Raw genomic sequence first — 114,924 nt, forward strand, 5'->3', positions numbered from 1 at the left:
AATTCACCGGCGCTGTTACATCTGAACTTGATGTCAAGATAACCCTGTTCACCGCCGGAGGATCTAAATACACAATTGTTGACTTGACAGCAGGCCAAGCAACCCTTGGTGCTGTAACCTTTAAGTGGAAAACAGATGTTCTCAGTATAAGTGATTTTGGAGGGGCTCTTCCGAAAAACGAAGTAGTAGACAGTGCGGTTGTCAGGGTAGAAGCCATTTATACATCTGCTTCCCAGCTTATTTTCCAGATCGGAGCGAACGAAGGGCACAACATGGTTGCAGGAATTGACGACATGAGCGCAGCAGCACTCGGATTGACAACAACTTCCCTCAAAGTTACCACTCAAGACGCAGCCGAGAGAGCGATCATGGTTGTGGACGCTGCAATTCACAGGGTGAGCACGGCAAGGGCAGCACTTGGTGCTGTTCAGAACAGGCTCGAACACACCATCTCCAACCTCGGAGTTGCAGCGGAAAACCTCACAGCGGCCGAATCCAGAATCAGAGACGCAGACATGGCAAAAGAGATGATGGAATTCACCAAACAACAGATCCTGCTTCAGTCCAGTATGGCTATGCTCGCTCAGTCCAACACACTACCACAGAACGTCCTCCAGCTGATGAGATAAAAATAAACATCGTCAATTCGGGGGCATATGCCCCCTTTGTTTTTGTGCAAAAATATATGAGGAAGGAAAGAGCAGGACATAGAAATATACAACCGAGGTGAGAAGATGAGAAAATGTCTGCTTTCTGTAGCCATGATAGTGAAAGACGAAGAACACAACATAAGAAGAGCGCTTGAAAGCATAAAAGACGTCGTAGATGAAATCGTGGTGGTCGACACGGGATCCAAAGACAGAACACCAGAGATCGTGAGAGAATACACAGACAAGCTTTACTTCCACGAATGGAAAAACGATTTCTCTGAAGCGAGGAACTTTTCTTTGAAATTTCCCACCTGCGAGTGGATTCTCATTCTGGACGCTGACGAAGAAGCTTCAGAAGAGTTCAGACAAAACATCAGAAGTTTTCTGGAAAGCCTATCAGAAGATGTGAACACCGTGTATCTTCCCACAGTGAGTTATCTTGATTGGGACTTCAAAAAAACTGAAATAGCATCAACACCGAGGATCTTCAGAAACGGTACTGTTTACTATAAGAACATCGTTCACAACCAAGCGATTTATAAACCAAAGGTAGTACATGCCCCGTTCAGGATTTATCATTACGGCTACATCTGGACAAGAAAGCTCAAAAAGAAAAAGTATGAGCGAACAGGGACATTAATAAGAGAACATCTAAAGAACGTGAAAGATCCTGTAGAAAAGATATATTACCTTATTCAGCTTTACAAAACAAAGAAAATAGGTGGTAAAAAGCACGAGGAAAACAAAATCGCTTGGGAGACTCTGCAGGAAATAATGAAAATCGGGAAAATACCTGCAATAGGTCTGGAATTTCTTTATATATTCGGAATGGAGCTAATTTTGAATGGGTTCCTTGAAAAAGGAGAAGAACTCATAGATACTGCCATAAAAGCCTTTCCGGAAAATCCTGATCCTTATTTTGCAAAGCTTGCTATTTATGAGAGAAGGAAAGATTGGGAGAATCTCTATCAATGGGGAAAGAAATTTCTCGATGTTTTAAATAAAGCTTTATCGCAGGCCGAGAAGTACGAATTCACCATCACAACTATAAAAGAAATAGGAACAGCTCACCTTCTCATGTGCCACGCTTGTGTAAAGCTTAAAAAATGGAATGAAGCTTATGAACATCTACTGAAAGCGATTGAAAATGATATAGATGAGTCTAAATTCATCCTCACACTTCAAATTGTTTCAGAGATAAGCGAAAAAGAAGACTTCCAAAAGGTACTTAAATTAATCGAAAAGATCGCCGAAAACTCTGAAAACCTGTTTTTCGATGAAATAGTTGAGAAAATAGCGGAATTCGAGATTGAAGCATCCGAAAAGCTTTTGAACAAACTCCCTGTTTCAAGGAGAATCTCCAAATTCATTTTGAAGAGATTAGTAGAAAAGAAGGATTTCCTGTTCGAATACCTTACAAACGAGGACATAAACTCCTTCGTGGGAAAAACAGGTATCCCCGGACTTCTTTTCATCTTCGATCTTTTGAGAGAGAAAGAAACAGAAGGAAGACTCATCAGAATCCTCTCAAAGATCGAAGGTGATGAAAAACTTAACGGCATTATCCAGGCTCTCATCGGTGACCTGTATCTGAAACTTGGGAATTTCTCGGAAGCCATCTCAAGGTACAGAAAAACACTGGAACTGGCTCCGGAGATAGCAAGCTTCATAAAACCCGTGATAGAAGATCTGAAAACAAGACTCGACCCGGACATAGAAGGAGTTTACGAGGAATTGTACAGATACTTCTCCGGCTACAGAGAGTTTCCGTTCAACATCCTCGAATTCGCAAAAGAAGACGCAGAAAAACTGTATCTCATCTCCGATCACCCACTCGCCATCTACACCTCAGCAGTGGCTGTGTTCCAAAAAAGCAAAGAAAAAGCAAGAACGCTTCTTGAAAGAATAAAAGACATCTCAAAACTTCCATTCTACTATTACCGTCTCGCAAAAACCTGGGAAGAAGAGAATCCATTGAAAGCTTTCGAACTTCACATAAAAGCAGTGGAAGAAAACGAAAATCTGGGAGACATAGCACTTGGAAGATACAAATACAACGGGCTTTATCCGAATCAGACATTTCCGTTCATGAAAAAAGAGGATGAAATCATCTGGGTGGGAAACATAACAGAGAGATTCTCTGGTTTTGGTGCGATTCACCCTGTCAGAGCGTGGAAGAGAAAAGAAAACTTCTACTACGCGCTTCCATATCCATCAGATGAAGCCTTGAAGCTCTACAAAGAAAGAGAAAAGGAAATCATGAAAGAACCTCCATTCAAAGTGAAAGAAGAACACATAATAGAAGCTCTTCTGGAGAGCGATATAAGGGACCTGAGAATCAAAGGAGAAGCTCCTGGGATTGAGTCCGTCCTGAAAGATCTGGAAATAGAGTTGAAAGAAAACTCGAAGAACTTCCTTGTTGTTTCTGGTGTGGAAGAGACACTAGACCTGAATAAACTTGTTGAAAATGCTGAAAGAGTGCTTCTTTTCTTCTTCGTGCCTGATTTGAATGATAGAAACAACCCCGTGTGGTATTATCCTGGCTTCAGAGTATTGAGAACCACTCATCAAATGAGGAAAACTCTGGAAAATCTGAGATTCTCCGTTGTTAAAGTGAGAGCAGTTGATAAAAACCTCAGGTTCATTGAAGCCTTCAGGAGGGTCTGATTATGGACATCTTTGAAGAGATAAGAAAAAGGATAGAACAAAAAGAATTCTCGAAAGCAAAAGAACTGATTGAAAAGATAGAAGATAAAGTAGAAAGATACAATTTGCTCGGAATCATACACTACTACGAAGGTAAAATCGACGAAGCGCTCATGTTTTTCAAAAAAGCCCTCGATATCAATCCAATTCACGACGATGTTCTTTTCAACTATTCAAAGGTGCTCTTTGAAAAGGGAGAATACTTCGAATCCTGGAGGTATCTGACAAGGATCAACAGCAAAACGTGGGAAGTCTACGACATGCTTGGAGACACACAGTTGAAGCAGAACAATCCAGCGATGGCTCTTCATTACTATAAGAAGGCAATGGAACTTTCCAATATACCGGAAATGAAAGAAAAATACCAGATCTTGAAGGACCAGTTCAAAAAAGACATAAAGCTTGCCATATTTTGCCTTCCTGGTCTGGACAACTTCATAAAAGACATAGCTCAGATTTTGTCGAACATCTACGATGTGAAACTCGTAGTTACAACAGATGGGAAACAGATCCAGGAAGCTTACAACTGGGCAGATATCGTCTGGCTCGAATGGGCGAACGAAATGGCAGTGGAGATAACGAATAAACTGCCGAAGGATGGAAAAAAGATCATATGTAGATTACATGGTTACGAATCTCTTCGCAAAGATTTATTGAGTAACATCAAATGGGAGAAAGTAGATCATGTTGTTTTTGTCGCGGAAAATGTTTTGAAAACATCCCTTGAAAATTGTTCTCAACTCAAATTTGTTCCTCATTCATTGATTTGGAATGGAATAGATCTGACCAAGTTTACCTTCAAAGTGAGAAAACCTGGTTATAATCTCGTTTTTGTAGGGCATTTCAACTATAAGAAAAATCCGACTCTTGCAGTTCAAATATTAAAGAAATTGACAAATATTGATTCAAGATACAACATCTCCTGGGCGGGTCAGATGCAAGATGAAAGAATGTGGAGGTACGTTAATTACGTACTAAAAAAGATGGGAATAGAAAACAGGTTCAAATTTGATGGTTTTATAACGAATGTTAACAATTATCTTGAGAGTAAAAACATTTTTTTGTCTACAAGTATACACGAAGGGTACGGAGTAGCAATTCTTGAAGCAATGGCCAAGGGTATAAAACCAGTGATTCATAACTTCTATGTAGCTGAAGAATTTTATCCCAGAGAATATATTTTCAATACAATTGATGAAGCAATAGAAATGATATGTTCCGATGATTATGATTCTACAAAATATCGTGATTTTGTTGAACAAAATTGCTCCCTTGAAAAGCAAATTGCATCAATATTGAACATTGTCCAAACTCAAGATAACAGTAGAACAAAAAGTAAATCAATCCATAAGAAATCAAGCACAGGGAATAGTTTCGCGAAAATATGGAAAGAATACAATAAACTTGATTCTTTCACTATCATGAACGATCTTCCAGGAAAAAGTCTTAGATCAGAATTTGTAAGTTTATTAGAGCGCTTTTTTATTCTCAACAAAGCACGGATTTTAGAAGTCGGAACTGGAACAGGAGCGTTCTCAATTGAACTTGCACTCAGAGAAGCAGATGTCACTGGTATAGACATCGATCCTGCTTCTGTCGAACTAGCAACCAGGATAAGCAAGGATTATAATATTGAAAACGCTGAATTCGAAGTAGGTGATGGTTTAAAACTTACAGAATCGTTCAAGCCACAGGAGTTTGATATTGCTTTCAACATGGGAGTGGTTGAACACTTTAAAGATGACGACATAATCAAAATGTTAAAGCAAATGGGTGAAGTTGCGAAATTCGTTGTAGTAGGCGTTCCATACAGTGGTTCATTTGTTTACAAAACAGCAAAAGAAACCGCTCAAAAACTTGGTGCCTGGGAATATGGTTTTGAAAGAGACTTTTTAACCTTGGAACCTCTTATCAAACGAGCAGGTTTAATCCCTCTTCATGAAGAAGTAATAGGAGTTCTGGCAGAACCGTTTTACCTGAGAAGGATAAATCCAGAGTGGGTACCTTTAAAAATAGCTGAGAATTTGCAAAAATATTTTCAAGGTGAAAAAGTTGGTTCCTGGTTGATTTGTTTTGCAACAAAATGGCCAGGTTACGCAGATGAATTTCTGAAATTAGATGATCACAAGAAAATAAAGTTTGAAGGCAAACAAATAAGCTTATTAACTGTCCCCAAACCGCTGGTTTCTATTGTTATACCTGTTTTGAACGGAGCAAATTATGTAAAAAGACTCGTGGATAATCTTAAACAAATCGATCATGAAAATTTAGAGATTGTATTGGTTGACGATGGTTCAACTGATGGAACAGCTGATTTATTTGAAAGCCTCACAAAAGGAGAACCTAAGTTACGAGAGAAGGTTTTGATAATTAGAAATAAAGAAAACGTTGGAACCTTTCACTCAAGATTGATGGGCGTTAAACACAGTCAAGGATCATTTGTTTTCTTTCATGACATTGACGATCTTGCTTACCCCAAAGGAGTCAAAAAACTTTTGGATGATTTGCTGAATTTTCCGAACAAAAAACCATTACTCACCGTGGCAAATGCTTTGATGTCAGGAGAACAGTTCAATGGAGAAATTTGGTGCAGTGATTTTTACAAAAACATAGAAGAATTGTTTGTTTCAGAAATCACTTCTCTTTCAGGGAAAATTCCGATAATAGACACCCTTATAGAACGTATCCCTCTTCAAAAAGCTTATGAAGAACTTGCTAAAGTTCTTAGTAAAGTAGGAATAATAAAAATGACGATTGCCGAGGATACAATTCTTGCCAATTATCTTTTATTGGAGCATTTTGTGGAAAAAATGATTCCTACTTTCTACATTTTCCGGGGCTATGAGGTCGGTAACTTACAATCGAGCTCAAAAAAACTTTTGGAAAGGATCAAACAAATTCCCATACACATTGCCTTCCTCATGGTAATGTCACAAAAAGAAAAATTATTCGATAAGGCAACTCTCAATCAGCTTGAAAACACTGTGAAGCAGAGTGCTGTTAGAATCTACGGTCAAGAATTGGGACTGAAATTCTTTGAAAACTATCTAGAATTCAAACGTCGCTTTTCCAGTATACTTCTATAAATTACAATATACGAAAAAATTCACATAGTTGTTCCAGTTTTTGAAACCGCTTTCTTTACATTTTTTTGCTATAATCACTTTGGAATCCCTAATTCAATGGAGGTGTCCTGCATGCCCAAAATCTGGACTGAAAAGATCTTCGACGATCCGGAAATCTACATTTTGAGAATAGACGACGATCAGATAAAGTACTTCGAGGCGGTTTGGGAAATACCCGAAGGGATCAGCTACAACGCGTACCTTGTGAAGCTGAATGATGCAAACGTTCTGATAGACGGCTGGAAGAAGAACTACACGAAAGAGTTCATCGAGACTCTGTCCAGGATCGTTGATCCTAAGGAGATCACGCACATCATCGTGAACCACACCGAGCCGGACCACAGCGGATCTCTCCCTGCAACGCTCGAAGCGATTGGTCACGATGTGGAAATAATCGCTTCGAACTTCGGAAAAAGACTCCTCGAAGGATTCTACGGCATAAAAGACGTGACTGTCGTGAAGGATGGAGAAGAGAAAGAAATCGGAGGGAAAAAATTCAAATTCGTCATGACTCCCTGGCTTCACTGGCCCGACACGATGGTGACGTATCTTGATGGAATTCTCTTCGGCTGTGATGTGGGCGGTGGATACCTGCTCCCAGAGACTCTGGACGACTCAAACGAGAGCGTTGTGGAAAGATACCTTCCCCACGTCACAAAGTACATTGTCACGGTGATAGGACATTACAAGAATTACATCCTCGAAGGTGCGGAAAAGCTCTCCAGTCTGAAGATAAAGGCGCTCCTTCCAGGGCACGGACTGATCTGGAAGAAAGATCCTCAGAGACTTTTGAATCATTACGTGAGTGTCGCGAAGGGTGAACCGAAAAAAGGAAAAGTCACGGTGATCTACGATTCCATGTACGGCTTCGTCGAGAACGTGATGAAGAAGGCGATCGACTCTCTCAAGGAGAAAGGTTTCACACCGGTTGTGTACAAATTCTCCGACGAAGAGAGACCCGCGATCAGCGAGATCTTGAAAGACATCCCGGACAGTGAAGCACTGATCTTCGGTGTTTCTACCTACGAAGCAGAGATACATCCACTCATGAGATTCACCCTTCTCGAGATAATAGATAAAGTGAACTACGAAAAATCCGTCCTCGTCTTTGGAGTGCACGGCTGGGCTCCATCCGTAGAAAGAACAGCGGGAGAGCTTCTGAAAGAAACGAAGTTCAGAATTCTCTCTTTCACGGAGATAAAAGGTTCAAACATGGATGAGAAGAAGATCGAAGAGGCGATATCTCTTCTCAAAAAAGAACTGGAGTGATGAACGGTGAAAATAGTGATCGTTGGAAACGGCCCCGGCGGTGTTGAACTCGCAAAACAGCTTTCAGAAGAACACGAGGTCACCATCGTGGAAAGAGAAACGGTGCCCTACTACACGAAACCCATGCTCAGCCATTACGTCGCAGGACTGGCGGAGGAAAAAAGTCTCTTTCCCTATCCGCTCGACTGGTACGAAAAGAAGGGAATAAAACTCCTTCTTGGAACAACCGCAAAGAGAATAGACGCAGAAAAGAAAGTTCTCGAAACAGACAGAGGAACCCTCGAATACGACGTCCTCGTTCTCGCAACGGGTGCAAAGCCGAGAGCACTCAAGATACCCGGCTGGGAGCGAATGTATACTTTGAGGACGATAGAAGATGCGAAGAGATTGAAAAAGGCAGTGGAAAGAGAGAAAGATCTTCTCATCATCGGCGGAGGGTTCATCGGTCTTGAAATCGCAGGAAATCTGTCGAAGCAGGGTATCAAAGTGAAAGTGGTTGAGAAGATGACCCGTCTCATGGGGTTGGACGAAGAACTGACAGAGAGAATAAAAGGAGAGCTCGAAAAACACGGAGTGGAGTTTTACCTCGGCAGGGACGTGGAGAGAATAGAAAACGATGTTCTCGTCACAGACAAAGAAGAGATACCGGCGAGGGTGATTCTCTGCTCCATAGGAATTGTCCCGGAGGTGTCGCTTGCAGAAGAGAGCGGACTCGATGTGAACAGGGGCATCTTGGTGGACAAAACGTTCAGAACCTCAAAACCTGACGTATACGCCATCGGTGACTGCGCAGAGCACGAAGGCATCATCTGTGGAACAGCGAAAGCCGCTATGGCACACGCGAAAGTTTTGGCAAACACGTTGAAGGGTATACCCGATGAGTACGACTTTCGCTTCAAATCTTCTTACTTCAAGTTCGGAGACTTTCCTATAGCCATAGTTGGAGAACTCACAGACAGAGGAGAGTGGATCGACAGCGAAACAAAGGCTTTCTACAGAGACGAAAAAATCGTCGGTGTGGTCGTTCTATCCGACGTGAGAAAAGCCAGGGAGTGGGAGGAAAGACTAAGAAGCACGCGATGAAACTTTTCGACAGAATAGCGGAAAGGTACGATCTTTTGAACAGGATCATCTCTTTTGGTATGGATACAAAATGGAGAAAACGGGTAGTGGAACTCATCCTTGAGGTGAATCCAGAAAAGGTCCTCGATCTTGCCACAGGAACCGGAGATGTAGCCAGACTCCTGAAAAGAAAAGCACCGCATCTTAAAATCACAGGCCTGGATTCTTCATCGAAGATGCTGGAAACAGCAAAAAAGAGATTGAAAGATGGAGAGTTCATCGTAGGAGACGCTCACAATCTTCCTTTCGACGATAGAAGTTTCGACGCCATCACCGTGGCTTTCGGCTTCAGAAATTTCTCAGACAGAAGAAGAGTCCTGAGAGAGTGCAGAAGAGTTCTCAAAAGAAAGGGAAGATTGGTGATCCTTGAACTCCTTCCACCTAACACCAAAAGATTCACGGGAAAGATCTACTCTTTTTATTTGAAGACCTGGGTTCCATTCGTTGGGGGTCTTTTCAGTGGGGATTTCCACGCCTACAGGTATCTCTCCACCTCAGTTCTCAACTTCCTGACACCGGATCAAATAGTGGAGATGATGAAAGAAGAAGGCTTCGAGATGAGTTTTGAACCTCTTTTCTTCTCTGTAGCGGGAATTTTCATTGGCGATTTGATCTTGTGAGACGTTTGGGATCACCTGCAAAAGCTGATAGAATTTTCTCAGGTAATTAATTCGTCTCAGAAACGAATTTAACATGAGGGGGCAGGATCATGAAGATCTCCATCATCGGAGCGGGGAGTGTGAGGTTCGCACTTCAGCTTGTAGGGGACATCGCTCAGACGGAGGAACTTTCAAGGGAAGATACACACATCTACATGATGGACGTTCATGAAAGAAGACTGAACGCATCTTACATCCTCGCAAAAAAGTACGTGGAAGAGCTGAACTCTCCTGTAAAGATCGTAAAAACATCCAGTCTGGATGAAGCCATAGATGGAGCAGACTTCATCATAAACACCGCCTATCCTTACGATCCGAGGTACCACGACAGCGGCTCTCAAAGATGGGACGAGGTCACAAAAGTCGGTGAAAAACACGGCTACTACAGAGGAATAGACAGTCAGGAGTTGAACATGGTTTCCACTTACACCTACGTTCTTTCTTCTTATCCCGACATGAAGCTCGCCCTCGAGATAGCGGAGAAGATGAAAAAGATGGCACCCAGAGCGTACCTGATGCAAACGGCAAATCCCGTCTTCGAGATCACGCAGGCGGTGAGAAGGTGGACCGGTGCGAACATAGTGGGGTTCTGCCACGGTGTTGCCGGGGTTTATGAAGTCTTCGAAAAACTCGACCTCGATCCAGAAGAAGTGGACTGGCAGGTCGCTGGAGTGAACCACGGTATCTGGCTGAACAGGTTCAGGTACAGAGGAGAAGATGCATACCCGCTTCTCGACGAGTGGATAGAGAAGAAGCTACCAGAGTGGGAGCCGAAGAACCCATGGGACACACAGATGTCTCCTGCCGCGATGGATATGTACAAATTTTACGGTATGCTTCCAATAGGTGACACCGTGAGGAACGGCAGCTGGAAGTACCACTACAACCTGGAGACGAAGAAGAAGTGGTTTGGAAAGTTCGGCGGCATAGACAACGAAGTGGAAAGACCGAAATTCCATGAGCAACTCAGAAGAGCAAGAGAGTGCCTCATAAAACTTGCAGAAGAGGTTCAGCAAAGACCAGGTATGAAACTCACGGAGGAACATCCTGACATCTTCCCGAAAGGAAAACTCAGCGGAGAACAGCACATTCCTTTCATCAACGCGGTAGCGAACAACAAACGTGTGAGACTCTTTCTGAACGTGGAAAACCGGGGAGTGCTCAAAGACTTTCCCGATGATCTTGTGATGGAACTTCCCGTCTGGGTGGACGGCAGTGGAATCCACAGAGAGAAAGTGGAACCCGATCTCACCCACCGGATAAAGATCTTCTATCTGTGGCCCAGGATTCTGAGAATGGAGTGGAACTTAGAAGCATACATCTCGAGGGACAGAAAGGTGCTCGAAGAAATCCTCCTCAGAGATCCAAGGACAAAATCCTACGAGCAGATCGTGCAAGTGCTCGATGAGATCTTCAACCTGCCGTTCAACGAAGAGTTGAGGAGATACTACGAAAAGAAATTCTGAAAGAACAAAGCCCCCTGATCGGGGGCTTTTCTTTTGGCTGGGGCGGGTGGATTCGAACCACCGATCGCGGATCCAAAGTCCGCCGCCTTACCGCTTGGCCACGCCCCAACCCTTTCCATGCTATAATTTTACCACTGTAGGAAAGCTCCTTCAAGGGAGGAAGACAGCATGCGAAAGATCACACTTCATTCAAAACTGGACGGAAGGGAGATTGTTCTCGAGGAAAATCAGAATCTTTTCGATATAGCCAGAGAGTACCAGAAGTACTACAGGTACAAAATACTGGCTGCGAGGGTGAATAACAGGATAATAGAACTCTTCAGAACACCCGATAGAAGCGGAGAACTCGAATTTTTAGACCTCACAGATCCTGACGGACTCAGAATATACCAGAGGGGACTCGTCTTCCTCGCAAGTCTCGCCGTGAGAAAACTGAATTCGGAATGGCGATTGAAGGTCCTTCACTCACTCGGGAAGGGGATATACTGCGAAATCTATAAGGGAAATGAATTAATCGTTCCCGATCAGAATCAGGTGCTCGCCATAAAAAACAAGATGAGAGAACTCGTCGAGAAAGATCTGCCTATTGAGAAGAGAACGTTCTACAAAGACGAAGCAAGGGAGATATTAATGAAGGAAGGACTTGTGAAAACGGTCAATCTCTTCAAGTACAGAAAGAAAAGAACCGTGAAGCTTTACCACTGCGATGGTTTCTGGGCGTACTTCTACGGGTATCTTCCACCGAGCACCGGCAGGATCGACGTTTTCGATGTTCAGCCCTACAATCAGGGGCTTGTTCTTGTCCATCCGGATCCAAAAACAGGAGAGCTTCCCGTCATCCACATGCCCAAACTCTCCCAGGTGTTCCTCGAATACGCCCGATGGCTGAACGTTCTGGAACTCGAGTACGTATCCGATCTCAACGATATCATAGCCCGTGGGGAAAGACACGTGGCCGACCTGATGCTTCTTTCCGAAGCACTTCATGAAAAGAAGATCTCAGACATAGCAGATGAAATCGCAAAAGACAAAAGAAAACGGCTCATTCTGATTGCGGGTCCTTCCTCTTCGGGAAAGACCACCTTCGCCAAGAGACTCTCACTCCAGCTCAGAGTGAACGGTCTAAAACCGGTTGCCATTTCTCTCGACGACTACTTCGTGGACAGAGAGAAAACACCGCGTGACGAAAACGGAAACTACGATTTCGACTCGATAGAGGCTCTCGACATAGAACTCTTCAACAGGAACCTTCAGGATCTTTTGGCTGGAAAAGAGGTGGTCCTGCCGAAGTTCAACTTCAAGACCGGAAAGAGGATGAGAGGTCCCACCCTCAAGTTGGAGAAGGACAATATCATCATCGTCGAAGGAATACACGGTCTGAACGAACGCCTGACGGCCTCTATACCGAAAGAGCAGAAGTTCAAGATATACGTGAGCGCACTGACTCAGCTGAACATAGACGATCACAACAGAGTCACAACAACGGACACGCGGCTCATCAGAAGAATCGTGAGGGACTACAAGTTCCGGGGACACACCGCATACGACACGTTGAAGATGTGGCCAAACGTCAGAAAGGGTGAAGAAAGAAACATCTTCCCGTTCCAGGAAGAAGCTGATGTGATGTTCAACTCGGCCCTGGTTTACGAAATACCAGTGCTTAGGATATTCGCCGAACCGCTTCTCGTTCAGGTTCCGGAAGATACACCAGAGTACTCAGAAGCGCTGAGACTTCTGAAACTTTTGGACTTCTTCCTTCCGATCACGAACATAGAAGATATTCCCGATAAATCGATCCTCAGAGAGTTCATAGGAAGGAGTATCTTCAAATATTGATGAGAAGGTTGATACTGCTCTTTGCTATCTTTTCTGTGACTTTGCTTGCGGAGACAATCACACTCGATGCGACTCTTTTGAATTTCGACGATCTGCTGAAGCTTCTGGAGACTCACTCCAGGGTGTTTGATGTCACCCCACCTTCTACAGGAACCGTGGGAAGTATGAGGTACCTCGAGTACAACGGCCACGTTCTTGCAAACGTTGAAGACCTCTACATACTCGACAACAACAAACTGCCGTCTTCTGGGGTCCCGGTGGAAACCTTGAAACTCTTCGGAGTGGATTACGTTCAAACCAGTGAAGGTGTGAAGATCATAACGTGCCGTGTGAACTCGATCGAAGAGATAGGAAGAACCGTCGTTGTGAACTTCGAGGGTGAGAAGAACTTCGACGTTGAACAAACTCAGGACTCTGTGAGAATCATTGCAAAAGATTGGCTCTTGTTCAGAGGAGTCGTTAAGATGCCCGAGGAGGTTCTCTACGAGAAAGAGAACGTCAGAATCGAAAGAACGGCTGAGAGTGATGGCCAGTTCAGAATTCTGTTGTCCGCCGAGTCGTTGGGAAAGTACGTTGTGAAACCCTTCGGTGAAAGGGTCGATCCGTACGAGAAAGATGTCGTTTTTCTCGTGGGTTACGGTGATGGAAGAATAATCGTGAGGAGCTTTTCGAAAGACCTGAACGGGCTGGATCTGCCTGCATATTCAGAATCTTTGAAGCTCGCAAGAAAGATAGCAAATGAGTTGGGCTACAAACTCGAAGAATGCCCCGTGTACGATATACCCGTTGGTGTTGTTGGGATGATCGTCCTTTTGAGGGAAAAAGACGAAATGCCCGTGTTTCTGGATACCATTGAGAGGCTGATGGCGGAATGAGGAAAAGTGTCTTTGTTCTTGTTTTTTTGATGGCATCCGCTCTTTTCTCCGTTGAACTGAAGATCTGTTATCTGAACGAAGATCTCCTTCCCATTGTGAAAGTTACGGAGGGAAGGGACAATCCTGTCCTCGAAATCTTCGAAGCGCTTTCTTCTCCACCCGAGGGATTGAAAACCTTCGTTCCAGAAGGTGTTCTGAGAGCGTACTTCTTTGTAGGTGACTACCTCATTCTCGATTTTTATGGAGAGAAATTGAAGGGAATGGACTTTGATTCGGAGAGGTACTTCCTCCATCAGGTGCTCTACACGATCTTTCTGAACGTGAAGGGTGTGAACAACGTGTACATCATAATAGATGGAAAGAAACGAGATGTTCTCGCGAAGCACGTGGACATCAGATTCAGCTTTCCAAGAGAGGTGTGGGAAAAGTGGCCGATACGCTGAAACCTGGAGACAGAGTACTGCTTTCTTTCGAGGATGAGAGTGAGTTTCTGGTCGATCTCGAGAAAGATAAAAAACTTCACACTCATCTCGGTATCATCGATTTGAACGAGGTGTTCGAGAAAGGTCCTGGAGAAATCATACGAACGTCCGCAGGAAAGAAGGGATACATTTTGATACCCAGCCTGATCGACGAGATCATGAACATGAAAAGAAGGACCCAGATAGTCTATCCAAAGGATTCATCTTTCATCGCGATGATGCTCGATGTGAAAGAGGGAGACAGGGTCATCGACACAGGTGTGGGAAGCGGAGCCATGTGCGCTGTGCTCGCGCGGGCCGTTGGAAGTTCAGGGAAAGTCTTCGCCTACGAGAGAAGAGAAGAGTTCGCAAAGCTCGCCGAAAGTAATCTAACGAAGTGGGGGTTGATAGAAAGAGTTACAATAAAGGTAAGGGACATCTCCGAAGGCTTCGATGAAAAAGATGTGGACGCTCTGTTCCTGGATGTTCCGGATCCGTGGAACTACATCGATAAGTGCTGGGAAGCTCTGAAAGGCGGAGGTAGGTTCGCAACCGTATGTCCAACAACAAACCAAGTCCAGGAAACCCTGAAAAAACTCCAGGAGCTTCCGTTCATAAGGATAGAAGTGTGGGAAAGTCTTTTCAGACCGTACAAACCAGTTCCGGAAAGACTGAGACCGGTGGATAGAATGGTTGCCCATACTGCGTACATGATATTCGCCACCAAAGTGTGCAGAAGGGAGGAAACAGAATGAGACTGAACCAGATTTCAAAGTTTGCTATCGTCAGTGTAGTAGTACTCGTTCTTGCGCTTCTTCTCGGGGGTTCTGCTAAAACGAATCTCACCGTAGAAGAAGTGAACAAGGCATTGGAGCCGTTCTTTGATTCGCTTTCTTACATCCTGAATTATTACTACGAAGCGGACAAGCTTGACATCAACAAGCTCATAGACCACGCGATAGACGGCCTTGTGAAGGGAACGGGAGACGATTTTTCCTACTACCAGGACCCAGAAACCTACCGTGAAAACCAGATAGAAATGAAGGGAGAGTACGGTGGGCTTGGAATAGAAGTGACCTACGATGCGGAACATGGCGCTATAAAGGTAGTGGCTCCTATGTATGGCACTCCCGCCTGGAGGGCAGGACTCAAAGCGGGTGATCTCATCATAACCATAGACGGCACACCCGTGTCTAAGATGACCTACATGGAAGCCGTGAACAACCTGAGAGGAGAACCCGGAACCTCTGTCACGATCGAGGTTCTCAGAGACGGTGAAAAACTCACCTTCACCATCGTGAGGGAGAAGATCGAGATAAAGATGGTGCTTTACTCCTTCATAGAAACGGAGAAGGGAAGAATCGGGTACGTCAGGATCACACGCTTCGGAGAAAAAGCGGATTCCGACATGAAAAACGCCCTGGACAAGATCTTCGAAAAGGGTGTGAAGGGATTGATAATCGATGTGAGGGACAACCCCGGTGGATACCTCGATGCCGCTCTCAAGATCGTCAGCATGTTCGTCGACAAAGGCGTGATTCTGAAGGTCAGAAACGGTTTCGGAGAAGAAGACGTCTACGAATCCTATGGAAACAACTATCCGAACGTACCGATAGTAGTTCTGGTGAACGAAGGATCGGCCTCGGCATCCGAGATATTGACGGGAGCACTCAAAGACCTTGGCATTGCAACCGTTGTTGGGAGAAAAACCTTCGGTAAGGGCTCAGTACAGACGGGCTTCCCACTGAGCAATGGTGGGGTTCTCTTTCTCACAACGGCTCACTACCTGACACCATCTGGAAAGGACATTCACAAGATCGGAATAGAGCCCGATGTCCTGGTAGAAGAAAACGTTGAAGAAGAACTCCACGCAGAGACCAGAGAGCAGATAGAAGTAGATCCAGAGAAGGATCCATTCGTGAAAAAAGGTCTTGAGGTGCTGCTCGAGAAGATAAAATGACGAGAAACGGATTTCTCTTCATCCTGTTTGTGGTGACGCTGGTTTTACTGATTGTGGACGTATCTTTCAAGAACGAAAGGAAGAGAATCGAGAGACTTCCTTCCTTTGATGTTGTCGTTGAAACACCCTTCAAAGAAACCGTTGAAGAGATGAAGATAGAACTCAACCGATCGATCCTGGTGAGCGAAGTTTTGAAAGAAGTGGAGAAAGCCGAATACTACCCGGAGTGGAAGGCTTTTGTTTTCAGAGACAGAGCAGACTTTGAAAAGGCGATCAACGTGGTGAGAAGAGAGACAGGTGAGAGGTTATCCATCAAGACCACAGAAGATGGTTTAGAATACTTCTTTTCCAGCGGGATGTACTTCATTTTGAAGGTGAAATGATGCTGAACCTGATAAATCTGGACGATTCAGGGAAGAGGTACTCTTTTCTGGTGCCGATTCTGGTGTTCTTTGTGAACACTGTCGGTTTTTGGAACGATATAGCGATGGTGTACAACTCGCTCAGGATTTTCCTGAAGGTTCTCGAGGATTTCTTTTTGTTTTTTCTCTATTCTCTCTCGATATCCGGGCTCTACAAAACGATAACGGGCAGAGCACCAACAGAGATGATGTGGGCACTTTCTTCATACGTTTTCTTGCCCCTTCTTTCTGTGTTTCTGGATGTTCGAGTTTCTCTTTTGATCCTCTTTTTCACTTCTTTGTTCCTTTTTAGGAAGCTGGAGCTGAGAAATCTGCTTTTCATTTCACTTGTGAGAGCATCTGCGCTTTGCCTTTTCATATGGAAGATCTCCTCATGGATGAGGTGAGGGAAGATGAACATAGCGATGTTCAGCGATACCTACGCTCCTCAAATAAACGGCGTGGCAACGTCGATAAGGGTGTACAAAAAGAAGCTGACGGAACGTGGCCACAAGGTTGTGGTAGTGGCTCCTTCAGCCCCCGAGGAAGAAAAGGATGTATTCGTTGTGAGGAGCATTCCCTTTCCCTTCGAGCCGCAACACAGAATCTCCATCGCCTCTACAAAAAATATTCTGGAGTTCATGAGAGAAAACAACGTCCAGATAATACACAGCCACTCTCCCTTTTTCATAGGGTTTAAAGCGTTGAGGGTTCAGGAGGAAATGGGATTGCCACACGTTCACACGTATCACACACTCCTGCCCGAATACAGACACTACATCCCAAAACCCTTCACTCCTCCCAAAAGATTGGTGGAACACTTCAGCGCGTGGTTCTGCAATATGACAAACGTGGTGATCGCTCCCACGGAAGACATAAAAAGAGAACTCGAAAGCTACGGCGTGAAAAGACCCATCGAAGTGTTACCCACCGGTATAGAAGTGGAGAAATTCGAAGTAGAAGCACCTGAAGAATTGAAAAGAAAATGGAATCCTGAGGGAAAGAAAGTGGTTCTCTACGCCGGAAGAATAGCTAAAGAGAAGAATCTGGATTTTCTTCTGAGAGTTTTCGAGAGTTTGAACGCACCGGACATCGCCTTTATTATGGTAGGAGATGGTCCTGAAAGAGAGGAAGTGGAGGAATTCGCGAAGGAAAAAGGACTCGATTTGAAGATCACAGGGTTCGTACCTCATGACGAAATTCCCCTCTATTACAAACTCGGAGATGTCTTTGTTTTTGCTTCGAAAACGGAAACACAGGGACTGGTACTCCTGGAGGCCTTGGCTTCCGGCCTTCCCGTGGTGGCTCTGAAGTGGAAAGGAGTTAAGGATGTTTTGAAAAATTGCGAAGCAGCGGTTCTCATAGAAGAAGAAAATGAAAGACTCTTCGCCGAAAAGATAAAACACATTCTGAAAAACGATCGACTCAGAGAAGAGCTCTCAACAAAGGGGAGAGAATTCGTCAGAAAGGAATGGTCCGTTGATCGATTCGTTCAAAGGCTTGAAGAGATATACACGAGAGCAATAGAAGAAGGTCCTGTTGAAATAAACACATCTCTCATGATAAAGGAATTCGTCAAGTTCGAAAAATTGAAAGAGTTCTTCTCAAAGATCGAAGACAGAATCTGGAGGTGATCTTCTTGTTTCCATTTCACCTGTTTCTCGGGCACGTTGTAGCAGACCACGGTTTCACGAACAACGCAAAGATAAGAGAGTACAGGGGCTGGAAGCTGATCGGGCACATGATCTGGTCGGTCTTTGCCATCCTTGCCTTCACATTCGATGTTATCTTTCAGTCCACCACTGGTGTGGTTGTCTTCTTGGTCTCTGTGGTGGTGCATCTCACGGGAGATCTCCTGAGAGTCTATCTTCACCGGAAGGGAAAGAAGCGTTTGATAAATCTTCTGGAAGTCGCCCTTCTTGTGATTTTTCTTGTACTGAACGCCGCGGTGAAAGATCTCTTCAAAGGATCGTACCTGACAGCGGAGTTTGTTTTCTATCTGCTTGGGATGAACGCGGTATCCGTTGCTGTGACGTACGTCTTCAGGAACTTCGTCCCGGGAGATCCAAAGATATCCGATATCGAAGGGATCTCTGAAAGACTGGCTTTCTTTGTGTTCCTCCTCGCTGGTAAGGATCTCTTCGCTTTCCTTTCCCTCGCCCTTGGTTTTCTATACCGGCTTTGGAAGTTCAGAAAGCCCGATGTGAGGTGGTGGATGAGTCCAGTTTTTGGAGTTCTGATCTCCGTTCTCTGGAACTGGATGATGTACGGGAGGATCTTCTGATGACTTACGCGGTGGGGGACATTCATGGGTGCTTTTACGCTCTGAAGAGTCTTTTGGAAAAACTTCCACTCTCTGAAGAAGACGAGCTGATCTTCATGGGGGACTACGTTGACAGGGGACCGAATTCTCGTGAAGTGATCGAATTCTTGATAGAGCTTTCGAAACACCACAGGTGTGTTTTTTTGAGAGGAAATCACGAAGAAATGCTTCTGAACTGTGTGAAGAACGGCTCTGATTGTGATCTGTGGTTCTTCAACGGAGCAAGAAGCACGGTGGAAAGCTTCGGAGGAGTCGAAGAGATCAAAAAATTTCTTCCTTTTTTCGAAAACACCGTATACCACTATGAAAAGGAAAACTACGTTTTCGTTCATGGAGGGGTAAGACCGGGTGTCTCCCTCGAGGATCAGGATCCTTTCGATCTTGTCTGGATAAGGGACGAGTTCATCTACAGTGAAAATCCTCTTCCAGGAAAGATCGTGGTGTTCGGACACACTCCCTTTGAAGAGCCGTTCGTTTCTCGCGATAAAATTGGAATCGATACGGGATGTGTCTACGGAGGAAGACTCACCGCTCTTAGGGTTGAAGATAGAAAATTCTTTCAGGTAGAATGTGCAAACAGGAGATGGTAGAGTGAAAGCGGTCTATCCAGGATCTTTTGATCCCATCACTCTCGGACATGTGGACATCATCAAAAGAGCGCTTTCTATTTTCGACGAGCTTGTGGTCCTCGTCACGGAGAATCCGAGAAAAAAGTGTATGTTCACCTTGGAGGAAAGGAAAAAGCTGATAGAAGAGGTTCTCAGCGACCTAGATGGAGTGAAGGTGGATGTTCATCATGGCTTACTCGTGGATTATTTGAAAAAACATGGTATAAAAGTCTTGGTGAGAGGACTCAGGGCTGTGACCGACTACGAGTACGAGCTGCAGATGGCGCTTGCAAACAAAAAATTGTACAGCGATCTGGAAACAGTGTTTCTGATCGCAAGCGAAAAATTTTCTTTCATATCCTCCAGTCTTGTGAAGGAAGTGGCCCTGTACGGCGGTGATGTGACCGAATGGGTACCACCCGAGGTAGCCAGAGCCCTGAACGAAAAGTTGAAGGAGGGAAAGCGATGAAGATAAAGGTGAAGCTTCCAGACGGAAAAGAAAAAGAGTACGACAGAGGCATCACACCGGCGGAGATCGCAAAAGAACTGGGCATAAAAAAGGCGATCGGAGCGGTTGTTAACGGTGAACTCTGGGACCTGAAAAGACCCATCGAAAATGACTGCGAACTGCGGCTTGTAACTCTGGAGGATCCCGAGGCACCCGAGTTCTACAGACACACCATGGCACACATCCTCGCACAGGCTGTGATGAGACTCTATGGAAAAGAAAACGTAAAACTGGGAATCGGCCCCACCATTGAGAACGGTTTTTACTACGATTTCGATATAAAGAACGGAAGGCTCACAGAGGAAGATCTCCCAAAGATAGAACAGGAGATGAAGAAGATAATAAAGGAAAATCTTCCTATAGAAAGAAAGGAGATCAGCAAAGAAGAGGCAAGAGAACTTTTCAGAGATCAGCCTTACAAACTCGAGCTAATAGAGGAGATCGAAGGCAACAGAGTAACGATCTACCGTCAGGGAGAGTTCGTGGATCTCTGCAGAGGTCCTCATCTTCCTTCGACAGGAATAGTGAAGCACTTCAAACTCCTCTCCGTTTCAGGCGCGTACTGGCGAGGCAGTGAGAAGAATCCCATGCTCACAAGAGTTTACGGAACGGCCTTCGCCAAAAAGGAAGACCTCGACAATTACTTGAAATTCCTTGAAGAAGCCCAGCGAAGGGACCACAGAAAATTGGGACCTCAACTCGAACTTTTCATGCTGAACACCGAGTACGCTCCCGGTATGCCGTTCTTCCTTCCAAAGGGAGTCGTAGTGCTCAACGAATTGATGAAATTTTCCAGAGAACTCCATCGTGAGAGAGGATACCAGGAGATCTTCACACCGCTCATAATGAACGAGCAGCTCTGGAAGATCTCCGGTCACTGGGATCACTACGCTGAGAACATGTACTTCATAGAGAAAGACGAGGAAAGGTACGCGGTGAAACCCATGAACTGTCCCGGTCACATTCTCGTGTACAAGAGCAGGACGGTTTCCTACAGGGACCTACCGCTGAGATTCTTCGAGTTTGGCCGGGTTCACAGATACGAGAGAAGCGGAGTTCTCCACGGTCTCATGAGGGTGAGATCCTTCACACAGGACGATGCACACATATTCTGCACTCCCGATCAGATCGAGGAAGAGATACTCGGCGTTCTCGATCTCATAAACACCATCTACAGCCAATTCGGCTTCACCTACAGAGTGGAACTCAGCACAATGCCCGAAGATCACATGGGTGACGAAGCGATTTGGGAGAAGGCAACAACCGCCTTGAAGAATGCCTTAGAAAGGGCCGGGCTCTCGTACAAAGTGAACGAGGGTGAAGGCGCTTTCTACGGTCCGAAAATAGACTTCCACATAAGAGATTCGATAGGAAGAGAGTGGCAGTGTGCCACGATTCAGCTGGATTTCATGATGCCCGAAAAGTTCAACGTCACTTACATAGGCCCAGACAACAAAGAGCACAGAGCCGTGATGATACACAGAGCGATATACGGTTCGCTCGAAAGGTTCTTTGGCATCCTGATAGAGCACTTCGCTGGAGCGTTTCCAACCTGGCTTGCACCGATCCAGGTGGCAGTTATTCCCATATCAGAAAAACACAACGACGGTGCGGAAAAGGTTGCAAGGAGGATCTCTCAGGAAGGGTTCAGGGTCTTCTTCGATAACCGCCGTGAAACTCTTGGATACCGTATCAGACAGGCTCAAACCCAGAAAATACCGTACATGATAATAATAGGTGACAAAGAGCTGGAGAGCGGGAAGATCTCCGTGAGAACAAGAACGGGGAGAGAGATAAAAGACGTAGATCCAGAACACTTCGTCGAAACTCTGAGAAACGAAGTTCTGAGCAGAAAGCTCGAACTTTCAATGGAGGGATAATCGTGAAATGTTTCTTCGAGAGTGAAGAATTCGAGAAAGCTGTGGAAAAAATAGATCGACTCTACGAAAAGGTCGATTCAATAGAGGAGGCAGAAATAGCTTTCTTGAGAGAAAAAAAGCCTTTTCAGGGAGTGGCTGTGGTGAAAGAAGAAACGTACACCATCTACAAAACTGGAGAGAAACTCGTAGAACTCGAAGACCCAGAAAAAGCTGCATCGATAGCGTATATCCTCGCAGGGGAGAAGTTGCTCTCTGGAGGCTGGGTGAGAAGGATGGTCAGCGGTCTTCTTCAGGCGATGATTGTTCTCATGGAGATAGAAGACGAAAACGGCTGGAGTCACTCTCAGAGAGTTGCAAGACTCGCAGAACGTGTGGGAAAGAAACTGGGCTTATCGGAAGAAAAGCTCTCTCTGTTGAGAGAATACGCCATGCTACACGATGTGGGAAAGATCGGAATAGAGCAACTCATGCTTTACACTCCAACCCGGATTAGAATTTTCGAGCAATATCCCCAAGATCACACCATCATGGGGTCTGTTTTTCTCGCGTCTTTAGAGGTCTTGTGGGATGTCGTTCCGATCGTGAGACACCACCACGAAAACTGGGACGGCACGGGATATCCCGATGGGCTCAAAGGTGAAGAGATTCCACTTGAAGCGCGAATAATAAGCGTGTGTGATTACTACGACGTTCTCACAAATTTCGTTTCGTCAGAATGGGAAGGGAGAACCAAAACACACGAAGAGGCACTGGAAATCATAAAGAAAGAGGCTGGGAAAAAATTCGACCCAAAAGTGGTGGAAGCTTTTCTTGAAATCTTCTCAGACGAGGCTGTCGAGTAAGACACCAACGAGGAGTTCGGGGGCTCTGAGACTCGCTTTGAGGATGTTGAGGGCGAGTTTCAATCTCTCCAGATCTTCTCTGAGTCTTTCTCTTTCGAGCGGATCTGTTTCTGTTTTCAGCTGTCTTTCGAGCTCGAGTATTTTTCTTTCGATCTCCTGCTGTTTGTCTTGAAGTTCCGATCCGAGGGAGTGAGTTCTTTCACTGCTTTTAGTTCCTGGTGTATAGATGAAAACTTGGGTTCTTCCCGCAACGGCCGCAAGGAACGAGCCTCTCTTCCTGAGATCGAGTGCTATGTTGCTGTAGATGATCGTCCCGCCCTCTCTGAGGGCTTCTTTTTTGAAGTAAATCAAGTTGGATATTTCCTGAGACAGGACCCTCATTATACTTCGGCTCGCGGGAGCGGAATGTGGAATACCGGGTTCTCCAGGATCGAGTTTGTATCCAAGAATGGGGTTTGAGATCATAAATCTCCCCCCTGAATTTTCCCGAGAACGTTCGTGATAGATGCCTTCACTTCGACGTTCTTCCCTGAGAAATCCATTATGATCTTTGGAAGTTCCGCTTTCCTGTGGAAACCGTGCCTCTTTCTGATACCGAGCTTCTCGAGAACGGGTCTCCAGCTACCACAGTTCACGTACAGCTTTTTACCCTGAGTCGTTGGAACTATTCGGTAAGCGAAGTGATGAACATGCCCCATCACAAGTATATCAACTTCTTCCACTTCATGTAAATCTCCGGAATAACCCGTCATGAACTCTTTCCAGCGAAGATTCCCCTTCAAGATGGATTTCGCCCATTTCTGAAGATAGTCAACTCTTCTCAATTTTCTGAGTGTGTATATACTCCTTACGAGTACTTTACCCAGCTCCACACCGCCGAACCTATTCACAAATACCCTGGAGAGCCAGTGCGTTCTCGGGAAATTGTTTTTCATCCATTTCCTGGCTTCTCTAGTCTTCAACATACTGAGAAAACTTTTCAGCCACAGTTCAACCAGATCAACGCTGAGATCGTAGATTTCCGTCACGTAGTCGAACCAGTGAAAGACGTCGAGCAGAGGCCTCACGTTGTCGTAATCTCGAATGACATCCTCAGGAGCGAAGTTAACCACCTGACTGTCGAAATTTATCATCATGTATCTGGCTATGTAGTCTCCAAGAGGCGGTATTACCTTTTTGGTTTTCCTGTCCACGGTGAAGCGGTTTATAACATCGAACTGGTTTCCATGGAGCACAAGGAGTTTGCTGTGAGGATCGTAGTAGTACGGAAGTATCTCGAACTTTTCAAAGCGATTCTTCAAGGCATTCTGAAGTTTTTTGTTTTTGAGAATATGGTAATCGTGGTTTCCCACCACGTAATATACTCTGTGTCGTCTGGAAAACTTCTTGAGAGTCTCAAAGACTTCGGAGTGTTTTTTCTCGATTTCGTCGATCACCGTCTCATCGAGTGTTTCTACAACCTCCTCGAAAGAGACAAGCCCAATTTCCTTCACCGTGCGACTTTCGAGTATTTCAAATCCATCACCAACGACGAAGAGTTCAACATCTTCAGTTTGAGACATGTCTTCGATGAAATTCACAAGCTCTTTATCGAAAAAAAAGTCGTCTTTCGCAGAACCGTCTCCTATGTGAAGATCGCTGATGAACACCCTCTTTATTTTTTATCACCCCATTGTTCGAAAAACTTTCCGATTCTCATAACCAAAGCGGTTGCTCGAAGTTCTGCTTTCTCACCTTTTGGTACGATGAACGTTTCAAAGGGGGAAACCTGTCTGTTGTCCAGTACACCGTTTTCTAGAATCACAATCGCGCAGAATCCTTCCAATTTTCCTCTTTCCAGTTTTTCTATCCTGAAGTACTCACATTCGAAGTTTTCAAAGTTCTCCACTATCAAGTCTTCGACTTTCCTTTCTTTCATCACTTTGAAAGCCTTTTCTATGTGGAGCTCTCTGCCGCGTCCCCAATCGTAAACCCTGTAGGTGAGGTCGGACGCCTGCTGAACCTCCACGAGAAGACCACCAGGCCCGAGGGCGTGGACCGTTCCAGCGGGTAGAAAAACAAAAGTTCCAGGTTCTATTTCCACCTTTTTCAAAGCTTCATCCCAGCTGTTGTCTTCAAGTGCTCTCTTGACCTTCTCCGGGTCTTCCCCTATGGCGATCTGACCTTTTTCTACGAAGTACCACGCTTCGGTCTTGCCCCACGGTTCGTTTTCCAGCTCCTGGGCTTCATCGTCGTTGGGATGAACCTGAACGGAAAGCCAATCCTCGGCAGAAATGAGTTTCACAAGGAGTGGAAAACGCGGCAACTTCTTTCCAATGAGCTTCTCCATATCTTCGTTGAGATCGAGACCACCTTCCGCCTCTGTAATGAAGAGTGGATGCCCGGATAAAAGCCATACTTCTCCTATTTTCTCGTTTGAACCGAACATCTCACCAAGGCGATAACTGCCCCATATCTGCTTTCTCAGTTTTGGAAAGACTTTTATCATCACGCTGAATACCCTCCTACTCTTATTTCACCGTCTCTGTAGTAGAAAACCGCTTTTGCAAGTTCTTTTTCCACACGAAACACTCTCTCGAACATGACGATTTCAACACCGGAATAAACAACCTCTTTCACAACAACGGAGGCGTTTTTAGCCATTTCTTCGGCTATTTCTTTGAGCCTTTTCAGTTCTCCCTCGTTTTTCTGAATGGAATCTCTGAGATTTATCAAAGTGTTGTTCACTTTGTTCAGAAGCGCTTCTTTGTCAGGTGGGAATTTGTCTTTCAACATTCCCTGAAGCTTTCTGAGCTCAACGAGCAGTTTCGTCAATTTCTGAACGTTTTCTCTATCAAGGGAGATCTGGGCAGAGAGGAGTTTTATTTTCTCGTTGATCTCAGGATCGACTCCAACTTCTACCCTTGTCTTAACACCTATAGGAGAACCCAAAAAATAGGTTTCTACCTTCACCTGAGCTATGGTTATACCACCTCTTATACTTCCTCCTTTACCGGAAACAACGACATTGATGGCCTTAACTGCGGAGTTCTCTATGTTCTTCTCCACCTGAACTTCCTCGGCCTCCACTTCTGCGCTCTCTATAAAAACGGCTTTGACAGTTTTCTTTGCTTTTACGAACGCCTTCCCTCTTCCTTTTATTCCTCCAGCTGTGATACTTCCATTGAAGGAAATCACCGTTGCTGCTTCTATTACACCTTTCACTGTGATGTCTTCCTGAGCCTTTACGACGAAATCTGGTTTCACATCACCTTTCACAACCACCTTGCCGGGAAAATCTATATTTCCGGTGGAATAGTCCACGTTGTCAACTTCCAGAGTGTCATACACGTGTATCGTACCGTTTGTTTCTATGACCAGAATCCCGCTCTTCGTTGCGATAATCTCGTTATCCTTCATCGTCACGTTGTATCCCAAATGATACTCCGGCACTCTTCCAGGTCTTGGTTTCACGGGGTTTCCAAAAACATCTATTCCTTCCTTTCCAGGAGTCGGTGGTATAATGCGGGCAATTGTTTCTCCTTTCCGCACGATCACTCTCTGCTTGGCAGGAATTTCTCTCAGATCTATCTTTTCTCCTTCTTGAGAAGTAAATTCTATCCTCTTCAAAAGTTCAACTCTTCCATCATCTCCATCTACCGGTGGAGTGCCCTCCGCTACAAGAACAGGTGTGTTGTACACAGGTGATCTTGCCAGGTCTTCTATGATTTCTTCCTTTATACCGTGATTTATTCCGGCGGAGCGTAGTGCATTCAAAAGCTCTTCCTTTGTGAGAGGAAGTTCGCTGGATCCCTCTTTTCGCAGAGTCACATAAGCCTGCATTCTGTCTTCAGAAACTGTGATCTCCACCTTCACCCCTATCCCTCCGTATCACCAGGGATTCTCTTCCAGGAACTTTTTCATTGTTTCAATGGCCCTTTCGGCGAGTTTTTTTCTCTTTTCGAACTTATCCTTCACACGGCCCTTCAGCGGAGGAAGGAGTCCAAAGTTTGCGTACATTGGCTTCAGATCTCCTTCAACCTTCTCTATTATATAACTGAAGAGCGATCCCATCATGGTCTCCTCGGGAAGTTTTAACGGAGAGAGTCCCTTCAGGATACGATGAACGTTGTAGGCCACGTAGATTCCCGACGCAGCAGATTCCATGTATCCCTCCACACCTGTGATCTGACCAGCGAAGAAGATGTTAGGGTGCTTTTTCAGACGGAAAAAGATATCGAGCAATTCTGGAGAGTTTATGTAAACATTCCTGTGCATAACTCCATACCTTACGATCTCGGCGTTCCTGAGACAGGGGATCTTTCTCAGAACTCTCTTCTGTTCACCCCATTTCAGTCTGGTCTGAAATCCAACGAGACTGTAGAATCTGCCCTCTTTGTCCTCTCTTCTAAGCTGAACGACAGCATAGGGTTCTTTACCCGTTCTTGGGTCCACCAGACCTGTTGGTCTCAAAGGACCGTATCTCAGTGCGTCTTTCCCGCTTCTGGCTATTTCCTCTATGGGCTGGCAGCGTTCGAAGAGAAGCTTCCGATCGAAATCCTCCATTTCTATCACTTCAGCTTCGACAAGCGCCTTCCAGAATTCCTCATACTCTTCCTTGGTGAGAGGACAGTTTATGTAATCCTTTCCCTTCCCAAATCGGTCTCCCCAGAAAGCGCGCTCCATGTCTATAGACTCGAAGGTCACGATCGAAGAGACGGCATCGAAGAAGAAAAGAAAATCGTCACCGAGAAGGTTTCTCAAAAAAGAGAATAAACCATTCGATGTGGCTGGCCCCGTCGCTACAACCCATATTCCTTCTTCTGGATCGAACTCGGTTACTTCCTCTCTGATGATCTCCACACTCTCAAGCCTTTCTATGGCCTCTGTCACTTCCTTCGCGAAGATGTTACGGTCCACCGCGAGGGCCTTTCCAGATGGAACACGTGCTTTCTCCGCGGCTTCGAGTGTTATGGAACCCATCAGCCTCATCTCAGCTTTCAGGAGTCCTTCGGCGTTTGTTATGTCTTCCGATTTGAGAGAGTTGCTGCAAACAAGTTCCGCGAAATATCCTGTTTTGTGCACTTCCGTCATCTTCTTCGGTCTCATTTCAAAAAGACGAACCCTTATTCCCCTTTTTCCAAGGTTGTAAGCCACCTCTGAACCCGCGAGTCCTGCTCCGATGACATTCACGATCATTCTTTCACCTCAATTTTTTCTTGACAACGGTGAGGTTTCCATTTCTAAGAGGACGAACCCTGAATTCGTCGGTGACGCGAGAAATTATGTAGAGGCCATACCCACCCTCTCGCGGATTCTCCAAATCGGGCGGTGTAGGCTTCAGTCTGGTGGGATCTACGGGAGGACCGAAGTCTCTCACCAACACGTGAAAGACCTCGTCCTTTAACGTGTAACTCACAACGATTCGCTTTGTTTCATCGTTCTTGTAAGTGTGTTTGATCACGTTCGCGAGGATTTCTCCCAAAACTATCTCCATGTCAACGATCAAACTGTCTGATGATTCATGCATTTGAAGAAAATCTCGCAGGACAGAACGAGCGATCTTTATATGAGACTTTTTGGAGAACAGCGCAACGCTCACGGTGTCGATCAATCCAGGCCCCCCTTTAAAATCAAAAACGCTTCAACGGGTACTCTTGGTGACAAAAGGGTCTTCTTCTCGAACTCCAGAATCTCCTTGAAAACAACTTCCACACTCTTTTCAGTCAATTCTGCCATCTTCTGGGTATCACCCGTTCTCAGGAAAGTCTTCACCGATTCAGGAATCTGTATGTTCAAAGAAAAGTTGTACGCGGGCAGTTTTTCGTAGAAAGAAAAAGGTTCGTTCACATATCTGTCCATCAACAGAGCCTTCCTCACGGCTTCTTTGATATCCCTCTCTGGATCGGAAAAAGAGACCTTCTCTTCGTTGATCTGCAGCGATATTCCAGCAGGTGCAATACCCACGTCTATTTCTCCGGCGTTGTAAATCACGTCCGCAAAACTTGAGAGTTTCTCCCTCAGAGAAAGTCTGGTTTCAAAGTTCTCAGATCGAACGATGAAGACCCTCTTTCCGGGTCGCCAGTCGTTGAACAGAACTTCCACGAGGTTTTCCACTTCTTCGCTGTACAGCCTCATTCGAAGAAGTTCGTGATTCAAAAGTTCAACGAGAACGTCGCGTCCTTGTGTCTTCTCGTCGGTGAAAATCGCCATCTTTCCGAGGACGGTCTGCGCCGGGAAACAGAAAATTTTTCCCTTCAGCGGAACATTCGACTCCAGAACAGTTCTGGCCATTTCGAAAACTAAGTTCTCCGGTAAACCCAGTCCGTTCCAGAGTATTCTCTTTCCGTCACATATGACCACGTTTTCTGGAAATCTCAGCATGTTTCTCCCTTCTTTCCAGAAGGCTGAAAACACAACCGCAGTAGTTTTGTCTGTATATCCCGAGTTCCTTTGAGAGTCTCACGCCCTCCTGGTAGGCTCCTCCCTTTCTGAAGTTCTTGAAGAAGAATTTCACCCCGTATTTTTTCTCGATGGTTTTTCCAATATTTTCTATCATCGAAAGATTTTTCCTGGGACTTGCAAGAAGGGTCGTGGAAAAAGACTCATGGCCTCTCCTCGTCGCTTCTTGCGCTGTTCTCTCAAGAAGAAAACCGATGCACCTCTCACATCTTTCGCTGCCCTCACCGAGATCTTTGTAGTCTTTGACCGATGCGTACCACTTTCTTATTTCTTCTGTTGAATACTCACCGTAATGAACACTCAGCGAAAAATGATGAGCAACTTTCTCCACAGCCTCCCTTCTTTTCTCGTAATCTGAAGGAGGCTGGATGTTTGGATTGTAAAAGAAGAACTCGGCATCCCTCAAATGGAATATTGTCGTGAGAAGATCCGGTGCACAGCAAACGTGAATCAGCACAACCCCCACCTCAGAAGAGTTTACTGGAATCGAGAAGGATAGTCACAGGACCATCGTTCACCAGATGAACGTGCATATGAGCTCTGAACTTCCCCGTTTCCACTTTCAAACCCTTTTCTCTGAGAAGTTCCACAAACCTCTCGTAAAGCGCTTTCCCTTTATCTGGAGGTGCGGCTTCTGTGAAAGAAGGCCGCTTTCCTCTTCTGCAATCTCCATAGAGGGTGAACTGTGAAACAACAAGGACTTCCCCGTTTATGTCTTTAACGGAGAGGTTCATCTTTCCATCTTCATCCTCGAAGATTCTAAGTCCAGAAACCTTGTCGGCCAGCCATTCGCAGTCCTCTTCTGTATCATCTTTTCCCACTCCAACAAAGACAAGAAGCCCTCTTTTTATGGCTCCCACCGTTTTTTCTTCGACAATCACCTTTGCCTCGCTGACTCTCTGCACAACTGCCCTCATTGCACCACCCTTTCCGCGTCCAGAACGTATCTGTAGGATCTGAGCCTATCGAGAAGACCGGAGAGCTCGGTGGTGTTGGATATTTTTATATGAATTTGCACAACAGGTGGTTCTTCTGATTTCAGAGTCTTCATGGCCACAAATTCCGCACCGAGGTTCGTTATTCGATCTATCAAACTCGGAAGGTTTTTTTCCGAGTCAAGGACCACCCTTATGTGTGCATCGAACATTTCTGAAGTTTCAAGGTTCCATTCAGCTGAGAATATTCGGTCCTGTGACATGTTCTTCAGGTTTCTACAATCCCTTCTGTGTATGGTCATGCCTCTTTTACTGACAACGGCCACTATGGGATCGCCCATGATCGGATGACAACATTTCGCAATGTGGAACTCTATACTGTCTATTCCATCTACCTTCACAAGATTCTGCATCTTCACCTTTTTCTTTGTGGAACGCTTTTTCACAACGATCTTTTTTCCCAGAATCGCTTCTATGAGATCTTGTGTGGTAATACTACCTTCTCCGATTCTCATGAAGAAATCCTTTTCCTGGTACGTGTTCAAATACTTTTTGATTCCTTCCGTTTGCATCACTTCTTCGAAGGATTTTCCGAGCTTTCGGCAGATCTTTCTGAGAACTTCTTTTCCTCTTTCTACGAGTTCGGGCGCGAGTTTTTCCTTCAGAAACCTTCTGATTTTTGCTCGCGCGCTGTGGGTTTTGGCGTACTTCAACCAGTCAACACTTGGACCTGGAGAGTTCTTGTTGACGATTATTTCAACAACATCTCCGTTTCTCAGCTGATAGTCGATAGGAACGATCTTTCCGTTCACCTTTGCTCCACTGTAGTGATGCCCTATCTCTGTATGTATCGCGTACGCGAAGTCAATTGGTGTGGAACCCTTGGGAAGGTGGATGATATCTCCTTTCGGGGTGAAAACAAAAACTTCATCCATCTGGAGCTCTTTCTTGATATCCTCAAATTCGGTGAATCCCTGGGCAAGTTCTTTTCTCCAATCGAGGAGTCTTTCTATCCATTCTTTCGCTGTTTTCAGGTCAGGTTTTTCCTTGTATATCCAGTGAGCAATCAAACCGTACTCTGCTTCTCTGTGCATCTCCTCGTCTCTTATCTGTATCTCAAGAGGCTCACCGTAACCCGTTATCACAGCTGTGTGGAGTGAACGATAGCCGTTCGATTTCGGTGCAGCGATGTAGTCTTTGAACCTTCCCGGAAGTGGTTTCCAGATGTTGTGAACGATCCCCAGGACGGTGTAGCAGGTGGTCACGTCTTTCACTATCACTCTCAGAGCGATCAAATCGTAGATTTCTTCGAATTTTTTTTCTTTTTCCTTCATTTTCTTCCATATGCTGTAATAGTGTTTGTACCTTCCCTCCACAATTGCTTTTATCTTGTGCTCTTCCAAAGCACTTTTGAGAAGGGAGATGTATTCATTGGTTCTCTTTTCTCTCTCTTTTCTCTTCTCAGCGACGAGTTCCTTTATCTTGTAGTACTCCTCCGGGTACAGCACCTTGAAAGCCAGGTCTTCGAGTTCAGACTTTATCGAGTAGATTCCGAGCTTATGAGCCAGAGGTGCGTAGATCTCGAGGGTTTCGTAGGCTTTGTACCTCTTCTTTTCCTGATCCTGAACATAGTGAATGGTGCGCATGTTGTGAAGACGATCGGCGAGTTTTACAAATATAACTCTCATGTCCTCCGCCATTGCAAGAAACATTTTCTGTATGGTTTCTATCTTTTTTCGAGAGTCTTGATCGCTCCCGATCGGTGCGTTTATATTGCTGACTTTTGTGACACCATCCACGATCCTGGCCACTTCAGGCCCAAACTCTTTTTTTATTTGATCAAGGCTGACATTTTCACCGTCTTCAACAACATCGTGCAGAAGAGCCGCAACCAGAGTCGTCACATCGACTCCCAGAGCCGCAAGGATTTTTGCGACCTCAACGGGATGGGTTATGAAGGGTTCTCCAGAAAATCTCTTCTGACCTTCATGAACGATTCGAGCAAACTCATAAGCCTTTGTGAGGAGTTTTTTCTCCTCTCTTGTGAAGCTCTTTTTTCTGAGACTTTCCAGGTCTCTAATTACTTCTCTCGCTTCTGTCTCAATCTCTGTTCGATTGATCACAATTTCACCACCGAATTCACTCTCTGTGAAGAAAATTATAACATGGGAGAGGAGCGTAAGCCGGATTCTGTCGTGGGCGGTCATCAATCTGGGGTGTGCGTTACCACACACCTCGAGCGGCCAACCCGGGGGAATAGGGGGAGCGACCCAACCCCCTGCTCGGCCTTGCTCCAGGTGGGGGTTGCCAAGCCGCCGGGTTGCCCCGACGCTGGTGGGCTCTTACCCCACCGTTCCACCCTTGCCCTAAGCGGGCGGTTTTCTTCTCTATGGCCCTGTCCGAGGGTCACCCCTCCCGGGCGTTACCCGGCACCCTGCTCCAGAGTCCGGACTTTCCTCGGGAAGCGCGAGTGTGCGCCCCCGCGACCGCCTGCTCCTCTCCCTGTTCAATTAGACTTTCCCGGTTTCATCACCGTTCCGGTAAAAAGCGCTACCAGAACGAGTATTCCTCCTAAAAGCTGAAGGAAAGACATACGCTCTCCAAGGAGGAGAAATGAAAGCACAAGAGAAACAAAGGGTTGAGTCATGTAAACGAGTGCTGTCGTGTTGTTTCCCACTTCCTTTTGATACCTCATCTGCCAGAGGATTCCAAGTGTTGTAGCGAATACTCCGCTGTAGATTCCCACAGAAATCGTTCCAAGATTGAAATGCCACCTTTCGTTCAATCCAAAGAGAAAATTGACGACCCCAACGGTCACAAACTGCCAGAAAAGCATGTTCTTTTCTTCTTCGAATCTGGAAAATCTGGTTATGAGAACCACGTGCAGCGCAAACAGAACCGCACAGAAGAACTGAAAGAGATCTCCCGGCGTGATTCCCGATACACCACCCGTGAGCAAATAGAGCCCCAGAAATCCTGAAATAAAAGAGAGAAAATGAGTTTTCTTCAACTTCTCCTTTTCAAGAAGAAACGCGAACAAAGGCACAAGAAACACAAAACTCGAAACGATGAAACCGCTTTTTGCGGCGCTTGTGAATTTCAATCCCCAGAGTTGAAACATGTACGCTCCACAGAGAACCAGCCCCAGCAGGAAACTCTTCACGAACCTGCCGGGCCCGAACACAAAAAGCGAAAGTAAAGCAGAGCTTCCAAATCTCACGGTGTTATAAACAAAAGGAGAAACACCTCCAAGAACGAGTTTCTGAAGCGGAAAAGTTGAACCCTGAAGAATTGCCGTTAGAATGAGAAACGCAAGGGCTTTATTTTCCCGCCACATCCAGAACCTCCACCAGAACGCTCGGTGTTATCGTGTGTTGAGACACTTTCACATCGTTTCCAACAAGAGAAATCCTCTTCAAGAGATCGAGGAAGTTACCCGATATGGTGATGTCTTCCACACCGTGTGCGATCTCTCCGTTCTCCACCCAGTATCCCTTCGCAAACAGTGAAAATTCCCCAGATATAGAATTCGCTCCCGCGTGCATTCCCTCAACTTCCGTGATAGCGACTCCTCTGTTCATCTCCTTCAAAAGTTCTTCAAAAGACATCTCGCCCGGAATCAGCATGAGATTGACTGGATTTATTCCTCCTGTGAATCCATTTCCCGTTGGTTTCACTCCCTCTTTTCTGGCCGTTTTCAAGTTGTGAAGGAATGTTTTCAACACGCCGTTCTCCAACACGAACTTCTCAGTTGTGGGAACTCCTTCATCGTCGAAGGGAGTGCTGGAAAGTCCCTTGGGATGGTAAGGCAGATCCTTTATTGAAACAACAGGATTTCCCACCTGCTCTCCAAGTTTTCCTTTGAGTGGCGAGAGGTTTTTCTGTACGTTCTCAGCCGAGATCATGGGTATGAACATCTCCATGAGATCGAGCAGCGCTGTGTTTCTCATCAACACAGGATACTTCCCGGATGGTATCGTTTTTGAACCGATGAGAGAAATCGCCTCTTCTGCGGCTCTTTTCCCTATTTCCTCTGGATCCAGATCCTCCGGTGTCCTCGCCAGTTCGTACCAGGAACCAGATCGTGGATTGGTGTCTCTTGCAATTGCCATGACGAAAAGAAAACCTCCATCCATCTGACTTTCAGCGTTCAAGCCCAGTGTGTTGGTGATGATCTTCTTCATTAACATATCCCTGTACATGACTATCGGTACCATAACGACGTGTTCGTTTTTCGCAGCACTCTCGTGAGCCCTCTTGGCCATACCCATTTTCTCTTTGACGGAGAGTTTTTCGAATTTCCCAACGTACGTTTCCATTTCTCTGTACTCTTCCCCACCCTCAAAGAAGTATTCTTTCTCTTCACTGTCTTTGATCTGCAGATTGCTCAGTGCTTCTTCGAAACACTTTTCTGGATCTTTCAGAACCTGTGTTCTGAACGCTCCTGTTTTTCCATCCTTCAGCACTTTTATCTCCACGTTGAATTTTCCCGCGTCCGTGTACTGATCGAGGTCACCGTTTGCGAGACGGAGAGAAAATTCCTTAGTTTCCAGAAAGCTTATCTGAGCCTCAACTCCATTTTTCTTTGCAAGAGAGAACAATCTATCTTTGAATTCTTCGAAAGTCATTTGTTTCGCCCCCCTACTACGATCTCCTTAACTCTTATCGTGGGCTGTCCCACATCCGCCGGAACGGATCCAGAGAACGAACCACACATTCCCTGATCGCGCGCCAAATCGTTCCCTACCATGTCGATCTTCTGAATGATCTCGTGTCCCTTGCCTATCAATGTGGCACCCCTCGCCGGCTTCGTAATCCTTCCTTTCTCTATGAGATACGCTTCAGAAACCGCGAAGTTGAACTCCCCGGTGGCCGGATTGACCGATCCACCTCCCATGGTTTTCGCGTAGAGGCCGTACTCGGTAGCCGAAATGATTTCTTCCGGGTGGTAGTCGCCAGGGAGAATGAACGTGTTGCTCATCCTTGAAGTGGGTGGGAAGGTGTAATCCTGTCTTCTACCACTTCCCGTACTCTTCATCCCCATTCTCCTCGCACCGAGCCTGTCCACAAGGTAGCCAACGAGAATTCCTTTGTCTATGAGCAGTGTTCTCTGTGTGGGAGTTCCCTCGTCGTCCACGTTAGCGGAACCCCAGCCGTTTGGAATGGTGGCGTCGTCCACCGCGGAAACACATTCCGCAGCCACCTTTTGTCCGAGCTTTCCTGCGAAAACGGAAGCCCCCTTCGCCACAGACGTCGCTTCAAGACCATGTCCAACCGCTTCGTGGAAAATGACTCCTCCGAAACCGTTGGCTATCACAACCGTCATCTTTCCAGCTGGAGCGGGCTCTGCCTCAACCATCCTCGCTGCTATCCTCGCCGCCTTCTTTGCCGCTTCTTCCACATCTATTCTGTCGAAGAATTCGAAACCCATTCCTGCCCCGGGGCCGTAGAAACCCCTTTCGAGCACTCCGTCCTTTTCCGCCACTGCGTTTATCATCAAACGGGTCCTCACACGTCTGTCCTCAGCCCAAATTCCTTCTGAATTTGCAACCAGAATCTCCTGATCGTAGTCCCAGTACCAGACCACCACCTGTTTTATGAGTTCGGAGTAATTCTTCGCCGCGTGGTAAGCCCTTTTCATGACAGACACTCTGTCCGTTTTTTCCACCTGAGTCGGTGAGATGAGTACCACGTGTCTTTCACTTTTCTTCGTTCTGTTGAAATTGAACGTGAGATCTTCGATTTTTGTCTCCTCGAGTGCTTCTCCCACCTTCTTTGCAACGTTTATCAGGTTCTCTCTCGAAAGATCGTTCGTGTAGGCATAAACGGCTTTTGTTCCGAGAAAACCTCTTATTCCCACTCCAACGATCTCGCCACTCGTTGCCTGCTCGATTTTTCCATCTTTCAGCTCGTATCGATTCTCGTATTTTCTCTCAAAGAACAGCTCAGCAAAGTCTCCTCCGTTCTTCAAAACAGCTGCAATAACGTCCCTGATAACGCTTTCGTTGAGCACCTTGATCCCTCCTTTCTTTACTAACCATTATACTACTTTCCAAATTCGGAGTGCTAACTACTTCAACGCCTTCAACCGGTGTAAAATAAGATCGATGGGAGGTGGATAACATGAGAAGATTTTTACCGGTTCTTTTTCTGCTGATTACAGGCATCGTATTGGCGGACAATTACGTCCTGATCGTTTATTCGGAACCACTTTCTCAGGTTTTCATAAACGGAAACTACGTGGGAACGGTCGACGTGACCGGTCAGATGATACTCACATTGAATTCTTCCGGAAAATTCACCATAACGGTGAGAAAAAGCTGGTACATCCCGTTTGAAAGTGAAATCATCGTCTCATCTCCGGGAGAATTCGTTATATTCGCGAATCTGAAAGAAGCGGGAGCTCTGAGAGTCTTCTCGAACGTGTACCCTGTTGAGGTCTTCGCTGAAGGTATGTACCTGGGAAATATTCGCAGTGTCAAAGATACACTCTACGTACCGGTCGGTACAGTGACGCTCACATTCAAAGCACCGGGATACAAGGAAGAAACGGTGACCGTCCAGGTAAAACCAAGGAGTGAGAATACAATCAACATATATCTGGAAGAGAAGGCGCTCGCACTCGACTTGAAAGTGGAACCTGAGAGATTCTCACCGAACGGTGACTGGTACAACGATAAAACCACGTTCTATGTTTACCTCTCCAAACCCGCAGACCTGAGTGTGGAGGTCCTGAACAACAGAGGAGAAACCATCTGGTTCAAGCAACTGAAAGGCTCTGAGGGAACGAACAGGTTGATCTGGGACGGAAAAGGTGCACCAGACGGCAGATACAGGGTGAGAGCAACTGCCTCGACTGACGATGAGATACAATCCGTAGAAAAAGAAGTGATCGTGGACAGAAGCGAATACACCTACTTCAAAGAACTGTTTATCGGTTCGATCCTCGCACTGATGGTTCTTCTGATCCTCGTTCATTAACCTCTGAGTACTACAAAGTAAACGTACACAGAGTAGACAATGAGGAAAATTGCCCCTTCGAAGCGTGAAATTCTCCTTCTGGAAACAGCAAAAATGAGGAGAAGAGTCGACGTTATGAAAAGAAACCAGAGATCCACAGAGTAGTCGACATCCACGGTCAATCTTCCGAAGAACGAGCTCACTCCCAGTATGAAAAGAATGTTGAAGACGTTGCTTCCTACGATGTTTCCAACGAGGATGTCACTCTCCTTTTTCGCCGCCGAGACGATACTTACCATAAGTTCCGGTAGAGAAGTTCCAACAGCTATCACAGTCAGACCTATAAACGCCTGAGAGAGACCGAAAGTCTCGGCTATTTTCACCGCGTTCTCTATGGTAAGGTCTCCGCCGAGCCAGAGAGCGAGAACTCCACCTGCGATCATTAAAAGACTGGTCGCAACACTCTTCTGTGGTTTTATCTCTTCCAGTTCCTCTTCCACCACTTCCTTCGCTGAAGTGATCAGGTAATACATGAAGATTACCATGAAAGAAAGAAATACAACTCCATCGTGCCAGGAAAGATAGTGATTTTTCAGAAACAAACTGATTAAAGAGATGGTAACCAGAATCATGAACGGAATCTCAGATCTCACAGTGCTTCTCTTCACCGGTACGGATTGAAGAATGGCAGCAAGCCCAAGGCAGAGACCAATATTTGCTATGTTGCTCCCAACCACGTTGGAAATCGCTATACTGGAATATCCCTTACTGGCGGAAACAAGAGAAGAAACAAGTTCGGGAAGAGATGTTCCAAAAGCGACAACTGAAAGCCCCACGATCAACTTTGAAATTCCCAGTGTCAGTGCCAGCGACGACGCTCCCGTAACGAGCCAGTTCGCGCCGATCACAAGAATCGCTATTCCTAGAGCTGTCAGAAGAAAAGACACAGCCTCATCACTCCCCTATGATCTTGACGAGGACTCTCTTTGGCCTCATGCCATCGAACTCACCGTAGAAAACCTGCTCCCACGGTCCCAGATCCATCTTTCCATCGGTGATGGCTATGACCACCTCTCTTCCCATGATTGTACGCTTGAGATGAGCGTCCGCGTTGTCTTCTCCAGTGTCGTTGTGTCTGTACTGAGAGTACGGTTTCTCCGGGGCGAGTTTTTCGAGCCACACCTCGAAATCGTGGTGAAGACCTGGTTCATCGTCGTTTATAAAGACACTCGCGGTTATGTGCATGGCGTTGCAGAGAAGGAGGCCTTCTTTTATGCCGCTTTCTCTAACACACTCCTCCAGAAGTGGTGTTATGTTGATGAACTCTCTTCTCCTCTTCGTGTGGAACCAGAGTTCTTTTCTGTAACTCTTCATTCCTCATCCTCCTCCACCAACACAAAGTCTATCTCACCCCTGATCTTGTCCGCTCTCATCACTTTTACCCTGAGAACATCTCCCAGCCTGAAGACCCTTCCCTTTCGCTTTCCGATGAGCATGTTTCTTGTTTCGTCGTAGTAGTAGTAGTCGTCCAGTGTCGATATGTGAACAAGGCCGGAGATGCTCTTTTCAGGGATCTCCACAAACAGTCCAAATTTGGTGATGTTCGTCACAACAACGTTGAATATCTCTCCTATGTGGTGAGCTATGTATTCCACCTTCTTCATAGCCACAAGGTCCCACTCTGCTTCGTCCGCGACTCTTTCTCTTCGACTACAGTGTCTCGCGATCTTTGGAAGCACTTTGGAGAATTTTTCGATCTGCTCGGGAGTGAAATACCCGTTCTGTTCAAGGTAGAGTTTCAAAAGTCTGTGAACGACCAGATCAGGATACCTTCTTATGGGTGAGGTGAAATGCGTATAGGCGTAAGAAGCGAGCCCAAAATGACCAATGTTCACGGCCGAGTACATCGCTCTCTTCATGGATCTGACGAGGAGTCTCTCCACACTACTTCTCAAAGGATGATCTTTAACCTTCTCCAGAAGCTTCTGGAGCATTCCCGGATGTATATTCTGTGGGAAATTCGTTCTTATTCCCATCGCTTCAAGATAGTTCCTCAACTGGAAAATGGTCTCGGGATCGGGCTCCTCGTGTACACGATACATGAAAGGAAGTCCAGCGTGATCGAATATCTCGGCCACCGTCTCGTTCGCTCTGATCATGAATTCCTCTATCAATTTCTCCGCCACACCTCTTTTTCTTGGAACGATATCCATCACCTGACCGTTCTCATCCAGTATGACTTTCACCTCGTCACTTTCTATATCCAGAATGGCTCCACGCTTTCTTCGTGCTTCTCTCAATATCTCCGCAAGTTCCACCGCGTTGTATATGAGCTCTTTGAACGGTTCGTACTCCTTCATCGAAGAGGGATCCTCCAGAAATTCGTTCACCCTCTCGTAGATCATCCTCTTTTTGCTCTTTATCACACTCGGATAGACATCGTATCTCACGACCCGTCCATCTCTGTCTATCTCCATCTCCACACTCATGGTGAGTCTGTCTTTTCCTTCCACGAGACTGCAGATACCGTTGGACAGTCTGAAGGGAAGCATTGGAATCACGGTATCTATGAGATACACACTCGTTCCCCTCTTGAAGGCTTCCTGATCCAGTGCGGAACCTTCTTTCACGTAATGTGAAACGTCCGCTATGTGAACTCCAAGGAGGTAATTTCCGTTCGGAAGTTTTTCCACAGAGATGGCATCGTCGAAGTCCTTCGCATCTTCACCATCTATAGTGACGATGACCTTGTCTCTCAAGTCTTTCCTGCCGGCAAGATCTTTCTTTCTCACCCTGGCCGGTATCGCGTTTGCCTCTCTTATGACCTCTTCCGGGAATTCACCCGGTTCTGGAAGATCGTGTTTCACTATGACACTTGGAAGGTCGATGGAAGGATCGTCGAGATCACCGAGCACTTTCACAACCTTCGCCTCTGGGTTCTTTCCGGGAGAAGGATATTTCAGGATCTCTGCTATCACTTTCTGGTTGGGTTTCGCACCGTCGATGTTCTCGGGTGCCACGTAGAAATCGTACGATATCTTCGGGTCATCCGGCACAACAAATCCAAAGGTTCCTTTGTGATCAAAAACACCGACAACCCTCGTGAGACCACGTTCGAGAACTTTTACAACCCTACCTCTTGGAAGGCCCCTCCAGGTCCCTGATATCTCAACAACTACCCTGTCTTTATGCATGGCGTACTTCGTGTCTTCAATGGGAACGGCGATTTCTTCAAACTCGTCCGTTATGACAAAGGCTACGTAGCCGCTTCGCGTGAATTCGATCGTTCCTACTTTGAGATCTTCACCGAGTTTTCTGTATCTTCCCCTGCTGTCTCTGAAGATCCTTCCTTCTTTTTCCAGTTTTTTCACAACTTCTCTCACTTTTCTTCTCTCTTCTCTTGTCTTTGCCCTGAACTTTTTGTAGAGTTCTTTCAACACCATGGGTTTGTAATCATCTGAAAGTATGAATCTTTCAACATCTCCCTTTTTTATTGAACTCATGCACTCACCTTCTCTTATTTTGTCCTGAAGAGTCTGTCGCCCGCATCTCCAAGACCAGGAATGATGTAACCGTGATCGTTGAGGCGCTCGTCTAATGCCGCAACGTAGATTTTAACATCTTTGTATTTTCTTTCCACCGCTTCCACTCCCTCTGGAGCCGCGATCAGAGCCACCAGTGTGATCTTCTTCGCCCCGTTCTCTTTCAAAATCTCAATGGCCTTTACTGAAGAAACACCCGTTGCCAGCATGGGATCCAATAGGAACACTTCTTTATCATCGTTGAGAGAAGGCAGTTTGGCATAGTATTCCACTGCCTGAAGTGTTTCTGGATCTCTGTATATTCCTATGTGTCCCACAGACGCGTTTGGAAGTAATTCAAGAATACCATCCGCCATCACAAGACCGGCTCTGAGAATAGGAACCACCACGATATCCTTATCGTTTATACGGTATCCGATCGTTTTCGTTATGGGAGTTTCCACCTCTACTTCCTCGCACTTCAAATGTCTCGTGGCTTCGTACGCGAGGAGGAGGGTTATCTCTCTGAGCAGTTCTCTGAACTCCTTCGGACCGGTGTTCTTGTCTCTCATGATCGTGAGTTTGTGCTTTATGAGGGGATGGTCAACTACAACGAGATTCTTCATATTTCCACCCCTTCGATCTTGTCTCGGTACAGAGGGAATCTCTCACAGAGTTCCATTACCCTCTTTGAAACCTCTTCCCTCACCTCTGGTTTCACCGTTCCGTTTTCATCGGTCACGTTCGAAAGAACCAGGTCTATCATCTCGGCGATCTCTTCCATCTCTTCTTCCTTCATCCCGCGGGTTGTAACAGCGGGTGTTCCTATTCTGATACCGCTCGCCACAAACGGCGATCTCTTTTCGTTGGGAATGGTGTTTTTGTTCACCGTGATTCCGCAGCTTTCCAGAGCCTTCTCTGCGGCTTTACCAGTTATGTCTTTTGGTGTGAGATCCACCAGGAACAGGTGTGTATCGGTTCCTCCAGAAACGATTCTGTAACCTCGTTTCTGGAACTCTTCAGCCATCTTTTTAGCATTTTTGACTACCTGTTTCTGATATTCTTTGAACTCCTCCGTCATGGCTTCCTTGAAACAGACGGCTTTCGCCGCTATGACGTGCATGAGAGGCCCGCCCTGAATACCGGGGAATATGGTTTTATCCACGGCTTTGGCGATCTCTGGATCGTTCGTGAGGATCAAGCCACCCCTGGGACCCCTGAGAGTCTTGTGAGTGGTGGAAGTCACCACATGGGCGTACTCCAAAGGATTCGGATGAATTCCCGCCGCGACGAGTCCGGCGAAGTGAGCCATATCCACCATCAGGTACGCTCCAACCTCATCGGCGATCTCTCTGAATCTCTTGAAGTCGATGATTCTGGCGTAAGCGCTTCCACCCGCAACGATTATCTTCGGCTTGTGTTCCAGAGCGAGTCTTCTGACTTCGTCGTAATCTATCGTTTCCGTTTCCAGATTGACTCCGTAGGGTACCACCTTGAAGATCTTCCCTGAGAAATTCACCGGTGCTCCATGGGTGAGATGGCCCCCGTGTGACAGGGACATTCCCATGATCGTGTCTCCGGGTTGGGCGAGTGCCAGATAAACCGCCATGTTCGCCTGAGATCCGGAGTGTGGCTGAACGTTTGCAAATTTAGCACCAAACAACTTCTTTGCCCTCTCTATGGCGAGTTCTTCTGCTCGATCCACCCACTCGCAACCACCGTAGTACCTCTTCTTCGGGTATCCTTCTGCGTACTTGTTGGTGAGCATGCTTCCCATGGTCTCTATGACAGCGAGTGACGCGAAGTTCTCAGAGGCGATCAGCTCCAGACCGTACTCTTGGCGCTTCAACTCGCCCACAAGAACCTCGTATATCTCGGGATCAACCTGTTTTACATGTTTCCACACGAAAAATCACCTCACTTGACAGTGTATTCTGTCCCCGAAGGGGTATCCTTCAAAACGATTCCAATCTCTCTGAGGTGATCTCTTATTCGATCAGAAAGATCGTATCTTTTCTCCTTCCTCAGGACATCTCTCACTTCTATCAGCAGTTTGAGTAGTTCTTCTGAGGAAACTTCTTTTTTCTCTTCGTTGAGATCGAAAAGTCCCAGAACGGGTCCAAACTCTCTTCTGATCAGGTGATAGTACAGAAGGGCATTTTCACGGTCGTTGTCATCCATCGCCTTGCTGAGGTTTCTTGCAAGTTCAAAAATCAACGACACCGCCACCGGTGTGTTGAAATCGTCGTCAAGGGCTTCCACAAAACGACTCACGTACTCCTCATAGATGGTGTTTCTCTTGGGTATTCCGGTTTCTCCAGATTTTTCATATCGCCCAAGAATCTCCCAGACGCGTCTGACCGCCCTTGAGTAATCCTGAAGAAGATCTTCAGAGAAGTCCATCGGTGACCTGTAGTGTTTCGAGAGAATCATGTATCTCAAACCGTCTCTACCGTACTTTTTCACGGCTTCACGGACGGTGAAGATGTTTCCTGTCGATTTGCTCATCTTATCACCAAGGAACCTGACCATGCCGTTGTGCATCCAGTATCTCGCGAAAACTTTACCGGTCAGGGCTTCGGTCTGGGCTTTCTCGTTCTCGTGGTGCGGAAACACGAGATCTTCCCCACCCGCGTGTATATCGAAACTCTCTCCCAGGATTTTCACGGACATAACCGTACACTCTATGTGCCATCCTGGTCTTCCTTCTCCCCAGGGGGACTTCCAGCAAGGTTCACCAGGTTTGGCTTTTTTCCAGAGCGAGAAATCGAGAGGAAACTTCTTCGTTTCGTCTACCTCGACTCTGGCACCCGCGATGAGATCATCTATTTTCTTTTTAGAGAGTTCACCGTATTTTTCAAACTTTCTCACATCGAAATAGACACCCGTTTCCGTTTGATACGCAAAACCTTTTTCTACGAGTCTCTCTATTATCTCAACAATATCATCAACGAAATCGGTGGTCCTGGGGTGAAAATTCGCCGGTCTTATACCGAGGGCATGAGCATCTCTCCAGTACTCGGCTATGAAGGTATCCGCCACGGTTTGGTAGTCGACACCGAGCTGATTCGCCTTGTTTATGATCTTGTCGTCTATATCCGTAAAATTTTGAACCATTATGACCCTGTATCCCCTGTATTCGAGATACCTTCTGAACACATCGAATACCACTGCGGGTCTCGCGTTTCCCACGTGGATGAGGTCGTACACGGTGGGTCCACACACGTACATCCTCACAACACCAGGTTGAATAGGCACAAATTCTTCTTTTTTTCCTGTCATGGTGTTGGTTATTCTCATCGATGCACCTCCAGCTTTCATATGTTTATATTGCTGATCTCCACCAGTTCCTCCGAAGTGAGAACCTCTTCTATGTTCAAAATGATCACGATATCGTCACGGACCTTTGCAAACCCGAGAATGTAGCTCTTCCCTTTTCCTGCGAGATTCTGAGGAGGTTGTTCGATATCGCTCTCTGTAAGCGTCAGAACCTCGCTCACGTCGTCCACCAAGAAACCGATCAGCGTGTCTTTCACCATCGAAACAATGATCTTCGCCTTCTTCTTGTCATCTATATCTGGCATCTTGAACTTCTTTCTGAGATTCACCACCGGAATGATTCTCCCTCTGAGGTTCATGACTCCCTCTATGTACTCCGCCGTCTCTGGAACGGGAACGATCCTTTCCACTTCGACTATGCTCTCCACTTTCATGATGTCCACGCCGAACACTTGGTTTCCCAGCTTGAACGTCACCACCTTCAGTTCCATCTCCATCCCCCCTCACACGATTTTCATGAGTATCTGACCCGTTTCTATGTTGTCTCCCTCTTTCACAAGGATCTCTTTTACTGTCCCAGAAAACTCGGACTGAAGCTCGTTTTCCATCTTCATAGCTTCAAAAACGAGTAGTTTATCTCCCACGCTCACTTTTTGACCCTCTTTTACGAGTACCTTCAGAACGATCCCGGCCATAGGGGCCTTAACCAGTTTTTCTTCCTCCGAAGATTCTTCTCTTTCTACCACAACCGGTTTTGGTTCTTCCTTAGGAATTTCCTGAACAACCCTCTGAGATACTTCTTTCAATGGTTTTGTCGATTCTTTTTTGCTAACGTTTCCTATCTCCTCTACTTCCACAATGTACTCCTTTCCGTTCACTACCACTCTGAACTTTCTGACCATCTTCTCCTCCTCCAGCCAGTTTTTCTCCATGCCTCGTATCCTCGTTTTTCTCTGCTTTTTTTCACAGAAACTATTCTGTAGTCACCTTCGATTATTTGTGAAAGCACCGCCGAGATAACCGCTATTATTTCTTCGTTCTCCCTTGAATACCTGATTTTCTTCTCTTCAACAACAGCGGGTCTCTCTTTTCCTGAGAAAAACTTCAAGACAATAGAGAATAAGTACAGAATAAGAAATACAAAAAATACCGTCACTATTCCGAACAGAAAGATGGTGATCATTACCTCACCTCACAGAGGGATGTTTCCATGCTTCTTCTTCGGTCTGTACTCAACTTTCGTCTCACAAACCTCAAGGGCTCTCATTATGTACTTCCTTGTCTCTCTCGGATCTATCACCATGTCCACGTATCCTCTACTCGCCGCTATATAAGGATTCGCGAACTGCTGTTTGTATTCTTCAATGAGCTTTCTTCTCGTTTCTTCGGGGTTGGAAGAAGCCTCTATTTCCTTCTTGAAGATAATATTCGCCGCTCCTTCAGGCCCCATGACCGCAATCTCGGCGGACGGCCAGGCAAGAACCATATCCGCTCCCAGGTGTTTGCTACCCATGGCGATGTACGCTCCTCCATAGGCCTTTCGAAGAATAACCGTAATCTTTGGAACCGTTGCCTCGCTGTATGCGTAGAGCATCTTCGCTCCGTGTCTTATGATGCCACCGTGCTCTTGAGCAACACCTGGGAGATAACCAGGGGTATCCACGAAGGTCAGAATAGGAATGTTGAAGGCGTCGAGGAATCTGATGAAACGTGCCGCCTTGTCTGAGGAATCGATATCCAGAACACCGGCGAACACGGAAGGCTGATTCGCCACTATTCCCACTGTTTTTCCCTGAATCCTGGCAAAGCCTATGACGATGTTCTTCGCAAAGTACGGCTGAACTTCGAAGAACTCTCCGTGATCCACGACCCTTTTGATGACTTCCCTCACATCGTACCCTTTGTTCGGATTGTCCGGAAGGATATCGAGAATGTCCTCTGGAGTTTCCAGACTGGTATCGGGATCTTCAACGGGTGGTTCTTCGGCGTTGTTGGAGGGAAGGTACGAGAGGAGTGTCCTCACCAGAGACATAGCCTTTTCGTCGTTGTCTGCCAGAAAGTGAGCGTTCCCACTCTTTTGATTGTGAACCATGGCCCCTCCCAGATCCTCCTGGGAGATCTCTTCACCCGTTACCGCTTTTATCACGTTCGGCCCCGTTATGAACATCCTGGCGGTCTGGTCTACCATCACGATGAAATCGGTGAGTGCGGGCGAATAAACAGCGCCACCAGCACAAGGACCGGCTATCACGGTGATCTGTGGTACCACACCGGAAGCGAGGGTGTTTCTTAGAAATATCTCGCCGTAACCGGCGAGTGCATCCACACCTTCCTGAATTCGTGCGCCTCCAGAATCGTTTATGCCAATCACTGGTATTCCCATCTTGAGGGCCAGATCGAGGAGTTTTACGATCTTTTTCGCGTGCATTTCTCCCAGTGAGCCGCCCATCACCGTGAAATCCTGAGAAAAAACGGCGACTTTTCTTCCGTTTATCTCACCAACACCCGTAATGACTCCGTCCCTTGGAAGTTTCACCTTGTCGAGTCCAAAGTACGTGTTTCTGTGTTCCACAAATTTGTCGATTTCCACGAACGTTCCAGGATCGAGGAGCAGTTCTAATCTTTCCCAGGCAGTGAGTTTTCCAGACTCATGCTGTTTTTCTACTTTCTCAGGACCGCCACCTTGTTCAATCTCCTTCTCGATTTTCTTCAATTCTTCGATCTTATCCCTCAGACTCATCTTATCCCTCCGTTTCTAATGATGCCAGGACTTCCTTCAGTATCTCCTCTTCATCTCTTGTATCTCCATCGAGTTTTCTCATGAGAATCTTCTCGAGAACCTCTCCAATTATTTTACCGGATGTTATCCCTTTTCTGATGAGATACTCCCCGTTTATCTTTTCGAGCTTCGTGTTCTTTATCTTCAGAAGATAGGATTTGAACAACTCTTCTTTCTCACCGCTGAGATACGCCAGGAAGTGACAGATCGTCTCGCTCGAGACTCCCTTCACAAGAGGATAAACAAAAGAAACAGGAACCCTTTCCGAAAGCATCTCCAGAAGAGCGGGTGCACTCTTTTCCACGTGTCTGATTTCGTTTATCAGGTTTCGGCGAAGAGAATATCTATCTCTCACTTCTTTCCAGCTCTCATCGTCGTAGAACTCGAGAAACACGTGGAGCGCTGCGTAGAATTTGTCAACTTCTCCGAAGTTCTCCTCCACCCACGGAATGTTTCTGAAGAGATTTTCCATCTTTCCGTCCATGGAAGGGGTGTAATAGGTTTTTGGGAACAGATGTTTTATCACATCGAATTGCGCCATCCTCCTGATTGACTTCAGAGGGTTTTTCTCTTCGAGTATTTTCTCCAATTCCTGTCTGAGGCGTGGACCAGTTGTTCGCTCAAGGTATCCTTCTTCAACAGCCTGTTTCAGGAGCCTCTCTGTTGTTTCTTCGATTCTGAAGTCAAAACGTTGTTCAAAACGAACGGCACGCAGAATCCTTGTGGGATCGTCTACAAAACTCAGGGTGTGAAGGACCCGTATTACTCCTTCTTTCAGATCCCTGTATCCCCCAAAGAAATCGATCAGCAGTCCGAAATCTTTCGAGTTAAGCTTTATAGCCATCGCGTTTATCGTGAAATCTCTCCTGTAGAGATCTTTCTTTATCGTACTCATCTCCACATCGGGGAGCTTAGCGGGTGATTCGTAGTACTCCAACCTCGCCGTTGCGATGTCTATTCTGAGACCTCCCTTCAAAAAAAGAGAAGCGGTCATGAATTTATCGTGTTTCACCATCTTTCCGGGCAAAAAACGACCGGCGTATTCGGCAAATTCCAGAGCGTTTCCCTCAACAACGATGTCTATATCGAGATTCTCTATGCCGAGGAGAAGATCACGAACGAAGCCCCCCACGACATAAACGGGCATGTTCACCTCATCACCGAACTTCCCGAGAAGTCTGAAAAGATTCAAGATCTTCGGATCTACCCGTTCTACGAGGAGCTTTGAAACATCTCTGAATATCTGTCCGTTCGCCTGAAACACCGGCATCACGTATTTTTTGAAGGGTTTCCCGAATATCGCCCTCAGAACGTCACTTCTCGTTACGATGCCCACGAGAATGCCGTTCTCCAGTATAGGAATTCGTCCGATGGCGTGTTCCACCATGAGTTCTCTCAACCTGGTCACAGGAGTATCAGGAGTCGCCACCACCAGGTTCGTCGACATGATGGACTTCACAGGCCTGTCACCCAGACCATGGTTCATCGCCTTCTCAACTGCTTTCTTCGTAACAATACCTATCAGCCTGTTCCCCTCAACAACTGGAAATCCACTGTGTCCGGTTTGCTTCATCAATCTATCCACTTCTCCTATCGTCATGTCAGAGAGGACCACCTTCACGGGAGAGGACATGATATCTCTTGCGCGAAGGAGAGGAACCACATGATCGTGGAGTTTATTCAAAACCTCTTTCAGAACCTCGTCGATCTCTTTTCCGGTGATAGTTGCGGAGGCTGCCCTCGTGTGCCCGCCTCCTCCGAGGTCTCTCATGAAAGAGCCGAGATCCACGTCGGGTGAACCGGTTCTTCCAATAACGTAGATCTTTTTCCCCATCTTCACAATCGCTATGAAGGTTTCCTTTCCCAGCATCTCCCAGACCTTACTCACAATCAGCCCCAATCCTCCCACAAAGTCCTCGCACTCCATCACTGAAATGGTTATCGGGACACCGTTCACTTCATAGTCACGAGCGTTCTCTATCAGTTCGTCCAGCAGTTCCATCTGCTTAGGAGTGAGCTCTTCTCTTGTGTAAAGTGCCACTTCATCGAGATTTGCACCGTTTTCCAGAAGAAACTTCGCTATCTCCAGATCCCGCGGTGTGGTTGAAGAAAAGAGTAGATTTCCCGTGTCGTCGTAGAGAGCGATCATGAAGAGAGTGGTTTCGGTGGGATCCAGTGGTATATTTTTATCTCGAATGAGCTCAACGAGTATCGTTATCGTGGCTCCCACCTTCGATACTATTCCATCGTATGGACTTTCATCCACATGGTGATCGTAAACTGTTATCTTCGCTCCTTGACTTTTCTCTCTGATATTCTCTGGAATCCGATCCGGAGAAGGTGTGTCGACGATCACGAGTTCTGTGACCTCGCCTTCAAACTCGTGATCCCAGATGAATTCAAAGTGATCCAAATAGACTTTGAGGAAATCGGAGAGATTCCTCGCCGGATTGGAAGGCAGAACTATGATGTGGTCATCAAACAGCTTCTTCGCCGCGACACAGGAAGCGAAGGCATCGAAATCGGGTGATCTGTGTGTGGTGATGACTCTCATTCACTCCACCTCTAAGGTTACAGTCACAGAACTCGCTTCCATTGTATCTTCTTCAAGATCCATTGTCACTTTCTCTGCCTCCATCTCCAGATCTTTTTCTTTATCCTTCAACCTCACACTGTGGAGGAGCTCTATGATACCGTCTTTTCTTCTGTAAACCACCTCTTCGGAACTTACCTCAACTGAACCTTTCAGAATCCTCACCTCTCCAACTCCATGAAAAACGTCTTTTTCAAGATCGAAGGTGATTTGTTCGCACTCTATATAGATCGTTTCCGTGCTGGTCTTATCGATGAACTCACCTTCCACACTCCCTGTGATGGTTCCCACTCTGGTCTCCACATCGTAAATGAGACTGTCTCCTTTCAGTTTCCCGTCTTCAAGGGTCACAGTCACAGATGAACTCGCTTCTGTTATTCTCCACTTTCCACTCAGTTTTTTCACGATCAAACTCTCGGCAGTTAGAGTGAATTTCTCTTCTTCGATCTTGAGAACAACGTTTCCGGAATACTCTATCCTTTCATCGGAAGGTTTCACAAAATCCGCCTTTATGTGAATCGTTTTCGAAAATGCGAGAAGACTCACAAGGATGAAGAATGTGATCAACGATTTTTTCACACAAACACCTCCTCGAAGAATCTGGGAAACTCTTCGTAAGCGCGTCTCGTTGTAGAAACCGGCGAAAGGGAAGAGCACGATATCCTCAAACACTTAGCTTTTTTTGTTCTTTCTCTCTCCAGATGCTTTGTTCTTGCTGTTGTCGATAAAAACAGGTACTCGAGTGCGTTTCTTGGAGAATGCGTTTCTTTTTCTATATCGAACAGGACCATAAGTTCTCCTTCGGGAACTCCCGTGATCCAAGTGATGGGGACGTACCTGTCTTCGTACGGACGGTAGAGTATCGGAAAGGAAAGAGAAATCTTGAGCGCTTTTCTCAGATCGTCACCCTCTTTGAAGACCACTTCCTTTCCTTCGAAAAGATCGAAAGCCCAGATTTCAAGACCTCCTGGGATTTTCTGCGCAGGGAACAGCGAATCTATGTACCTGTACAGGCGCTCGTGATTTCGAACACCGTTCAACGTGTCACCGATTCTCATCAGTATCCGAAGAGCATCGAGCATAGAAATCTGGTCTATACCATTCGTGAAGAATGGATCGAGAAGTTTCTCAATGTTCTTCCATTCCTTCACCAAGATGGAGTATGTCCTGTTAGCAGATCTTGTGAGGAAAAAAAGAGCGCAGGGAATAGAAGAAATCCCACAGCACCTCGCTGTGAAATCGACTTTCGAATCTTTTAAAAATTTCAGCACTCCTGTAACTCCCAGATAAGCACCGCTGTCCCCACCGAACGCGATTACCAGGGTAAAATCACTCCCTTCAAATTTCTAAGTGCTTTTCTGTAGATTTCTTCGTACTTATCGAAAGCGTTCCAGGACTCGTTCACATCGTGTATCACCACAAAATCCGCCTTTGAAAGCTCTTCCCTCTCCAGGAGTATCTCCTTCCATCTGTCCATTGCAAAGAACATTTCGAAATGGTTTTTAAATCCTTCTTTTTTCTCTCTGTTGAAAGCGGAAGCCACAACGAAATCCGCTCCGAGTTCTCGTGCCTGAGAAACCGGTGTGGGTGCAAGAACCCCACCGTCCAGACAGGGAGTACCTCCTATCCAGATCGGCTCGAAATATCCCGGTACAGAACTGCTCGCCACGATGGCATCTATCAGAAAGCCTTCTGTCACAAGGAGAGAATCCAAGTTTTCTGTATCGAAAATCACAACACCGAGTGTTTTCTTGCAGTCAGAGAATTTCTTTCTACCAAAAACCTCCTTGAGAACAGAAAACAGAAGATCTGCTTTAAAAAGAGAACGTTGAAACAACCCTCTCCAGGTGTTCTCCGATTCCATCTTTTCCAGATCCTCAAAGTGTTTCTTCATGAGAGAAAAGGTGACATCCTTCACCAGAGCGGGATCTCCGTAGAGTGCGTACAGTCCCCCTACGATGGCTCCTATCGATGATCCAGTGACCACATCGAACACGTCCCCAGATCTTTCCAGGAAAGCAATGTGAGCCGCTCCTTTGACTCCTCCCGCCGCGAACGCTACTCCTTTCACCACATTCATCGCCCCGCAAGAAGAAGGATTCCCAGAAGAAGAGCAAGCGCTCCTGCACCGATCATCATCAACGTGCCGGTGTCCATCTGGAGCGAAGATTTCTCTTTTTCTTCCACTTTCTGAGAGAGTACTGTCAGGTCCGAAGAGAGTCTTTCGATCCTCTTTGAAAGATCGATCACCTGCTTTTTGAGATCCTGGATTTCACTCTCCATCGTCGTTCTGTTTTGTTGATCTTCAGCAACGGATTCTTCCAATCCGGAGAAACGTTTATTCAGGTTTTCCAGATCACTTTTCAGGTTTTCCACGCTGGACTCCAGTGTTTGAAATTTTGTTGTCATTTGAGAGATACTCTTTTCCAGATCAGAAACTCTCTCCTCCTGAGTGGAGATTTTGCTGGAAACAGCAGAAACTTTCTGATTCACTTCGTTCTTCAGATTCACCACATCCGAGGAAAGTGAGTCCAATTCTTTGCGAAGTTGATCCAGTTGTTCTGAAAGGCCTCCTGTTCGTCCTTTCAACATGAGGATGTCTTCGCCTGCGTTCTGTTTCCAGGTGAGAAGATTGCGCGTATCTGAACTGAGCTGAGTGATTGCTTCTTCAAGAGAAGCTATCTCTCTTGACACGTTCTCCAGATTCTTTTCCAAAAGAGTCAGCCTTGAGGAATTCTGTTGTGCACTCTCTTCAAGCTTCTTAAGGTTTTTTTCGACAACGTCTATTCTCCTCAGTATCTCCGAATCTATCCCGGCTGTTTCCTGCTTGAAGCTGGTGAAAGCCAGCGAGAGATTGTTGAACGCTTCCTCCAGAGAATCAGCTTTTGTCTTCAACTCTAAAACTTCACTCGCCGTGGAGGTAATTTCGAGTACAGCAGAATCAACTCGAGAGTTCAAAGAATTGTAGTTCTTTTCCAGATTAGAGGTTCGTTCATCGAGAGCGATCGTGGCCGTCTTTACAATATCGAGCTCATCGAGTAGCGGGAGTTTTTCCTTGAATTTTTCAAGTTCGAATCTCATGACCAATCTGTAGATGTACTGCGCTATGTCGTAGCGAGTCACAAGAAGCGCTCCCCTGAAATTCCCCTTGTCATCAAGTTCCATGATGCTCGCTTTCACCACGTAATTCACAGCGTCGAAAAACGGAGATCCTGGCTCTAAATCCTTTATGTTCTGTGAAAGCAGGAGAACGCTCATCACTGTCAACCCAAAAACAAGTATCTTTTTCAAAGACTTCACCTCCCTCTTCAACCTTAAAACATCCTTGAAAACACCCCGTGAACAACCGGTTTATTGTTTGGAAAAATTTTTCTCCATAGCGCTTTTCAGCTCTTTCAGATAGTCGAGTATCTTTGAGGATTTTTCCCTACCAAGATCACTCGTGATCTTCTCGATGAAATTTTCTCTTCGTTCGATGACCTTCTCTATAACCTCTTCCCCTTTTCTTGTTATAACCAAAAAATAGGCTCTTCGGTCCGCAGTGTCTGGAGTGCGTGTCAGATAACCGTCTGCCTCGAGTCTTTTCACCAGACCGGTCACCGTGCTCTTCGCTACTCCCAGCAAAGCGCTGAGTTCTCCTGGACGTTTGGGACCTTCGAAATAGATCTTCTGAAGAATGTCAAATTGAGCCGGTGTTATACCGAAATCTCTCAACACCTTCCTGCCTTCCACCTTCACCATGAAACAGATCTCTCTGAGAATTCTTTCAAAGGGTTGTTTCACATTCTCACTCCTTTCCCGATAATACCACTGTAATCTCACCGAGAGGTTTTTTCTTTTCAAAGTACGAAATAGCCTCACTCACCTTTCCTCTGAAGAACTCCTGATGAAGCTTTGTCATCTCCCTTGCGATGAACACCTCCCGATCCCCAATTATCTCCAGAATGTCCCTCAGAGTTGAGAGTAACCTTTCCGGTGACTCGAAAAACACAATTACTCTGTTTTCCTTTTTCAAAGATTTGAGAAGTCTCCTTCTGTTCTTTCCACGTGGCAGAAAGCCTTCAAAGATGAATTTCGAACCTGGGAATCCACTTGCCGCGACGGCACTCGTCAGGGCACTCGGTCCCGGAACGATATCCACCTCTATACCTTCCCTCCAGCATTCCTCTATGAGGTTGTATCCTGGATCGGAGATCACCGGCATCCCCGCATCGCTGACAAGGGCTACTTTCTTTCCCTCTCTGAGAAGCGGCAGAATTTCTTTTATTCTTTTCTTCGAGTTCCTCTCGTTGAACGAAAGAAGCGGTTTTTTTATTCTGTATTTGTTTAGAAGGATCACAACTCTCCTGGTGTCCTCCGCGAGTATCAGATCGACTTCTCTGAGCGTCTTCAAAGCCCTGATGGTGATATCCTCGAGGTTTCCTATAGGTGTTCCCACTATGATCAGTTTCCCCAAACTATCTCCTCCTTACCTCAAAAAGAGACGATCTTTCCCTCGATTCTTTCAACATACTACTGTCCAGCTGTATCTTCTTCGAAGGACCGAAAACCTTCTCAAATTGCGCCAAGATACTTTCTTCCAGAGTCTTCACATCCACATCGTAAAGATCCAGGATACCTTTCAAAGGAGGAATACCATCCCCAAAAATGGTTTTCAGAAGCTCAACATCCTGTTTCAGAACTATGGATCCATGTTCAACGATGGACTCAGCCGTTCTGAACTGCGCACTCCCTACCACCTTGACACCGTTGAGCACGATCTCGTACCTCGACGGTGCATCAAAACAAAGCATCGTGTTTCCCCGTCTTTCGCTTGACAACTCAGCGGGCACCCCGGCTTTTACCAGAGCGTCCCTTATCAAACTGTGTACCAGCCTGTGAAATTCCAGAACGGAAAGCTTCCCGGCGTCTACTTTTCTGGGAACTGCAAGACAATAGGTGATCTCCCGGTGATGAAGCAGCGCTCTGCCTCCAGAAGGTCTTCTCACAACATCTATCCAATCAGGAACGTTTATCCCACCCTTTTTTTGAAAACGTCCCAGGGAAACGGTAGGTCTTTCCCAACCATAAAACCTGAACAACACCGCGTTCATCTTCACAGCCCACTCCGCCATCAAGCTATCGACGGCCATGTTCAACGCCCCAGGGAAAACACCTTTTTCAATCACAACAAAGGTCTCTTGAATGGCACACCCACCCTCCTTGGATATTTCTCAGGAGAGTTCTCGTGTTTTCTGAATATCAGCAGCGCCCTTCTCTCGCCGGTTTTTAGAGAATACTCCCGCACCTCTTCGAGTTCCACCTTCAGTTCTTTTATGGCTTTTTGCGCCTCTTTCAATTCCTCTCTGTACGAAGGCCCCTTGTAGAAAAGAAGTTTCCCACCGATTTTCGATGCTGGTGCACAGATCTCCACCAGTACATTCAACCGCGCCACAGCTCTGGCTGTGACATAGTCAAACTCTTCTCGCCTTTCTCTGGAGAAATTCTCTGCTCTCTCTTTGACAGCTGAAACATTTTCCAGATCCAGCTTTTCTATTACTCCTCTGAGAAAATTCACCGACTTTTCTCTGGAATCCAGAAGTACCACCTTGAGTTTCGGAAAAAAGATAGCTAAAATAAGCCCTGGGACACCATTACCTGAACCAACATCCAGGAGTGTCCCTTCCAGTTCTTCTTTTAAGGGAAGTAGAATTTCTACAACATTTTTATGGACAGCAGAGTCTAAATCCCTGTGAGCGGTGAGGTTGTAAGGGGTTCTCAGGAGTTCCTCGATGTATTTATCTACCTTTTCTATCTGCGGTTCTTGAAATCTAAGCCCGTACTCGAGAAGAATGTTCTTTACTGAATCCAAAGGCGACACCTCCGAAGAAAATTCTAACATTTGTGGAGGGAACATCTGTGATTCTGAAAATCGCTCTGAGAAACTTCACAAAAAATTTGAAAATCTCCCTCGTTGTCATCTTAGGATTGGCCATCAGCCTGTCGCTGGTAACGGGAGCGCTGTCTCTTTCGGATTCGATAAACGTGTGGAAATGGGAAAGGATAGAAGAAAACTTCGGTAACGCGGATGCCGTGGCTGAGCCAAAGAGCCCTTCCTTTCTCTTTTTCTCATTTGCAACCTCAAAAATCGATGATTCTGAAATAGAAAACCTGAAAAAACAGGTGAAAGGTGTCCTCCCAGTCTCAGAAGACAGCGCCAGGTTGAACAACTCTCTGGACGTTCTCGTGATAGCTACAGAACCGGAATCCCTCTCAGACTTCGTCGGCGAGTCACTGACTTTGAATCCGGGAGAGGCCATAGTTGGAAAGTCTGTTGCAAGACTGATGAACCTGAAGGTGGGAGACAGAATCACCCTGCTCTTCTCATCAGGAAGTAGGGAATTTACCATTGTAAAAATCGGTGAGGAAGGTTTTTTGAACTTCAAAGGTGAATCGGCGAGTCTGCCTGGAACTGTTTTCATCAACGCGGAAGATTTTCCCAGTGGAGTTTTCCCCACAAAGTGTTACCTTTACTACAGCCTTCCAATCGAAAAACATGAAGAAACGAACATAGAGACGAATCTCAGGGTGAGGAATATAAAGTACAGCTTTCTCAAATCTCCGATCAACAGGTCCCTCGCTTACGTGACACTGGCTTTCTCTGGCATTTCAATCTTCGTTGGTTTCTTAGTTTTTTACATGTTCTGTGAGGACGTGATGAGAGACAGGAGCTCCACACTCGTGACTCTGAGAAAGATAGGGCTCAGAAAGATGGAAGAGTGGGGAATACTGCTTCTGGAAGGTTTCATGTACTCTCTGATATCGGCAGCAGCAGGTGTGTTGATTGGGATTTTCGTCGGAAAGTTTCTTCTGAGTCGTTTTCAGGAAGTCGTTGATGTGATCTCATCTTCGTTTTTCCACGTTGATAAGATAGTATTTCACCTTTCGATCAGAACACTCTTTCTTTCCCTTGGACTCGGGGTTCTTTTCCCAATGATCCTTTTCCTTCTGAAAGCGAGAGAAATAACTGGGAAACCGCCCGTTTACAGAGAAATGGGAGAACAGCTGGATGTCTCCTGGAAACTCTTGATCTTCGTTGTGTTTCTGGGTTTAGTTCTTTTCTTCTCCGAACTTCGTGTGTTTTCCGTGGTTTTGCTGTCACTGGTCATCGCTATCAAACTGAAGAATCCATTCATAATGATGGCTCTTGGCACTTTGAACCTTGGTATGGGATTCTTTTCCGATTTGAACCTTCAAAGTGAAAGGGATTTCATTCTATCATCACTGAACAAAGGATCCGCTATTTTCTTTGGTGTGACTCTTTTGGTTTTTTCGGTGGTTCTTCTTTCAAAGAACGTCTTCAACAACCTCATGTCTAAGGGCAATCTTTCCCTACTGATAGGACTTTCCTACGTCCAGCGCTTTCCAAAGAAAGGTATCACAGTTTCCCTGACCTTCGCCTTTCTGATCTTCTCTGTCACAGTCTTCAACATACTTTCTGCCAGCGCGGACCGATTTGTTCAGGAAAAGGTGAGAGGAGGGCTCTTTGGATACAATTTTCTGGTTCTGGAAAATCCATTCAGGTCTTTATTGGCGAAAACATCTCTCCCCCTTCATGAAGAGTTGAAAGATCCTTGCAGAGTTTACCTTTATACCTTGAAAACAGAAAAGGGAGAAAAAATGATCGCTTTTGTTGATGAATCGTTTTTTAGAAACTCAACGCTGAAGCTTCTTCGGGGATCCGTGAAATCTCTGGAGGCCTCTGATACTGTTCTGATAGGAGATCCTGTTGATTTTGAAGAAATAACAGGAACTCTGAAGTCCATCCTCCCACTCGGTGGAAGAGAAGATGTTAAGTTTAAAATCGCTGGCGTTTACAACAAGAACGATTATCTGGTCCCGATCGACATGATCGCACCTATCTCAAACGCCGCCAGCGACGTAAAACCCTTATCTCTGCTTCTTGGAAAAGTTGAAAAAAGCAGTGCTTCCAATGTGAAACAGTTCTACCTCTCAAAATTTGCCTATCCTTTTTTCTTGGATGAGGAATTCAAAAAACTCTACAGCGGAATAGAGGGGCTCGTCAGCGTAATAAGGTTCATTTTCCTGTTTGGATTCTTATCTGCCTCCTCCGGACTTCTACTTTTTGTTCTGAAATCGTACTTTTCCAGAGTAAAGATAATGGGAACACTCCGCGCCGTGGGGATGAAAATAAACCAGTTGGTAACCTCCTTCCTGATAGAACATCTTTTCTTCCTCTTCGGAGGAATACTCATAGGTACCGTCTCAGGTGTTCTCGTGGGGTATTTCGTTTCAGAAGCAATGTCTGAAAGCCTCGGAACTTTCATGGTTTCCGTACCGGTAGCTTCTATACTTCTGTCGCTTCTCACAGTGGTTGCTCTTGCTTCAGCCGTTATGGTGATACCGAGTTTTATGATGTCAAAACTCTCACCACTTGAAGCCATGAGGGAAGGAGAGTGAAGGCTTTGATCGAAGTCCACAACCTGTGGAAGGAGTACAATGGGAAAGAGAAAGTAACGGCCTTGAAGGGTATAAATCTAAGAATAAACACTGGAGAATTTGTTGTGATCCTGGGTCCATCAGGTTCTGGAAAGACGACTCTTCTGAACTGTCTTTCTGGTGTGGATCGTCCCACAAGGGGAACTGTAGTAATTCACGGGACAGACCTGTACAGACTCTCAGAAGAGGAAAGAACGAGGTTCAGAGCGGAAAACATGGGGTTCGTGTTTCAATTCTTCAATCTCGTTCCCGTTCTTACCGCTATTGAAAATGTGGAACTACCTCTGCTCATACTGGGTGTGAACAGAAAAGAAGCAAGAGAGCGAGCCTTCGAAATTCTGAGGAAAGTGGGATTGGCTCACAAGTGTGATAGATTTCCTGAGGAACTCTCCGGAGGGGAAAAACAGCGCGTTGCCATCGCGAGGGCCATCGTCCACAACCCAAAAGTCATATGGGCGGATGAACCCACCGGTGCCCTGGACAACGAGACAGGAAGAATGATCATAGACCTTCTGATGGAAATGAAGAGAAATTCCACACTGGTAATCGTGACTCATGACGAAAGAATAGCAGAGAAAGCGGACCGGGTTATAAAGATAAGAGATGGTCAAATAGAACAGGATATACGTGAAAATGTGTTGTAACCCACATGAAGTGTGAGATACTCAAAGCTTCTGTAACCGCAGTTTCCCCACTGAGTTAAAAGGTCCTCTATCTCTGTAGTGTCTCCGTATATCCTCATCCTGTCATCGAGAAACTCTACCACGCCGTTTGGCCCAGCGTAGTAGAACTTTCCACCAATCTCTGCGAGTCTCCTGGTGAGGAGATCCACCAATTCCACAAAGGTATGAGAACGTGGTATTAAGATCTCTTTGCTGAATGGAAATTCTCTCAAAAGCTCCCTGTTCCTCTCAAGGAGATTTCCAAGGTTGCCCCCTGCCGTTATGAATCTGGTTTCCAATTTGTAGCTTCCCACAAGATGCGGATCCTTTTTTGTGAACAGAAAAGCGGGCTGTCTTCTTGAGAGTTTCAAATTGATAGGTACTATCACCCTCCCACTTTCCTTGAGTTGAGAGAACCACGTCTCCGGTACCTCATCTACACCGACTGTCACGAAGATAACATCGTACGGGGAAAACTCCTGGACACCGTAGTATCCGTCTCTGCAGACAAAAATAACGTTCTCTATTCCAAGGCGCTCCACGTTTCTTTTCGCGATCTCACAGATCTTTCTCGAATATTCCACGGAGACCACAAGGCCTTTCTCACCCACAACTCTGCTCATCACGACAGCGTTGTAACCCGTTCCTCCACCTATCTCGAGGACTTTCATCCCCTCATCCAAGCCTACCCATTCCATGAACAATGCCATCAAAGAAGGTTGACTTGAAGTGCTGTATTCTTCACCGTCATCATAAGAGACCAGAACGATATCCTCGTAAACGTAAGAAGGAGGATAAAACTTCGTCAGAAACTCCTCTCGGGGTATTTCCAGAAAAGCCTTCGCAATGTGATCACTCACACCGTACTTTTTAAGAATCCAAAAGAGCTTTTCTCTCATAACATCCCCCTGTGTGTTATCATATCACCAGGGAGGGGTCGTATGAAGAAAGCGGCGATCATCACTATCGGAAGCGAACTACTGGAAGGTTTGATACTCAACAAGAATGCGCAGTTCCTCTGTCAGGAATTGAAGAATCTTGGATATAGAGTTGTCAAGGTATCGACGGTAGGAGATGATTTGGACACCATCTCAGAAGAGGTGAAAACTCTCATTCCTCAGGTCGACCTCCTTGTTCTCACAGGAGGGCTCGGTCCCACACAGGATGATCTCACCCGAGATGCCGTCGCGAAATCGCTGAACAGGAGTCTCAAACTCGATGAGGCGCTTCTCTCGGAGATAAAAGCGAAGATAAAGAAATACCATTCCGAAGTACCACAGAACATTGAAAGACAAGCTTTAGTAATAGATGGTGCCGAAGTTCTGGACAATCCCGTGGGCAGTGCTCCAGGGCAGATTCTTACAGTAGATGGAAAAACCATAATTCTCCTACCAGGACCTCCCAGAGAATTGATCCCCATGTTCAATGCCCTTAAAGATCGGCTAAGAACGACGGATGTCCTGTATCAGATTGTGTTGAAATACTACAGTATTCCTGAAGCCGTTCTCGAAGATCTTTTGAAGGATATTCTTTATTCTCAAAACATAGTGGAAGTGGCCACCATGGCCGATCATGTAGAAGGAGTACGGCTCAGGTTGACCACCCACATGAAGAACAAGGAGTATCTGGATGAGATGGTGAAAAAGATACTCGAAAAAACTGGCGAACACCTCTACGGTATGAACGACGAAAAAATGGAAGAAGTCGTGGTTAGACTCCTGAAAGACAGGAAAAAAACGCTCGCTGTGGCAGAATCCTGCACGGGTGGCATGTTATCTTCTTTAGTGGTGAACGTCCCTGGGGCCTCAGAGGTTTTTGCCGGTGGTGTGGTGGCGTACAGTAACGATCTGAAAAAACACATCCTCGGTGTTAGAGAAGACACTCTCAGAAAACACGGTGCAGTGAGCAAAGAATGTGTGCAGGAGATGACGGAGGGTCTTAAAAAACTCACCGGAGCGGATATCTGTGTCTCCATCTCCGGAATAGCGGGCCCATTAGGTGGTACTCCGGAGAAACCTGTGGGGACGGTTTTCATAGATATCTTCGAACATGAACACATCACTATGAGGTATAATTTTACAGGCGATCGTAACACGATAAGAACCAGATCCGCCATGATGGCCCTGGAAAACCTCAGAAAATACTTGAAGGGGCGTGAAAAAGTATGATGGAAGAATATCTCGGAGTGTTTGTCGATGAGACAAAAGAATACCTTCAGAATCTGAACGATACCCTCCTCGAACTGGAGAAAAACCCCGAGGATATGGAGCTCATAAACGAAGCGTTCAGGGCTCTTCATACCCTGAAGGGAATGGCAGGTACAATGGGGTTTTCCAGTATGGCGAAGCTCTGCCATACCTTAGAAAACATCCTCGATAAAGCCAGAAACGGCGATATAAAGATAACTTCTGATCTCCTCGACAAGATTTTCGCGGGGGTCGACATGATAACCAGAATGGTTGATAAGATCGTCTCCGAGGGAAGTGACGACATCGGAGAAAACATAGATGTGTTTTCGGACACCATAAAAAGCTTTGTTTCATCGGGAAAAAAGGAAGCCTCAGAGATCGAAAGTGAAACGGAAACAAAGGGTGAGGAAGAACACAAAGGAGAATCAACAAGCAATGAAGAAGCCATGGTTCTTCCTGAAGAAGTCGTCCACGTTCTTCAAGAAGCGAGAAACAAGGGCTTCAAAACGTTCTATATTAAAGTAATTCTCAAAGAAGGAACGCAACTGAAATCCGCCAGGATTTACCTCGTTTTCCACAAGCTTGAAGAACTGAAGTGTGAAGTTGTAAGAACGGTTCCTTCGGTTGAAGAGATAGAAGAAGAGAAATTCGAAAACGAAGTGGAACTCTTCGTCATCTCTCCTGTAGATCTGGAGAAACTTTCTGAAGCTCTGTCGAGCATCGCCGACATAGAGAAGGTAATAATCAAAGAATTAACCGCTGTCGTCGAAGAATCGAAGGCTGAAAAAAGAACCGAGAAAGAAGAGAAAACTGAAAAAGCTGAGGAAAAGATTGAAAGAAAAAAGGTTATTTCGCAAACAGTCAGGGTAGATATAGAGAAACTGGACAATTTGATGGACTTGATGGGAGAACTGGTCATCGCAAGAAGCAGAATACTGGAAACCCTCAAGAAATACAACATAAAAGAACTGGATGAGAGTCTGTCTCAGCTCAGCAGAATCACCTTGGACCTTCAAAACGTCGTGATGAAGATCAGAATGGTTCCCATTTCCTTCGTTTTCAACAGATTCCCTCGAATGGTGAGAGACCTCGCCAAGAAGATGAACAAAGAAGTGAATTTCATCATGAGAGGAGAAGACACAGAGCTCGACAGAACGTTCGTTGAAGAGATAGGCGAACCGCTGCTCCATCTCTTGAGAAACGCCATCGACCACGGTATAGAGCCCAAGGAAGAGCGAATAGCCAAAGGAAAACCCCCCGTTGGAACTCTCATTCTCTCGGCGCGTCACGAGGGAAACAACGTGGTAATAGAGGTCGAAGACGACGGAAGGGGTATAGACAAAGAAAAGATCATCAGAAAAGCCATAGAAAAGGGACTCATAGATGAATCAAAGGCCGCTACCCTTTCTGATCAGGAGATTCTGAACTTCTTGTTCGTCCCGGGATTCTCCACAAAAGAGAAAGTCTCAGAAGTGTCCGGAAGAGGAGTGGGAATGGACGTTGTAAAGAATGTTGTGGAATCTTTGAATGGAAGCATAAGCATAGAAAGCGAGAAAGACAAAGGAACAAAAGTCACGATAAGATTACCGCTCACTCTGGCCATCATTCAGGCGCTCCTCGTCAAAGTCAACAATCTCGTCTACGCGATTCCGATAGCGAACATAGACACGATACTCAGTATTTCGAAGAAAGATATCCAGAGAATCCAGGACAGAGATGTGATCGTTATAAGAGGAGAAGTAGTCCCTGTTTACCGCCTGTGGGAAGTGCTTCAAATAGAGCACAAAGAAGAACTGAAAGAAATGGAAGCGGTTATTGTGAGGGTAGGAAACAGAAAATACGGTATTGTTGTGGATGAACTTCTCGGTCAAGACGATATCGTGATAAAATCTCTTGGAAAGGTGTTCTCCGATGTGAAAGAATTCAGCGGAGCAGCCATCCTCGGTGATGGTAGTATAGCGCTGATAATCAACGTCTCCGGCATTGTATAACGGGGGTGAAAACATTGGCGGATGCTTTGAAAGAATTCGAAGTTTTATCTTTCGAAATAGATGAACAGACACTGGCTTTTGATGTTGACAACATAGAGATGGTGATTGAAAAATCCGATATAACACCTGTGCCAAAATCACGACACTTCGTGGAGGGTGTGATCAATCTAAGGGGAAGAATCATTCCTGTAGTGAACCTCGCAAAGATTTTGGGCATTTCGTTTGATGAACAGAGGATGAGGAGTATAATTGTCGCCAGAACGAAGGATGTGGAAGTGGGATTCCTTGTCGATAGGGTCCTTGGAGTTCTGAGAATAACCGAGAATCAACTCGATCTGACGAACGTGTCCGATAAATTCGGTAAAAAATCAAAGGGTCTCATAAAAACCGACGGAAAGCTCATCATCTATTTGGACATCGACAAGATAATCGAAGAAATAACCGTTAAGGAGGGTGTGTAAAAGATGGGAAAGAGAGTTTTGATAGTCGATGATGCAGCGTTCATGAGGATGATGTTGAAAGATATCATCACAAAAGCGGGATACGAAGTTGCAGGGGAAGCAACGAACGGTCGTGAAGCCGTTGAAAAGTACAAAGAACTCAAACCGGACATCGTCACGATGGATATCACCATGCCGGAGATGAACGGTATCGATGCGATCAAAGAGATCATGAAGATCGATCCCAACGCAAAGATCATCGTCTGCAGTGCTATGGGACAGCAGGCAATGGTCATAGAAGCCATAAAAGCTGGAGCGAAAGACTTCATCGTAAAACCTTTCCAGCCTTCCAGGGTGGTAGAGGCTCTCAACAAGGTTTCGAAGTGAAATTCCATGAGCGGGATTTTACAGTTTCTTCTGGCGTTTGGGATAGTTCTCTTCTTTCTCCTTCTGGTTTACTATTTTGTGAAGAGGGGAATCTTCATTCAAAAGGGATCCAGTATTTCTGTTCTGGAAAGGCACTATTTGGATAGAAAGACTTTCATAGCCATTGTTAGAGTGATCGATGAATATTTTGTCATTTTAGTAACAGATTCTGGTGCTACCGTCATAAAGAAACTTGAAGACTACGAAGAGAAATCTTTCTCCAGCATGTTCTTCAAGAAATTGGGGAGAAAAATTAAATGAGAAAGTTTCTCCTGATTCTTTTAATCCTTTTTCCCCTTTTGTATTTTTCTCAGGAGATACCTTTTCCATCAATATCCATAGGTGTAAGACCCGCTGAAGAACCAGAGGACCTCGTCGTTACTCTCGAGATCCTTCTTGTACTGACCGTACTGGCACTCGCACCCTCCATTCTCGTTCTCTTCACCTCGTTCACGCGCATAATCGTTGTCTTTTCATTTTTCAGAAACGCCCTTGGAACGCGTCAAACTCCACCAAACCAGGTCATGATAGGTCTTGCCCTTTTTCTCACATTTCTCATCATGCAACCCGTCTGGAACGATATCTACAACAACGCCATAACACCGTATTTGAACAAAGAGATGGGCTATCAGGAGATGTTTCAACGGGTAAACACCCGTATAAGAGAGTTCATGATCACCGAACTGAAGAATCATCACAACGAGGATAACGTCTTCATGCTGGCGAAAAACTCAAACATTGAAATCGCAAAAATCGAAGAGGCACCGAATGCCGTTCTGATACCAGCCTTCGTTCTGGGGGAATTGGAAGTTGCCTTCAAAATGGGAGTTGTTCTTTATGTACCTTTCATAGTGATAGACATGATAGTGGCCAGTATACTATTGGCGATGGGAATGATCATGATACCTCCGGTTTTTGTCTCTCTGCCGTTCAAAATTCTCATTTTCGTCATGGCAAACGGTTGGGATTTGCTTGTAGAAGGGTTGATAAAGAGTTTTGTGAGGTGATTCACCGTGACCGTAGAGGTCTTTCTGGATATAATGAAAAGTGGAATAGGACTTCTACTGGAAATCATCGTACCACCCCTCGTTGTGAGTCTCATCGTGGGACTTGTGATCAGCATCTTCCAGGCTGTTACGCAAATTCATGAACAGACGCTGATGTTCGCCCCCAGGATAATCGTGTTGTTTCTCACAATCCTGTTTTTGAGCGGTTGGATGACACAGAAAATCCTCGATTTCTTCATCGAGTTGCTTCAGAAATATTTTCAGATGATCTGAGGAGGTGATGAGGTGAAACGATTCCTCGTTGCTTTAACGATCCTCACATCTTCGCTGTTTTCTTTCGCAAGTGCGTTTGATATAATCGATGAATCGTTCCTCGCACTGAAAGAGTTCCTCGATCAACCAGATAGCGGTGCGTTCCTATCTCTCCTCGAGAGGGCCAGAGGTATACTCATTGTGCCCAAATATCTGAAACTCGGCTGGGTACTGGGAGGACAGTACGGTCAGGGAGTGCTTTTGAAAAGAGATCCAGAAACGAACACCTGGTACGGTCCTCTGTTCGTGAAGATGTACGGATTGAGTTTCGGTCCACAGATAGGATTTCAATCCGTTTCTCTCATAGCCGTCATCATGGAAAATGTCGATGCCTTCGCCGAGGGAAACATCACCCTCGGAGGATCACTGAGTGTCGCGGCGGGACCCCTTGGGAGAAGACTCAGTGCCGATTACAATCTCGACGCTTCTGTCTACTCGTATTCAATCGCACGTGGATTCTACGCGGGTTTCTCTCTGGAAGGAGCAAAGGTAGATATTGACTTAGACCTCACAAGGGAGTACTACAACGTGTACAGAATCGATTCCAAAGAAGTATTAGAAAAAAAGGTTTCGGGAAGAGCAGAAAAGATCGTAAACCTCCTGAACGAAAAGTTGACAGAAAAATAGGGGCACCGAAAGGTGCCCTCACTCTCTTGTGCTGACAACTTTGTCAACTATCCCGTACTCTTTCGCTTCTTCTGCACTCATGAAGAAGTCCCTGTCTGTATCCCTCTCTATCTTCTCTATCGGCTGTCCTGTGTGCTTGCTCAGAATCCTGTTGAGGAGGTCCTTTATTCTCAGAAGTTCCCTCGTTATGATCTCCACATCCTTGGCAGGTCCTTCAGCACCACCGAGTGGCTGATGTATCATTATTCGAGCGTTCGGAAGCGCGTATCTTTTCCCCTTTGCGCCAGCTGCAAGGAGTACAGCCGCCATGGAAGCCGCCTGTCCCACACATATGGTTGAGACATCGCACTTTATGTACTGCATCGTATCGTAGATGGCGAGTCCCGCCGTCACAGAGCCTCCGGGAGAGTTTATATAGAGGTAGACGTCTTTATCTGGGTCTTCCGCTTCCAGAAACAGAAGTTGAGCTATTACCAGGTTTGCCACGTAATCGTCTATGGGAGACCCGAGGAAAACGATTCTGTCCTTTAGAAGCCTCGAGAAAATGTCGTAGGCTCTCTCGTACCTTCCCGTGGATTCAACGACTATGGGAACGTATTGATCAATTATCTTCTTTTCCTTCACTGTCATCACCCTCTCCTTTTGGTTCAACCACCTTCACTTTGACTTCCTGAAGTAACAGATCGAGCACCTTTCTTTTCAGAATGGCCCATCTCAATTCCTCTCTGAGGTCCTGACGTGCTTTGACAAGGCTCTTAGCACGCTCAGGAGAGATTCCCCAGAAGGGAGCGAGTTCCTCCGCTTCTTTTTCGAGTTCCTCATCGCTTACACTGATTCCCTTCTCCTGTGCAAGGACTTCTATTACCCTGTCTCTCTTCATATCATCCAGAATTCTTTTCTTCAATTCTTCTCTGAATTTCTCTTCACTCTCATATGAATTCACAATCTGTTCATATCTTCCTTCTTTCTTCAACCTGTTGACCGCTTCGTTTGCGAGAATTTCAAGTGTTCTATCGGAAATTTCGATCTCCACAACTTCGGGGAGTTTCTCAAGAAGCTGTTCTCTCATGCTCTCTTTCATTTCCACATCGTAGATCTCTTTTCCCTCTTTCTTCAAAGATTCTTTCAGCTGTTCCAGTGTCTCGAATTCGTTGTTCACTGACTTTGCAAATTCATCGCCGATCTCCGGAAGAGTACGTTTGTACACTTCCATCACTTCGAGCCTGTATGTGTACTTCTTTCCCTCGTACTCTCTTTCAATCTCCACAATGTCGCCTTTCTTTTTTTCCACAAGGTCTTTCACAAAAGGTCTGTCTTCGTCCTCACTTATCACGTACTCATATTCACGAGAGGTGAGTTTTTTCCCTTCCTCGTTGTACACTTCCATGTTCACTCTCACGAGATCTCCCGCTTCGGCATGTCCTTCTTTGGGCTCGAGGAGTGCGTGACTCTCCCTGAGATCTTCTATCCTCCTCTCCACGTATTTCTCCAGAACCTTTTCTTCGTCCACTTTTTCCACTTCTATCTTTGAGATATCACCTATTTTCACTTCCGGTTCTTCATGAACCTCCACCACCACTCTGGCGGTGCCGTCTTTAAGTTCTCTTTCAGTAACTATAGGAGACAAAATGAGCTTCCTGTCTTTGAGCGTATCAGGTATGAGGTCCATGAGAAAGTCGAGCGTGTACTCCTGAAAATCTTCACCGAGTTTCATCTTCAGGGCATTCTTTGGAATTCGTCCCTTTCTGAAGCCGGGGATCTCTACCCTCTGGTTCAGATACCTGACCGCTTTGTCCTCGGCCTGTGCGATCTCTTCTGCTTCAAAGACGTACTCCAGCACAACACGGTTTCTGTCTCTTTCAAGCTCTTTCACTTCCATTACTGTTCATCCCTCCTGTCGTGTTTTTATCCTCTTCCTAAGGTATCTCCTCTGGTCCATATATTCTTTTGAAGAGACGATCTGGCTTCCCTGATAACATTGATCTCCCGAAAAAGCACTGTTTTTCTCTTTTCGATGATTTCCAATCTTTTTCTGTCTCTTTCAAGGATCTCAGACAGTTTGTCCTTTGGGAGACTTTCCATCAACTCTTTCCTTTTATCCAGAAGAGAACGAAGCGTTTCATAGTCTTCCCTTTCAATCGCTTCGTCTATTTTTCTTTCTATTTCATCGATGTCCATTTCTCTCACTCTCCGATGAGGATGTTACCATACCTCACAAGCCTGCAATTTGAGTTTTCCAGAAGTTTTTTCAAAGCAAACGGCGGGAGAGAAGTTTCTATCTCCCACCCCTCGGTTGACCTTCCAAGGATTTCGAACCTTTCCTTCAAAAAGTCTTCGTCACCTTCTACAATGATATCACCTTTTCTTTTTTCGAGAACAACAAGAGCCACAACGAATCTATCGTGAGAAAGTGAAACATGAACGTAGTTGAAAAAACCAAAATCCTTATGAACACATACAACCGGTCTTCCACCGCTTTCCAGAAATTCCACATCCGTGAAACTGTGTCCATTCAAGCCCGTTCCCAGAGCCTTGAAAAAAGCCTCTTTTAGAGCGAACCTTCCAGCGATGAACTCTTTCCTTCGATTTCTCGCCAAGAACAGTCTCTTTTCCGCTTTACCGAGGATCCTTTCTGCGAATTTTTCTGGTACTCTATCTATCTCCAGAATGTCAACACCCACACCAATTATCATGAAAGGACCACCGGAGGATCTACAATCAATCCCCTTTTTCCGTTTTTCCTCAATCTTAAAAGAACGAGGGTTGCAGCCTTCTCAATTTTACCATGGACAAAACACATTCTCTTGGGCTCCAATCTGAAAGACAAAAACATTTCCAGCCACTCCACAAGGTTCTCCGGCGAAAGAACGTAAACGGCTGTTCCCCCGTTCTTCAAAAAACGAAACGTTGCCTGTACAAACTTTTCTATGTCTCTCTTTTCAATGCTCCGGGTGGAGGCTCTCAAGTGGTTGGGGCTTTTAACCTTTGTGTGATGAGGGGGATTCGAAACGACCATATCGAAAGATTCCCATGGAAAGGGAAGTTCTTCCACCGAGGAATTCACAAAAGAGACCTTTCCCTCAAGTTTGTTCAACGAGATACCTTCGAGAGCCTTCTCGTACAATTCCTTTTCTTTTTCCACTCCAACCACTTGCACGTTGTAGAGCTTTGCGAGGGCAAAACTCACCGTTCCCACACCGCTACCAAGTTCCAGAACGTTTCTGACGTCCTTGGATGGTTTCGCATACCATACGAGAAGCGATGAGGCGTGGGTTGGTTTTTGCTGAGGACCCGCGTCCACTATCTCAACACATCTGATGATATCGGGGTCGAACTTCATAACGATTCCAGGATCTCTCTGACCATCTTGTTCACAAGTTTCCCGTCCGCTCTTCCCTTCATCCTTGGCATCACTACTTTCATAACCTTTCCCAGATCCTTTGGAGAAGAAGCACCCACCTCGTTTATCGCTTCCATGATGATCTCTCTGATTTCGTCCTCCGAAAGCTGCTTCGGAAGGTACGACTCTATTATTTCCAGTTCTTTCCTTTCCTTCTCTGCGAGTTCTTCTCTTCCGTGTTTTTCGTACTCCTCTATTGCCTCTCTTCTCTTCTTGGCTTCTCTCATCAACGCTTCCATTACTTCTTCATCCGTGGCTTCCTTCATCTTTTCCACTTCCAGATTCCTCAGGGTTGTGAGTATCATGCGAAGGGTATTCATCTTTATCGTGTCTTTGTTTTTCATAGCCTCTTTCAGATCCGACATTAGTTTCTCCTTCAGAGACATGTTGAATACCTCCTCCCAAAAATCGAGACCCCGCGGGGCGGGGCCTCAGGAAATCACACCTCTCATTATTCGTGCAAGCTCTATGAAAGACTCTTTGAGACTCGCTCCTCCAACGAGACCACCATCTATATCCTTCTGAACGATGAGACCGAGGAAATTGTCCGGTTTTATGCTTCCACCGTAGAGAATCCTCACCGCTTCAGCTGTTTCTTCATCGTACATCTCCGAGAGCAGCTTTCTTATGAACGCGTGTGCCTCCTGAGCTTGCTGTGGTGTCGCCACTCTTCCCGTTCCAATTGCCCAAACCGGCTCGTAAGCTATTACCACTTTCCGTGCTTCTTCTTTGCTGAGACCATAGAAACCTTCTCTCACCTGTTTTTCCACAACACAGAAAGTGAGTCCTTTCTCTCTTTCCTCGAGTGTTTCCCCAACGCAGAGAATAGGAGTCATACCTTTTTCAAGCACCGCTTTCACTTTTCTGTTTATGAGTTCGTCGTCTTCTTTGAAGATGTGTCTTCTCTCGGAATGTCCGACGATCACGTATTCAACGCCGATCTCTTTCAACATGAGAGGAGAAACTTCTCCGGTGAACGCTCCCTGGTCTTCGTAGAAAACGTTCTGAGCTCCCAATTTGATGTTTCTACCCGAAAGTATTTCCCCTACTTCGGATAGAGCTGTGAACGGAGGACAGACCACTATTTCGAACTCTTTCACATCGTGGAGCTCGTTTACGAGCAATGACACAAACTTTTTCGCTTCTGCGACCGTTTTGTGCATCTTCCAGTTTCCAGCAAGGATCAGCTTACGTGTTATTTTTTTTTATCTGCGATGCTGGCAATACCAGGAAGTTCTTTTCCTTCAAGGAATTCGAGAGAAGCTCCTCCACCCGTTGAAACATGGGAGAATTTGTCTTCCAGGCCGAATTTGTTCACCGCTGCCGCGCTGTCTCCTCCACCCACAACGGTGATCGCTCCCTTTTCCGTGAGTGCCGCGATCGCAAGTGCGACCTGTTTTGTACCTTCAGCGAAATCGTCGATTTCAAAGACTCCCATAGGACCATTCCAGACAACAGTTTTTGCATCGGAGAGCTTCTGCTTGAAGAGTTCTATTGTCTCAGGTCCTATGTCGAGACCCATCCATCCTTCAGGTATCCCGTCGTCGATTCTGACAACCTTCTTTTCCACACCGGCTTCGATCTTCTGAGCGATGACGGTATCGACGGGAAGAACGATCTCAACACCTTTTTCTTTCGCTTTTTCGAGGAGCTCTTTCGCGAGATCGATCTTGTCTTCCTCAACCCTGGACGATCCAACCTCTTTGCCAAGAGCCTTCAGAAAGGTGAACATCATGGCTCCACCTATGAGAATTCTGTCGGCTTTTTCCATGAGGTTCGTGATGACACCGATCTTGTCAGATACTTTTGCTCCGCCAAGGACCACAACGTACGGCTTTTCTGGATTGTAAGTCACCTTGGAAAGGAATCTTATCTCTTTTTCCATGAGGAATCCTGCCACACTGGGAATGAACTGTGCAATTCCAACGTTGGAAGCATGTGCTCTGTGGGCCGTTCCAAAGGCATCGTTCACGTGAATGTCGGCAAGGCTGGCCCAGAACTTCGAGAGTTCAGGATCGTTCTTGGTCTCTCCCGGATGAAATCTGGTGTTTTCAAGGAGGAGAACCTCTCCTTCTTTGAGTTCCTCAACGGCCTTTTTCACCTCGTCACCGACAACAGCGGGAACAAACTTCACTTCTTTTCCAAGAAGCTCAGAGAGCTTTTTGGCGACCGGTGCGAGACTGAATTCCGGTGAAGGCTCCCCCTTGGGCCTTCCAAGATGGGACAGGAGTATCACCTTCGCTCCCTGCTCGAGAGCGTACTTTATCGTTGGAAGGGCGGCTCTTATTCTCGTGTCGTCTTGAACGACCCCATCCTTCACTGGAACGTTGAAGTCCACTCTCATTATGACTCTCTTGCCTTTCAGATCAACATCCCTTATGGTCATTTTTTCCATGTTCGCACCCCCTTTTTGAGTCTGAGAAGGGCGGGAAAACCCGCCCGTTTTTCACATCTTGAGGAGCAGTTCGAGTGTGTCAACAACTCTGTTGCTGTATCCGTACTCGTTGTCGTACCAGGAAGCCACTTTCACGAGCTTTCCACCGATAACGTTGGTGAGTGTGGCGTCGAAGATACCGGAGAACGTAGTTCCAACGATGTCGCTGCTCACAATTGGTTCATCGTTGTAGCCGATGATTCCCTTGAGTCTTCCCTCTGTGGCTTCTTTCATGACGGCGTTGACTTCCTCGATCGTGGTTTCTTTTTCGACCAGTACTGTGAGATCGGTGATGGATCCATCGGGAGTTGGTACTCTGAGAGCGACTCCATCGAGTTTGCCCTTCACTTCAGGAACAACGAGTGCGACTGCTTTTGCGGCGCCTGTGGTTGTCGGGATGATGTTCACCGCGGCCGCCCTCGCCCTTCTCAGGTCTCTGTGAGGCAGATCGAGCACTCTCTGGTCGTTCGTGTAGGAGTGAACGGTTGTGAGCATTCCACTGACGATTCCGAACTTCTCATGGAGTACCTTCACAATGGGTGCTATGGAGTTGGTTGTACAGGACGCGCAGGATATGATGGTGTGTTCGGGTTTCAACTGGTCTTCGTTACAACCGATAACAACGGTGATGTCTTCTCCCTTGGCGGGCGCCGTGATGATGACTTTCTTCGCCCCAGCCTGCAGGTGAAGTTCTGCCTTTTCTCTTTTTGTGAAGACGCCGGTAGATTCGATCACGAAGTCAACACCGAGGTCTTTCCAAGGAAGTTTCGAAGGATCGGGCTCCGCGAAAACCTTGATCTCTTTTCCATCGACGATCAGAGAGTTCTCAGTGTACTCGACTTTGCCGGGGAACTTCTTGTGAACGGAGTCGTACTTCAGAAGGTGTGCGAGGGTCTTGGTGTCTGTCAAATCGTTGATGGCCACTACTTCGATGTCGGGGTTCTTTCTTTCGTAGATGATCCTGTAGACAAGCCTTCCTATCCTACCGAAACCGTTAATAGCCACTCTTACCATGCTCTTTCCCTCCTTCTCACATCAATCCTGGTATTCCAAATTGATGAGTTATTTTGCTCATCTCTTCTTCACGACGTTTCTCGATCTTTTCCATGACTTCGTTCACTCCCGCTATCAGAAGATCCTTTAGTGTATCGATGTCTTCTTTCAAATCCTCGTCTATCTCTATGTCCTTGACTCTCCTATCACAGGTTGCAACGATTCTGACGGCTCCTCCACCAACGGAAGCTTCTACCTCTATTTGTGAAAAGCCCTCCTCGAGCTCCTGGATTTTCTTCTGGAGCTCCTCCTGCATCCTGGTGAAGTCCTTCAAAAATTTTTCCTGCTTTCCCCCGCCCAGACTCTTTCCTCCAAAACTCTTGATCTTTTTCAAATTATCCCTCCTGTTCGAACAATCTCAGGATCTTTTGCGAAACCCTCTCTATTGTTTCTTCCTTTCCCATCAGTCGAAGCTCAACTTCTACCCTTTTCCCGAGCTTTCTGGAAAAGATGTTTTCCAGTTCAGGCAGTTTCTTCTTCATCAACTCGTAATGCATGGACTTCGATGAATCGAAGGAAATGATTACTTTTTCCCCGTCAAACTGGACTTCTGAGAGACTGAGAGCAACAAAGATGGAAAGATCACCTTTTTCTTTCAGTTCTTCCATGAGTTCTTTGAAGCGTTTCTCAAACTCGTTATCTTCTTTTTTTTCTTCCCTTGCTTTCACCGCTTCTTTTTTCTCTTCTTTTTGCTGAACGTTTGAATTATCTTTTTCTTTGACATCGTTTTCCTGAACGTTCGTGGCGGAGAATCTCGTTGCTATGTAGGCCGAGCCTACTTTACAGACGAGTCGTTTTTCTTCGGCGAATTTTATTTCTCTCAGAAGATTCAGAAGTTGTCTCGAAACCTGAACTATATCGTTCGCTGAAGCCTGATAGACACCTTTCTCCCTTTCTAAGTCTTCGACCAGGTCCTCGACCGCTTCCTGAATGAGTACCTCGTAATCCTTTCCGCTGTAGTAGACGTCGTCGAGAACGGTGAATACCTTTTTCACATCACCTGAAAAAATAGCGTTCACGTAATCTCGAACAACCTGTACTGGAATCAGTCCAAGCGCCCTGTGTACCGTCTCGAGATCTATCTTTCCTTCCGAGAACTTCCACACCTGTTCGAGCATGGTGAGCGCGTCTCTCAATCCCCCAGAAGCCCTTTTGGCGATGAAACTCAGGGCTTCCCTGTCTATCTCTATCCCTTCCGCTTCTGCAACCTCCTGGAGTCTCTTTTCGATGAGTTCATCGGGAATATTTCTGAACTCGAAAACCTGACATCTTGAGATGATAGTGGGAGGAACCTTCTCAAGGTTTGTCGTTGCCAGCACGAACACAACGTGGGAAGGAGGTTCTTCGAGCGTTTTGAGAAGTGCGTTGAAGGCTTCTTTCGTGAGCATGTGAACTTCGTCTATTATATAAACTTTGTATTTTCCTTCCATCGGTCTGTATCCAACAGCGTCCCTGATTCTTCTGATCTCATCTATTCCCCTGTTGGAAGCCGCGTCGAGCTCTATCACGTCCATGAAGGTTCCCTCATCTATCTCTCTGCAGGCTTTACAGGAATTGCAGGGTTCAACTCCCTTTCTGTTTTCACAGTTCAGTGATTTCGCAAGAATCCTGGCGAGAGTAGTCTTTCCTGTTCCCCTCGGACCGGCGAATATGTATCCATGGGCCACGCTGTTTTTTTGAATCGCGCCGATTATTGCCTTTTTCACATGATCCTGATTGACAACCTCAGAAAAAGTCTTTGGTCTGTACTTCCTGTAAAGAACTTCCACGGAATCCCCCCATGTTATAATCGAATTGCATCCAGATTTTATTATACCAGAGGAGACATTAAGAATGGTTGAACAGAGGAGGAAAATCGTGAAAAAAATAACTATCTTGATCTTGGTGCTCGTGGTGGTCCCTGTTTTTCTGAGCACCGTTCCTCCGGAAGATAATATTTCCTTTCGCGAGATCAACTCCATTGCAGTGAAGGAATGGTTCAAAGAGCTGGTCAGATCAAGAAGAGCCTCTTACAAACTGAAAAGCGATGAAGAATTCCTTGAAGACCTGTGGAAAACGATAAACAACGTAGCGAAAGAGACGAATTTCGATCCCCTTCTCATAATATCTGTCATAGATGTGGAAAGCGACTTCAGAAATGTTGTGGGCTTGTACGGAGAACTCGGCATGATGCAGATAAAAAAAGAGACTGCGGAGATGGTGGCGAATCTGTACGGCTTGGAAATACCAGAGTCAGGTTGGACGGAACTCGTGTGGAACTACCGTTTGAACATAAAATACGGAACTCACTACTTGAAATATCTCTTCGACAAGTTCAACAACTTAAGACTGGCACTCGAGTACTACAACGGCGGAAACAGCAGAAAATCCTACGCGCGGAGGATACTGGAAACGTACGAAGAGTTCAAGAAAGAACTGGGAATCTAAACCTTCGAGTATATCTTGCCAGAAGAGTCCTGGACCACACGGAGAACCAGCCTCTCCACTTCCAATTCCTCGAGTTTCTTGTCGTCCAGAGTTTTATAAATCATTCTCCTTGTTCCCCTTATTTCTTCGAGGGGCTCGAACAACACCCTGGAAAACCTCTTCGTGGCAGAGAAAGGATGCGCTTTCTCCAGAATCACACCGTTCACTCCCAGAAGAAAGAGTTTTTCCAGGAGCTCTTCACTCATCTCTTGAAACTGAAGCTGGTTCTTCCTGAACGTTCCTAACACCACTATTTCTCCCGTCAGGTCGTAGAGTTTTGTTCCCTCGTATTTTTCGTATTTTTCAAGGACGTCCACAACGCTTCTGTCCATCACAACGATCTTTCCTGTGTAGTAAACCACATCTCCTGTCTTCAATTTTCTAATAACATTCAGAGACACGGGATATCTGAGTACGATCAGAAAAAATCACCTCACGATCATCCAAACAAAACCATCGATGAACCTTACAAAAGGATTCATGACGAGTGGTATTATCCAGAGCACGAGCAGAGCGATCATGAAGAGAACGCCGTACACCTCGTATTTTACCAGCCACTCCATGTACCTGTCAGGAAGAAGAGAAGCGAGAATCCTGCTTCCATCGAGAGGCGGTATAGGAAAAAGAGAAAAGAGCGCGTACGTGAGGTTGTATTTGGCGGCCTTCACCATGAGAAACCACCAAAAATCCTCTTCGGGAAGATGCGAGGCGATCAATCCACAAAGAAAGAAGAGTATGAAGCTAACGGCAGGACCGATCAGCGAGATCTTCAAAAGGTCTTTTTTCTTGTTTTTTAACTTCCAGTAACGAATGGGCACGGACCTCGTCCATCCGAATTCGAAGAGGATGAAAGAGATCGTTCCCAGTGGATCGAGATGAACGAAGGGGTTCAGAGAAAGCCTTCCGGCCTGCTTCGGTGTGGTATCGCCGAGTTTGTAGGCTACAAAGCCTTTGATGTACTCTCTGGGAGTAGCGACTATGAGCACTGCAAGAAACCCTGTGAGTATGTTGCTCAGCGTGGGAACTATTATCCTCATGTTCACCATCCTTTCAAGACTCCTTTCAGCATCTCCTTCATCTCGATAGCGTCGTTTCTCATTTTCTCTTTCAGTTGTAATTCCTTCTTCAACACAACGGGAACCTTCAAAGAGATTTCCAAAGGGTCTCTCTTTGAAAAGAAATGATCCTCTTTTGTGTATCTTGCGAAAAATCTTCTCGCTTTTTGACAGTCGATGATAATGAACGGTACTTCGAAATACGCCGCCACAAGCGCCGGGTGGAACCTCTCCGTTATCACAATAGACGAGCTCACTATCTCTTCGAGTAAGTTCTCTCCATTCCTGAGAGGTGGAAGATAGGAGTGATCCCCTGGAAAAGCCGTCGATATAACAAAATCGTTTATTCCCTGACCTCTGAGACTCTTCAAGATATACGACACATCTATCGGAGATTTCAGGAAAAACACCGCTTTCTTTTCGGCATTCCTTTCCATATCGGACTCCATAAGGTGGATTATGGCCGGGTCTGTTCCGAGCATCGCATTTCCGCCAACCATTCTGACGTACCTGTAAGAAGCGGGATCACGCGCTATGAAAACGGTTCTTTTATCTTTGAAAACGTCCCACACAAGCTTTTTTGAAAGCCTTCTTCTCAACGGTCCCACGCTGTTTCCAAAGAAAATGAGGGGTTTGTTCATGAGAAGCGAAGCTTTCGAGAGTGAATAGTAGTAGAGAAGACTTCGGAGACTGGTGACGTCCTGAAACAATCCTCCTCCACCCGCTATGGAAACCTGAGACTTCTTCAAAAAAGAGAGTATCTTGAGTGAATATCTATCGACAGCGGTGACCCCTATAGTTCTTTTTCTCTTCGGCAGGGGTGTGTATATGGTCCCGAATCCCAGTTCTTTCAAAAGATTCACGCACGCTTTGAACATCAGCTCATCCCCGAAGTTGTCGAAGCCGTAGTATCCCCAGAGAAAGGCCGTTGCCAAGGAAAATCACCTCATTGTGTAGAAGAATACTCTTGGAGAATTATACTACACGAGGTGAAAAGATGATCACGAATCTTTCCGACAGAGTGTTCGTGATAGGAACAGGAACATCGGCAAACAGTGTGCTTGTCTGTGGAAAAAAATTTTGTGTGCTCTTCGATTCAACGCTTTTTCCTGAAAAGGCAAGGAAGATAAAAGAGTTCGCTACAGAAATTCTGGGCAAAGACATCGTTGTCGTTTTCAACACGCATTACCATCCCGACCACACCTTCGGAAACACGGTTTTTGACAGGATCATATCCCACAGTTTAACCAGAAAAGCTCTGGAAGAAATGGATGAAGAGTATATAAAAAAGATCGGCGTGGAGGTTTCTCTGAAGTTTCCAGATAAGACCTTCACCGAAAGAGAAAATTACAGATTTGGGGACATTGTGGTGGAGGCAGTTCACTTAGGAGGACACACCCCGGATTCTTCGATCTTCGTTTTGAAGAACGAAAAAATCGCCATCTGTGGAGATCTTCTGACAACCGGCATCCATGCCGAAATAGTCACGGACAGTGACCTCTCTGAATGGATAAGAGCGCTCAGCGAGATCGAAAAAGTACAGGCGGATTACTTCGTACCGGGCCACGGAAAAGTTGGAACCATCGAAGATGTCAGAAACATGAAAGACTACATCTCAAAAGTCCTGCGCTTCAGAGAAGGCAGTGTGAAACACTCAGAACTCCTGGAAGACCCGAATTTCATCAACAGGGAACACCCAGAACTCCTGACCTGGGGATTGGAAAACATCATTCGTTGAGAAGTTCGAGCCTCTCTTTTGGACTCACGATTTCTGTTATCCTCACCCCAAAGTTCTCATCTATCACGACAACTTCTCCGCGGGCGATGAGCTTTCCGTTCACAAGAATGTCCACAGGCTCTCCCGTGAGTTTGTCCAGCTCTATTATGGAGCCGGGGATCATTTCCAGAACCCGTTTCAGAGTCATTCGAGTTCTTCCAAGTTCCACTGTGACTCTGAGAGGTATATCGAGAAGCAGTTCCAGCTTTTCATTTGGCACTTTCGTTTTTCTGGTTTCAGAAGGTTTCAGCTCGGCGAATTCTACCGGTTCAACCTTCACTTTTTTCTCCTCTTTCTTTTCTTCTTTTTTCTCACCGCCTTTAGTTTCGGATTGTTTCTTTGTGAAGTACTCGTACATCTTCTTCACCAAATCGGCGCTTATCACTTGATAGAACTTCGACTTCGGAAGCCCCTCTATCTCTATTTCGAATTCGACGACGGCGACATCTTTTTCTGGATTGTCGGTCACCGGTGGAAACTGAGTACTTGGATCATCGAAATTCAATATCTCCACCTTCGGCGGAGATATGTTGATGGTTATTCCCAGAAGTTCAGAAAGCGACGTTGCAGCGCTTCCCATCATCTGATTCATCGCTTCTCCAACTGCGCTGAGTTTGATTTCGTCCAGTTCCTCGGTTTCCACCTCTCCACTTCCCCCCATCATGAGGTCAGCCATCACCGCCACGAGCTTTTTATCGAGGACAAGGACGTTCAAACCTTCAAGTCCCTCCGTGTATTCCACACTCACCACTACCTGTTCACCGCTGAAGTCGCTCTTGACATTCTTCATTTTCTCTTCTCGAACAGTTGGAACGGTGATATTGATGTCCCTTCCGAGTATCATCGAGAGAGTCGTGGCAGCACTCCCCATCGCGATGTTTCCTATCTCGCCTATCATGTCTTTCTCTTCGGGAGTGAGGACACCACCGGTATCAGAACCACTTAGGAGTTTGTCTATCTCTTCCTGAGAAAGGAATTCATTTTCCGTCATTCGTATTCACCTCCGTTGGTGAATTCACCGGTCACCTTCACCGCGTACTTTCCCTTGAACGTTCCGGGAATTCCCGTGAACTTGGGTCTCCCCTCAACGTCTATTCTTATCTCATCCTTGTAGTGAGTGCCGAGCCTTATGACGTCTCCCACTTCCAGATCCAGAATTTCCTTCAATCTCAACTCAGTCTCTCCAATCACCGCTTGAACAGTCACAGGTACCCTTTGAGAAACTTTTTTGAGTTCTTCCATTCGCTCTTCGACTCTTTCGGGTTTTCTTCCCATCATCCAGAAGCGATCCGAAAGCTTCACGAGCAAGGGTTCGAGAAGCGAAAACGGCCAGCACACGTTGATGAAGCTCGTGAACTCGCCCCAGGAGACGGAAGCAGTTACGAGAAGAACGATCTCATTGGGTGGAACGATCTGAACGAATTGAGGATTCGTCTCCACGTTCTCTATCGAAGGAATGAAGTACTGAAAATCACTCCAGGCCTGAGCAAGAAGGGTCAACATATTGGTCACTTCTTTTCTCATTATGGAGGTCTCTATCTCCGTGGGGGGTCTGTTTGGAGGATTGTCGCCGGGACCTCCCATTATGATGTCGAGCATGGTATAGAAGAGATCCAGCCTCATTTCGAAGATGGCGCTTCCCTCAAAAACGTCTCCGGTGAAGATAACTATGAACGATGGGATCATCACGGATCTTATGAATTCCTCATAAGTAAGCTGATCTATGCTGATTTCAACATCCACAAAAGTTCTCAGCCTTCCTGAGAAATACGTAGAAAGGGCCCTCCCGAAATTTTCGTGTATCATCTGAAAGGTTCGAAGCTGTTCTTTGGAAAACTTGCTCGGTCTCTTGAAATCGTAAGGCTTAACTTTTTTCTCCTCTTCTTCCTTCAGGAGGTCCTCTTCCTTCAATTCACCTTTCATCAATGCCTCGATCAACTGGTTTATTTCTTCCTGGCTGAGAACATCAGACACGTTACCACCTCACTCGGTGGTCGCAAACGCCTTGATGTACAGGTACACATCCAGAACTCCGTATTTCTCTTTATCACCAACGAATCCGGTGATCGTGTTTACCGCGTCTCTTATTTGACGTTTCAACAGTTCCAGACCCGGAACGGTGCTAAGTTCGCTCTTGTCTTTGCTCAGAAAGATCATCATGAGCGCATCCATGATCTCGTCTTTCCTCTCGGCTACAGCTGCCCTGCAGGCATCGCTCCCCACACTGAAAGAAAGAGAATCTATCACAACCACGTCCCTTCCACCTTTGAGAAGGAAGGTCTGGTTCTCTCCCTGTTGAATGAGGACCGCTTTTATCCTTACTGGAGTCGAAGGTACGTTTTCACCCTGCTCACCCTGATTCGAACCGAGGAACATGGGCAGCAAGAAATACACCGCCACGGAAACCACAAGCGGAACAACGATGCTCATGATCAAAGACGCACCCATTCGACGTTTCGGTTGTTCTTCTTCTCTTCTTTCTTCTTCTGCCATCTTCTCACCTCACAGCTTCTCTCGTTTTATGAGGATATCTATTCTTCTGAACTCTTTTCTCAATCTATCTAATTCCTGCTGATACTTTTCTTCCAATTTTTTCAGTTCCGATTCGTATTCCGCTTGAGAAATCTCCCCGTTTCTGAATTTCTCATTGAGAAGGGCTTTCTCGACGTTGATCCGGTTTTCGAAATCTTGGATCTTTTTCTTTATCTCCCTGTCTCCAAGTCCTATTGGGTAGAATCTGTCTGGATTGTAGAAAAGTTCGATGTTGAAGCGTCCAAGCTTTATGTCCGCAGCCCTTTCGATCATTCTCTTCTCTCTCAACTCGGTGAGAAAGAAATTCACGACGCTCGCCGCTCGTGCGCTCGAAAGATGCCAGTTGGAGACGTAAATCGAGTTTGGAAGAGGTAATCTGTCGTCCGCATAACCGTAGATCTCGAGCACGTTCGTGGTGTGTTCTATGACTATCTGTCCCACTTTGGCCAGGAGTTCTTTGGCTTCCACTGTGAGCTTGGCGCTTCCCGTCTCAAAAAACACCATGTCTTTCAACACGATCAGTGTTCCTTCGTCTCTCTCTTCAACTGTGATCTTTCCCTTATATTCTTCGGACAATCTCATGAGTTCTTGATATATTCCTCTTTTTGATGTGATCAAGGGTTCTTCGTTTATGCTTTTTCCTCCCATGAGGACGCCCGGCGGGTTCCCACTCAACGCGATTCTGAGCCCTACCGCCACCTGCTGGAACTTTCCGGGACTGATAGTGGACATCGAGATCAAAGCCACAAAAAACGTGAGAAGCAGTGTCACCATATCTGAATAGGTCGTCATCCATTGAGGACTGCTTTTCTGTTCCTCTTTTCTTTTTTTCGCCATCACGCGGTTGCCTCCTGAGAAGCCGCCTCGTAAGCCTGTCTTTCTTTCTCAGGGAGGAACGACTTGAGTTTTTCTTCGAGAATCCTCGGGTTCTCTCCCGCCTGGATAGAAAGAACAGCCTCCAGTATCATCCTTTTCTCCAAAACCAGAATGTCCCTTCTCTTTTTGATCTTTTCAGCCATGGGAAGAAAGACACCGTTGGCCAGAACGGCACCGTAGAGTGTTGTTATCAGCGCAACCGCCATAGAGGGACCGAGGGTTTCTGGATCGTTCAAAGATTTGAGCATTTGAATGAGACCGATCAACGTTCCAATCATACCGAACGCGGGAGCGTACGCCCCTGCAGATTCCAGAACCGCCCTTTCTCCGTCGAGTTCCTCTTCGAAGAGTTCCATTTCCGTTTCCATCATGTTCTTCAAAAGATCCGGATCAGTTCCATCCACCACGAGCTGGAGCGCTTTTTTCATGAATGGATCTTCTATACTCTCCAGATTCTCTTCCAGAGAGAGCAAACCTTCCCTTCGTGCTTTCTCGGAAAAAGAGACCATCGTCTGAATCAGGGAAACGTGATCGATCTTCGGCTCTCTCAGAGTTGAGAGCATGATATTCACGATCTTGAAGGCTTTGTCCTTCGGATGAGCCACCATGGTTGCTGCGATGGAGCCAACAACGGTTATGAACAGCGAAGGGATGTTTATGAACGCTGCAAAATCTCCTCCACCTGTCAGGATTCCTATGAAAAGAGCCGCTATCACAAGAACAAGACCCATCAGGGTCGCAAGGTCCATAGGATCACCTTCCCTGTTCTTTCCACCAGTTGAAGATCTTTCTCTTGTATTCTATCACCCTCTGAACGACTTCCTCTGCGGATTCTTTTACGATGTATTTTCTACCGTTTATGAGGGTGATCGTCGTGTCCGGCAGCGCTTCGATGGTTTCTATCAGATCAGCGTTCAGGAAGAACCATCTACCATCTATCCTCGTCAACCTGATCATCTCTCATCATCTCTTGATGTTCACAAGCTCGTTAAGAATCTGATCGGCTGTCGTGATGACTCGCGCATTTGCCTGGAAACCTCTCTGCGCGACTATCATCTTGGTGAACTCTTCCGCAAGATCCACGTTGGACATCTCAAGGGCACCAGGAATCAAAACTCCTCTTCCACCGCTGCCAGGAGCTCCTATCTTTGGAACACCGCTGTTGGCAGACATAGCGTAGAGCGAATTACCAACCTCTGAAAGTCCCGAAGGATTGTTGAACACTGCGAGGGCGATCTGCCCAAGAACATCTGTGAGCCCGTTGCTGAAGGTTCCTATGATCTCTCCCTGCTCGTTTATGGCGAAGGACTCCAGGACACCCATCGGATTTCCGTCCTGCCACGGAATGTTCAGAGTGCTATCACCGGAGAACTGAGTTATTCCAGAAAGATCGGCGGTTATGCTAACAACACCATCCCCACTCTGACCCGTATCAAACTGGATCGTTCTAACTTCTCTTGAGCTGAGATTGTAAGAAGAATCAAGCCCTAAGTATTTAATGGGTCTTCCAGATTCATCGAAATCTATCAGACCCGCCACATAACCACCGCTGCCGTCTTCATCGATCAGTGAGACCGGTTCTCCACTGTCCGTGTACGCTCTCCAGATCCAGGCATTCTTGAAACTCTCCGAATCAATCGTGGTGTTTCCAAGCCTGACGAATTCATAGTAAACGGTGTACGCGTTCCCGAGGGAGTCGTACACCTGAACAGCGGTGGTGTACCTCGGAGAGGAGTAGTCGACTTGAACGAAATTCGTTGGATTGTCCGATTCGTAGAACCTGGGCTCACCGGAGGTAGGGATGACAAGTTCAGCACCATTTGCTATAGGAAGGGACGTTATAGTAGAAGAAGTAGGAGTCGGTGGAAATAGCATCACAGTGTAGTCATTTCCAGCAGTGATGTCAGAATCGTTAATTGTAAAACTACCACCAGAAACGTTCGTGGTATCGTTGTATATCACATTTCCGGAAGAATCCATGACAATGGCTTGGTAAGAACCGTCTGGCAGAGACGTGCTTCCAGAAACACTTCCATCGGTGGTTGCTGTTACGACCTGAGACTCAGCATATATTCCCGCTTCTTCCACTCTTCCAAATTCGTTGAACACCATGTAACCATTCACATCGGCTGTTCCATCGTTGTCGATGTCGATCTTCATTGTGTACCTCTGAGAAGAGCCGAACGGATCTGTTCCCAGATCGTTTTGTGTTTTTTCAAACCACACTCTCACATCGTGATCGATGCCGTTTTCATCCGTTAATGTGATAACGAATGAACCAGGTCCTACTTTGGAGTTTAAATTCCCCTCAAAACGAACGTTTGAGGTTTTCTTCGCCGGCATCGTCATACCTGCGCTGATAACCAGATCCCCTATGGGTTTGTTGGTGTCGATGTACCTCTCACCGGTATCCGGATCCTGAACGGCTGTCCATCCCTGAACTTTGTAACCCGTAGAAGTCTGAATCAAGTTTCCATTGCTGTCCAGAGTGAACGCACCGGCTCTTGTGTAATAATAAGAATTGCCATCTGAAACGATGAAGAACCCATCTCCCTGAATGGCAAGGTCGGTTTTCACACCCGTGTTCTGGAACGAGCCCTGCGTCATGATCTTGTCGATACTCGACACCTGAGAACCAAGACCTATCTGCATGGGATTTGTACCGCCCACATTTTCCTGAGGAGATCTTCCCGCCTTGATCGTCTGTGCGAGCATCGTCTCGAAGTTCACCCTCGATGCCTTGAACCCCACCGTGTTCACGTTGGAGATGTTGTTTCCAACAACATCCATCGCCACCTGGAAGTTTTTAAGACCCGTTATGCCGCTGTAGAGTGATCTCATCATCACGCATCACCCTCCTGAGAGATCTCCAGGATGGAATCGACAGGATAGAGCGAACCGTTCACTAAAACGTATCCCTCTCCATTCTTTATCTGAACGGCCTCCACTACTCCGCCTTCCATTCCCCCTATTTCTTCCAACCCGTCTGAAGTGAGTTTGTAAACGTGGTAAGTGTAACTGCCATCCTCAACACTGATCCCGTTGTCATCCCTTCCATCCCACTGCCAGGCGTGAACTCCCGCCTGGACAGTTCCAAGATCCTCCGTTCTCACCACTTTTCCGTTTTCATCGAGTATTTGAAGCACGATATGCGCATCTTCATCCACGTTGAATATGATGCTGTCCGCTTGGCCATCTACAAGATTCACCGTGTTGTTTCTCACCACGACGTACTTTCCTATCAGAGAAGCGAGCTGGGCTGGACTCACACTCGTCTGGGCTTCGACGAAATCCTTCACCGCGCTGGTGAGGTTCGTGATCTGTTCAAGGCTTGTGAGCTGAGAGAGTTGAGATATCATGTCCTTCGTTTCCATGGGCTCCAGTGGATCCTGCATTTCCAGTTCTTGAAGAAGGAGTCTGAGAAAAGCCTCTTTGTCGAGAGAGTTATTCGAAGAGCTGGAATTGTTTCTGATTCCTGTGAGAGAGGAGAGGTATATACCGCTCATATCGTAGATCACGTTTTCACCTCCTGGATGAACTCCTCAAATAGACTGCCCAGAGTTTCACGTTTGTGATCCTTCTGGTTTTCTCTTTGTTGTCTTTGATTTTCCTCCTTGTTCTGATTCTCCTGATACAAGTAGTCTTCCTCCTGTTTTTCAACGTAGATCTGCACATCGAATCCCTTTTCGTTGAATCTTCCAATCAGTCGCGGTATATCGTGCTCTAAAACGTGCTTGGCTTCTTCTGTCTGAACTTTGAAGACTATCTTCAACTGGTTCTCTTCCTTTGTTATGGTTATCTCCAGTTTTCCCAACTCCGGTGGCTCAAGGTCTATGACGGCCCTTTCTGTTTTGTGAAAATACATCTGTTCCACAAACCTTGGCAGATGAACAGTCTCTGCTCTTTTCAATTCGGGGAGCGAATAAACCTGCTTCGCCCTCTCCTGAGACAGAAACTCCAGCGCCTCCCTGTTTGTTACTTCTCTGTAACTCTCGATTTTTCCTTTTTCTTCGTATCTCATTTCCATCTCCATTGGCTGATTCTTCTCTCGGTTTTGTGAAAGAGATTTCTCGAAAGTTTTTTCCTGAGATATACGTATTTCGTTTTCAACAGCCTTCTGACCATAGAACTTGTTCACGGGTGTTGCCCTCTTTATCGAAGGCTCTTCACCATAGCCGTTCAAAACGTTTCTGGTGTTCTTTTCTAAAGAAGAACCATCATTTCTCAATGGCAACCCGGTTTCTTTCACTTTCTCTGATTGTTTTTCTGTGTGAGTATCTTCCTTCCTTGTGTGAGAGTAGACTTTCGGATTTTCTTTGAGATTTATAGAACCTTCATTCACAAAAAGCGATTCATTCAAACCATAGTTTTCAAAGTTTTTCTGTGAAATTCTTTGAACGCTGACTTCCCAAACCCTTTCACCATCACCGTTCACTGATCGCTGTTCTCCATTTGTCAGGAGAAGTGGAACAACATTGAGATTGGATATTTTTATTTCATTCCCGGTATCTTTCGTAATTCCTTCTTCGGAGAGTCTGTTTTCGATAACTACCGTCTTTCCAAGGTCTCTTGATAATTTCTCCGTATCGGTATTTTGAGGAAGAAATCTTGTCTCGACGAAGATCGGCTGTTTTGCTGTGTGCTCTTTATCCTGAGCAGAAGTGGGAGGTTCCTTGAAAACCTTCGTAGATTCCGATTTCAAAGAAGACTCAGAACCTGTTCGAAGAACTTCAACAGGTGTTTTAAAAGAACTCGAAAGCTTTTTGTTCGATTCACTCCGCGAAATCTCTGATTCCGAATGCAAAACAGAACGATGTTTCTTTTCGAACGAAATCTGTTCTGCACTCTCTTTATTCTCTAGACCATTTTCTTTCACTTTTTCACGTCCAATGAAAAACCACAGTTTTTCAGTTGAAACATCATGTGTTTTGGATTTGAAAATTCCTCCCTCATTTTCTCCTTGCTCATCACCGTGATTTTCATCAATATTTTCAAAAAGGTGTTCTGGTTTTTCATTTCTTTTAGATATTTCTCGCAAAACATGCTTCTCGCTGGACTCATCATGAGTTTCTTTAATCTCCTTGTCCAACGTACTCAAAGATGAACGCACAGCTTCTTCTATCAGTCCTTTTTGATCCTCAGAATCGTTTTGAAATCTTTTCAAAAGTTGTTTGTCCAGTGTCTCTTCCAGTCTACCGTTTTTCCCAACCGGCAACGAAAGATGCTGGGCGCTGGTACCATCGAGATCGTCTAACACGTTTCTTTTTGTCTTTTTGAGGGCTTCAGCATGATTTTCAGATGACCCCGACTTTGCCTTTTCCTGAACATTCAGAAAGTTACCATCAGCATTGTTCAGGTATCCAATTTTCTTTTCAATGATCTCTTTTTTCTTCCCAGATGTAGAATCGATTATTTTTTCTTTGCCCTTTAAAGATTTCATCAGGTCCTTCACGGATTGAGAAAACAGACCCGCCGCTGATTTCTTTTTTAATTCACCTTTTTCCTCTGCCGTCTTGATCATCGCAAAAAGAGAAAATTGTCCTACCTTCACTTTCTCTCCTCCAGAAGATCCGGAGCGTTCTGAACTATGTACTGAACCAGAACAGAAGCGTGTTCCCTATCCATCATGGAAAGAACCGTTCTCAAAGTTTCTGGATCCACATTCTCCCTTCTCAGGAAATCGACGGCTACCTCTGGTGTGATGTTGTTCAAAGCGTCCGCCACCGATTTCAAATAGGCTTCTTTCTGGAAAAGCTGAGATTCTTTTTCTGTCATCTGTTTCACCACTTCCTGAGCTTGTTTAACCAGCATTTCGAGCCTTTCAATGGTGCTTTCCACACCCACCATGAGTTCCATCACCCGTGCGGTTTTCTGTGGGTTGACACCGGAGAGCGCCTCGAGAAACTCTCCAGCGTACTCTGGATCGGTTCTTTTAAAGATCACAGCAAGCGTCTCATCATCCACTTCGTTGAGTGCGCTTGCGAGATTCTTCGGATCGGTGTTCAAAAGCACGTTGACGAGCTCGTCTACCTGCTTCTTGTAGGATTCCAGCCTGTTTTTCTCCTCGAACAATTGATTCTTGAGGGATTGAATATCTTCGATCATTTTCTCAACAACGTTTCTTTGCGCTTCCAGCACCTTCGCCTGCTCTTCGAGTTCTTTTTCTTTGCTGATCAATTCGTCTATCTTCTGGTTGTATATCTCTATGTATTTCTGATAAATTCTAGAGTAGTACTCAGCGGGACTTTCCGCTTTGAGAGGCTGATAGTTGATTCTGTCTTTCAAAAACGGAACCTTGGAAGCAAGAAAAGCGATATAACTCCTCCAGTCTTCAAAAGGAGAAACTCTTCCACCGTACAGCCTGTTTATTTCAAAGGAGATGTAGCCGTACATGAACAGAATCAAGAGTATCAGAAACGTTATTAAAAAAACAACGAAAAAACCTCTTCGTTTTCCAGGCAAGGTCCATCTACCTCCCTCGGTTTCATACTTCTACGGGAGATCTATCTTTTCCTAAAGGATGGTAAAGTATGGTAAAACAAAAGAGGGAAACAAATATGGGCAGAATACTCGTGATAAAACGAAGCAGGGAAGTATTTTATATCGATAGAAAATCGATCAAATCCTATTTGAAAATCTCCTCTTCCGGAAAGAAATACCGTGTGAAGATCGTTCTGAGAGATCCTCGTGGTAAGATCTTTTCTGATGAGAGTGAAGGGCCCAGAACATCCCGGAACCTTCTCAAACTCATCGGAGAAGCGGTAACAGAAGCTTTCATTAGACGACATCAAAGAAGTCGCTCTCGCAGAAAGAAGGTTCGTTTTTGCTCATCTCACACTCTCGAAGAATGGAAAAGAAAACTGGCGAATCGGTGCGGCTCCTCTGGAAAAAGATCTTCTCCAGAGCGTTGTTTTCGTGGTAATAGATGCTCTGGTAAAATAGTAAAAAACAGTGCGTGGGGGGTATTTGGATGAGCAGCGCAAAGACACTGGAAGAAGTCATATCGAAGATATCCGGGGTCATCTCCGCCAAGGTGATAGAGGAAGACGGTCAACCCAGAGAAATCCACGTCATAGCAGATCCTTCCAGGAATCCAAAACAGATCGTTCGCGATATCGAAACTGTTGCCCTCGCGTCTCTTGGAATGAAGATAGACAGAAGGATCATCAGCATTGCCCAACTGAGTCAGGGAAGGTTCTCTCCTTCGCAGACTTATGAGATCACCTCCATAGAGGTAAAAAACCTCGACAGGAAAAAGCAGGTGAAAGTCACAATACGCAACCCTCTCGAAGACGAAGACATGGTGGGTGAAAGTGCGGGGCCTGGAACATCCACGAACCTTCCAAGGCTCGTTGGAGAAGCGGTGATAGAGGCTTTCAATCCTGAATATTCCGTCTCGGTGGACGACGTTCAGAAGGTCTTTCTGGCTGGAAGAGAGTTCGTGCTCGTCCACCTCACGATCCAGGACGAAGATCGAGAAAGAACGGAAGTTGGGGTTGCACCCCTCGAAGGAGACTTTTTGAAATCAGTGGCCACGGCCACGCTCAAGGTGGTAAAAGATCTCACCTAAAAAAAGAGCGCTATCGTGTCAACGACTTCTTTTATTTCGTCGTCCCTCAGTTCTGGAAACATGGGAAGCGCAAGACTTCTTTTTGAAAGTGATTCGGCCACTGGGAAATCCCCTTCTCGATATCCCAGATCTTTGAAGCACTTTTGAAGGTGGAGAGGTAGGGGGTAATAAACCGCCGTCTGAATACCTCTCTCTTTCAATCCTTCTCTGACTCTCTCCCTCACCTCTTCACTTTCGAAGATCACCACATATTGATGGAAAACGTGGTACCTGAAGCCTTTCTCCTCCACACGGGGAAAGACCATCGGCAGTTTTTTCTCCTCGAACAGCTCCTGGTACGTCCTTGCCACCCGTATTCTCTCTTCTGTCCACCTTTCCAGATACCTGAGTTTCACCCTCAAAATCGCGGCGTGTATCTCGTCGAGTCTCGAGTTGTATCCCACCTCTTCGTGGAAGTATTTCTTTCTTGCACCGTGAACTCTCAAGATCCTGCTTTCTTCCGCTATCTCATCGCTGTTCGTCACGATCATTCCGCCGTCGCCGTAAGTCCCCAGATTCTTCGTGGGAAAGAAAGAGAAAATCGCCGCATCCCCTACAGACCCACTTTTTCTGATCTCACCACTCGAGAACTTCCACTCCGATCCCATCGACTGAGCACAGTCTTCGAGGAGCATCACTCCGTATTTCTCCCTCAAAAAGCTCAGCGCCTCAAGATCCACGGTTCTACCGAAGAGGTGAACGGGAATGACAGCCTTCACTTTCTCTTTTTTCAGAACGTGTTCGAGCTGGTTCAGATCTATGTTGAAGGTGTTCTCGTCCACGTCGACGAAGATCACCCTGGCACCGAGTCTGTAGGGTGCGCTCGCCGTGGCAAAGAAGGTGTAGGGTGTTGTGACCACCGTATCTCCCTTTTCCACTCCCATCGCCCTCAGTGCTATGAGAAGCGCATCGCTTCCGCTCGCAACGCCAACACCGTGCTTCACGCCGATAAAACTGGCGATTTCTTCCTCGAGTCTTCTCACGTTCTCTCCGAGAATCACCCTTCCCGAAGAGATCACCTTGTCTATCGCGTTCAAGATTTCTCCCCTGATTCTCTCGTACTGCCTTGTGAGATCAAAAAGGTGGATCATTCCTTCACCTCCAGAAAGATCCTTCTGGCGTTCTCTGTGGTCACTTCATCCACTTTCGCTTCAGGCACATCCAGCACCTGCGAGATCGTTTCCACGACGTACTTCAGGTACTTCGGCTCGTTCCTTTTTCCCCTGAACGGCTGTGGTGGAAGAAAAGGACAGTCCGTCTCCAGAACGATGTGTTCAAGGCCCACTCTTTTAACCACTTCTCTCAGAGCCTCGCTCTTCGGATACGTCACAGGGCCTCCTATTCCAAGCATAAAGCCGAGGTCTATAAACTTCTTCGCCCACTCGTAGTTCGAAGAAAAAGCGTGAATCACACCCCGCTTCTCTGGAAGCGGTTCTGATCTGAGTATCTCGTACGCCTCGCTGTACGCGTCTCTGATGTGAACAACGAGGGGAAGGTTCAACTTTCTTGCGAGTTCGATCTGTTCAACGAAGACCTTTTTTTGGACTTCGGCTGGAGAGATGTTCCTGAAGAAATCGAGTCCGGTCTCACCTATAGCGACCACCTTTTCATCTTTCGCGAGTTTTTCGAGCTGTTCTATGAAATCTTCGGGAACTTCCTTCGCGTCGTGTGGATGCACACCTAAAGAACAGAAGATGCGATCACTTGTCTTTGAAAGATCGAGTGATTTCTTCGAATCTTCGAGGTTCACACCCACGTTCACCACAAATTCAATGCTGTTCTCTTCAAAGCTGTAGATGATAGCGTTTCTGTCGTTGTTGAACTGGTGAAAATGAAGATGCGTGTGCGTGTCCACCATTGAAATATCCCTCCTCCTGTGTTAATATACTACACAAAGGCTTTTGTGAAAAAAGTGAAGAGGTTCACCTTTTTGTGATGAAAAGGTTTCTTTGACCTTAACAATTAGGTTGATATAATTCTATTGGATCAAACGATCTGGAGGTGGTGGATATGGTATCGGGATGCGGTTGTTGTTCAGAAAGGTTGGTGAGTTCTTCAGGGATTTCGTGAGTATTTTCAAGCACATATCAGAGGATCTTGAGATGTACCTCAAGCTCGATCCCGCCGCAGAGAGTAAGCTTCAGGTGTTTTTCTTCTACGCTTCCTTCCAGGGTCTTATGTGGTACAGATTCGCTCATTTCTTCTACAAGTGGAAATTGAAAGTCCTCGCCTACCTCATTTATTACTTTGTGCGTGTTGTGTTCTCCATGGACATCCATCCAGCGGCAAGAATCGCTCCGGGAGTGGTGATAGACCACGGTATCGGTGTGGTCATCGGAAGCACCGCCTCGGTGGGAAGGGGAACGCTCATCTACCACGGAGTCACTCTCGGGACGAGAAAGCCGTGCTCCGGAAAAAGACACCCTGACGTGGGTGAGAACGTGATGATTGGAACGGGAGCGAAGATCCTCGGCCCGATAAGAGTTGGAAACAACGCCGTTGTGGGTGCGAACGCGGTCGTCCTTGAGGATGTTCCAGACGGAGCCGTTGTCGTAGGTGTTCCTGCAAGAATAGTCAAGTGGAGGAGGGATTTCTGCGATGATGGAAAGACTGATAGGGAGCACTCCTATAGTGAGGCTCGATTCGATAGACTCGAGAATATTCTTGAAACTGGAAAAGAATAATCCCGGTGGCAGTGTAAAGGACAGGCCCGCCCTCTTCATGATTCTCGATGCGGAAAGAAGAGACCTTCTCAGGAACGGCATCGTGGAGCCAACGAGCGGCAACATGGGAATCGCCATAGCGATGATTGGAGCAAAGAGAGGACACAGAGTGATCCTCACGATGCCCGAGACCATGAGTGTTGAGAGAAGAAAGGTCCTGAAAATGCTCGGGGCGGAACTCGTTCTCACACCAGGGGAACTGGGAATGAAGGGTGCCGTGGAAAAAGCGATAGAGATATCCAAAGAAACCGGTGCACACATGCTCAACCAGTTCGAAAATCCCTACAACGTCTACTCTCACCAGTTCACCACAGGTCCGGAGATCCTCAAACAGATGGACTATCGGATAGACGCCTTCGTTGCGGGAGTGGGAACGGGAGGTACGATCAGCGGAGTGGGAAGGGTTTTGAAAGGCTTTTTTGGAAACGAAGTGAAGATAGTAGCGGTGGAACCAGCGAAATCTCCCGTTCTCTCTGGAGGCCAGCCGGGAAAACACGCCATCCAGGGCATAGGAGCGGGCTTTGTTCCGAAGATCCTGGACAGATCCGTGATTGACGAAGTGATCACCGTGGAGGACGAAGAGGCCTACGAGATGGCGAGATACCTCGCAAAGAAAGAGGGACTCCTTGTGGGAATCTCCTCCGGTGCCAACGTCGCAGCCGCTCTGAAGGTAGCCCAGAAACTCGGGCCAGACGCGAGGGTCGTGACCGTTGCACCGGACCACGCGGAAAGATACCTGAGTATCCTATGAAGGGAACTTACATTCTGCTTTTGAAACTCGAAGAGAGTGTTGCTTTGAGGTATGGAAAGAAAACATCTCATCTGGAACCAGGTTACTACGCCTACGTAGGATCCGCGATGGGGGGATTCTTCAAGAGGATCCCCCGTTATTTTCTCGGTCCTAAAAAGAAACACTGGCACATCGACTACCTGCTGGATCACGCACAGATCGCCGGGTTGATAATGTTCAGCGGAAGAAATATCGAAGAGGAGATCTCGAATGTGTTATCATATCATTTTGAAGGAATAGAGAGCTTCGGTGCGAGTGACCTCAGGGTGAAAACCAACCTCTACCGCGTTGATCCCGACAAACTCTTTTCTCTTCTGGGGGGGTTCCGTGAGAATAGAGATACTCGACGGGCACAGAAACATAGGGGGAAACAAGATCAGAGTGGTTGATTCTGAGAACGACGGTTTTCTGCTGGATTTTGGATTGAACTTTTCCAGATGGGGAGAGTTCTTCGAGGAGTTTTTGAACCCCAGAACAGGTAAGATCCTTCATGACCTGCTGAAGCTCGAAATGGTTCCCCGGCTCAACATTTACAGGGACGACCTCTTCGATGGAAAGTTCGAAGATCCTGTGAACCACGCCTTTCTTTTTTTGAGCCATGCGCATGCGGATCACACCGGAATGGTGGGCCTCATAGACGAAAAGATCCCCCTCCTCATGACCGGCGAAACCTTCGCTGTGATGAGAGCCAGTGTGTACACGAGCAACTCAAACGTTCTGACTCAGCTCGGTGGAAAGAAAAGAAGAAGGGTCTCAGATAAAGATCTGGAAAACGGAATCCGCGAAGACCTCACGGTGAGCCCGGGAAATTCGAAGAGCGCGGAAAGATTGACAAGACGCGTTTCTTTTCCTAAAGAGGTCGAACTCAACGACGATTCAACTGTTGTCGATATGAACTCCCTGTGGAAGAACGAGCTGTTCGTTGAACCTGTGTACCACTCCGTCATAGGAGCCGCGGGCCTTGCGGCAAGGGTGGACGATCTCTGGCTCGCTTACACCGGAGACTTCAGAACGGGTCCCGAGACAGCAGAAGAAGAGCGCTACTGGCTGGACACTCTCGGTGAAAAGAGACTCGCGCTTTCTCTCAGGACCTCGAGATTTTTTGAGAATCTGAAAGACAAGCGCCCGCTCGTTCTCATCGTTGAGGGAACCAGAGTCACGAGGGAAGAGAACGTGGAGAACACGGAAAAGGACGTCTTCGAAAACGCGATGAGAGTTTTCAGGGGGACGAAGAATCTGATACTCGTAGATTTTCCCATCAGACACCTGGAGAGGCTCTTCACCTTCCTTAAGGTCTGCATGGAAAACGACAGAAGACTCGTTCTCATGCCAAAAGACTACGCCTATCTTCTCGAGATGGAACGAGTGGAACCACTCTGGAAGCTGACGGATGAGGAAAGGTCCTTCGTTCGTGTGTACCACCCCGGGAAGGTCACCTACATAAACCTCGAAAAAGACGCACTGCTTCGAGCCAGAGAGGAAGGGATCCTTCTCTCACCAGAGGAGATAAACCTGCATCCAGAAAAACACACCATGGTTGCGGGATACTGGGACTTCCCGCACATCCTCGATCTCGACGAAAGAGTTCTGAACGGCGCCGTCTATATCCACTCAACGAGCGAAGCCTACACGGAAGAGCAGGAGATCGACGCAAGGCGCTTCATGAACTGGCTCAGGTACTTCAACATAGTTCCTTTCGGTATAAGAGAAGTGAACGGAAACATCGTCTTCACAAAAGAGTTCCACGCCTCGGGCCACGTTTCTCCTCAGGGTCTGGAAAAGATTTTGAACGAACTGAACCCGGATTACATAGTGCCCGTTCACACCCTGAATCCGGGCTGGTTCGTCGAGCGCTGGGATGAAAGGGTCTTACTTGAGAATGTGATTGTGTTATAATTTTTTTCGACACTTCTAAGAGGAGGTGGAAAAGTGGCGAGCAGAGAGGAGATCTTTTCAAAGGTGAAGAGCATAATCTCTGAAAAACTCGGAGTGGATGAGTCACAGGTCACAGAGGAGGCAAAACTCATAGACGATCTCGGTGCGGATTCCCTCGACCTCGTTGATCTCGTGATGGATTTCGAAAGCGAGTTCGGTGTAAAGGTGGATGACGCCGATCTTGAAAAGATCTCAACGGTCGGCGACATCGTCAGCTACATTGAAAAGAAATTGGGGTGAGCTCGCTCACCCCTTTTCTATCTCCTCCGGTGTTAGGACCCTAACCCTCCTGGGAAGACCGTGATCTCTGAACCTGTCACCGCTCAGAACCACCGCGTCCATGGTGTTCGCAAGGGAGATGATGAGGCCATCCGCTGGAGATTCGAAGAGAACGTTCGGAGAGTTTTTCCACCTTTCGAATCCCTTCCTCTCGTGAACTGGCAGCACGAACTCCGCGTTCCTGTCGAAAACGATCCTGTAGGGAAAGAAGAACTCCCTGAAAACAGCAAGCCTCTCAAACACCTCGTAGATGTAAGAGACGGAGAGTCCTCCACGCCAGAGCAGGTTGCTTCCATCGATGACGATCGGTGCAGAAGGGTTTCTGATGATGGCAGAAAGAATGTACGGGTGAACGTTCAGCGTTCTCACGGATTCCTTTCCTCGAAGATCGAGCAAGGAGTAGAAGTATCTCAACTCCTCAATCTCACTCTCTGATAGTTTCTCAATCGAAAGGTTTCGAACTCTCTCCAGAAGATCCGTGTTCTCTCTTTTTTCTTCCTCTTCTTCCGCTTCTTCGAGATGAAGGTAGAGCTCCATGAAATCCTTCTTTCCAAGTTTCACCCTAAGTCTGTTGGCTTCTTCGATGAACTCTTTCACGCTTTCGGCTTTCAGCCTCTTTTTGAGCCTCTCTGAAGGAAGGGGATACTTCTTCGGCAGGTACCAGAAGAGGATCTCAAGAGTGTCTATCTCACTCACTCCAAGGAGTTTCGAAGAAAGCTTCAAGTTCCCCTTCACGGCCTCCTTGATAGCAAGCTCAAAGATGTCAGCCGGCACGTCCACCCTGGAAAGCTCTCCAAGGAAGATTCCTCTCAGTATATTCAGGTCTTTCTCCTTCCAGCCTCTTCTTTTGAGAAGACTCAGAAAATCCTGCCTTGCCTCAAGAAGAACCTGTTTCATCTGCATATCTCGATCTCGTCTCCTTCTTTAACCGAAAGCACCTGACTCGCGTCTCCCAGATTCACGGCGATTTCGAGGAAACCTGCGCTGTCTGGATGAACGAGCAGTTCTCCCGTGTCCACATCTCCGAAGGCCTTCGCGACAGCCGCTTTGAACTCTTTTCTTCCCACTCTCACTCTCACCACGTCGTCGAAATCCACACTGAGCTTCAAAAAGAGATCGAAGGGAATGTTCGTCGACACGTTTCCGAAGGTGTCAACTATCGCCACTTCTCCGATGACTTTCTCGTTCTCGACAACAGGCTTTCTCATCTTGAGAACCTCGTACGAGAGCAGTCTGTCTCCCACTCTCTCCAGCGGAAGTCCCATGTCGAGGTGGGCGGCAACCGGTGCGAAGATGTCCCTTCCGTGGAAAGTGAAGGAAGGATTCTTCTTGTAGAAGAGCTCTCTGTTCTCTATCTCTCTGATCTCGGCAACTCCGTATTCTTCAGCTACAACCGTGAGAACTCCGTTGTCGGGTGCCACGAAGTACTGGTCGTTCTTGGTCTTCATCACGATCGCCTTTCTTGAAGTTCCAACGCCGTAGTCGACAACCACAAGAAAGACGGTGGAAGGAGGAAAATCGAGGGAGGCTCTGTAGAGAACGTGACTCGCCTTTCTCACGTTGAAAGGTTCTACTTCGTGCGTGATGTCGATGATCTCCGCGGAGGGGTTTATCCTCTTGATCACCGCCTTCGCGACTCCCACGTAGTGACTCTTCAAGCCCCAGTCTGTGAGAAATCCGATCATCTTTCTCCCCCCAGATTTTTTGTTTGTTTATCTACTTTATGGTATTATTATAACGAGAGTTATCATTTTCTTTTCGGATCCCGCCCGAGCCCGCCGGGTCGTGGGGAAAGAGAAAGGGGAGGGCCAGCCTCCCCTTTCTCTGACGGTAAGACTTCCAGATCACTCAACCGGTTCAAAATCCTCCTTCGAAGCTCCACAGAGCGGACAGACCCAGTCGTCTGGAAGATCCTCGAAGGGTGTCCCCGGTTCGATTCCGCTGTCGGGATCTCCTTGTTCAGGATCGTAGATGTAACCACAGAGTTTGCACCTGTACTTCTTCACAGAACTCACCTCACTCTTCAACAGTGATCTTTTGACTGCTTTCCCAGAGGCCGTGTATGTTGCAGTAGGAGAGGGCTATGATCGTTCCCGATCTGTTCAATTTTACCACGGTTGTGACAGTAGGCTCTGTGTAAACAGCGCCGATGTTCGGCCCCTGAACGGACTCTCCGTGCGCGTTGAACTCGTACCTTCCCACCTCGTAAACGTATGGATCACCATCAGGTTGGAAGAAAACTTTGATCCACCTGATGTGGTGTTCTGTTGTGTTCGGGTGCGGGATCTCCTTTCCCACGGTAACCACGATTTGAACTTTTTCGTCTTTTTTCACCTTCTCGGGTGCTTCTATGACCGGAACGTGCTTTTCCTTCTTGAAATCTTCCGTCTTGATGAAATCAGAAAGTTTCATGCTATCCCTCCTTTAGACCGAAAATTCTCTGTAGGCACTTCTGGGTGCACCGCAGACCGGGCACTTCTCTGGTGGTTCTCCCTCAACGGTGTGACCGCAGACAGGACAGATGTAGATCTTCTCCGCCGTGTAGTCTTCTCCTTTTTCCACGAGTTCTTTGGCCTTTTTGTACATCTCCGCGTGGATCTTTTCGGCTTCCCAGGCGAACTTGGTGCTTCTTTCCGCTCCTTTTTCTTCCTGGAACTGTGCGACGGTGTTGTAAACCGGGTACATCTCATCGATTTCGAAGGTTTCACCGTCGATGCACTGCTGGACGTTTTCGGCCATCTCTTTGTAGATCTTTCCGAGTTCTCTGTAGTGGTTCCTTGCATGGACAAACTCAGCGTATGCGATCGCCCTGAAAAGATTTGCGAGTTTTTTCAATCCCCTCTGCTCTGCCTCGTCCGCGAAGATCAGATATTTCATGTGGGCCATGCTCTCTCCCGCGAAGGCATCCTCGAGAAACTTCTTCGTCATTTCCTTCATCCTTTCACCTCCCAGTATCTCGATTGATCCAAGATCATTTTACCACATAATTATAAATTGTAATGGTTTTGATTTTTTATCTTAAACTCTCGTTGAAAAAGCTTCATCGTTGCAATAAGATTGAACAGCTTTTGTTCTTATCGAGTGTTACCTTTTGTTAATTTGCGCAACACAAAATTAACTTTGACAACGAAGGGGTGGTGGGTATAATAATGACTGTGATACTGAACAAGTTTGTCAACTATAGTGGTCAAAGGGGTTGGGAACTTTGTGAGGATCGGAGAAAAACTCAAGAAATTAAGGCTCTCAAGAGGACTCACACAGGAAGAACTCGCGGAGCGTACTGACCTTTCAAGAAGTTTCATTTCACAGCTCGAATCGGACAAGACATCTCCATCTATCGATACTCTTGAAAGGATTCTGGAAGCGCTGGGCACAGATTTGAAGCACTTTTTTTCCGACGTGGAAGAAGAGAGGGTTGTGTTCAAAAAGGAAGAGAGGGTTCCGGTCTACGACGAGCCAGAAGGTGTGAAGAGTGAAATTCTGATGAGCGGTGTGGAAGACAAAGAGATCGATCCGATTCTTGTGACACTGGAACCCGGTGCGCAGACAGAAGAAGAATCGTACCACGAAGGTTCAGAGTTCGGTTTCGTGATTCAGGGAAAGATAGATCTTTACCTTGACGACAAACGTTACAGATTGAAAGAGGGAGACTGTTTCTACTACAGAGCGGATAAGAAACATTACGTGAAGAATCCGGGAAAGAAGAAGGCGGTGTTACTCTGGATCATGATTGACTAAAAATTTCAGAGGGGAGGGATTAACATGAAGAGTCTGGGAAGACACCTGGTGGCGGAATTTTACGAATGTGACAAAGAGGTTCTCGACAACGTGCAGTTGATAGAACAGGAAATGAAACAGGCAGCCTATGAAAGTGGAGCAACAATAGTCACGTCAACGTTTCACAGGTTCCTCCCCTATGGGGTGAGTGGTGTGGTGGTGATATCCGAATCCCACCTAACCATTCACACCTGGCCAGAGTACGGGTATGCTGCTATCGATCTGTTCACCTGCGGAGATGACGTCGATCCCTGGAAAGCCTTCGAACATCTTAAAAAAGCGCTGAAGGCGAAGAGGGTACACGTGGTAGAGCACGAGAGAGGTAGGTACGACGAGATAGGAATACCCGAAGACTCACCACACAAAGTCACCGTTTGAGGAGGTGTGAAAGTTGAAAGAATTCGAAAGAGAACTCCAGCCGAGACAGCACCTGTGGTACTTCGAGTACTACACGGGAAACAACGTGGGGCTCTTCATGAGAATAAACCGCATGATTTACTCCGGACAGAGCGACATTCAGAGAATAGATATCTTCGAGAATCCCGATCTCGGTGTGGTTTTTTCGCTCGACGGTATTACGATGACCACGGAAAAAGATGAGTTCATGTACCACGAAATGCTCGCACACGTTCCCATGTTCCTCCACCCGAACCCGAAGAAGGTGCTCATCATCGGTGGTGGAGACGGCGGAACACTTAGAGAAGTCCTGAAACACAACAACGTGGAAAAGGCCATTCTTTGCGAAGTGGACGGACTCGTCATAGAAGCCGCAAGGAAGTATTTGAAGCAGACTTCCTGCGGTTTCGACGATCCGAGGACAGAGATTGTGATAGCGAACGGTGCCGAATACGTGAGGAAGTTCAAGAACGAGTTCGACGTCATCATCATAGACTCCACGGACCCAACGGCGGGCCAGGGCGGACACCTCTTCACCGAAGAGTTCTACCAGGCCTGTTACGATGCCCTCAAGGAAGACGGAGTTTTCTCCGCTGAGACGGAAGACCCATTCTACGACATCGGCTGGTTCAAGCTCGCTTACAAGAGAATCAGCAAGGTCTTTCCAATAGCCAAGGTTTACCTTGGATTCATGACCACCTATCCTTCCGGCATGTGGTCCTACACCTTCGCCTCCAAGGGAATAGACCCGATAAAAGACTTCAACCCTGAAAAGGTGAAAAATTTCAACAAAGAGCTGAAGTACTACAACGAAGAGGTTCACGTCGCGTCCTTTGCCCTTCCGAACTTCATAAAGAAAGAGCTCGGATTGATGTGAATCGACCCCGCTCTGGCGGGGTTTTTCCTTTCTGGTATAATCTAATTAGCCTGAACGAACTAGGAGGTCGAACATGAAGTTTTACATAAAGACCTTCGGTTGTCAGATGAACGAGAACGACTCGGAGACGATGGCCGGTCTTCTCATGAAGGAGGGATTCACCCCCGCCTCGAGTCCCGATGAGGCGGACGTGTTCATCATAAACACCTGCGCGGTGAGGAGAAAGTCCGAGGAGAAGGCCTACAGCGAACTCGGTCAAATACTGAAAATCAAAAGAAGAAAAAAGCTCGTTGTGGGGGTTACGGGCTGTGTCGCCGAAAAGGAAAGAGAAAAACTCCTGGATAGAGGAGCAGATTTTGTTCTTGGAACCCGTGCGGTTCCGAAGGTGACAGAAGCAGTGAAAAGGGCGCTGCAGGGGGAAAAGGTAGCACTTCTGGGAGAACACCTCGATGAATACGCGCACGATCTTCCGCGTATCAGATCCAGCAAACACCACGCCTGGGTCACGATCATATTCGGCTGTGACAGGTTCTGCACCTACTGCATCGTTCCGTACACGCGCGGTAGAGAAAAGAGCAGACCGATGGAGGATATTCTGGAAGAGGTGAGGGAACTCGCAAAACAGGGCTATCGCGAGGTGACCTTCCTCGGTCAGAACGTGGACGCCTACGGAAAAGACCTGAAAGACGGCTCTTCCCTCGCCAGACTCCTTGAAGAAGCATCAAAGATAGAGGAAATAGAAAGGATCTGGTTCCTTACCTCGTATCCAACGGATTTCTCCGATGAACTCATAGAAGTGATCGCCAGAAATCCGAAGGTAGCAAAGTCCGTTCACCTCCCGGTGCAGTCTGGAAGCAACAGGATACTGAAGCTAATGAACAGAAGGTACACGAAGGAAGAGTACCTTGCCCTTCTTGAGAAGATCAGATCGAAGGTGCCAGACGTTGCGATCAGTAGCGACATCATCGTCGGTTTTCCAACGGAGACGGAAGAAGACTTCATGGAGACGGTCGACCTCGTAGAGAAGGCACAGTTCGAACGCCTCAACCTCGCAATCTATTCTCCACGCGAAGGCACGATGGCCTGGAAGTACTACAAAGACGACGTGCCCTACGAGGAGAAAGTGAGACGCATGCAGTTTCTCATGAACCTCCAAAAGAGGATCAACAGAAAGCTGAACGAGCGCTATAGAGGAAAAACGGTGCGTGTCATTGTCGAAGCTCAGGCAAAGAACGGCCTCTTCTACGGTCGTGACATCAGAAACAAGATCATCGCTTTCGAAGGTGAAGAGTGGATGATCGGCCGATTCGCTGACGTGAAAGTCGAAAAGATCACGGCCGGTCCACTCTACGGAAAGGTGGTATGGGTTGAAGAAACTTCTTCTCCTGTTTCTTCTGATAAATGAGATAATTTTCTCGCGGGTCTATTTCAGCACGGTGGACGATCTCTCACAGCTAGTTCTCTCACACCTGAACTCCGCAAGCGAGATCACGATCGTTGCCTACTCGATCGACCCGGAGTACCTTGGATTGAAAACAGCGAAAATGGCTTCCGAAGTGCCCGTTCAGGGCGCTTTCGTTCACGTTTCAAATGGACTTCTTCACTCGAAGTTCATTGTTCTCGACCACGAGACGGTGATCTTCGGCTCAGCGAACTTCAACCGTTCCAGCCTAAAAGAACATTTGAACAACCTCATCGTCTTTCACTCCAGAGAGATAGCGGACTTCTTCGAGAGAATTTACGACTGGCTCGTTTTTGGGAAAAGGCCACAGGCCAGACTCAAAACGAAAGAAGGTGAGTTCTTCCTGATCCCTGCAGTGGATGTCGAGGAGATCGTCTTAGACTCACTCTGGAAGGCGAAAGAGTACGTTCTTCTCTGCAGTTACGCTTTCACAGACGAAGATGTCTTTGCCACGTTGAAATTTCTCTCCTCGCAGGGTGTGGAGGTGTACATCATCACGGATGAGTGGTTCGAGTCTTCCAGACTTAGAGAATTTCCGCTCGGAACCTTCCATGTTCTTGAGGTGAAAGAACCCCTGATGCACCACAAGTTCCTTGTCGTCGATGGAAAAACTCTGATCACGGGCTCTGCAAACTTCACGGAGAGTGGTTTTCACAGAAACGTGGAGGTTGTGTTCAAAACGAGTAACAGGGAGCACGTAGAATCTTTTGTAGAAGAGTTCGAAAGAATCTGGAGGGGATACTTTGTACAGGGTGTTCGTTTTTGATCTGGACGGAACGCTCCTGAACGACAACTTAGAGATATCAGAAAAGGACAGAAAAGTGATTGAAAAGCTCTCGAGAAAGTGCCACGTCGTTTTTGCAAGCGGCAGGATGCTCGTCTCCACACTGAACGTGGAAAAGAAGTACTTCGGCAGGACTTTTCCTACGATAGCCTACAACGGCGCAATGGTGTACCTTCCAGAAGAGGGTGTGATCCTGAACGAAAAGATTCCACCAGAAGTTGCAAAAGACATTGTAGAGTACGTGAAACAGTTCAACGTGCACTGGCAGGCGTACATAGACGACGTGCTCTACTCCAAGAGAGACAGCGAAGAGATAAGAGGCTACGCGAAACACTCGAGTGTGGAATACCGCGTTGAACCGAACCTTCTGGAACTCGTCTCGAAAGTAGGAACGACCAAGATCCTTCTCATTGATACCCCAGAAAGGCTCGACGAACTGAAGAAGATCCTTTCAGAGAAGTTCAACGATGTGGTGAAAGTCTTCAAGTCATTTCCGACGTACTTAGAGATTGTTCCAGAGAACGTGGACAAGGGAAAGGCACTGAGATTTCTCAGAGAGAGAATGGGCTGGAAGAAAGAAGAGATCGTCGTCTTTGGTGACAACGAGAACGACCTGTTCATGTTCGAGGAAGCGGGTCTGCGCGTGGCTATGGGTAACGCCATCGACAAAGTGAAGGAGGCGGCGGACGTTGTCACGCTCACTAACAACGATTCTGGTGTGTCTTACGTTCTTGAGCTCATTTCCACAGATTGTCTTGATGGATGAAATTCCAGAAAGCGCCAGCGGTTCTGTGGCGTTGAACGTTCCCCTTCAAAACGTTCTAAAGGACGTCTCCCTTCTTTGTCTTGGAAGTTCCGGGAACCTGAACTTCTCAAAGGACGTAGGAATCGCCGTGGGGAAGATCCTAAAAGAAAAGGGGGGTTCTTACTACATCTTTGGAAGTTTCGACGTTCTGAGAAGAACGGACCCTGACCCCCTCTCGAAAGTTTCCACCTCCCCATACATTACCGCTCAGGTTCTTTCTCTTCTTGCAGAGGGGCTCTCAATAGCAGGAGTTGTGCCCGTGTTCAATGCGACAGGAGAAGTGAACGATCAGGTGATCGCTGCTCTTATAACAAGAAAGGCCACCTATCCTGTGATGGTGGAAAGCGCGGAAAAGTACGAACAACTGAAAAGACTCGGCTACACAACGACACTCGTTATCGACACGAAGGGGAACGTTCTTGTTGGAAAACCCTTGAAATTCTCCTGGAGCTATGAAAAGGAGATAGACTACGAATCTCTCAGAAGAGAAGTGCTGGAAAATTCCATCGTTCTTCTGGACAGAAATATCAGAAAAATTAGCGTGAACGATCCGTGGAGCGGTGGGGTGCTTGTTTTCTCGAATGAGGAGTGGCTTCTGAAAATCGCTCAGGACGTGCTCAATGGGAGAAGATCTCCCACAGGAAGGGCACCTTGATTCACATTTTTTTGCAAGCTCTTTAAGAAAATCTTTGAATTTCCCTATCTCCTCTCTGAAACGTTCATAAACAGTCCACGCTCTTTCCAAAAGGGGTTTCATTCTCGTCCATTTTAGAAGATAACCGTACACGTCCCTGAAAACATGTTTGAATCTCAGATATTCATCAAGAGTTTCCCTGAGTTCTTTTGAAATCACAGCGGGACGAACTTCCGGGATCTCAAGTGACACTCTGTTCAGCAGTCTCTTGTACCAGTCGTAACTGTCCTACCTCACTCCGTTCATCTCATAAGATATCAGTTCGAAAATATCTTCTATGATCGTGTAAAAATAGTGAAAAAGGCTGTCGAACGCTCTCAGAATGAACAGGTCTGGCTCTTTATCAGACTCTTCTCTTCTATTTCTTTCACAACCACATCAAGGTATCTCCGTTATCAGTAAGAGGATCTGTTCTTTCTTCAATCTCTATCCCCTCTCTTTCAATCAATCTTTTGAGAAATTCAGGACATCCTTCAAGATCGCTCAGATCTATCTCGAACTCGGAAAGCCTGTTGATCTCAGAAAGCACTTTGAAGTACTTCTCTTTCGGAAGCCCTTCCACCGCAAGATCGATGTCGGCCCTTTCTGTGAACTTACCTGTTCTTTTCAGGCACTTTGCGAGTGAATCAAAAAGAACTACTCCCCTCACACCGTACCTTTCCCTCAACACTTCTACGACCCTTTTTGCCTCTTTGAGAACCTTCTGAGCTAGTAATTTCATCTTTTCTTCTTCATTTCTTTTTTCTCTCTACCCAGGCCCTTATGTACTCTTCGTACATTTTTTCTTCTCCACAAGACACACCGCATAAGCTGAAATGCCTCTACCCTTCCCTTCGAACCCCAACGTGTTTCCGCTCTTGAACTTCACGTTCACACGGGATGTTTTAAGTGCACTCTTGAGATTTTCCACGATCCTTTCCCTGTAGGGGAAAAGTTTCACAATGGAGGTCACAACCGTTGCATCCACATTGACCACACTGAATCCCTTTTCCTCCAACATCTTCACCGTTTCTTTCAGAAGCTCAAGACTGTTCGCGTTTCTGTACTCTTCCGTCTCCGGAAACCACGTTCCTATGTCGCCAAGACCAACGGCTCCGAGCAGGGCGTCTATGATCGCGTGTGAGAGAACATCTCCGTCGGAATGCCCAAGACTTCCCACAGAAGACTCTATCTCCACCCCGACAAAGACCAGCTTTCTTCCCTCAACGAGCGAATGTCTGTCGTATCCAAAGCCGATGAACATGGGATCATTCCCCTTTCCTCTCCACCATATCTCTCACCTGTCTTTCTCTGGTGGTTAGATTCCCTGTTTTTCCCGTTTTAACTTCCACGAACACTATCTTCTTAACGTTTCCTTCACCCAGACCACCGAAGACCACAAAATCCTCTGGAGTTCCTAATAAATCTTGTAAATCTTGTATCTTTTGGATTGTATCTGAATTCCGGGAAGAAAGGTATCAGGTGCTCTGTGACCGGACCCATTATCACACTTTTGCTTTTGTCAATGGCATCCTTTCTGATCCTTTTCTCCTCTTTCATCTTCCACTCCTGAAACTTCACTTCGTATTCTCTTTTCAAATCTGTTTCAAGAACTCTTCTCTAAGGTTCCTTGTCAGGATAAAAACAATTTATGATTATGATAATCAAAACTGCCATGTAAATCCTCTTCATTATAATTCTACATGTTAAAATCCCATAGGGTGACCACAATGAAAGAAAGTCTCATCAGTTTCATAAAAGAAAAGATAGAAGAGTACAACTACAAAGGAGCGGTCATCGGTGTGAGCGGTGGAATCGATTCCGCCGTTGTTCTCTCGTTGTGTGTTCAGGCACTCAGAAAAGACAATGTCTTTGCACTTATCCTACCCGAGCGCGACTCTTCGAAAGACTCGGTGAAAGACACCATTGAACTCTGCGAAAGCCTGAATGTGGAGTACAGAGTGAGATCCATCACTCCCATCTTGAGAAAAATCGGTGTTTACAGACTCTTTCCTCCAAGACTTTTCCTCCCAGACTCGATCGTGAAAAGATACGTCCTCAACAAATGGAACTCTCTTTCAAAGGATCCTTTCCTGGACGATCTTAGAAACTCCGGCCCCGACGAATTTCTGAAGGGACTTGCCTACTACAGAGTAAAGCATAGAGTTAGAATGTGCCTTCTCTACTTCGAGGCAGAAAAAAGAGGATACGCCGTTATAGGAACAACAAACAGAACGGAGTATCTGACAGGACTTTACGTGAAGTGGGGGGACGAGGCGGTCGACATAGAGCCCATCATTCACTTGTACAAGACACAGGTTTTTGAACTCGCAAAAGAGCTGAACGTTCCGGAGAAGATTCAGAGGAAGCCGCCATCTCCAGATCTCATTCCCGGTGTCACAGACGAGATGGCCTTCGGCATGAGCTACATGGAACTCGACCGCATATTAATGAAGATTGACAGAGGAGAGAGCCTGAAAGGTGAGAACCCAGAAAAAGTAGAGAGAGTGAAGAAGATCCTCGAGCTTGCAGAAAAGCACCGCCGTGGAACTCCCATCACCTTTGATAGAATATAAACAGAACACACCAAGGAGGGAAAGACGTGGAAGAAAGAGAACTAACACTCGGTGACATCTTTTTGATGTTCAAGAGAAGGTCCAAACTTTTCTGGCTCGTTCTTGTTCTGACGGTCTGTGTGACAGGGATCTATCTTTTCCTTGCGACACCCCAGTACGAAGCCTCCGCGAAAGTGAAGGCCCCTACACAGAAGGGTATGAGCCTTGGACTTTCCATTGAAAGTCTTCTTGGTGGCCTATCCAGTCTTCTCGGAGGTGAAGGAAATCTCGAAGACGAGGTACAGATCATACTCTCTCGAAGAAACATCATAGCTGTGATAGACGAGCTCGATCTCGTTCACAAACTCCTCGACGAGAAAGATATAAAAAAAGCTATGGAAAACGGTCTCACAGAAGACGATTTGAAACTCTCTCTCTACAGCTACATGGTGAAAAAGCTCATAACCGTCGAATCTGTGGAAAATTCAAACATACTGGAAGTTAAATTCACCTGGCAGGATCCAAAACTCGCCGCCGAGGTGGTGAACAAGATCGTAGAAAACTACGTCAAGATCAGCGAGGGCATCGCCAAAACCCAGTTCGGAGCGAAAAAAGAATTTCTCGAAGAACAGATCCCGAAGGTGGAGCAGGAACTCAAAGAAGCGGAGAATAGACTCAAGGTCTTCAAAGAACAGAACAAAATCTATTCTGTTGAAGCCCAATATCAAACGCTTATAGAACATTATGCTTCTCTTCTTCAAAAAATGGAAGAATCTCAAATCGCCATGGAAGCAGCTCAGAAACAGGCTGAATTCTTCTCAAATGAACTCAAAGACCTCGATATTGAGATAGAACAGCTCAGAGACAGCATCACGTTCGACCCGATCATTTCCCAGCTCAAAAACAGGCTGATCAACATTCAAATAGAACTCGCTGGGCTCATGGAGCGCTATACCGAATCAAACCCTGCAGTGGTACAGAAAAAAGCGGAATTCGAAGAAACCCAGAAACAGCTCAAAGTGGAACTCGAAAGACTCCTCACATCCCAGGTAAAGAAAACAGGCTACACCATCTACGGAGAAGCACTCAGCAGTCTCATAAAGGCAGAATCCGAAAAAATCCTTTACCAGACACAGTACGAAGCTTTCAAAAAGCTTTACGGAGACCTCGAAAAAGAACTCTCAAAACTTCCCGAACTCGAACAGAAACTGATAGAACTTGAAAGAGACTACAAAGTGAAAGAAACGATCTACACCACATTGCTTCAGGCAAAGTACGAGTCTCTCATCTCTGAAGCGGCGATCACGGCCAACGTTAACGTCATAGACTGGGCTGTTCCTCCTCTTTCACCCTCGAAGCCAAACAAAAAACTCACCCTTGCAATTGGAGGTGTTCTGGGGATATTCCTTGGTATCCTCGCTGTTTTCTTCGCAGAGTTCTCCGACAGAAGGATCAAGTCTGAAAGCGAAGCAGAGTATCTCCTTGGCCTGGAAAAAATCATCGCAAGAGTTCCACTAACACAGAGTGAACAGGTGATAGAAAAAGCCCTGGGAATTCCCGCCGTGAAATCAGGAAAGGTTACCTTCATCACTTCACTTGAAGACGGTGCAGGAGTAAGCACACTCGCAAAACACATGGCAAATCTTGCTTCGAAGAAAGAGAGAGTGCTTCTCTTCACCGAGGAAAATGTGGAAGGCTCTTTCGACAAAAGAGACGTGTTCGAACTTTTGAAAGATCCAGAGATCTTAGAGAATCTCAAACATAGCTACGACAGAATCATCATCGATGCGCCCTCGCTGAAGAGAACGCCAGAGTTCCTTCCGGTAGCTGAAAAAAGCGATACTGTCTACATCGTGATCAGGCTCGAACACACCTACTCGGAGGATTTGAAGATGCTTCACTCTCTGAAGAAGATAGACGGCTTCATTCTGAACGGTCTGACGAAGAGAAACTCAGCGTACGTGGAAGAAAAATGAGGAGGGGAATCCCCTCCTTTTGTTTTTCTCACGGTTGCGATAGCTATAGCCAGTATTCTAAAAACTCATCCCACAGTGTGTCGCTGGGGAAGGAGAGAGTCATGTAGTCATCCTTATAAGTTTGATAAATAGCTAGATTCTCAGGCATAAAGATACTGACAGGAGCGGAGAGTTCTTGATCACCTTTTTTACCGTAGGAATAAACAACAAACGAGGATAGATCGGGAACTATAGAGAGTTTTTTCCCCCACTTATCTATAAGATCCCCAAGATCAACAAGAACAGTTTGATTGTAATAATCAACGTAACTCTTCACGACGTCGCTGTAGATCGAATTAACTTCGTTTAGGTTTACTTTCAGATCATAAGTAGTGAATAAATCTAAATAATAAACAAACTCCTTCACTTGTGAAGTGTCGTACACCGCAAGACTCAGCTCGTTCTGATAAATATCAGAGGAATAGTACTTTCTGTAACTATCAATTATCATCTTTGCCACGTCCAGTGGTGTGCTACCTGGTGCTACATAACCAAAAAAGGAATAGTCCCATCCTTCAGCTGGTTCACTGAAGCTGGACGCTATGATATAGTCTGCCGTGTTTCTAAGCTCATATATCACTTCCAGGGATCCCATGAGGCACGCGTCGAACCCGAGGATGTCGAGTTTCTGTCCGACAAGAACGCTGTTGACCACGTTTTCAAGAGTCATTCTCAGATCTCTCACTGCTATTGCGCTTCCAGAGGTATCATCGAAGCTGATCGCTTTTGAAGAAGTGAACCCCGAATCGGATATCCACGCGCTTCCGTGATCCCACATGATCAGTGCCCTGTAGGTTGCCGAGAAGTTCTCAAAGACATATTTCAACCAGTACTCGAGGTCTTCATGAGAACCACTGTTGAAGTCTACTCCTGTTATTCCCATGATTGCCTTCCAGTTTCCGTCATCGTCGAGAACCAGAATTCCGTCGCTCGTACCTCCACCATCGTAAAACACCAACACGGAGACGTTTTCGTTGGTGTTTCTCATCTCTTCAAGGTCTTTATTGCCGGCTTCCCACAGATTGTTGTCTCCACACATCCACACCACAAAAAGCCATTCAGGAGAGGTGAATTTGAGAGAAAAATTGTTCATGAGGGAAGGATTCTCTTTCACCTGAACGTAAAGATCGTACTCACCTTCCTTTGAAGAAAAGAATGAAAATTCAGCCCATCCAAAAGAATTCGTTTTCGCTTCATCTTCTTTCACGTAGTAATAACCATACTTTCTGTAGAGTTCCACTGTCGCCCCAGAAACAGGATTTCCATTCTTGTCGAACACCTGAACATCGATCAGCGCGTATCTTCCCGCAACGTGTTCCTCCCCTGTGTTCACCACAAGAGAAGCGGGGGTCTGCAAACTGTCCACCAAATCAGGTACCGCACATCCAACGACAAGAAATGTCACAGATGCCACAAGAAGAAACCACCTCATCTCCTCACCTCCTCAGAATTCCCATTTCATGCCGAGCCCCACGCTCGTGTTCCCTTCAAACAGCTCTAAAGAAAAGAGAAAATTTTTTACACTTCCTCTGATGCTCAAACCGGGCGTCCTCTTTGGTTCTCCCTCTTCCTCCTTCGGATACTCCGTCTGCAGTGTGTTCGGTCCTTTCACCAAGTAGAAAACGTCCACTCCAACACTTAGATTTCTGCCGAACAGATCGAGCGAGACGTTGAAGATCCTCGCGTCCGGCCCGAATACAAACCCCACCGGATAGTCAACGATCGTTCTTGAGGAAGGAAAGTTCGTGAGGTAGAGAAATCTGTTGTTGAACTTCAAGTACGGAAGGAACGTGTTGTACACGAACTTCGTGGCTAAGGCATACTCGACACCCAGAACACCTCTCAAACCTCCTGCTGAGAACACCTTTCTCGCTCCCACATTGAACGCGTAGGCCGTGGGTTTCAACTCGTTCTCAGTTGTTCCCACAAGGTCGTCGAGAGCGAACTCTCCGTGGATCTCCCAGCTTTTCAGCGGAACGTAAGAAAAGTCGAGCACCGCCATAGAGTTCGTGTAGCCCTCGTTGTAGTTGTTGTGCAGGATCGCAAAAGGACTCGCGGAGAAAAGATCGGGATACTTCCCACCGATCATCGTGAGCTCCCCCACACCGAACCTGAAGTTCTCAATAGGATGAAAGTCGAACCTGTGGGCCACCAAAGTTTTCACCTTCTCGGTGTACGGAGAGAGGGGATCAGCGTTCACTGGCCTGAAAGTGTTCTGTTTTTCCCACTCCTCATTAGTCAGGACTGAGTTAATCGAAATCAAATGAAACGTGTATAAGATTTTCCCCTTTGTCGAGAACGTGAAATGATTGAAATAAGGACTCACATCCGAGATCGCAACGGGAAACTCAGAACTTCCCCACCTGATCTTCGATCTTCCCACAACTATATAGAAATTCTCATCATCGTAGACACCGTAAGCGGTGTACGGGAATGTAGAATCGACACTCGACAGCTCTTTCCACAGTGGCGGAACGTTGCCGTGAAGGTCCAGATAAAAGTCGTTGTAGTTGTTCGTGTAGGGGATCTCTGTGTAAAACGAAACCCTTCCCACGAATCCCTCGAAAGAAATGTTCAAAAAGGGAGGGGTGTTTTCGTACAGGTAGAAGTTCTCCCATGGAGGATCAGAAAGGACGAACCATCCCGTTTTCGTCTTTCCCTCGAAATTCCCGAAATAAAAAAACGGTGAAACCTCAAGAGAAACCCTATTTTTTCTCTCACCGGACAGCAAAGGAAGAATGCCGGGAAGCGCTTTCCTTTCGAGAACGTACTCGTAAATCATCTGAGGTGCGAGTTCTGTGATCAACGGCTCTGAAAACAAAACAGTGGAGAAGGCCACAACGAAGAAAACCCACCACTTCCCCATAATCATCCCCTCACAATTCGATGTTCAGCTCTCTGAGCAGAATCTCTTTCAATCTCGACGGCTCTTCGAGACGGACAGCTCGAAAACCAAGTTTTCTTGCAACCTCGACGTTTTCCGGTGTGTCGTCTATGAAAAGACTCTCTTCTGGTGCGATCCCGTATCTTCTAATCAGCTCGAGGTATATCTCTTTCTCCGGTTTCAGATAACCCACGTGAGAAGAAATCACCATGCCGTCAAAGAGCTTGAAGAAGTCGTACTTCTCTCTCACCGTCTCGAAGTAGATTTTTCCGTAGTTGGAAAGAGCGTAGAGCTTGAAGCTTTCTTTCAACAGCGGAAGAAGTCTCACATTTTCCTCGATAGCCCTTAGAATTTCCGGAACTTCTCTTTCGAGTCTTTCCACGTACTCTCTGAGCTCTGAAAGTTCCCTCTTTTTCTTCTCCCAAAGAACATTCTCAGACAAAACACCCCTGTCCATCAGCTTCCAGTCTTCATGCTTGAAGATCTCTTTCTCAAGAACCCTCGCCACCTCTTCCGGAAAAGACTCGAGCAGGTACTCACTCGGTCTCCAGTCGATCAAAACCCCTCCAAGATCGAAAACGATGTTCTTCACTTCAGAAACCAACTTCGAGCCTCACCTCCAGACTAAGCCCCTTGAGACTGTTCCACCAAATACCTACGTTTCCCCCGTACTCTCCAAAGAAAGTGCTCAATGACACCTTCACCGTGTGCTCTTTTGTGAGGTCTCCTATGAGCCACTTCGTATCCGGTGGCATCTCTTCACCGTGCCAGGGTTCCTCTGGTGTTCTGTCTCCATAGACGAGATAGTGATACATCATACCGAAAGAACACCAGCCAAGAGAACGTTCGACACCGAGTTTCAAAGAGAAGGAATTTTCGCCGTATTTGTATCCGATCATCCTATCTTCGATAGCTCCTTCGGAGAAGTACGTGTACTCGTAGGGAAGGTTTGAGCTTGTCCTTTCGAAAGTGTACGCGCTGGCACCGGAGACTTCTCCGTAGAAACTCCAGGGACCTGTTCTGTACTCACCGCCGAGGAGGAGCGCTATCTTGTCCGGGTTCAGATAACCTCCCGTCCCGAGAAGTCTGTTCAGGCTCATGTCGTCTATCAACGCTTCGAAATAGACCCTTCCCGCCCCGAAGTTCCACTCAACCCATCCACCCATAAGAGCGTTTGCGTTCTCTGAAGGATCTTTCCAGGGAGCTCCCTCCTGGTACTGCCAGATCTCCTGTACGGCGATCGTCGGGATGGGAACGAAGAAGTAGTAAGGATTGAACACCTCGTTTAGATAAACCACGGCGTCTTCGTAGGCGATCTTCAAGAGCCCAAGGTCGAACACCACCGTTCTGTAGTTGAAACTCTTCTCGTCGTTTATGCGAAGCCAGAGTGATTCAACGTGCCAGTTGTCCCGGCAGTACTTCAGAGAAAATCCAGGAAAACCGTAAAAACGGGAATTGTCGCCCAGAAAGAGCTTGTCGATCCCTGGACCTCTCTCTTCGTTCAGGATCCCTGCCTTCAGTCCGAAGGGGCCTATCTTTCCAGAAAGGTTCGCTTCCGGGAAGTAGTAGAACTCCACGAATTTTTTCAGTTCATCGATGATCCCAGTGTGAACTATACCGAATCCCTTGCCCACACCGGCTCTGTAGTTAAACTGCCAGTTCTCGTCGAGCCAGACACTCCCAGACAGCTCCCCCATCCATTTGAAACTGCTCTCATAGAAGAGATCAAAAGATATATTCGTACCAGCAAAAACAAAAAACGGCAGAACACTCAAAAATAAAACGGCTTTCCTCACACTACCACCCCATGAAGTCTTTGACGTTGCTGATCGTGTTTATCACGGTGTTTACTATGGAGAGCGCCTCTGTCACCTGTATAAGCGGGTTGTCGGGAACGAAGACCACATCACCCGGTGCAACATTCGGATTCACACCTCCACCCTTTCCAGAAAGAACTCCCGAGAGATCGCAAACGGTGACCTCTCCCTGAGGTCCTCCTTTGAAGAGGAATATCCTGTTCGTGGCAGCTCTATCCGTGAACCCACCGGCCCTCATCACCACATCGAACACCGTCGAGTACCTGTCCACCTTCACGATACCCGGTGTTCTCACGTTACCGAGCACGTACACATAGTTCGTTTCAACGGGTGGTACGTACACCACGTCTCCCGGCTCTATCTTCACTTTCTGCACCTCGTCTATGTTCGTGAAGTCGTAGGCTATCTCGTTTTCTCCCCTTCTCAGGATCACCTTCGTCTTTAGTGCCCAGTTGCTCAGACCACCGGCCTGTGCGATGAGTTTCAGAAGTGTCACGTCTCCTTTGAGTTCGTACGCACCGGGTCTCACCACCTCTCCCACGACGTAGGCGAAGTTCTCCGTCTCGCAAGGTACGAAGACCACGCTTCCATTTTCAAGAACAGGACCGCCCGTATTGATCACGTCTTCATAATCCACTTCTTCCTTCTCTCCCGATGGACTCACAACGACGATCCTTCTCGATCCTGTGCTCTTTATGCCCCCCACCTTGCCCAGAACGTTCCTGAGTGTAAGTGTTTCTTCGTCTTTGAAGGTCACAAGAGTGTTCGTGATGCCTTCTCCAAAGACGTAAACGTGTGGTCTTTCGGTGTATTTCACGTATACGAGGTCGCCGTCCTTAAGTTTGAACGAACTCAGCTGGTTTTGAGGAACAGTGATCTCACCGCCGTCTCTCAAAACGAACACGTCTCCTGCTTCAAAGAGAGTGTCTTCTCTGTATCCTCCAGCTTTCACAATGGCTCTGTCTAAGAGAGCCGACTCATCGGGCTCGAAGACAACCATCTGAGGCACCTTCACAAAGCCGTCCACGTATACTCTGACGGCCTCTTTCACATCCACCTCGACAACTGCGCCGTCTTCGAGCGGAAGATCGGTAACTTCCGTCAGTTCCTCCACCTTTCCGTTCGAGTGAACTTTCAATCCCGCTATGTACTTCTTCTGTATCTTTCCGAAACTCGCAAGAGCCTTTTCAAGTGTGATGTCTTCGTCTTTCGCAAAATCAACGTACCCATACACGTCCCCGGTGAAATAGACTCTTTTTTTCTGTACAGCCTTCACGAGGACCGTGTCACCGGTTTTGAGAGGAACATCCTCCATCAATATCTTCTCCGGATCGAAGATCTTTTCTTCACCGTCCCTCAAGAGTGAAAGACTCTTCACAAGGGAGAAATCCTCGATCCCGTACTTCTTCAAGGCTGTTGAGAGCATAAATGGTTCATCCTTCGCAAAGCTCATCCTCCCATTCCTTGCGGCGTTGTCTCCCACTATGTAGACGAATCTTTCCGTGTACTTTTCCACGTAAACGAACACTCCGTCTTCAAGGGGAATGTCCTTTTCCACTATATCTTCAGGAGAGTATTCCTTTCCAGACAGTTTCACGGAGACAACCTGACTCTCGTCGATGAAACCACCGGCTTTTGCTATGAGATTCCTCAGTGTGAACACTTCGTTCTTTCCAAAGGTGTAAAGTCCGGGATTTCTCACGTACCCAAGGATGTAAGCCTTCTTTGGCACGAATTCCTTCACGTTCACTATGTCGCCGGGTTTCACTGGAAAGTCCAGCTCGCTTGGTGAGAGCTCTATGACACTTCCGCCCCTTGTTATTGTGATCGAATCAACTCCTTCCGCACTTTCTCTAAACCCCCCCGCCATCGAGAGGAGCTTTTCCAGAGTCACCGATTCTTTCGGGGAGATCTCGTAAACACCAGGTCTTGTCACGTATCCTGATACATAGACCTTTGTTTCTTCGTACTTCTTTATCTCAACGACATCTCCAACCTTCAGCTGAACATTCTCATCCAGTACTTCTGACGCGTACTCCGTGGTCTTCCCATCCCTTGTGATCAAAACCTTTTCTATGTACTTACCCTCAACGGAGATTCCACCGGCCTTCGCAACGAGGTTCTTTAGCGTGAGAGACTCCTCTCTGGAGAAGGTGTACATCCCTGGTCTTGCCACCGCTCCCACAACGTAAGCGAACCTCTCGTCGAGCTTTTGAACGTGCACCGTATCTCCTGGTTTCAAAAGGAGGTTCCTTTGATAGATATCTTTCTCTGATACTTCAACCGTTTTGTCTTTCGAAAGAACAATTATCTTTCCTGAACTCTCCCGCGTGGTGCCACCCGCTGATGCGACGGCATCAAGCAGGGTCATCTCTCTTCTGTACGGATAGATCCCGGGATTTGCCACGGCCCCAACGACCTTCACGAACCCCGTGTAGCTCTTCTCCGGGAGTACCACCTGATCGTTTTCCTGGAGCACCATGTCTTCCTCGGGAACTTCACCCCAGAGAAGCGAAGAGAGATCCAGTTCAAAGACCTTTCCATCCCTGAGGACCTTCACCCTCGAAAGGTCAACGGAGGAAAGATCCACAGAGAGAA

122 protein-coding genes, 1 tRNA gene, 1 other RNA gene and 1 pseudogene (1 of these 125 only partly in view) are annotated in these 114,924 nt (G+C 46.5%); 49 read left to right on the forward strand and 76 right to left on the reverse strand.

Annotation, left to right across the window (positions count from 1 at the left end; genetic code table 11):
- From MC24_RS07630 to aglA, 7 genes are all read left to right on the forward strand, one after another.
- A partial coding sequence (locus MC24_RS07630; protein WP_038054237.1) for a flagellin occupies positions 1 to 629 on the forward strand: 629 nt, incomplete at its 5' end.
- 105 nt (positions 630 to 734) lie between these two features.
- A complete protein-coding gene (locus MC24_RS07635; RefSeq protein WP_008192803.1) occupies positions 735 to 3,317 on the forward strand; it encodes a glycosyltransferase family 2 protein in 2,583 nt (860 codons plus the stop codon).
- A 2-nt stretch (positions 3,318 to 3,319) separates the two neighbouring features.
- Entirely contained in the window at positions 3,320 to 6,442 is a 3,123-nt protein-coding gene (locus MC24_RS07640; RefSeq protein ID WP_038054240.1) for a glycosyltransferase, read from the forward strand.
- A 111-nt stretch (positions 6,443 to 6,553) separates the two neighbouring features.
- Entirely contained in the window at positions 6,554 to 7,750 is a 1,197-nt protein-coding gene (locus MC24_RS07645) for an FprA family A-type flavoprotein (protein ID WP_038054243.1), read from the forward strand.
- A 6-nt stretch (positions 7,751 to 7,756) separates the two neighbouring features.
- Positions 7,757 to 8,833 carry an NAD(P)/FAD-dependent oxidoreductase gene (locus tag MC24_RS07650; protein WP_038054246.1) on the forward strand — a complete coding sequence of 359 codons (1,077 nt, stop codon included), beginning with the start codon at positions 7,757 to 7,759 and terminating at the stop codon, positions 8,831 to 8,833.
- Positions 8,830 to 9,492, forward strand: coding sequence for a bifunctional demethylmenaquinone methyltransferase/2-methoxy-6-polyprenyl-1,4-benzoquinol methylase UbiE (ubiE, locus tag MC24_RS07655; protein ID WP_029683495.1), 663 nt, complete (start codon positions 8,830 to 8,832; stop codon positions 9,490 to 9,492). The genes MC24_RS07650 and ubiE overlap by 4 nt, the downstream gene beginning before the upstream one ends.
- Positions 9,493 to 9,581: 89 nt before the next feature.
- A complete protein-coding gene (aglA, locus tag MC24_RS07660; RefSeq protein ID WP_029683494.1) occupies positions 9,582 to 10,997 on the forward strand; it encodes an alpha-glucosidase AglA in 1,416 nt (471 codons plus the stop codon).
- 34 nt (positions 10,998 to 11,031) lie between these two features.
- Here the strand turns inward: aglA and MC24_RS07665 are convergent.
- Positions 11,032 to 11,105, reverse strand: a tRNA-Gln gene (locus MC24_RS07665).
- A 60-nt stretch (positions 11,106 to 11,165) separates the two neighbouring features.
- Here MC24_RS07665 and MC24_RS07670 point away from each other — a divergent pair.
- Genes MC24_RS07670 through MC24_RS07730 form a run of 13 tightly spaced genes read left to right on the forward strand, consistent with a single transcriptional unit; the run spans position 11,166 to position 22,691 of the window.
- Positions 11,166 to 12,833 (forward strand): nucleoside kinase, encoded by a 1,668-nt coding sequence (locus MC24_RS07670; RefSeq protein ID WP_029683493.1) that lies wholly within the window; start codon positions 11,166 to 11,168, stop codon positions 12,831 to 12,833.
- Positions 12,830 to 13,708 (forward strand): DUF4941 domain-containing protein, encoded by an 879-nt coding sequence (locus MC24_RS07675; RefSeq protein WP_029683492.1) that lies wholly within the window; start codon positions 12,830 to 12,832, stop codon positions 13,706 to 13,708. Before MC24_RS07670 ends, MC24_RS07675 begins: the two co-directional genes overlap by 4 nt.
- Positions 13,705 to 14,151: a GerMN domain-containing protein gene (locus MC24_RS07680; RefSeq protein ID WP_038054248.1), complete on the forward strand. Its 447-nt coding sequence runs from the start codon at positions 13,705 to 13,707 to the stop codon at positions 14,149 to 14,151. Before MC24_RS07675 ends, MC24_RS07680 begins: the two co-directional genes overlap by 4 nt.
- The gene (locus tag MC24_RS07685) at positions 14,136 to 14,924 is read left to right on the forward strand and encodes a tRNA (adenine-N1)-methyltransferase (protein WP_008192781.1); all 789 of its coding nucleotides are present in this window, start codon (positions 14,136 to 14,138) and stop codon (positions 14,922 to 14,924) included. Before MC24_RS07680 ends, MC24_RS07685 begins: the two co-directional genes overlap by 16 nt.
- Positions 14,921 to 16,129 carry a S41 family peptidase gene (locus MC24_RS07690; RefSeq protein ID WP_008192779.1) on the forward strand — a complete coding sequence of 403 codons (1,209 nt, stop codon included), beginning with the start codon at positions 14,921 to 14,923 and terminating at the stop codon, positions 16,127 to 16,129. Before MC24_RS07685 ends, MC24_RS07690 begins: the two co-directional genes overlap by 4 nt.
- The gene (locus MC24_RS07695; RefSeq protein ID WP_008192777.1) at positions 16,126 to 16,512 is read left to right on the forward strand and encodes a hypothetical protein; all 387 of its coding nucleotides are present in this window, start codon (positions 16,126 to 16,128) and stop codon (positions 16,510 to 16,512) included. Before MC24_RS07690 ends, MC24_RS07695 begins: the two co-directional genes overlap by 4 nt.
- Positions 16,512 to 16,937 carry a hypothetical protein gene (locus MC24_RS07700; RefSeq protein WP_008192775.1) on the forward strand — a complete coding sequence of 142 codons (426 nt, stop codon included), beginning with the start codon at positions 16,512 to 16,514 and terminating at the stop codon, positions 16,935 to 16,937. The genes MC24_RS07695 and MC24_RS07700 overlap by 1 nt, the downstream gene beginning before the upstream one ends.
- A gap of 6 nt (positions 16,938 to 16,943) precedes the next feature.
- On the forward strand, positions 16,944 to 18,164 hold the full coding sequence (locus MC24_RS07705; protein WP_038054251.1) for a glycosyltransferase family 4 protein: 1,221 nt from the start codon (positions 16,944 to 16,946) through the stop codon (positions 18,162 to 18,164).
- A gap of 5 nt (positions 18,165 to 18,169) precedes the next feature.
- Complete coding sequence (locus MC24_RS07710) at positions 18,170 to 18,814, forward strand: hypothetical protein (protein ID WP_004080977.1); 645 nt, start codon at positions 18,170 to 18,172, stop codon at positions 18,812 to 18,814.
- Complete coding sequence (locus MC24_RS07715) at positions 18,814 to 19,443, forward strand: metallophosphoesterase family protein (protein WP_038054255.1); 630 nt, start codon at positions 18,814 to 18,816, stop codon at positions 19,441 to 19,443. The genes MC24_RS07710 and MC24_RS07715 overlap by 1 nt, the downstream gene beginning before the upstream one ends.
- Before the next feature lies 1 nt (position 19,444).
- A complete protein-coding gene (gene coaD / locus MC24_RS07720) occupies positions 19,445 to 19,930 on the forward strand; it encodes a pantetheine-phosphate adenylyltransferase (protein WP_004080981.1) in 486 nt (161 codons plus the stop codon).
- Positions 19,927 to 21,849, forward strand: a complete 1,923-nt coding sequence (gene thrS, locus MC24_RS07725; RefSeq protein WP_038054257.1) for a threonine--tRNA ligase — start codon at positions 19,927 to 19,929, stop codon at positions 21,847 to 21,849. Before coaD ends, thrS begins: the two co-directional genes overlap by 4 nt.
- A 2-nt stretch (positions 21,850 to 21,851) precedes the next feature.
- Positions 21,852 to 22,691 carry an HD-GYP domain-containing protein gene (locus MC24_RS07730; protein ID WP_004080985.1) on the forward strand — a complete coding sequence of 280 codons (840 nt, stop codon included), beginning with the start codon at positions 21,852 to 21,854 and terminating at the stop codon, positions 22,689 to 22,691.
- Here the strand turns inward: MC24_RS07730 and MC24_RS07735 are convergent.
- The 14 genes from MC24_RS07735 to MC24_RS07795 form a co-directional block, all read right to left on the reverse strand.
- On the reverse strand, positions 22,671 to 23,156 hold the full coding sequence (locus tag MC24_RS07735) for a hypothetical protein (protein WP_004080988.1): 486 nt from the start codon (positions 23,154 to 23,156) through the stop codon (positions 22,671 to 22,673). The two genes, MC24_RS07730 and MC24_RS07735, sit on opposite strands and share 21 nt — an antisense overlap.
- A complete protein-coding gene (locus MC24_RS07740) occupies positions 23,153 to 24,340 on the reverse strand; it encodes a UDP-2,3-diacylglucosamine diphosphatase (protein ID WP_038054261.1) in 1,188 nt (395 codons plus the stop codon). The genes MC24_RS07735 and MC24_RS07740 overlap by 4 nt, the downstream gene beginning before the upstream one ends.
- A gap of 5 nt (positions 24,341 to 24,345) precedes the next feature.
- Entirely contained in the window at positions 24,346 to 25,182 is an 837-nt protein-coding gene (locus MC24_RS07745; protein ID WP_010865195.1) for a type I phosphomannose isomerase catalytic subunit, read from the reverse strand.
- Positions 25,179 to 26,546, reverse strand: a complete 1,368-nt coding sequence (locus tag MC24_RS07750) for a DUF342 domain-containing protein (protein WP_038054264.1) — start codon at positions 26,544 to 26,546, stop codon at positions 25,179 to 25,181. The genes MC24_RS07745 and MC24_RS07750 overlap by 4 nt, the downstream gene beginning before the upstream one ends.
- 15 nt (positions 26,547 to 26,561) lie before the next feature.
- Positions 26,562 to 27,869: a methylenetetrahydrofolate--tRNA-(uracil(54)-C(5))-methyltransferase (FADH(2)-oxidizing) TrmFO gene (gene trmFO, locus MC24_RS07755; protein WP_038054267.1), complete on the reverse strand. Its 1,308-nt coding sequence runs from the start codon at positions 27,867 to 27,869 to the stop codon at positions 26,562 to 26,564.
- A gap of 4 nt (positions 27,870 to 27,873) precedes the next feature.
- Positions 27,874 to 28,284 (reverse strand): ATP-binding protein, encoded by a 411-nt coding sequence (locus MC24_RS07760; protein WP_038054269.1) that lies wholly within the window; start codon positions 28,282 to 28,284, stop codon positions 27,874 to 27,876.
- Positions 28,281 to 29,054: a DUF4940 domain-containing protein gene (locus MC24_RS07765; RefSeq protein ID WP_038054271.1), complete on the reverse strand. Its 774-nt coding sequence runs from the start codon at positions 29,052 to 29,054 to the stop codon at positions 28,281 to 28,283. Before MC24_RS07765 ends, MC24_RS07760 begins: the two co-directional genes overlap by 4 nt.
- On the reverse strand, positions 29,020 to 29,589 hold the full coding sequence (locus MC24_RS07770; RefSeq protein ID WP_038054273.1) for an epoxyqueuosine reductase QueH: 570 nt from the start codon (positions 29,587 to 29,589) through the stop codon (positions 29,020 to 29,022). Before MC24_RS07770 ends, MC24_RS07765 begins: the two co-directional genes overlap by 35 nt.
- 10 nt (positions 29,590 to 29,599) lie before the next feature.
- Positions 29,600 to 30,049, reverse strand: a complete 450-nt coding sequence (gene dtd / locus MC24_RS07775; protein ID WP_011942882.1) for a D-aminoacyl-tRNA deacylase — start codon at positions 30,047 to 30,049, stop codon at positions 29,600 to 29,602.
- A complete protein-coding gene (locus tag MC24_RS07780; protein WP_038054752.1) occupies positions 30,046 to 32,190 on the reverse strand; it encodes a RelA/SpoT family protein in 2,145 nt (714 codons plus the stop codon). Before MC24_RS07780 ends, dtd begins: the two co-directional genes overlap by 4 nt.
- Before the next feature lie 41 nt (positions 32,191 to 32,231).
- Positions 32,232 to 32,569, reverse strand: an RNA gene (gene rnpB / locus MC24_RS09335) — RNase P RNA component class A.
- Between the two features lie 4 nt (positions 32,570 to 32,573).
- Entirely contained in the window at positions 32,574 to 33,404 is an 831-nt protein-coding gene (locus tag MC24_RS07785; RefSeq protein ID WP_038054276.1) for a DMT family transporter, read from the reverse strand.
- The gene (locus MC24_RS07790) at positions 33,388 to 34,695 is read right to left on the reverse strand and encodes a TldD/PmbA family protein (RefSeq protein ID WP_038054278.1); all 1,308 of its coding nucleotides are present in this window, start codon (positions 34,693 to 34,695) and stop codon (positions 33,388 to 33,390) included. The genes MC24_RS07785 and MC24_RS07790 overlap by 17 nt, the downstream gene beginning before the upstream one ends.
- Entirely contained in the window at positions 34,692 to 36,080 is a 1,389-nt protein-coding gene (locus MC24_RS07795) for a TldD/PmbA family protein (RefSeq protein ID WP_038054280.1), read from the reverse strand. Before MC24_RS07795 ends, MC24_RS07790 begins: the two co-directional genes overlap by 4 nt.
- A 110-nt stretch (positions 36,081 to 36,190) precedes the next feature.
- On the opposite strand from MC24_RS07795, the gene MC24_RS07800 reads away from it, so the two are divergent.
- A complete protein-coding gene (locus MC24_RS07800) occupies positions 36,191 to 37,048 on the forward strand; it encodes a FlgD immunoglobulin-like domain containing protein (protein ID WP_038054283.1) in 858 nt (285 codons plus the stop codon).
- Here MC24_RS07800 and MC24_RS07805 read toward each other — a convergent pair.
- From MC24_RS07805 to MC24_RS07865, 13 genes are read right to left on the reverse strand one after another with little or no spacing between them, the layout of a single operon-like run.
- A complete protein-coding gene (locus MC24_RS07805; RefSeq protein ID WP_038054285.1) occupies positions 37,045 to 37,974 on the reverse strand; it encodes a calcium/sodium antiporter in 930 nt (309 codons plus the stop codon). The genes MC24_RS07800 and MC24_RS07805 overlap by 4 nt on opposite strands.
- A gap of 7 nt (positions 37,975 to 37,981) precedes the next feature.
- Positions 37,982 to 38,401 carry a secondary thiamine-phosphate synthase enzyme YjbQ gene (locus tag MC24_RS07810; protein WP_012310389.1) on the reverse strand — a complete coding sequence of 140 codons (420 nt, stop codon included), beginning with the start codon at positions 38,399 to 38,401 and terminating at the stop codon, positions 37,982 to 37,984.
- Entirely contained in the window at positions 38,398 to 40,530 is a 2,133-nt protein-coding gene (rnr, locus tag MC24_RS07815; RefSeq protein WP_038054288.1) for a ribonuclease R, read from the reverse strand. The genes MC24_RS07810 and rnr overlap by 4 nt, the downstream gene beginning before the upstream one ends.
- A gap of 14 nt (positions 40,531 to 40,544) precedes the next feature.
- Entirely contained in the window at positions 40,545 to 41,174 is a 630-nt protein-coding gene (gene upp / locus MC24_RS07820) for a uracil phosphoribosyltransferase (RefSeq protein ID WP_038054291.1), read from the reverse strand.
- Entirely contained in the window at positions 41,171 to 42,454 is a 1,284-nt protein-coding gene (gene glyA / locus MC24_RS07825) for a serine hydroxymethyltransferase (protein WP_038054293.1), read from the reverse strand. Before glyA ends, upp begins: the two co-directional genes overlap by 4 nt.
- A gap of 11 nt (positions 42,455 to 42,465) precedes the next feature.
- Entirely contained in the window at positions 42,466 to 43,848 is a 1,383-nt protein-coding gene (cysS, locus tag MC24_RS07830; protein ID WP_038054295.1) for a cysteine--tRNA ligase, read from the reverse strand.
- Between the two features lie 17 nt (positions 43,849 to 43,865).
- Positions 43,866 to 44,318, reverse strand: a complete 453-nt coding sequence (locus tag MC24_RS07835; RefSeq protein ID WP_038054297.1) for a chemotaxis protein CheW — start codon at positions 44,316 to 44,318, stop codon at positions 43,866 to 43,868.
- Between the two features lie 12 nt (positions 44,319 to 44,330).
- Positions 44,331 to 44,729: a biotin/lipoyl-containing protein gene (locus tag MC24_RS07840; protein ID WP_011942895.1), complete on the reverse strand. Its 399-nt coding sequence runs from the start codon at positions 44,727 to 44,729 to the stop codon at positions 44,331 to 44,333.
- The gene (locus MC24_RS07845) at positions 44,705 to 45,010 is read right to left on the reverse strand and encodes an OadG family protein (protein ID WP_038054300.1); all 306 of its coding nucleotides are present in this window, start codon (positions 45,008 to 45,010) and stop codon (positions 44,705 to 44,707) included. The genes MC24_RS07840 and MC24_RS07845 overlap by 25 nt, the downstream gene beginning before the upstream one ends.
- Before the next feature lie 9 nt (positions 45,011 to 45,019).
- The gene (locus tag MC24_RS07850; RefSeq protein WP_038054303.1) at positions 45,020 to 46,567 is read right to left on the reverse strand and encodes an acyl-CoA carboxylase subunit beta; all 1,548 of its coding nucleotides are present in this window, start codon (positions 46,565 to 46,567) and stop codon (positions 45,020 to 45,022) included.
- Position 46,568: 1 nt separating this feature from the next.
- Positions 46,569 to 49,160, reverse strand: a complete 2,592-nt coding sequence (locus tag MC24_RS07855) for a CBS domain-containing protein (RefSeq protein WP_038054305.1) — start codon at positions 49,158 to 49,160, stop codon at positions 46,569 to 46,571.
- Positions 49,161 to 49,778 carry a hypothetical protein gene (locus MC24_RS07860; RefSeq protein WP_038054308.1) on the reverse strand — a complete coding sequence of 206 codons (618 nt, stop codon included), beginning with the start codon at positions 49,776 to 49,778 and terminating at the stop codon, positions 49,161 to 49,163.
- Complete coding sequence (locus MC24_RS07865; RefSeq protein ID WP_235280353.1) at positions 49,775 to 50,350, reverse strand: hypothetical protein; 576 nt, start codon at positions 50,348 to 50,350, stop codon at positions 49,775 to 49,777. The genes MC24_RS07860 and MC24_RS07865 overlap by 4 nt, the downstream gene beginning before the upstream one ends.
- 4 nt (positions 50,351 to 50,354) lie before the next feature.
- On the opposite strand from MC24_RS07865, the gene MC24_RS09990 reads away from it, so the two are divergent.
- The gene (locus tag MC24_RS09990; protein WP_268745485.1) at positions 50,355 to 50,489 is read left to right on the forward strand and encodes a hypothetical protein; all 135 of its coding nucleotides are present in this window, start codon (positions 50,355 to 50,357) and stop codon (positions 50,487 to 50,489) included.
- A gap of 25 nt (positions 50,490 to 50,514) precedes the next feature.
- On the opposite strand, the gene MC24_RS07870 is transcribed toward MC24_RS09990, so the two are convergent.
- The 6 genes from MC24_RS07870 to rsmG are packed head-to-tail and all read right to left on the reverse strand — an operon-like array spanning position 50,515 to position 55,050.
- A complete protein-coding gene (locus MC24_RS07870; protein ID WP_038054313.1) occupies positions 50,515 to 51,279 on the reverse strand; it encodes a patatin-like phospholipase family protein in 765 nt (254 codons plus the stop codon).
- Positions 51,276 to 52,490, reverse strand: coding sequence for an S-layer homology domain-containing protein (locus MC24_RS07875; protein ID WP_038054315.1), 1,215 nt, complete (start codon positions 52,488 to 52,490; stop codon positions 51,276 to 51,278). Before MC24_RS07875 ends, MC24_RS07870 begins: the two co-directional genes overlap by 4 nt.
- Positions 52,491 to 52,550: 60 nt before the next feature.
- A complete protein-coding gene (locus MC24_RS07880) occupies positions 52,551 to 52,982 on the reverse strand; it encodes a MarR family winged helix-turn-helix transcriptional regulator (RefSeq protein WP_038054317.1) in 432 nt (143 codons plus the stop codon).
- 4 nt (positions 52,983 to 52,986) lie between these two features.
- The gene (gene rsmI, locus MC24_RS07885; RefSeq protein ID WP_038054319.1) at positions 52,987 to 53,655 is read right to left on the reverse strand and encodes a 16S rRNA (cytidine(1402)-2'-O)-methyltransferase; all 669 of its coding nucleotides are present in this window, start codon (positions 53,653 to 53,655) and stop codon (positions 52,987 to 52,989) included.
- Between the two features lies 1 nt (position 53,656).
- Positions 53,657 to 54,367: a lipoate--protein ligase family protein gene (locus tag MC24_RS07890; protein WP_038054321.1), complete on the reverse strand. Its 711-nt coding sequence runs from the start codon at positions 54,365 to 54,367 to the stop codon at positions 53,657 to 53,659.
- Positions 54,364 to 55,050, reverse strand: coding sequence for a 16S rRNA (guanine(527)-N(7))-methyltransferase RsmG (gene rsmG / locus MC24_RS07895; protein WP_038054324.1), 687 nt, complete (start codon positions 55,048 to 55,050; stop codon positions 54,364 to 54,366). Before rsmG ends, MC24_RS07890 begins: the two co-directional genes overlap by 4 nt.
- A gap of 47 nt (positions 55,051 to 55,097) precedes the next feature.
- Here rsmG and MC24_RS07900 point away from each other — a divergent pair, with 47 nt between their 5' ends.
- The gene (locus tag MC24_RS07900) at positions 55,098 to 57,659 is read left to right on the forward strand and encodes an ABC transporter permease (RefSeq protein WP_038054326.1); all 2,562 of its coding nucleotides are present in this window, start codon (positions 55,098 to 55,100) and stop codon (positions 57,657 to 57,659) included.
- Positions 57,660 to 57,664: 5 nt separating this feature from the next.
- Positions 57,665 to 58,342 (forward strand): ABC transporter ATP-binding protein, encoded by a 678-nt coding sequence (locus tag MC24_RS07905; protein WP_038054759.1) that lies wholly within the window; start codon positions 57,665 to 57,667, stop codon positions 58,340 to 58,342.
- Here the strand turns inward: MC24_RS07905 and MC24_RS07910 are convergent.
- Positions 58,306 to 59,259: a protein-L-isoaspartate O-methyltransferase gene (locus MC24_RS07910; protein WP_038054329.1), complete on the reverse strand. Its 954-nt coding sequence runs from the start codon at positions 59,257 to 59,259 to the stop codon at positions 58,306 to 58,308. The two genes, MC24_RS07905 and MC24_RS07910, sit on opposite strands and share 37 nt — an antisense overlap.
- Before the next feature lie 42 nt (positions 59,260 to 59,301).
- Here MC24_RS07910 and MC24_RS07915 point away from each other — a divergent pair, with 42 nt between their 5' ends.
- Genes MC24_RS07915 through MC24_RS07950 form a run of 8 tightly spaced genes read left to right on the forward strand, consistent with a single transcriptional unit; the run spans position 59,302 to position 65,352 of the window.
- Positions 59,302 to 60,528, forward strand: a complete 1,227-nt coding sequence (locus tag MC24_RS07915; protein WP_038054332.1) for a competence/damage-inducible protein A — start codon at positions 59,302 to 59,304, stop codon at positions 60,526 to 60,528.
- The gene (gene cheA / locus MC24_RS07920; protein ID WP_038054335.1) at positions 60,525 to 62,540 is read left to right on the forward strand and encodes a chemotaxis protein CheA; all 2,016 of its coding nucleotides are present in this window, start codon (positions 60,525 to 60,527) and stop codon (positions 62,538 to 62,540) included. Before MC24_RS07915 ends, cheA begins: the two co-directional genes overlap by 4 nt.
- A gap of 5 nt (positions 62,541 to 62,545) precedes the next feature.
- Complete coding sequence (cheW, locus tag MC24_RS07925; protein ID WP_156105118.1) at positions 62,546 to 63,001, forward strand: chemotaxis protein CheW; 456 nt, start codon at positions 62,546 to 62,548, stop codon at positions 62,999 to 63,001.
- A gap of 3 nt (positions 63,002 to 63,004) precedes the next feature.
- The gene (gene cheY / locus MC24_RS07930; RefSeq protein WP_004081049.1) at positions 63,005 to 63,367 is read left to right on the forward strand and encodes a chemotaxis protein CheY; all 363 of its coding nucleotides are present in this window, start codon (positions 63,005 to 63,007) and stop codon (positions 63,365 to 63,367) included.
- A gap of 6 nt (positions 63,368 to 63,373) precedes the next feature.
- Complete coding sequence (locus MC24_RS07935; protein ID WP_038054341.1) at positions 63,374 to 63,667, forward strand: FliO/MopB family protein; 294 nt, start codon at positions 63,374 to 63,376, stop codon at positions 63,665 to 63,667.
- A complete protein-coding gene (gene fliP / locus MC24_RS07940; RefSeq protein ID WP_038054344.1) occupies positions 63,664 to 64,413 on the forward strand; it encodes a flagellar type III secretion system pore protein FliP in 750 nt (249 codons plus the stop codon). Before MC24_RS07935 ends, fliP begins: the two co-directional genes overlap by 4 nt.
- A gap of 6 nt (positions 64,414 to 64,419) precedes the next feature.
- The gene (gene fliQ / locus MC24_RS07945; RefSeq protein WP_038054346.1) at positions 64,420 to 64,686 is read left to right on the forward strand and encodes a flagellar biosynthesis protein FliQ; all 267 of its coding nucleotides are present in this window, start codon (positions 64,420 to 64,422) and stop codon (positions 64,684 to 64,686) included.
- 12 nt (positions 64,687 to 64,698) lie between these two features.
- Positions 64,699 to 65,352, forward strand: a complete 654-nt coding sequence (locus MC24_RS07950; RefSeq protein ID WP_038054349.1) for a lipid-binding SYLF domain-containing protein — start codon at positions 64,699 to 64,701, stop codon at positions 65,350 to 65,352.
- A gap of 18 nt (positions 65,353 to 65,370) precedes the next feature.
- Here MC24_RS07950 and clpP read toward each other — a convergent pair whose 3' ends face one another.
- Genes clpP through dnaX form a run of 11 tightly spaced genes read right to left on the reverse strand, consistent with a single transcriptional unit; the run spans position 65,371 to position 74,008 of the window.
- The gene (gene clpP / locus MC24_RS07955; RefSeq protein WP_038054352.1) at positions 65,371 to 65,982 is read right to left on the reverse strand and encodes an ATP-dependent Clp endopeptidase proteolytic subunit ClpP; all 612 of its coding nucleotides are present in this window, start codon (positions 65,980 to 65,982) and stop codon (positions 65,371 to 65,373) included.
- Positions 65,954 to 67,231: a trigger factor gene (gene tig, locus MC24_RS07960; protein ID WP_038054355.1), complete on the reverse strand. Its 1,278-nt coding sequence runs from the start codon at positions 67,229 to 67,231 to the stop codon at positions 65,954 to 65,956. The genes clpP and tig overlap by 29 nt, the downstream gene beginning before the upstream one ends.
- 26 nt (positions 67,232 to 67,257) lie before the next feature.
- A complete protein-coding gene (locus MC24_RS07965; RefSeq protein ID WP_038054358.1) occupies positions 67,258 to 67,530 on the reverse strand; it encodes a flagellar protein FliT in 273 nt (90 codons plus the stop codon).
- 5 nt (positions 67,531 to 67,535) lie between these two features.
- Positions 67,536 to 68,045: a holo-[acyl-carrier-protein] synthase gene (locus MC24_RS07970; protein WP_011942910.1), complete on the reverse strand. Its 510-nt coding sequence runs from the start codon at positions 68,043 to 68,045 to the stop codon at positions 67,536 to 67,538.
- Complete coding sequence (locus MC24_RS07975) at positions 68,042 to 68,692, reverse strand: tRNA1(Val) (adenine(37)-N6)-methyltransferase (protein WP_038054361.1); 651 nt, start codon at positions 68,690 to 68,692, stop codon at positions 68,042 to 68,044. The genes MC24_RS07970 and MC24_RS07975 overlap by 4 nt, the downstream gene beginning before the upstream one ends.
- Positions 68,689 to 69,138, reverse strand: a complete 450-nt coding sequence (locus tag MC24_RS07980) for a GatB/YqeY domain-containing protein (RefSeq protein WP_038054365.1) — start codon at positions 69,136 to 69,138, stop codon at positions 68,689 to 68,691. The genes MC24_RS07975 and MC24_RS07980 overlap by 4 nt, the downstream gene beginning before the upstream one ends.
- Positions 69,139 to 69,183: 45 nt before the next feature.
- Positions 69,184 to 69,915, reverse strand: coding sequence for a triose-phosphate isomerase (gene tpiA / locus MC24_RS07985; protein WP_038054368.1), 732 nt, complete (start codon positions 69,913 to 69,915; stop codon positions 69,184 to 69,186).
- Between the two features lie 32 nt (positions 69,916 to 69,947).
- On the reverse strand, positions 69,948 to 71,147 hold the full coding sequence (locus tag MC24_RS07990) for a phosphoglycerate kinase (RefSeq protein WP_038054371.1): 1,200 nt from the start codon (positions 71,145 to 71,147) through the stop codon (positions 69,948 to 69,950).
- 51 nt (positions 71,148 to 71,198) lie between these two features.
- Positions 71,199 to 72,200: a type I glyceraldehyde-3-phosphate dehydrogenase gene (gap, locus tag MC24_RS07995; protein ID WP_038054373.1), complete on the reverse strand. Its 1,002-nt coding sequence runs from the start codon at positions 72,198 to 72,200 to the stop codon at positions 71,199 to 71,201.
- 16 nt (positions 72,201 to 72,216) lie between these two features.
- Positions 72,217 to 72,573: a YbaB/EbfC family nucleoid-associated protein gene (locus MC24_RS08000; RefSeq protein WP_038054376.1), complete on the reverse strand. Its 357-nt coding sequence runs from the start codon at positions 72,571 to 72,573 to the stop codon at positions 72,217 to 72,219.
- A gap of 1 nt (position 72,574) precedes the next feature.
- Positions 72,575 to 74,008, reverse strand: a complete 1,434-nt coding sequence (gene dnaX, locus MC24_RS08005) for a DNA polymerase III subunit gamma/tau (RefSeq protein WP_038054379.1) — start codon at positions 74,006 to 74,008, stop codon at positions 72,575 to 72,577.
- 88 nt (positions 74,009 to 74,096) lie between these two features.
- Between dnaX and MC24_RS08010 the strand changes: the two genes are divergently transcribed.
- Positions 74,097 to 74,666, forward strand: coding sequence for a lytic transglycosylase domain-containing protein (locus MC24_RS08010; RefSeq protein ID WP_156105119.1), 570 nt, complete (start codon positions 74,097 to 74,099; stop codon positions 74,664 to 74,666).
- On the opposite strand, the gene MC24_RS08015 is transcribed toward MC24_RS08010, so the two are convergent.
- The 3 genes from MC24_RS08015 to csaB are packed head-to-tail and all read right to left on the reverse strand — an operon-like array spanning position 74,663 to position 76,695.
- Positions 74,663 to 75,127: a tartrate dehydratase gene (locus MC24_RS08015; RefSeq protein ID WP_038054384.1), complete on the reverse strand. Its 465-nt coding sequence runs from the start codon at positions 75,125 to 75,127 to the stop codon at positions 74,663 to 74,665. The genes MC24_RS08010 and MC24_RS08015 overlap by 4 nt on opposite strands.
- Positions 75,128 to 75,133: 6 nt before the next feature.
- Complete coding sequence (locus MC24_RS08020) at positions 75,134 to 75,751, reverse strand: site-2 protease family protein (protein WP_038054387.1); 618 nt, start codon at positions 75,749 to 75,751, stop codon at positions 75,134 to 75,136.
- Positions 75,745 to 76,695, reverse strand: coding sequence for a polysaccharide pyruvyl transferase CsaB (gene csaB, locus MC24_RS08025; RefSeq protein ID WP_038054396.1), 951 nt, complete (start codon positions 76,693 to 76,695; stop codon positions 75,745 to 75,747). Before csaB ends, MC24_RS08020 begins: the two co-directional genes overlap by 7 nt.
- Before the next feature lie 62 nt (positions 76,696 to 76,757).
- Between csaB and MC24_RS08030 the strand changes: the two genes are divergently transcribed.
- Positions 76,758 to 77,498: an MBL fold metallo-hydrolase gene (locus tag MC24_RS08030; protein ID WP_038054398.1), complete on the forward strand. Its 741-nt coding sequence runs from the start codon at positions 76,758 to 76,760 to the stop codon at positions 77,496 to 77,498.
- On the opposite strand, the gene fliY is transcribed toward MC24_RS08030, so the two are convergent.
- The 10 genes from fliY to MC24_RS08080 are packed head-to-tail and all read right to left on the reverse strand — an operon-like array spanning position 77,488 to position 87,407.
- The gene (gene fliY, locus MC24_RS08035) at positions 77,488 to 78,528 is read right to left on the reverse strand and encodes a flagellar motor switch phosphatase FliY (protein WP_038054401.1); all 1,041 of its coding nucleotides are present in this window, start codon (positions 78,526 to 78,528) and stop codon (positions 77,488 to 77,490) included. The two genes, MC24_RS08030 and fliY, sit on opposite strands and share 11 nt — an antisense overlap.
- Entirely contained in the window at positions 78,525 to 79,511 is a 987-nt protein-coding gene (gene fliM / locus MC24_RS08040; RefSeq protein WP_038054404.1) for a flagellar motor switch protein FliM, read from the reverse strand. Before fliM ends, fliY begins: the two co-directional genes overlap by 4 nt.
- A gap of 9 nt (positions 79,512 to 79,520) precedes the next feature.
- Positions 79,521 to 80,030 carry a flagellar basal body-associated FliL family protein gene (locus tag MC24_RS08045; protein ID WP_038054406.1) on the reverse strand — a complete coding sequence of 170 codons (510 nt, stop codon included), beginning with the start codon at positions 80,028 to 80,030 and terminating at the stop codon, positions 79,521 to 79,523.
- A gap of 9 nt (positions 80,031 to 80,039) precedes the next feature.
- Complete coding sequence (locus tag MC24_RS08050; protein WP_038054761.1) at positions 80,040 to 80,906, reverse strand: OmpA/MotB family protein; 867 nt, start codon at positions 80,904 to 80,906, stop codon at positions 80,040 to 80,042.
- Positions 80,906 to 81,694 (reverse strand): motility protein A, encoded by a 789-nt coding sequence (locus MC24_RS08055; protein ID WP_038054409.1) that lies wholly within the window; start codon positions 81,692 to 81,694, stop codon positions 80,906 to 80,908. Before MC24_RS08055 ends, MC24_RS08050 begins: the two co-directional genes overlap by 1 nt.
- Before the next feature lie 4 nt (positions 81,695 to 81,698).
- Positions 81,699 to 81,902 (reverse strand): flagellar FlbD family protein, encoded by a 204-nt coding sequence (locus MC24_RS08060; RefSeq protein WP_038054412.1) that lies wholly within the window; start codon positions 81,900 to 81,902, stop codon positions 81,699 to 81,701.
- 6 nt (positions 81,903 to 81,908) lie between these two features.
- Entirely contained in the window at positions 81,909 to 83,789 is a 1,881-nt protein-coding gene (locus MC24_RS08065; protein WP_038054763.1) for a flagellar hook protein FlgE, read from the reverse strand.
- Positions 83,789 to 84,463, reverse strand: coding sequence for a flagellar hook assembly protein FlgD (locus MC24_RS08070; RefSeq protein ID WP_038054415.1), 675 nt, complete (start codon positions 84,461 to 84,463; stop codon positions 83,789 to 83,791). Before MC24_RS08070 ends, MC24_RS08065 begins: the two co-directional genes overlap by 1 nt.
- Positions 84,460 to 86,496: a flagellar hook-length control protein FliK gene (fliK, locus tag MC24_RS08075; protein WP_038054418.1), complete on the reverse strand. Its 2,037-nt coding sequence runs from the start codon at positions 86,494 to 86,496 to the stop codon at positions 84,460 to 84,462. The genes MC24_RS08070 and fliK overlap by 4 nt, the downstream gene beginning before the upstream one ends.
- Positions 86,493 to 87,407 carry a MotE family protein gene (locus MC24_RS08080; RefSeq protein ID WP_038054421.1) on the reverse strand — a complete coding sequence of 305 codons (915 nt, stop codon included), beginning with the start codon at positions 87,405 to 87,407 and terminating at the stop codon, positions 86,493 to 86,495. Before MC24_RS08080 ends, fliK begins: the two co-directional genes overlap by 4 nt.
- Before the next feature lie 508 nt (positions 87,408 to 87,915).
- On the opposite strand from MC24_RS08080, the gene MC24_RS08090 reads away from it, so the two are divergent.
- A complete protein-coding gene (locus MC24_RS08090) occupies positions 87,916 to 88,515 on the forward strand; it encodes a hypothetical protein (RefSeq protein ID WP_012310422.1) in 600 nt (199 codons plus the stop codon).
- On the opposite strand, the gene MC24_RS08095 is transcribed toward MC24_RS08090, so the two are convergent.
- On the reverse strand, positions 88,512 to 89,645 hold the full coding sequence (locus MC24_RS08095) for a DegT/DnrJ/EryC1/StrS family aminotransferase (RefSeq protein ID WP_038033800.1): 1,134 nt from the start codon (positions 89,643 to 89,645) through the stop codon (positions 88,512 to 88,514). The two genes, MC24_RS08090 and MC24_RS08095, sit on opposite strands and share 4 nt — an antisense overlap.
- Positions 89,642 to 90,412 (reverse strand): TatD family hydrolase, encoded by a 771-nt coding sequence (locus tag MC24_RS08100; RefSeq protein WP_038054424.1) that lies wholly within the window; start codon positions 90,410 to 90,412, stop codon positions 89,642 to 89,644. Before MC24_RS08100 ends, MC24_RS08095 begins: the two co-directional genes overlap by 4 nt.
- Positions 90,413 to 90,575: 163 nt before the next feature.
- Between MC24_RS08100 and cysE the strand changes: the two genes are divergently transcribed.
- From cysE to MC24_RS08125, 5 genes are read left to right on the forward strand one after another with little or no spacing between them, the layout of a single operon-like run.
- Positions 90,576 to 91,238 carry a serine O-acetyltransferase gene (gene cysE, locus MC24_RS08105; RefSeq protein WP_012895999.1) on the forward strand — a complete coding sequence of 221 codons (663 nt, stop codon included), beginning with the start codon at positions 90,576 to 90,578 and terminating at the stop codon, positions 91,236 to 91,238.
- The gene (gene cysK, locus MC24_RS08110) at positions 91,153 to 92,028 is read left to right on the forward strand and encodes a cysteine synthase A (protein ID WP_012895998.1); all 876 of its coding nucleotides are present in this window, start codon (positions 91,153 to 91,155) and stop codon (positions 92,026 to 92,028) included. The genes cysE and cysK overlap by 86 nt, the downstream gene beginning before the upstream one ends.
- The gene (locus MC24_RS08115) at positions 92,025 to 92,456 is read left to right on the forward strand and encodes a GIY-YIG nuclease family protein (RefSeq protein WP_012895997.1); all 432 of its coding nucleotides are present in this window, start codon (positions 92,025 to 92,027) and stop codon (positions 92,454 to 92,456) included. The genes cysK and MC24_RS08115 overlap by 4 nt, the downstream gene beginning before the upstream one ends.
- The gene (locus MC24_RS08120) at positions 92,395 to 93,963 is read left to right on the forward strand and encodes a ribonuclease J (RefSeq protein ID WP_038033795.1); all 1,569 of its coding nucleotides are present in this window, start codon (positions 92,395 to 92,397) and stop codon (positions 93,961 to 93,963) included. The genes MC24_RS08115 and MC24_RS08120 overlap by 62 nt, the downstream gene beginning before the upstream one ends.
- Before the next feature lie 33 nt (positions 93,964 to 93,996).
- Positions 93,997 to 94,242, forward strand: a complete 246-nt coding sequence (locus tag MC24_RS08125; protein ID WP_004081111.1) for an acyl carrier protein — start codon at positions 93,997 to 93,999, stop codon at positions 94,240 to 94,242.
- Positions 94,243 to 94,248: 6 nt separating this feature from the next.
- Here MC24_RS08125 and MC24_RS08130 read toward each other — a convergent pair whose 3' ends face one another.
- From MC24_RS08130 to MC24_RS08150, 5 genes are all read right to left on the reverse strand, one after another.
- A complete protein-coding gene (locus MC24_RS08130) occupies positions 94,249 to 95,178 on the reverse strand; it encodes a hypothetical protein (RefSeq protein WP_004081112.1) in 930 nt (309 codons plus the stop codon).
- Entirely contained in the window at positions 95,175 to 95,966 is a 792-nt protein-coding gene (locus tag MC24_RS08135) for an SAM hydrolase/SAM-dependent halogenase family protein (RefSeq protein WP_004081113.1), read from the reverse strand. The genes MC24_RS08130 and MC24_RS08135 overlap by 4 nt, the downstream gene beginning before the upstream one ends.
- 159 nt (positions 95,967 to 96,125) lie before the next feature.
- Positions 96,126 to 96,287: a rubredoxin gene (rd, locus tag MC24_RS08140; protein ID WP_004081114.1), complete on the reverse strand. Its 162-nt coding sequence runs from the start codon at positions 96,285 to 96,287 to the stop codon at positions 96,126 to 96,128.
- 10 nt (positions 96,288 to 96,297) lie between these two features.
- Complete coding sequence (locus MC24_RS08145) at positions 96,298 to 96,693, reverse strand: class II SORL domain-containing protein (protein ID WP_004081116.1); 396 nt, start codon at positions 96,691 to 96,693, stop codon at positions 96,298 to 96,300.
- Positions 96,694 to 96,705: 12 nt separating this feature from the next.
- Complete coding sequence (locus MC24_RS08150) at positions 96,706 to 97,218, reverse strand: rubrerythrin family protein (RefSeq protein WP_038054427.1); 513 nt, start codon at positions 97,216 to 97,218, stop codon at positions 96,706 to 96,708.
- Positions 97,219 to 97,488: 270 nt separating this feature from the next.
- Between MC24_RS08150 and MC24_RS08155 the strand changes: the two genes are divergently transcribed.
- From MC24_RS08155 to MC24_RS08185, 7 genes are all read left to right on the forward strand, one after another.
- Positions 97,489 to 98,019 carry a cupin domain-containing protein gene (locus tag MC24_RS08155; RefSeq protein ID WP_038054765.1) on the forward strand — a complete coding sequence of 177 codons (531 nt, stop codon included), beginning with the start codon at positions 97,489 to 97,491 and terminating at the stop codon, positions 98,017 to 98,019.
- Positions 98,020 to 98,043: 24 nt separating this feature from the next.
- Positions 98,044 to 98,436 (forward strand): adenosylmethionine decarboxylase, encoded by a 393-nt coding sequence (gene speD, locus MC24_RS08160; RefSeq protein ID WP_038054430.1) that lies wholly within the window; start codon positions 98,044 to 98,046, stop codon positions 98,434 to 98,436.
- A gap of 13 nt (positions 98,437 to 98,449) precedes the next feature.
- The gene (gene speE, locus MC24_RS08165) at positions 98,450 to 99,331 is read left to right on the forward strand and encodes a polyamine aminopropyltransferase (protein ID WP_038054433.1); all 882 of its coding nucleotides are present in this window, start codon (positions 98,450 to 98,452) and stop codon (positions 99,329 to 99,331) included.
- Between the two features lie 73 nt (positions 99,332 to 99,404).
- On the forward strand, positions 99,405 to 100,736 hold the full coding sequence (gene miaB, locus MC24_RS08170) for a tRNA (N6-isopentenyl adenosine(37)-C2)-methylthiotransferase MiaB (RefSeq protein WP_038054436.1): 1,332 nt from the start codon (positions 99,405 to 99,407) through the stop codon (positions 100,734 to 100,736).
- Positions 100,699 to 101,559: a phospholipase D-like domain-containing protein gene (locus MC24_RS08175; protein WP_038054437.1), complete on the forward strand. Its 861-nt coding sequence runs from the start codon at positions 100,699 to 100,701 to the stop codon at positions 101,557 to 101,559. Before miaB ends, MC24_RS08175 begins: the two co-directional genes overlap by 38 nt.
- Positions 101,537 to 102,343: a Cof-type HAD-IIB family hydrolase gene (locus MC24_RS08180; RefSeq protein ID WP_038054438.1), complete on the forward strand. Its 807-nt coding sequence runs from the start codon at positions 101,537 to 101,539 to the stop codon at positions 102,341 to 102,343. The genes MC24_RS08175 and MC24_RS08180 overlap by 23 nt, the downstream gene beginning before the upstream one ends.
- The gene (locus tag MC24_RS08185) at positions 102,336 to 103,037 is read left to right on the forward strand and encodes a hypothetical protein (RefSeq protein ID WP_200883243.1); all 702 of its coding nucleotides are present in this window, start codon (positions 102,336 to 102,338) and stop codon (positions 103,035 to 103,037) included. Before MC24_RS08180 ends, MC24_RS08185 begins: the two co-directional genes overlap by 8 nt.
- Before the next feature lie 39 nt (positions 103,038 to 103,076).
- Here MC24_RS08185 and MC24_RS10010 read toward each other — a convergent pair.
- The 5 genes and pseudogenes from MC24_RS10010 to MC24_RS09945 form a co-directional block, all read right to left on the reverse strand.
- A pseudogene (locus MC24_RS10010) lies at positions 103,077 to 103,283 on the reverse strand (hypothetical protein); the annotation flags it as partial.
- Positions 103,284 to 103,443: 160 nt separating this feature from the next.
- A complete protein-coding gene (locus MC24_RS08190; RefSeq protein WP_052125270.1) occupies positions 103,444 to 103,797 on the reverse strand; it encodes a nucleotidyltransferase family protein in 354 nt (117 codons plus the stop codon).
- Positions 103,798 to 103,836: 39 nt separating this feature from the next.
- Positions 103,837 to 104,319, reverse strand: a complete 483-nt coding sequence (ispF, locus tag MC24_RS08195) for a 2-C-methyl-D-erythritol 2,4-cyclodiphosphate synthase (protein ID WP_038054441.1) — start codon at positions 104,317 to 104,319, stop codon at positions 103,837 to 103,839.
- A 4-nt stretch (positions 104,320 to 104,323) separates the two neighbouring features.
- On the reverse strand, positions 104,324 to 104,455 hold the full coding sequence (locus tag MC24_RS09940) for a Holliday junction resolvase-like protein (RefSeq protein WP_235280355.1): 132 nt from the start codon (positions 104,453 to 104,455) through the stop codon (positions 104,324 to 104,326).
- Complete coding sequence (locus tag MC24_RS09945; protein WP_235280356.1) at positions 104,433 to 104,615, reverse strand: Holliday junction resolvase-like protein; 183 nt, start codon at positions 104,613 to 104,615, stop codon at positions 104,433 to 104,435. The genes MC24_RS09940 and MC24_RS09945 overlap by 23 nt, the downstream gene beginning before the upstream one ends.
- 170 nt (positions 104,616 to 104,785) lie before the next feature.
- On the opposite strand from MC24_RS09945, the gene nadE reads away from it, so the two are divergent.
- Complete coding sequence (nadE, locus tag MC24_RS08205; RefSeq protein WP_038054442.1) at positions 104,786 to 105,631, forward strand: NAD(+) synthase; 846 nt, start codon at positions 104,786 to 104,788, stop codon at positions 105,629 to 105,631.
- A 26-nt stretch (positions 105,632 to 105,657) separates the two neighbouring features.
- Positions 105,658 to 107,586, forward strand: a complete 1,929-nt coding sequence (locus tag MC24_RS08210) for an exopolysaccharide transport family protein (protein WP_038054443.1) — start codon at positions 105,658 to 105,660, stop codon at positions 107,584 to 107,586.
- Between the two features lie 43 nt (positions 107,587 to 107,629).
- On the opposite strand, the gene MC24_RS08215 is transcribed toward MC24_RS08210, so the two are convergent.
- The 5 genes in view from MC24_RS08215 to MC24_RS08235 are tightly spaced (at most 12 nt apart) and all read right to left on the reverse strand, a layout consistent with a single transcriptional unit that may run on beyond the window.
- On the reverse strand, positions 107,630 to 109,057 hold the full coding sequence (locus tag MC24_RS08215; RefSeq protein WP_038054444.1) for a clostripain-related cysteine peptidase: 1,428 nt from the start codon (positions 109,055 to 109,057) through the stop codon (positions 107,630 to 107,632).
- 12 nt (positions 109,058 to 109,069) lie between these two features.
- Positions 109,070 to 110,491, reverse strand: coding sequence for a hypothetical protein (locus tag MC24_RS08220; protein WP_038054453.1), 1,422 nt, complete (start codon positions 110,489 to 110,491; stop codon positions 109,070 to 109,072).
- A gap of 10 nt (positions 110,492 to 110,501) precedes the next feature.
- Positions 110,502 to 111,113 carry an HAD family hydrolase gene (locus MC24_RS08225; protein WP_081953073.1) on the reverse strand — a complete coding sequence of 204 codons (612 nt, stop codon included), beginning with the start codon at positions 111,111 to 111,113 and terminating at the stop codon, positions 110,502 to 110,504.
- Positions 111,103 to 112,305 (reverse strand): hypothetical protein, encoded by a 1,203-nt coding sequence (locus tag MC24_RS08230; RefSeq protein WP_038054454.1) that lies wholly within the window; start codon positions 112,303 to 112,305, stop codon positions 111,103 to 111,105. Before MC24_RS08230 ends, MC24_RS08225 begins: the two co-directional genes overlap by 11 nt.
- Before the next feature lies 1 nt (position 112,306).
- On the reverse strand, positions 112,307 to 114,924 hold the 3' portion of the coding sequence (locus MC24_RS08235) for an SLBB domain-containing protein (protein WP_038054455.1). 361 nt of this gene lie beyond the right edge of the window; 2,618 of the gene's 2,979 nt are visible here — the last part of the coding sequence; the start codon falls outside the window, past its right edge; its stop codon occupies positions 112,307 to 112,309.

The sequence above is a fragment of the Thermotoga sp. Mc24 genome (assembly GCF_000784835.1).
GTDB lineage: Bacteria > Thermotogota > Thermotogae > Thermotogales > Thermotogaceae > Thermotoga.

What these genes read in the sequence shown, in the direction of transcription:
- MC24_RS07980 (WP_038054365.1), bottom strand. Translation starts at nt 69,138, where the DNA reads ATGTCTCTGAAGGAGAAACTAATGTCGGATCTGAAAGAGGCTATGAAA.
- miaB (WP_038054436.1), top strand. Translation starts at nt 99,405, where the DNA reads ATGAAGTTTTACATAAAGACCTTCGGTTGTCAGATGAACGAGAACGAC.
- MC24_RS07810 (WP_012310389.1), bottom strand. Translation starts at nt 38,401, where the DNA reads ATGAAGAGTTACAGAAAAGAACTCTGGTTCCACACGAAGAGGAGAAGA.
- MC24_RS08220 (WP_038054453.1), bottom strand. Translation starts at nt 110,491, where the DNA reads ATGGGGAAGTGGTGGGTTTTCTTCGTTGTGGCCTTCTCCACTGTTTTG.
- dtd (WP_011942882.1), bottom strand. Translation starts at nt 30,049, where the DNA reads ATGAGGGCAGTTGTGCAGAGAGTCAGCGAGGCAAAGGTGATTGTCGAA.
- thrS (WP_038054257.1), top strand. Translation starts at nt 19,927, where the DNA reads ATGAAGATAAAGGTGAAGCTTCCAGACGGAAAAGAAAAAGAGTACGAC.
- MC24_RS08030 (WP_038054398.1), top strand. Translation starts at nt 76,758, where the DNA reads ATGATCACGAATCTTTCCGACAGAGTGTTCGTGATAGGAACAGGAACA.
- MC24_RS07800 (WP_038054283.1), top strand. Translation starts at nt 36,191, where the DNA reads ATGAGAAGATTTTTACCGGTTCTTTTTCTGCTGATTACAGGCATCGTA.
- MC24_RS08145 (WP_004081116.1), bottom strand. Translation starts at nt 96,693, where the DNA reads ATGAAACTTTCTGATTTCATCAAGACGGAAGATTTCAAGAAGGAAAAG.
- MC24_RS08045 (WP_038054406.1), bottom strand. Translation starts at nt 80,030, where the DNA reads ATGGCAGAAGAAGAAAGAAGAGAAGAAGAACAACCGAAACGTCGAATG.
- MC24_RS08130 (WP_004081112.1), bottom strand. Translation starts at nt 95,178, where the DNA reads ATGAAACAGGTTCTTCTTGAGGCAAGGCAGGATTTTCTGAGTCTTCTC.
- MC24_RS07695 (WP_008192777.1), top strand. Translation starts at nt 16,126, where the DNA reads ATGACGAGAAACGGATTTCTCTTCATCCTGTTTGTGGTGACGCTGGTT.
- MC24_RS07965 (WP_038054358.1), bottom strand. Translation starts at nt 67,530, where the DNA reads ATGGACATCGATGAAATAGAAAGAAAAATAGACGAAGCGATTGAAAGG.
- MC24_RS08065 (WP_038054763.1), bottom strand. Translation starts at nt 83,789, where the DNA reads ATGATGAGATCACTCTACAGCGGCATAACGGGTCTTAAAAACTTCCAG.
- trmFO (WP_038054267.1), bottom strand. Translation starts at nt 27,869, where the DNA reads ATGATCGTGAATGTCATCGGAGCAGGACTCGCGGGTTCAGAGGTGGCT.
- fliP (WP_038054344.1), top strand. Translation starts at nt 63,664, where the DNA reads ATGAGAAAGTTTCTCCTGATTCTTTTAATCCTTTTTCCCCTTTTGTAT.
- MC24_RS08090 (WP_012310422.1), top strand. Translation starts at nt 87,916, where the DNA reads ATGAGCAGCGCAAAGACACTGGAAGAAGTCATATCGAAGATATCCGGG.
- MC24_RS07790 (WP_038054278.1), bottom strand. Translation starts at nt 34,695, where the DNA reads ATGACTTTCGAAGAATTCAAAGATAGATTGTTCTCTCTTGCAAAGAAA.
- gap (WP_038054373.1), bottom strand. Translation starts at nt 72,200, where the DNA reads ATGGTAAGAGTGGCTATTAACGGTTTCGGTAGGATAGGAAGGCTTGTC.
- MC24_RS07970 (WP_011942910.1), bottom strand. Translation starts at nt 68,045, where the DNA reads ATGATAATTGGTGTGGGTGTTGACATTCTGGAGATAGATAGAGTACCA.
- MC24_RS07680 (WP_038054248.1), top strand. Translation starts at nt 13,705, where the DNA reads ATGAGGAAAAGTGTCTTTGTTCTTGTTTTTTTGATGGCATCCGCTCTT.
- MC24_RS07840 (WP_011942895.1), bottom strand. Translation starts at nt 44,729, where the DNA reads ATGGTCAGAAAGTTCAGAGTGGTAGTGAACGGAAAGGAGTACATTGTG.
- clpP (WP_038054352.1), bottom strand. Translation starts at nt 65,982, where the DNA reads ATGACAGTGAAGGAAAAGAAGATAATTGATCAATACGTTCCCATAGTC.
- MC24_RS07705 (WP_038054251.1), top strand. Translation starts at nt 16,944, where the DNA reads ATGAACATAGCGATGTTCAGCGATACCTACGCTCCTCAAATAAACGGC.
- MC24_RS07635 (WP_008192803.1), top strand. Translation starts at nt 735, where the DNA reads ATGAGAAAATGTCTGCTTTCTGTAGCCATGATAGTGAAAGACGAAGAA.
- MC24_RS07855 (WP_038054305.1), bottom strand. Translation starts at nt 49,160, where the DNA reads ATGAGAGTCATCACCACACACAGATCACCCGATTTCGATGCCTTCGCT.
- MC24_RS08150 (WP_038054427.1), bottom strand. Translation starts at nt 97,218, where the DNA reads ATGAAGGAAATGACGAAGAAGTTTCTCGAGGATGCCTTCGCGGGAGAG.
- MC24_RS07835 (WP_038054297.1), bottom strand. Translation starts at nt 44,318, where the DNA reads ATGGAACTGAAGGTGGTGACGTTCAAGCTGGGAAACCAAGTGTTCGGC.
- MC24_RS07915 (WP_038054332.1), top strand. Translation starts at nt 59,302, where the DNA reads ATGAAGAAAGCGGCGATCATCACTATCGGAAGCGAACTACTGGAAGGT.
- rnr (WP_038054288.1), bottom strand. Translation starts at nt 40,530, where the DNA reads ATGAGTTCAATAAAAAAGGGAGATGTTGAAAGATTCATACTTTCAGAT.
- MC24_RS07735 (WP_004080988.1), bottom strand. Translation starts at nt 23,156, where the DNA reads ATGATCTCAAACCCCATTCTTGGATACAAACTCGATCCTGGAGAACCC.
- MC24_RS07715 (WP_038054255.1), top strand. Translation starts at nt 18,814, where the DNA reads ATGACTTACGCGGTGGGGGACATTCATGGGTGCTTTTACGCTCTGAAG.
- MC24_RS07845 (WP_038054300.1), bottom strand. Translation starts at nt 45,010, where the DNA reads ATGATCACCATCTTTCTGTTCGGAATAGTGACGGTATTTTTTGTATTT.
- MC24_RS07670 (WP_029683493.1), top strand. Translation starts at nt 11,166, where the DNA reads ATGCGAAAGATCACACTTCATTCAAAACTGGACGGAAGGGAGATTGTT.
- MC24_RS08135 (WP_004081113.1), bottom strand. Translation starts at nt 95,966, where the DNA reads ATGATCGGATTTCTCACAGACTGGGGCTTGAAGAGTCACTACGTGGGA.
- MC24_RS08060 (WP_038054412.1), bottom strand. Translation starts at nt 81,902, where the DNA reads ATGATCAGGTTGACGAGGATAGATGGTAGATGGTTCTTCCTGAACGCT.
- MC24_RS07640 (WP_038054240.1), top strand. Translation starts at nt 3,320, where the DNA reads ATGGACATCTTTGAAGAGATAAGAAAAAGGATAGAACAAAAAGAATTC.
- MC24_RS08190 (WP_052125270.1), bottom strand. Translation starts at nt 103,797, where the DNA reads ATGAAATTACTAGCTCAGAAGGTTCTCAAAGAGGCAAAAAGGGTCGTA.
- upp (WP_038054291.1), bottom strand. Translation starts at nt 41,174, where the DNA reads ATGAAGAATCTCGTTGTAGTTGACCATCCCCTCATAAAGCACAAACTC.
- MC24_RS07645 (WP_038054243.1), top strand. Translation starts at nt 6,554, where the DNA reads ATGCCCAAAATCTGGACTGAAAAGATCTTCGACGATCCGGAAATCTAC.
- MC24_RS07990 (WP_038054371.1), bottom strand. Translation starts at nt 71,147, where the DNA reads ATGGAAAAAATGACCATAAGGGATGTTGATCTGAAAGGCAAGAGAGTC.
- MC24_RS08095 (WP_038033800.1), bottom strand. Translation starts at nt 89,645, where the DNA reads ATGATCCACCTTTTTGATCTCACAAGGCAGTACGAGAGAATCAGGGGA.
- ubiE (WP_029683495.1), top strand. Translation starts at nt 8,830, where the DNA reads ATGAAACTTTTCGACAGAATAGCGGAAAGGTACGATCTTTTGAACAGG.
- MC24_RS09945 (WP_235280356.1), bottom strand. Translation starts at nt 104,615, where the DNA reads ATGAAAGAGGAGAAAAGGATCAGAAAGGATGCCATTGACAAAAGCAAA.
- speD (WP_038054430.1), top strand. Translation starts at nt 98,044, where the DNA reads ATGAAGAGTCTGGGAAGACACCTGGTGGCGGAATTTTACGAATGTGAC.
- MC24_RS07690 (WP_008192779.1), top strand. Translation starts at nt 14,921, where the DNA reads ATGAGACTGAACCAGATTTCAAAGTTTGCTATCGTCAGTGTAGTAGTA.
- cysK (WP_012895998.1), top strand. Translation starts at nt 91,153, where the DNA reads ATGATGGAAAGACTGATAGGGAGCACTCCTATAGTGAGGCTCGATTCG.
- fliY (WP_038054401.1), bottom strand. Translation starts at nt 78,528, where the DNA reads ATGACGGAAAATGAATTCCTTTCTCAGGAAGAGATAGACAAACTCCTA.
- MC24_RS08100 (WP_038054424.1), bottom strand. Translation starts at nt 90,412, where the DNA reads ATGGTGGACACGCACACGCATCTTCATTTTCACCAGTTCAACAACGAC.
- MC24_RS07975 (WP_038054361.1), bottom strand. Translation starts at nt 68,692, where the DNA reads ATGAAGTTCGACCCCGATATCATCAGATGTGTTGAGATAGTGGACGCG.
- MC24_RS08055 (WP_038054409.1), bottom strand. Translation starts at nt 81,694, where the DNA reads ATGGACCTTGCGACCCTGATGGGTCTTGTTCTTGTGATAGCGGCTCTT.
- aglA (WP_029683494.1), top strand. Translation starts at nt 9,582, where the DNA reads ATGAAGATCTCCATCATCGGAGCGGGGAGTGTGAGGTTCGCACTTCAG.
- MC24_RS07935 (WP_038054341.1), top strand. Translation starts at nt 63,374, where the DNA reads ATGAGCGGGATTTTACAGTTTCTTCTGGCGTTTGGGATAGTTCTCTTC.
- MC24_RS07850 (WP_038054303.1), bottom strand. Translation starts at nt 46,567, where the DNA reads ATGAGTCTGAGGGATAAGATCGAAGAATTGAAGAAAATCGAGAAGGAG.
- MC24_RS07700 (WP_008192775.1), top strand. Translation starts at nt 16,512, where the DNA reads ATGCTGAACCTGATAAATCTGGACGATTCAGGGAAGAGGTACTCTTTT.
- MC24_RS08215 (WP_038054444.1), bottom strand. Translation starts at nt 109,057, where the DNA reads ATGAGGTGGTTTCTTCTTGTGGCATCTGTGACATTTCTTGTCGTTGGA.
- MC24_RS07870 (WP_038054313.1), bottom strand. Translation starts at nt 51,279, where the DNA reads ATGAATGTGGTGAAAGGAGTAGCGTTCGCGGCGGGAGGAGTCAAAGGA.
- MC24_RS09990 (WP_268745485.1), top strand. Translation starts at nt 50,355, where the DNA reads ATGGAGTATGTCCTGTTAGCAGATCTTGTGAGGAAAAAAAGAGCGCAG.
- cysE (WP_012895999.1), top strand. Translation starts at nt 90,576, where the DNA reads ATGCGGTTGTTGTTCAGAAAGGTTGGTGAGTTCTTCAGGGATTTCGTG.
- nadE (WP_038054442.1), top strand. Translation starts at nt 104,786, where the DNA reads ATGAAAGAAAGTCTCATCAGTTTCATAAAAGAAAAGATAGAAGAGTAC.
- MC24_RS08115 (WP_012895997.1), top strand. Translation starts at nt 92,025, where the DNA reads ATGAAGGGAACTTACATTCTGCTTTTGAAACTCGAAGAGAGTGTTGCT.
- MC24_RS07765 (WP_038054271.1), bottom strand. Translation starts at nt 29,054, where the DNA reads ATGCTGAGATTTCCAGAAAACGTGGTCATATGTGACGGAAAGAGAATA.
- MC24_RS08050 (WP_038054761.1), bottom strand. Translation starts at nt 80,906, where the DNA reads ATGGCGAAAAAAAGAAAAGAGGAACAGAAAAGCAGTCCTCAATGGATG.
- cheA (WP_038054335.1), top strand. Translation starts at nt 60,525, where the DNA reads ATGATGGAAGAATATCTCGGAGTGTTTGTCGATGAGACAAAAGAATAC.
- MC24_RS08020 (WP_038054387.1), bottom strand. Translation starts at nt 75,751, where the DNA reads ATGGTGAACATGAGGATAATAGTTCCCACGCTGAGCAACATACTCACA.
- tig (WP_038054355.1), bottom strand. Translation starts at nt 67,231, where the DNA reads ATGGAAGTGAAAGAGCTTGAAAGAGACAGAAACCGTGTTGTGCTGGAG.
- cysS (WP_038054295.1), bottom strand. Translation starts at nt 43,848, where the DNA reads ATGAGAATAACCAACACCATGACAGGAAAAAAAGAAGAATTTGTGCCT.
- MC24_RS08185 (WP_200883243.1), top strand. Translation starts at nt 102,336, where the DNA reads ATGGATGAAATTCCAGAAAGCGCCAGCGGTTCTGTGGCGTTGAACGTT.
- MC24_RS07910 (WP_038054329.1), bottom strand. Translation starts at nt 59,259, where the DNA reads ATGAGAGAAAAGCTCTTTTGGATTCTTAAAAAGTACGGTGTGAGTGAT.
- tpiA (WP_038054368.1), bottom strand. Translation starts at nt 69,915, where the DNA reads ATGCACAAAACGGTCGCAGAAGCGAAAAAGTTTGTGTCATTGCTCGTA.
- cheY (WP_004081049.1), top strand. Translation starts at nt 63,005, where the DNA reads ATGGGAAAGAGAGTTTTGATAGTCGATGATGCAGCGTTCATGAGGATG.
- ispF (WP_038054441.1), bottom strand. Translation starts at nt 104,319, where the DNA reads ATGTTCATCGGCTTTGGATACGACAGACATTCGCTCGTTGAGGGAAGA.
- MC24_RS07785 (WP_038054276.1), bottom strand. Translation starts at nt 33,404, where the DNA reads ATGTGGCGGGAAAATAAAGCCCTTGCGTTTCTCATTCTAACGGCAATT.